The 111,210-nt window shown below is 55.4% G+C and carries 123 protein-coding genes, 9 tRNA genes and 1 other RNA gene (2 of these 133 only partly in view); 41 read left to right on the forward strand and 92 right to left on the reverse strand.

The window, feature by feature from the left end; translation table 11 throughout:
* Positions 1–575 carry the 5' portion of a hypothetical protein gene (locus tag DV532_RS29165; protein WP_156675888.1) on the reverse strand. The gene continues 58 nt to the left of window position 1, outside the view, so the window shows 575 of its 633 coding nt (coding positions 1–575); its start codon is at positions 573–575; its stop codon lies beyond the left edge, outside the window.
* Positions 576–711: 136 nt separating this feature from the next.
* Here DV532_RS29165 and DV532_RS29170 point away from each other — a divergent pair, with 136 nt between their 5' ends.
* Entirely contained in the window at positions 712–1,209 is a 498-nt protein-coding gene (locus DV532_RS29170) for a hypothetical protein (protein WP_156675887.1), read from the forward strand.
* Positions 1,210–1,232: 23 nt separating this feature from the next.
* Here the strand turns inward: DV532_RS29170 and DV532_RS29175 are convergent, their stop codons facing one another.
* Together DV532_RS29175 and DV532_RS29180 are read right to left on the reverse strand one after the other, a co-directional pair.
* Complete coding sequence (locus tag DV532_RS29175) at positions 1,233–1,835, reverse strand: hypothetical protein (protein ID WP_056798111.1); 603 nt, start codon at positions 1,833–1,835, stop codon at positions 1,233–1,235.
* Positions 1,836–1,847: 12 nt separating this feature from the next.
* The gene (locus DV532_RS29180) at positions 1,848–2,240 is read right to left on the reverse strand and encodes a hypothetical protein (RefSeq protein ID WP_056798109.1); all 393 of its coding nucleotides are present in this window, start codon (positions 2,238–2,240) and stop codon (positions 1,848–1,850) included.
* Between the two features lie 898 nt (positions 2,241–3,138).
* On the opposite strand from DV532_RS29180, the gene DV532_RS29190 reads away from it, so the two are divergent.
* The 3 genes from DV532_RS29190 to DV532_RS29200 all read left to right on the forward strand — a co-directional run bounded on the left by DV532_RS29190 (position 3,139) and on the right by DV532_RS29200 (position 5,409).
* The gene (locus DV532_RS29190; protein WP_156675886.1) at positions 3,139–3,978 is read left to right on the forward strand and encodes a hypothetical protein; all 840 of its coding nucleotides are present in this window, start codon (positions 3,139–3,141) and stop codon (positions 3,976–3,978) included.
* 79 nt (positions 3,979–4,057) lie between these two features.
* Positions 4,058–4,693 carry a hypothetical protein gene (locus tag DV532_RS29195; RefSeq protein WP_056798103.1) on the forward strand — a complete coding sequence of 212 codons (636 nt, stop codon included), beginning with the start codon at positions 4,058–4,060 and terminating at the stop codon, positions 4,691–4,693.
* 8 nt (positions 4,694–4,701) lie between these two features.
* A complete protein-coding gene (locus DV532_RS29200; RefSeq protein WP_056798100.1) occupies positions 4,702–5,409 on the forward strand; it encodes a hypothetical protein in 708 nt (235 codons plus the stop codon).
* Between the two features lie 59 nt (positions 5,410–5,468).
* Here DV532_RS29200 and DV532_RS29205 read toward each other — a convergent pair whose 3' ends face one another.
* Both DV532_RS29205 and DV532_RS29210 read right to left on the reverse strand, forming a co-directional pair.
* Positions 5,469–5,861, reverse strand: a complete 393-nt coding sequence (locus DV532_RS29205) for a hypothetical protein (protein ID WP_056798097.1) — start codon at positions 5,859–5,861, stop codon at positions 5,469–5,471.
* A 171-nt stretch (positions 5,862–6,032) separates the two neighbouring features.
* Positions 6,033–7,001, reverse strand: a complete 969-nt coding sequence (locus tag DV532_RS29210; protein WP_056798094.1) for a hypothetical protein — start codon at positions 6,999–7,001, stop codon at positions 6,033–6,035.
* Positions 7,002–7,122: 121 nt separating this feature from the next.
* Here DV532_RS29210 and DV532_RS29215 point away from each other — a divergent pair, with 121 nt between their 5' ends.
* Positions 7,123–7,512, forward strand: coding sequence for a YkgJ family cysteine cluster protein (locus DV532_RS29215; RefSeq protein WP_056798091.1), 390 nt, complete (start codon positions 7,123–7,125; stop codon positions 7,510–7,512).
* A 39-nt stretch (positions 7,513–7,551) separates the two neighbouring features.
* Positions 7,552–7,938, forward strand: a complete 387-nt coding sequence (locus DV532_RS29220) for a hypothetical protein (RefSeq protein ID WP_056798088.1) — start codon at positions 7,552–7,554, stop codon at positions 7,936–7,938.
* Between the two features lie 48 nt (positions 7,939–7,986).
* Here DV532_RS29220 and DV532_RS29225 read toward each other — a convergent pair whose 3' ends face one another.
* The 3 genes from DV532_RS29225 to DV532_RS29235 all read right to left on the reverse strand — a co-directional run bounded on the left by DV532_RS29225 (position 7,987) and on the right by DV532_RS29235 (position 10,409).
* Complete coding sequence (locus tag DV532_RS29225) at positions 7,987–8,277, reverse strand: hypothetical protein (protein WP_056798085.1); 291 nt, start codon at positions 8,275–8,277, stop codon at positions 7,987–7,989.
* Between the two features lie 18 nt (positions 8,278–8,295).
* Positions 8,296–9,672, reverse strand: a complete 1,377-nt coding sequence (locus DV532_RS29230) for a tryptophan--tRNA ligase (RefSeq protein WP_056798082.1) — start codon at positions 9,670–9,672, stop codon at positions 8,296–8,298.
* 92 nt (positions 9,673–9,764) lie between these two features.
* The gene (locus DV532_RS29235) at positions 9,765–10,409 is read right to left on the reverse strand and encodes an NUDIX hydrolase (RefSeq protein WP_256659157.1); all 645 of its coding nucleotides are present in this window, start codon (positions 10,407–10,409) and stop codon (positions 9,765–9,767) included.
* 155 nt (positions 10,410–10,564) lie between these two features.
* Here DV532_RS29235 and DV532_RS29240 point away from each other — a divergent pair, with 155 nt between their 5' ends.
* Both DV532_RS29240 and DV532_RS29245 read left to right on the forward strand, forming a co-directional pair.
* A complete protein-coding gene (locus tag DV532_RS29240) occupies positions 10,565–10,909 on the forward strand; it encodes a hypothetical protein (RefSeq protein WP_056798074.1) in 345 nt (114 codons plus the stop codon).
* A gap of 163 nt (positions 10,910–11,072) precedes the next feature.
* On the forward strand, positions 11,073–11,891 hold the full coding sequence (locus DV532_RS29245) for a hypothetical protein (RefSeq protein WP_056798071.1): 819 nt from the start codon (positions 11,073–11,075) through the stop codon (positions 11,889–11,891).
* Positions 11,892–11,896: 5 nt separating this feature from the next.
* Here DV532_RS29245 and DV532_RS29250 read toward each other — a convergent pair whose 3' ends face one another.
* Entirely contained in the window at positions 11,897–12,160 is a 264-nt protein-coding gene (locus DV532_RS29250; protein WP_056798069.1) for a hypothetical protein, read from the reverse strand.
* An 18-nt stretch (positions 12,161–12,178) separates the two neighbouring features.
* Here DV532_RS29250 and DV532_RS30620 point away from each other — a divergent pair, with 18 nt between their 5' ends.
* Both DV532_RS30620 and DV532_RS29255 read left to right on the forward strand, forming a co-directional pair.
* Positions 12,179–12,445, forward strand: coding sequence for a hypothetical protein (locus tag DV532_RS30620; RefSeq protein ID WP_156675885.1), 267 nt, complete (start codon positions 12,179–12,181; stop codon positions 12,443–12,445).
* A gap of 243 nt (positions 12,446–12,688) precedes the next feature.
* The gene (locus DV532_RS29255) at positions 12,689–13,201 is read left to right on the forward strand and encodes a hypothetical protein (protein WP_120715517.1); all 513 of its coding nucleotides are present in this window, start codon (positions 12,689–12,691) and stop codon (positions 13,199–13,201) included.
* 11 nt (positions 13,202–13,212) lie between these two features.
* On the opposite strand, the gene DV532_RS29260 is transcribed toward DV532_RS29255, so the two are convergent.
* The 4 genes from DV532_RS29260 to DV532_RS29280 form a co-directional block, all read right to left on the reverse strand.
* Complete coding sequence (locus DV532_RS29260) at positions 13,213–14,286, reverse strand: TerD family protein (RefSeq protein ID WP_082476786.1); 1,074 nt, start codon at positions 14,284–14,286, stop codon at positions 13,213–13,215.
* 125 nt (positions 14,287–14,411) lie between these two features.
* Positions 14,412–15,659 (reverse strand): translesion error-prone DNA polymerase V subunit UmuC, encoded by a 1,248-nt coding sequence (gene umuC / locus DV532_RS29265; protein WP_306109958.1) that lies wholly within the window; start codon positions 15,657–15,659, stop codon positions 14,412–14,414.
* Between the two features lie 11 nt (positions 15,660–15,670).
* Positions 15,671–16,138 carry a hypothetical protein gene (locus DV532_RS29270; RefSeq protein ID WP_056798059.1) on the reverse strand — a complete coding sequence of 156 codons (468 nt, stop codon included), beginning with the start codon at positions 16,136–16,138 and terminating at the stop codon, positions 15,671–15,673.
* A gap of 267 nt (positions 16,139–16,405) precedes the next feature.
* The gene (locus tag DV532_RS29280; RefSeq protein ID WP_056798053.1) at positions 16,406–16,864 is read right to left on the reverse strand and encodes a hypothetical protein; all 459 of its coding nucleotides are present in this window, start codon (positions 16,862–16,864) and stop codon (positions 16,406–16,408) included.
* A 352-nt stretch (positions 16,865–17,216) separates the two neighbouring features.
* Between DV532_RS29280 and DV532_RS29285 the strand changes: the two genes are divergently transcribed.
* Positions 17,217–17,567 (forward strand): hypothetical protein, encoded by a 351-nt coding sequence (locus DV532_RS29285; RefSeq protein WP_056798050.1) that lies wholly within the window; start codon positions 17,217–17,219, stop codon positions 17,565–17,567.
* Positions 17,568–17,573: 6 nt separating this feature from the next.
* Here the strand turns inward: DV532_RS29285 and DV532_RS29290 are convergent, their stop codons facing one another.
* The 3 genes from DV532_RS29290 to DV532_RS29300 all read right to left on the reverse strand — a co-directional run bounded on the left by DV532_RS29290 (position 17,574) and on the right by DV532_RS29300 (position 20,276).
* Complete coding sequence (locus tag DV532_RS29290; protein ID WP_056798047.1) at positions 17,574–17,825, reverse strand: hypothetical protein; 252 nt, start codon at positions 17,823–17,825, stop codon at positions 17,574–17,576.
* Positions 17,822–19,570, reverse strand: coding sequence for a hypothetical protein (locus tag DV532_RS29295; protein ID WP_056798044.1), 1,749 nt, complete (start codon positions 19,568–19,570; stop codon positions 17,822–17,824). The genes DV532_RS29290 and DV532_RS29295 overlap by 4 nt, the downstream gene beginning before the upstream one ends.
* 151 nt (positions 19,571–19,721) lie before the next feature.
* Entirely contained in the window at positions 19,722–20,276 is a 555-nt protein-coding gene (locus DV532_RS29300) for a hypothetical protein (RefSeq protein ID WP_056798042.1), read from the reverse strand.
* 155 nt (positions 20,277–20,431) lie between these two features.
* Between DV532_RS29300 and DV532_RS29305 the strand changes: the two genes are divergently transcribed.
* Complete coding sequence (locus tag DV532_RS29305; protein WP_056798039.1) at positions 20,432–20,773, forward strand: hypothetical protein; 342 nt, start codon at positions 20,432–20,434, stop codon at positions 20,771–20,773.
* Entirely contained in the window at positions 20,766–21,764 is a 999-nt protein-coding gene (locus DV532_RS29310) for a hypothetical protein (protein WP_056798037.1), read from the forward strand. Before DV532_RS29305 ends, DV532_RS29310 begins: the two co-directional genes overlap by 8 nt.
* Positions 21,765–22,080: 316 nt before the next feature.
* Here DV532_RS29310 and DV532_RS29320 read toward each other — a convergent pair whose 3' ends face one another.
* Positions 22,081–22,512: a hypothetical protein gene (locus DV532_RS29320; protein WP_056798031.1), complete on the reverse strand. Its 432-nt coding sequence runs from the start codon at positions 22,510–22,512 to the stop codon at positions 22,081–22,083.
* Between the two features lie 170 nt (positions 22,513–22,682).
* Between DV532_RS29320 and DV532_RS29325 the strand changes: the two genes are divergently transcribed.
* A complete protein-coding gene (locus DV532_RS29325; protein WP_056800071.1) occupies positions 22,683–24,245 on the forward strand; it encodes an FMN-binding glutamate synthase family protein in 1,563 nt (520 codons plus the stop codon).
* Positions 24,246–24,403: 158 nt separating this feature from the next.
* Here DV532_RS29325 and DV532_RS29330 read toward each other — a convergent pair whose 3' ends face one another.
* The gene (locus tag DV532_RS29330; protein ID WP_056798027.1) at positions 24,404–25,534 is read right to left on the reverse strand and encodes an RNA-guided endonuclease TnpB family protein; all 1,131 of its coding nucleotides are present in this window, start codon (positions 25,532–25,534) and stop codon (positions 24,404–24,406) included.
* Between the two features lie 103 nt (positions 25,535–25,637).
* Here DV532_RS29330 and DV532_RS29335 point away from each other — a divergent pair, with 103 nt between their 5' ends.
* Both DV532_RS29335 and DV532_RS29345 read left to right on the forward strand, forming a co-directional pair.
* The gene (locus DV532_RS29335) at positions 25,638–26,297 is read left to right on the forward strand and encodes a hypothetical protein (protein ID WP_056798024.1); all 660 of its coding nucleotides are present in this window, start codon (positions 25,638–25,640) and stop codon (positions 26,295–26,297) included.
* Between the two features lie 367 nt (positions 26,298–26,664).
* Positions 26,665–27,168 (forward strand): hypothetical protein, encoded by a 504-nt coding sequence (locus DV532_RS29345; protein ID WP_056798019.1) that lies wholly within the window; start codon positions 26,665–26,667, stop codon positions 27,166–27,168.
* Here DV532_RS29345 and DV532_RS29350 read toward each other — a convergent pair.
* The gene (locus DV532_RS29350) at positions 27,142–28,143 is read right to left on the reverse strand and encodes an HNH endonuclease signature motif containing protein (protein ID WP_056798016.1); all 1,002 of its coding nucleotides are present in this window, start codon (positions 28,141–28,143) and stop codon (positions 27,142–27,144) included. The two genes, DV532_RS29345 and DV532_RS29350, sit on opposite strands and share 27 nt — an antisense overlap.
* Positions 28,144–28,228: 85 nt before the next feature.
* On the opposite strand from DV532_RS29350, the gene DV532_RS29355 reads away from it, so the two are divergent.
* Both DV532_RS29355 and DV532_RS29360 read left to right on the forward strand, forming a co-directional pair.
* Positions 28,229–29,215, forward strand: coding sequence for a hypothetical protein (locus DV532_RS29355; RefSeq protein WP_056798013.1), 987 nt, complete (start codon positions 28,229–28,231; stop codon positions 29,213–29,215).
* 57 nt (positions 29,216–29,272) lie between these two features.
* Positions 29,273–31,399, forward strand: coding sequence for an AAA family ATPase (locus DV532_RS29360; RefSeq protein ID WP_056798010.1), 2,127 nt, complete (start codon positions 29,273–29,275; stop codon positions 31,397–31,399).
* Positions 31,400–31,439: 40 nt separating this feature from the next.
* Here DV532_RS29360 and DV532_RS29365 read toward each other — a convergent pair whose 3' ends face one another.
* The 4 genes from DV532_RS29365 to DV532_RS29380 form a co-directional block, all read right to left on the reverse strand.
* On the reverse strand, positions 31,440–32,243 hold the full coding sequence (locus DV532_RS29365; protein ID WP_056798007.1) for a hypothetical protein: 804 nt from the start codon (positions 32,241–32,243) through the stop codon (positions 31,440–31,442).
* A gap of 153 nt (positions 32,244–32,396) precedes the next feature.
* Positions 32,397–32,675, reverse strand: a complete 279-nt coding sequence (locus DV532_RS29370; RefSeq protein WP_120715518.1) for a hypothetical protein — start codon at positions 32,673–32,675, stop codon at positions 32,397–32,399.
* Complete coding sequence (locus DV532_RS29375; RefSeq protein ID WP_162949023.1) at positions 32,645–33,784, reverse strand: hypothetical protein; 1,140 nt, start codon at positions 33,782–33,784, stop codon at positions 32,645–32,647. The genes DV532_RS29370 and DV532_RS29375 overlap by 31 nt, the downstream gene beginning before the upstream one ends.
* Before the next feature lie 68 nt (positions 33,785–33,852).
* On the reverse strand, positions 33,853–34,443 hold the full coding sequence (locus DV532_RS29380) for a hypothetical protein (RefSeq protein ID WP_056798002.1): 591 nt from the start codon (positions 34,441–34,443) through the stop codon (positions 33,853–33,855).
* 156 nt (positions 34,444–34,599) lie between these two features.
* On the opposite strand from DV532_RS29380, the gene DV532_RS29385 reads away from it, so the two are divergent.
* Genes DV532_RS29385 through DV532_RS29395 form a run of 3 tightly spaced genes read left to right on the forward strand, consistent with a single transcriptional unit; the run spans position 34,600 to position 37,225 of the window.
* A complete protein-coding gene (locus DV532_RS29385; RefSeq protein ID WP_056797999.1) occupies positions 34,600–35,037 on the forward strand; it encodes a hypothetical protein in 438 nt (145 codons plus the stop codon).
* Between the two features lie 48 nt (positions 35,038–35,085).
* Positions 35,086–36,117 carry a hypothetical protein gene (locus DV532_RS29390; RefSeq protein WP_056797996.1) on the forward strand — a complete coding sequence of 344 codons (1,032 nt, stop codon included), beginning with the start codon at positions 35,086–35,088 and terminating at the stop codon, positions 36,115–36,117.
* Positions 36,107–37,225, forward strand: coding sequence for a hypothetical protein (locus DV532_RS29395; protein WP_056797993.1), 1,119 nt, complete (start codon positions 36,107–36,109; stop codon positions 37,223–37,225). Before DV532_RS29390 ends, DV532_RS29395 begins: the two co-directional genes overlap by 11 nt.
* 14 nt (positions 37,226–37,239) lie before the next feature.
* On the opposite strand, the gene smpB is transcribed toward DV532_RS29395, so the two are convergent.
* Positions 37,240–37,713, reverse strand: coding sequence for an SsrA-binding protein SmpB (gene smpB / locus DV532_RS29400; protein WP_372340018.1), 474 nt, complete (start codon positions 37,711–37,713; stop codon positions 37,240–37,242).
* A gap of 206 nt (positions 37,714–37,919) precedes the next feature.
* Positions 37,920–38,314, reverse strand: a transfer-messenger RNA (tmRNA) gene (gene ssrA / locus DV532_RS29405).
* A gap of 104 nt (positions 38,315–38,418) precedes the next feature.
* Here ssrA and DV532_RS29410 point away from each other — a divergent pair.
* Positions 38,419–39,672: a hypothetical protein gene (locus tag DV532_RS29410; RefSeq protein WP_056797988.1), complete on the forward strand. Its 1,254-nt coding sequence runs from the start codon at positions 38,419–38,421 to the stop codon at positions 39,670–39,672.
* A 22-nt stretch (positions 39,673–39,694) separates the two neighbouring features.
* On the opposite strand, the gene DV532_RS29415 is transcribed toward DV532_RS29410, so the two are convergent.
* The 3 genes from DV532_RS29415 to DV532_RS29425 form a co-directional block, all read right to left on the reverse strand.
* The gene (locus tag DV532_RS29415) at positions 39,695–41,749 is read right to left on the reverse strand and encodes a hypothetical protein (protein WP_056797985.1); all 2,055 of its coding nucleotides are present in this window, start codon (positions 41,747–41,749) and stop codon (positions 39,695–39,697) included.
* Between the two features lie 91 nt (positions 41,750–41,840).
* Positions 41,841–42,503 (reverse strand): hypothetical protein, encoded by a 663-nt coding sequence (locus DV532_RS29420; RefSeq protein ID WP_056797982.1) that lies wholly within the window; start codon positions 42,501–42,503, stop codon positions 41,841–41,843.
* Positions 42,504–42,657: 154 nt separating this feature from the next.
* Positions 42,658–43,749: a hypothetical protein gene (locus DV532_RS29425; protein WP_120715520.1), complete on the reverse strand. Its 1,092-nt coding sequence runs from the start codon at positions 43,747–43,749 to the stop codon at positions 42,658–42,660.
* A gap of 121 nt (positions 43,750–43,870) precedes the next feature.
* On the opposite strand from DV532_RS29425, the gene DV532_RS29430 reads away from it, so the two are divergent.
* Positions 43,871–44,476: a hypothetical protein gene (locus DV532_RS29430; RefSeq protein ID WP_056797976.1), complete on the forward strand. Its 606-nt coding sequence runs from the start codon at positions 43,871–43,873 to the stop codon at positions 44,474–44,476.
* A complete protein-coding gene (locus DV532_RS29435) occupies positions 44,473–45,762 on the forward strand; it encodes a hypothetical protein (RefSeq protein WP_056797974.1) in 1,290 nt (429 codons plus the stop codon). Before DV532_RS29430 ends, DV532_RS29435 begins: the two co-directional genes overlap by 4 nt.
* A gap of 3 nt (positions 45,763–45,765) precedes the next feature.
* Here DV532_RS29435 and DV532_RS29440 read toward each other — a convergent pair whose 3' ends face one another.
* Complete coding sequence (locus DV532_RS29440; RefSeq protein WP_236707490.1) at positions 45,766–48,309, reverse strand: hybrid sensor histidine kinase/response regulator; 2,544 nt, start codon at positions 48,307–48,309, stop codon at positions 45,766–45,768.
* Between the two features lie 602 nt (positions 48,310–48,911).
* Here DV532_RS29440 and DV532_RS29445 point away from each other — a divergent pair.
* Positions 48,912–49,286 (forward strand): hypothetical protein, encoded by a 375-nt coding sequence (locus DV532_RS29445; protein WP_056797968.1) that lies wholly within the window; start codon positions 48,912–48,914, stop codon positions 49,284–49,286.
* A 36-nt stretch (positions 49,287–49,322) separates the two neighbouring features.
* Here the strand turns inward: DV532_RS29445 and DV532_RS29450 are convergent, their stop codons facing one another.
* Positions 49,323–49,628 (reverse strand): hypothetical protein, encoded by a 306-nt coding sequence (locus tag DV532_RS29450; RefSeq protein ID WP_056797965.1) that lies wholly within the window; start codon positions 49,626–49,628, stop codon positions 49,323–49,325.
* 79 nt (positions 49,629–49,707) lie between these two features.
* Between DV532_RS29450 and DV532_RS31055 the strand changes: the two genes are divergently transcribed.
* Positions 49,708–50,307 carry a hypothetical protein gene (locus DV532_RS31055; protein ID WP_056797962.1) on the forward strand — a complete coding sequence of 200 codons (600 nt, stop codon included), beginning with the start codon at positions 49,708–49,710 and terminating at the stop codon, positions 50,305–50,307.
* Here the strand turns inward: DV532_RS31055 and DV532_RS29465 are convergent, their stop codons facing one another.
* Together DV532_RS29465 and DV532_RS29470 are read right to left on the reverse strand one after the other, a co-directional pair.
* Positions 50,308–51,264 (reverse strand): hypothetical protein, encoded by a 957-nt coding sequence (locus DV532_RS29465; protein ID WP_056797958.1) that lies wholly within the window; start codon positions 51,262–51,264, stop codon positions 50,308–50,310.
* A complete protein-coding gene (locus DV532_RS29470) occupies positions 51,251–51,649 on the reverse strand; it encodes a hypothetical protein (RefSeq protein ID WP_156675884.1) in 399 nt (132 codons plus the stop codon). Before DV532_RS29470 ends, DV532_RS29465 begins: the two co-directional genes overlap by 14 nt.
* A 350-nt stretch (positions 51,650–51,999) precedes the next feature.
* On the opposite strand from DV532_RS29470, the gene DV532_RS29475 reads away from it, so the two are divergent.
* The 3 genes from DV532_RS29475 (at position 52,000) to DV532_RS29485 (ending at position 52,319) form a co-directional block, all read left to right on the forward strand.
* Positions 52,000–52,084: transfer RNA gene (locus tag DV532_RS29475), tRNA-Leu, on the forward strand.
* A 7-nt stretch (positions 52,085–52,091) separates the two neighbouring features.
* Positions 52,092–52,176: transfer RNA gene (locus tag DV532_RS29480), tRNA-Leu, on the forward strand.
* Positions 52,177–52,242: 66 nt separating this feature from the next.
* Positions 52,243–52,319, forward strand: a tRNA-Ile gene (locus DV532_RS29485).
* Positions 52,320–52,487: 168 nt separating this feature from the next.
* Here DV532_RS29485 and DV532_RS29490 read toward each other — a convergent pair.
* The 25 genes from DV532_RS29490 to DV532_RS29610 all read right to left on the reverse strand — a co-directional run bounded on the left by DV532_RS29490 (position 52,488) and on the right by DV532_RS29610 (position 72,396).
* Complete coding sequence (locus tag DV532_RS29490) at positions 52,488–53,702, reverse strand: hypothetical protein (protein WP_120715521.1); 1,215 nt, start codon at positions 53,700–53,702, stop codon at positions 52,488–52,490.
* Entirely contained in the window at positions 53,699–54,838 is a 1,140-nt protein-coding gene (locus DV532_RS29495; protein ID WP_156675883.1) for a hypothetical protein, read from the reverse strand. The genes DV532_RS29490 and DV532_RS29495 overlap by 4 nt, the downstream gene beginning before the upstream one ends.
* 1 nt (position 54,839) lies before the next feature.
* The gene (locus DV532_RS29500; RefSeq protein WP_056797947.1) at positions 54,840–56,006 is read right to left on the reverse strand and encodes a hypothetical protein; all 1,167 of its coding nucleotides are present in this window, start codon (positions 56,004–56,006) and stop codon (positions 54,840–54,842) included.
* Between the two features lie 155 nt (positions 56,007–56,161).
* A complete protein-coding gene (locus DV532_RS29505) occupies positions 56,162–56,737 on the reverse strand; it encodes a helix-turn-helix transcriptional regulator (RefSeq protein WP_082476783.1) in 576 nt (191 codons plus the stop codon).
* Complete coding sequence (locus DV532_RS29510) at positions 56,734–57,120, reverse strand: hypothetical protein (RefSeq protein WP_056797942.1); 387 nt, start codon at positions 57,118–57,120, stop codon at positions 56,734–56,736. The genes DV532_RS29505 and DV532_RS29510 overlap by 4 nt, the downstream gene beginning before the upstream one ends.
* 111 nt (positions 57,121–57,231) lie before the next feature.
* Positions 57,232–58,095 (reverse strand): VWA domain-containing protein, encoded by an 864-nt coding sequence (locus DV532_RS29515; RefSeq protein WP_056797939.1) that lies wholly within the window; start codon positions 58,093–58,095, stop codon positions 57,232–57,234.
* A 65-nt stretch (positions 58,096–58,160) separates the two neighbouring features.
* Entirely contained in the window at positions 58,161–58,922 is a 762-nt protein-coding gene (locus DV532_RS29520; protein WP_056797938.1) for a VWA domain-containing protein, read from the reverse strand.
* Between the two features lie 132 nt (positions 58,923–59,054).
* On the reverse strand, positions 59,055–59,510 hold the full coding sequence (locus tag DV532_RS29525; protein WP_056797934.1) for a hypothetical protein: 456 nt from the start codon (positions 59,508–59,510) through the stop codon (positions 59,055–59,057).
* Between the two features lie 67 nt (positions 59,511–59,577).
* Positions 59,578–60,126 carry a hypothetical protein gene (locus tag DV532_RS29530; RefSeq protein ID WP_056797931.1) on the reverse strand — a complete coding sequence of 183 codons (549 nt, stop codon included), beginning with the start codon at positions 60,124–60,126 and terminating at the stop codon, positions 59,578–59,580.
* Between the two features lie 9 nt (positions 60,127–60,135).
* On the reverse strand, positions 60,136–61,074 hold the full coding sequence (locus tag DV532_RS29535; RefSeq protein WP_082476782.1) for an HpcH/HpaI aldolase/citrate lyase family protein: 939 nt from the start codon (positions 61,072–61,074) through the stop codon (positions 60,136–60,138).
* 45 nt (positions 61,075–61,119) lie between these two features.
* Positions 61,120–62,217, reverse strand: a complete 1,098-nt coding sequence (locus DV532_RS29540) for a cysteine protease StiP domain-containing protein (RefSeq protein WP_056797923.1) — start codon at positions 62,215–62,217, stop codon at positions 61,120–61,122.
* On the reverse strand, positions 62,217–62,648 hold the full coding sequence (locus tag DV532_RS29545; protein WP_120715522.1) for a hypothetical protein: 432 nt from the start codon (positions 62,646–62,648) through the stop codon (positions 62,217–62,219). The genes DV532_RS29540 and DV532_RS29545 overlap by 1 nt, the downstream gene beginning before the upstream one ends.
* Positions 62,645–63,097, reverse strand: a complete 453-nt coding sequence (locus tag DV532_RS29550) for a hypothetical protein (RefSeq protein WP_120715523.1) — start codon at positions 63,095–63,097, stop codon at positions 62,645–62,647. Before DV532_RS29550 ends, DV532_RS29545 begins: the two co-directional genes overlap by 4 nt.
* A 98-nt stretch (positions 63,098–63,195) precedes the next feature.
* Entirely contained in the window at positions 63,196–64,356 is a 1,161-nt protein-coding gene (locus tag DV532_RS29555; protein WP_056797917.1) for a phosphoribosyltransferase domain-containing protein, read from the reverse strand.
* 5 nt (positions 64,357–64,361) lie between these two features.
* Positions 64,362–65,462 carry an ATP-grasp domain-containing protein gene (locus tag DV532_RS29560; protein WP_056797915.1) on the reverse strand — a complete coding sequence of 367 codons (1,101 nt, stop codon included), beginning with the start codon at positions 65,460–65,462 and terminating at the stop codon, positions 64,362–64,364.
* Between the two features lie 94 nt (positions 65,463–65,556).
* A complete protein-coding gene (locus DV532_RS29565) occupies positions 65,557–66,483 on the reverse strand; it encodes a hypothetical protein (RefSeq protein WP_056797912.1) in 927 nt (308 codons plus the stop codon).
* Entirely contained in the window at positions 66,467–67,360 is an 894-nt protein-coding gene (locus tag DV532_RS29570; RefSeq protein WP_056797908.1) for a hypothetical protein, read from the reverse strand. Before DV532_RS29570 ends, DV532_RS29565 begins: the two co-directional genes overlap by 17 nt.
* Before the next feature lie 121 nt (positions 67,361–67,481).
* Positions 67,482–67,838 (reverse strand): hypothetical protein, encoded by a 357-nt coding sequence (locus DV532_RS29575; protein ID WP_056797905.1) that lies wholly within the window; start codon positions 67,836–67,838, stop codon positions 67,482–67,484.
* Between the two features lie 101 nt (positions 67,839–67,939).
* A complete protein-coding gene (locus DV532_RS29580; RefSeq protein ID WP_056797902.1) occupies positions 67,940–68,305 on the reverse strand; it encodes a hypothetical protein in 366 nt (121 codons plus the stop codon).
* Positions 68,302–68,652 carry a hypothetical protein gene (locus DV532_RS29585; protein ID WP_156675882.1) on the reverse strand — a complete coding sequence of 117 codons (351 nt, stop codon included), beginning with the start codon at positions 68,650–68,652 and terminating at the stop codon, positions 68,302–68,304. Before DV532_RS29585 ends, DV532_RS29580 begins: the two co-directional genes overlap by 4 nt.
* A gap of 90 nt (positions 68,653–68,742) precedes the next feature.
* Entirely contained in the window at positions 68,743–69,306 is a 564-nt protein-coding gene (locus tag DV532_RS29590; RefSeq protein WP_056797898.1) for a TerD family protein, read from the reverse strand.
* 54 nt (positions 69,307–69,360) lie between these two features.
* Complete coding sequence (locus tag DV532_RS29595) at positions 69,361–69,948, reverse strand: TerD family protein (RefSeq protein ID WP_056797896.1); 588 nt, start codon at positions 69,946–69,948, stop codon at positions 69,361–69,363.
* 82 nt (positions 69,949–70,030) lie between these two features.
* Positions 70,031–71,152 (reverse strand): DUF475 domain-containing protein, encoded by a 1,122-nt coding sequence (locus DV532_RS29600; RefSeq protein ID WP_236707489.1) that lies wholly within the window; start codon positions 71,150–71,152, stop codon positions 70,031–70,033.
* The gene (locus tag DV532_RS29605) at positions 71,142–71,618 is read right to left on the reverse strand and encodes a hypothetical protein (RefSeq protein WP_056797891.1); all 477 of its coding nucleotides are present in this window, start codon (positions 71,616–71,618) and stop codon (positions 71,142–71,144) included. The genes DV532_RS29600 and DV532_RS29605 overlap by 11 nt, the downstream gene beginning before the upstream one ends.
* Before the next feature lie 49 nt (positions 71,619–71,667).
* The gene (locus DV532_RS29610) at positions 71,668–72,396 is read right to left on the reverse strand and encodes a hypothetical protein (protein WP_120715524.1); all 729 of its coding nucleotides are present in this window, start codon (positions 72,394–72,396) and stop codon (positions 71,668–71,670) included.
* On the opposite strand from DV532_RS29610, the gene DV532_RS29615 reads away from it, so the two are divergent.
* Entirely contained in the window at positions 72,367–72,795 is a 429-nt protein-coding gene (locus DV532_RS29615; RefSeq protein ID WP_120715525.1) for a hypothetical protein, read from the forward strand. The two genes, DV532_RS29610 and DV532_RS29615, sit on opposite strands and share 30 nt — an antisense overlap.
* Before the next feature lie 160 nt (positions 72,796–72,955).
* On the opposite strand, the gene DV532_RS29620 is transcribed toward DV532_RS29615, so the two are convergent.
* Positions 72,956–73,447: a hypothetical protein gene (locus tag DV532_RS29620; RefSeq protein WP_082476781.1), complete on the reverse strand. Its 492-nt coding sequence runs from the start codon at positions 73,445–73,447 to the stop codon at positions 72,956–72,958.
* A 177-nt stretch (positions 73,448–73,624) separates the two neighbouring features.
* Here DV532_RS29620 and DV532_RS29625 point away from each other — a divergent pair, with 177 nt between their 5' ends.
* Positions 73,625–74,164: a hypothetical protein gene (locus DV532_RS29625; RefSeq protein WP_056797880.1), complete on the forward strand. Its 540-nt coding sequence runs from the start codon at positions 73,625–73,627 to the stop codon at positions 74,162–74,164.
* A 140-nt stretch (positions 74,165–74,304) separates the two neighbouring features.
* Here the strand turns inward: DV532_RS29625 and DV532_RS29630 are convergent, their stop codons facing one another.
* From DV532_RS29630 to DV532_RS29645, 4 genes are all read right to left on the reverse strand, one after another.
* A complete protein-coding gene (locus DV532_RS29630; RefSeq protein WP_056797878.1) occupies positions 74,305–75,312 on the reverse strand; it encodes a hypothetical protein in 1,008 nt (335 codons plus the stop codon).
* A 65-nt stretch (positions 75,313–75,377) separates the two neighbouring features.
* Positions 75,378–77,021 carry a hypothetical protein gene (locus DV532_RS29635; protein ID WP_156675881.1) on the reverse strand — a complete coding sequence of 548 codons (1,644 nt, stop codon included), beginning with the start codon at positions 77,019–77,021 and terminating at the stop codon, positions 75,378–75,380.
* Entirely contained in the window at positions 76,975–78,561 is a 1,587-nt protein-coding gene (locus DV532_RS29640) for a hypothetical protein (RefSeq protein ID WP_156675880.1), read from the reverse strand. Before DV532_RS29640 ends, DV532_RS29635 begins: the two co-directional genes overlap by 47 nt.
* The gene (locus tag DV532_RS29645; RefSeq protein WP_056797871.1) at positions 78,561–80,072 is read right to left on the reverse strand and encodes a hypothetical protein; all 1,512 of its coding nucleotides are present in this window, start codon (positions 80,070–80,072) and stop codon (positions 78,561–78,563) included. Before DV532_RS29645 ends, DV532_RS29640 begins: the two co-directional genes overlap by 1 nt.
* A gap of 64 nt (positions 80,073–80,136) precedes the next feature.
* On the opposite strand from DV532_RS29645, the gene DV532_RS29650 reads away from it, so the two are divergent.
* Entirely contained in the window at positions 80,137–80,694 is a 558-nt protein-coding gene (locus DV532_RS29650; RefSeq protein ID WP_162241118.1) for an HD domain-containing protein, read from the forward strand.
* Here DV532_RS29650 and DV532_RS29655 read toward each other — a convergent pair.
* The 5 genes from DV532_RS29655 to DV532_RS29675 form a co-directional block, all read right to left on the reverse strand.
* Entirely contained in the window at positions 80,676–81,182 is a 507-nt protein-coding gene (locus tag DV532_RS29655) for a hypothetical protein (protein ID WP_056797866.1), read from the reverse strand. The genes DV532_RS29650 and DV532_RS29655 overlap by 19 nt on opposite strands.
* 273 nt (positions 81,183–81,455) lie before the next feature.
* Entirely contained in the window at positions 81,456–81,779 is a 324-nt protein-coding gene (locus DV532_RS29660) for a hypothetical protein (protein ID WP_056797863.1), read from the reverse strand.
* 80 nt (positions 81,780–81,859) lie between these two features.
* The gene (locus tag DV532_RS29665; RefSeq protein WP_156675879.1) at positions 81,860–82,339 is read right to left on the reverse strand and encodes a hypothetical protein; all 480 of its coding nucleotides are present in this window, start codon (positions 82,337–82,339) and stop codon (positions 81,860–81,862) included.
* Complete coding sequence (locus tag DV532_RS29670; protein WP_120715526.1) at positions 82,336–82,584, reverse strand: hypothetical protein; 249 nt, start codon at positions 82,582–82,584, stop codon at positions 82,336–82,338. The genes DV532_RS29665 and DV532_RS29670 overlap by 4 nt, the downstream gene beginning before the upstream one ends.
* A 26-nt stretch (positions 82,585–82,610) precedes the next feature.
* Positions 82,611–83,810, reverse strand: coding sequence for a hypothetical protein (locus DV532_RS29675; protein ID WP_120715527.1), 1,200 nt, complete (start codon positions 83,808–83,810; stop codon positions 82,611–82,613).
* A 115-nt stretch (positions 83,811–83,925) separates the two neighbouring features.
* Between DV532_RS29675 and DV532_RS29680 the strand changes: the two genes are divergently transcribed.
* Entirely contained in the window at positions 83,926–85,515 is a 1,590-nt protein-coding gene (locus DV532_RS29680; RefSeq protein ID WP_056797856.1) for a hypothetical protein, read from the forward strand.
* Here the strand turns inward: DV532_RS29680 and DV532_RS29685 are convergent.
* The 3 genes from DV532_RS29685 to DV532_RS29695 form a co-directional block, all read right to left on the reverse strand.
* Positions 85,510–85,719: a hypothetical protein gene (locus tag DV532_RS29685; protein WP_056797853.1), complete on the reverse strand. Its 210-nt coding sequence runs from the start codon at positions 85,717–85,719 to the stop codon at positions 85,510–85,512. The genes DV532_RS29680 and DV532_RS29685 overlap by 6 nt on opposite strands.
* The gene (gene xseA / locus DV532_RS29690; RefSeq protein ID WP_056797850.1) at positions 85,712–87,076 is read right to left on the reverse strand and encodes an exodeoxyribonuclease VII large subunit; all 1,365 of its coding nucleotides are present in this window, start codon (positions 87,074–87,076) and stop codon (positions 85,712–85,714) included. The genes DV532_RS29685 and xseA overlap by 8 nt, the downstream gene beginning before the upstream one ends.
* A 65-nt stretch (positions 87,077–87,141) precedes the next feature.
* Complete coding sequence (locus DV532_RS29695; RefSeq protein ID WP_056797847.1) at positions 87,142–87,732, reverse strand: hypothetical protein; 591 nt, start codon at positions 87,730–87,732, stop codon at positions 87,142–87,144.
* 121 nt (positions 87,733–87,853) lie between these two features.
* Here DV532_RS29695 and DV532_RS29700 point away from each other — a divergent pair, with 121 nt between their 5' ends.
* The 4 genes from DV532_RS29700 (at position 87,854) to DV532_RS29715 (ending at position 91,474) form a co-directional block, all read left to right on the forward strand.
* Entirely contained in the window at positions 87,854–89,329 is a 1,476-nt protein-coding gene (locus tag DV532_RS29700; protein ID WP_056797844.1) for a hypothetical protein, read from the forward strand.
* Between the two features lie 53 nt (positions 89,330–89,382).
* Entirely contained in the window at positions 89,383–90,030 is a 648-nt protein-coding gene (locus DV532_RS29705; protein WP_056797841.1) for a hypothetical protein, read from the forward strand.
* Between the two features lie 61 nt (positions 90,031–90,091).
* Entirely contained in the window at positions 90,092–91,072 is a 981-nt protein-coding gene (locus DV532_RS29710) for a hypothetical protein (RefSeq protein WP_056797838.1), read from the forward strand.
* 3 nt (positions 91,073–91,075) lie between these two features.
* Entirely contained in the window at positions 91,076–91,474 is a 399-nt protein-coding gene (locus DV532_RS29715; protein WP_056797836.1) for a hypothetical protein, read from the forward strand.
* A 3-nt stretch (positions 91,475–91,477) separates the two neighbouring features.
* On the opposite strand, the gene DV532_RS29720 is transcribed toward DV532_RS29715, so the two are convergent.
* The 3 genes from DV532_RS29720 to DV532_RS29730 form a co-directional block, all read right to left on the reverse strand.
* Positions 91,478–92,608 carry a cation:proton antiporter gene (locus DV532_RS29720; protein WP_256659158.1) on the reverse strand — a complete coding sequence of 377 codons (1,131 nt, stop codon included), beginning with the start codon at positions 92,606–92,608 and terminating at the stop codon, positions 91,478–91,480.
* Positions 92,609–92,619: 11 nt separating this feature from the next.
* Positions 92,620–93,105, reverse strand: a complete 486-nt coding sequence (locus tag DV532_RS29725; RefSeq protein ID WP_120715529.1) for a cation:proton antiporter — start codon at positions 93,103–93,105, stop codon at positions 92,620–92,622.
* Between the two features lie 65 nt (positions 93,106–93,170).
* The gene (locus DV532_RS29730) at positions 93,171–94,166 is read right to left on the reverse strand and encodes a hypothetical protein (protein ID WP_056797830.1); all 996 of its coding nucleotides are present in this window, start codon (positions 94,164–94,166) and stop codon (positions 93,171–93,173) included.
* Positions 94,167–94,282: 116 nt separating this feature from the next.
* Between DV532_RS29730 and DV532_RS29735 the strand changes: the two genes are divergently transcribed.
* Positions 94,283–94,786: a phosphatidylglycerophosphatase A gene (locus DV532_RS29735; RefSeq protein WP_056797827.1), complete on the forward strand. Its 504-nt coding sequence runs from the start codon at positions 94,283–94,285 to the stop codon at positions 94,784–94,786.
* 25 nt (positions 94,787–94,811) lie between these two features.
* Here the strand turns inward: DV532_RS29735 and DV532_RS29740 are convergent, their stop codons facing one another.
* Complete coding sequence (locus tag DV532_RS29740; protein WP_056797825.1) at positions 94,812–95,669, reverse strand: ATP-grasp domain-containing protein; 858 nt, start codon at positions 95,667–95,669, stop codon at positions 94,812–94,814.
* 160 nt (positions 95,670–95,829) lie between these two features.
* On the opposite strand from DV532_RS29740, the gene DV532_RS29745 reads away from it, so the two are divergent.
* Positions 95,830–96,633, forward strand: coding sequence for a hypothetical protein (locus DV532_RS29745; protein ID WP_156675878.1), 804 nt, complete (start codon positions 95,830–95,832; stop codon positions 96,631–96,633).
* Between the two features lie 50 nt (positions 96,634–96,683).
* The gene (locus tag DV532_RS29750; protein ID WP_056797820.1) at positions 96,684–97,835 is read left to right on the forward strand and encodes a hypothetical protein; all 1,152 of its coding nucleotides are present in this window, start codon (positions 96,684–96,686) and stop codon (positions 97,833–97,835) included.
* Between the two features lie 55 nt (positions 97,836–97,890).
* Here the strand turns inward: DV532_RS29750 and DV532_RS29755 are convergent, their stop codons facing one another.
* From DV532_RS29755 to DV532_RS29840, 18 genes are all read right to left on the reverse strand, one after another.
* Positions 97,891–99,306 carry a hypothetical protein gene (locus tag DV532_RS29755; protein ID WP_056797817.1) on the reverse strand — a complete coding sequence of 472 codons (1,416 nt, stop codon included), beginning with the start codon at positions 99,304–99,306 and terminating at the stop codon, positions 97,891–97,893.
* Positions 99,307–99,407: 101 nt separating this feature from the next.
* Positions 99,408–100,706 carry a WGR domain-containing protein gene (locus DV532_RS29760; protein ID WP_082476875.1) on the reverse strand — a complete coding sequence of 433 codons (1,299 nt, stop codon included), beginning with the start codon at positions 100,704–100,706 and terminating at the stop codon, positions 99,408–99,410.
* A gap of 11 nt (positions 100,707–100,717) precedes the next feature.
* Complete coding sequence (locus DV532_RS29765) at positions 100,718–101,329, reverse strand: hypothetical protein (protein WP_056797813.1); 612 nt, start codon at positions 101,327–101,329, stop codon at positions 100,718–100,720.
* Between the two features lie 80 nt (positions 101,330–101,409).
* Entirely contained in the window at positions 101,410–102,381 is a 972-nt protein-coding gene (locus DV532_RS29770) for a hypothetical protein (RefSeq protein ID WP_056797811.1), read from the reverse strand.
* A gap of 277 nt (positions 102,382–102,658) precedes the next feature.
* Positions 102,659–102,817, reverse strand: coding sequence for a hypothetical protein (locus DV532_RS30625; RefSeq protein WP_162949026.1), 159 nt, complete (start codon positions 102,815–102,817; stop codon positions 102,659–102,661).
* Positions 102,818–102,884: 67 nt separating this feature from the next.
* Positions 102,885–104,078, reverse strand: a complete 1,194-nt coding sequence (locus DV532_RS29775; protein WP_156675876.1) for a tetratricopeptide repeat protein — start codon at positions 104,076–104,078, stop codon at positions 102,885–102,887.
* Positions 104,002–104,772 carry a hypothetical protein gene (locus tag DV532_RS29780; protein WP_056797804.1) on the reverse strand — a complete coding sequence of 257 codons (771 nt, stop codon included), beginning with the start codon at positions 104,770–104,772 and terminating at the stop codon, positions 104,002–104,004. The genes DV532_RS29775 and DV532_RS29780 overlap by 77 nt, the downstream gene beginning before the upstream one ends.
* A gap of 69 nt (positions 104,773–104,841) precedes the next feature.
* Complete coding sequence (locus DV532_RS29785) at positions 104,842–105,504, reverse strand: N-acetyltransferase (protein ID WP_056797801.1); 663 nt, start codon at positions 105,502–105,504, stop codon at positions 104,842–104,844.
* 35 nt (positions 105,505–105,539) lie between these two features.
* A complete protein-coding gene (locus DV532_RS29790) occupies positions 105,540–106,112 on the reverse strand; it encodes a nucleoside 2-deoxyribosyltransferase (RefSeq protein WP_056797798.1) in 573 nt (190 codons plus the stop codon).
* Positions 106,096–107,934: a hypothetical protein gene (locus DV532_RS29795; protein ID WP_056797795.1), complete on the reverse strand. Its 1,839-nt coding sequence runs from the start codon at positions 107,932–107,934 to the stop codon at positions 106,096–106,098. Before DV532_RS29795 ends, DV532_RS29790 begins: the two co-directional genes overlap by 17 nt.
* Before the next feature lie 2 nt (positions 107,935–107,936).
* A complete protein-coding gene (locus DV532_RS29800; RefSeq protein ID WP_056797792.1) occupies positions 107,937–109,034 on the reverse strand; it encodes a hypothetical protein in 1,098 nt (365 codons plus the stop codon).
* Between the two features lie 92 nt (positions 109,035–109,126).
* A tRNA-Arg gene (locus DV532_RS29805) sits at positions 109,127–109,205 on the reverse strand.
* A 14-nt stretch (positions 109,206–109,219) separates the two neighbouring features.
* Positions 109,220–109,296 (reverse strand) — tRNA-Glu (locus tag DV532_RS29810).
* Between the two features lie 44 nt (positions 109,297–109,340).
* A tRNA-Asp gene (locus DV532_RS29815) sits at positions 109,341–109,416 on the reverse strand.
* Between the two features lie 7 nt (positions 109,417–109,423).
* A tRNA-Glu gene (locus tag DV532_RS29820) sits at positions 109,424–109,498 on the reverse strand.
* Between the two features lie 163 nt (positions 109,499–109,661).
* Positions 109,662–109,737: transfer RNA gene (locus tag DV532_RS29830), tRNA-Asp, on the reverse strand.
* A 7-nt stretch (positions 109,738–109,744) separates the two neighbouring features.
* Positions 109,745–109,823: transfer RNA gene (locus tag DV532_RS29835), tRNA-Arg, on the reverse strand.
* Positions 109,824–110,053: 230 nt separating this feature from the next.
* The gene (locus DV532_RS29840; RefSeq protein WP_156675875.1) at positions 110,054–110,488 is read right to left on the reverse strand and encodes a hypothetical protein; all 435 of its coding nucleotides are present in this window, start codon (positions 110,486–110,488) and stop codon (positions 110,054–110,056) included.
* A 218-nt stretch (positions 110,489–110,706) separates the two neighbouring features.
* On the opposite strand from DV532_RS29840, the gene DV532_RS29845 reads away from it, so the two are divergent.
* Positions 110,707–111,210: the 5' portion of a hypothetical protein gene (locus DV532_RS29845; protein ID WP_056797786.1), read on the forward strand. It continues 324 nt past the right edge of the window; the window shows 504 of its 828 coding nt (coding positions 1–504); it begins with the start codon at positions 110,707–110,709; its stop codon lies beyond the right edge, outside the window.

Below are 111,210 nucleotides of genomic sequence, written 5' to 3' on the forward strand. Positions count from 1 at the left end.
AACATCAGGCGCCTCTTCGCTTGCGGGTAAATTGCTGCGCCTTGGCCAGAAGGCTGCATAGTTTGGCGATTTTCCTGTGCCAGCAGCCGCTCCTGTAGCTGGTTCAGCTCACCGAGGGCTTTGCTATCCCCCGCCGCCAATCGACGGTACAGTTTGTTGCGCGCCTGGGACGCCAGATCCAGCCCTGGATTTTTACCCGCCAAGATCCAGCATTGAAAAAAACGGCGATTAAAATCCTGGTCGGTAAGTGAGCAGATCATCAAGCAGGCAATGGCTTTTTCTAGTTGACCAAAATTTTCCAGCCGGGTGGGATCAACCATGGAGCCATCGAACATGACGCGAAGGTACGGCATCAGCGCCTCCAGATCCTGACACTGCTCGCCAGCGCCGGAGTAAATCTCATCAAGCTCCAGTGCGCTAAAACAGCGCAGCAGATCAGCTTTGAGGTTTTCAACTGTTGCCTGCGCATCGACAGTGGCCTTGAGCTCGCCGGCAAACCTGAGCGAGACGTGCATCATGAGCTGCAAAAAACGATCGACTTCACATAGCGGATTCAAAGGTAATTCAGTGGTCACGGTTCGCCGGGGCCCATTCTTAACAGGGCTGGCATTATGCCCATGGCGACACCTACTGCCAAGGAAAGCAGTGGCGAAATGACACAACCGTTGATTTCCGCCAGACGCCATCGCTAGCATGGAAAAAAGGATGATCATGAGCAGATTAAACCTGTCGGCCACCAATAAAGCCTTCAAGAAAGCCTTGTCCGAGCCCATCAAGTCGCTCTACCACTACAATGGCTGTGGCTTTTTCGACGGCGGCTGTTTGCTTCTCGCCGATGCACTCGTCCTGTGGAGCGGCGGAGATTTGAAGCTAGGCGGTTGTGTGCGCGAAGCCCATAAGCGCACCATCGATGTTGATCATTGGTTCGTCACCACCGAGCGCCTCGACAGCCTGCTGTGCCTGGATGCCAATGGACTGATGACACCTAGCGCATTCATCCGCTACTGGGAGCATGTCGAAGCCCTAGGCCAGATCATGTTCCGCATCCAGCCATCCCCCAGGGTGGATGGCGAAATTCCAAGAGACCTGATGTTCAGTAAGCTGCTGTCAAACCAATTGGAACAGGCCTTAGGCCCCTATGAACAATGGATTGCCGAGGTCATCCAGAACTGCGTTTCAAGCCAAGGCCCTGGCGCACTGCCCAGATAAGCGGAACCTCCAGGCAAAAAGCATCAAGGGCAAGATTGCAGCGAAAGCGTCGAATGGCTTGGGGCGGGTTCGGCTTTGCTGAAAAACTTGCGGTCGAAGGCGGCAGCCGTCTTGCTATGCTCACACTGATATTGAGCAAATGCCCCCATGGGAATCCTCAATGCCTCAAGCTCACCTTTCCAGGTCGCATGGAAACGCCGCATCAGCTCGAAGTAGTCTTTCTCGGATGGGTTTGGGGTCGCATCCTTCAGCTCAGCCAGCGCATCATCGAACATTTCGCCGATACTAGAGAGGCGGTGTTGTCGCTCTTGCGCTTGGGCAAGATTCAACACCTTGTGCACGTCCGCCTCGTCGACAAAAATGTACTCAATGGCACTATGCACGACGTAGTAACAAGGAATGCCTTGATACAGGGACTTGGCTGCCGTCATGTGCCAATCCTTGGCAAAGGCGCGCTTGCTGTCGTAACCCAGCATGTCGAGCACTTCCTTATCGATACCGGCTTTCTTCGCCACCGTTTCGATGAAATGCGCGGTGGAAATCCCTTGCTGCTGAGGGATATCCTTCATTTCATTGATGTCATCGCCATTGGCTTCGACGCACCGCTTCACAAATACCAGGTTCATGCCCGCTCCCCATCAAATGCCAGGCTGCGCAAGGTGGTCTGTCAGCGTTTTGCGAACCACTGCAGCCTGATGAGCATACATGGCGCGAACGTCTTCAGCGACTTTTCTTGGGCTGTGCCCTGATTGGAGAGCGATCGCCTCGTTCAGCCGTGTGCCAAACTCATCCAGTATCCGGCCATCTGCATGCAACAGCACGGTAGTGACCGAGAACTCATCATCAGCCTCCTCATCGTCCTCCAGATTCTCGCTATTTTCCTCATCCACTTCAGCTTGCGCCTTGGCTTTGGAATCAAACAGCATGATGCCCTGGTACAGGTGATCACCCAGCGGCTGGTCGGTCAAATTGAAGGCCCGAGATACGCCTCCATCAAACTCTACCGCAAACATTTTCAACACTGCGCTCATCGAAAATCACCTGGTTCCGTTATTTCTTCCACCCTAACCTGGGAGAGTCCTGGCCGGCAAGCGGGCCCAGAAGCCTCGTGGTAGCCTAAAGAAGGCTGAAGGCCGTTTGAATGTCCTCTGCCGTCATTTTTTGAAGCAGTCCCATCGTTTCTTTATCGACTGTAACCCACCCAGGTGCTCATCGGCTTAGTCGAAGCACTGTGTGATCAATTTAGATAAAAACCGACTTGGCAGACGCCGCAGCACCCGCTTCATCCTGTGTACCGTGACCTGGCAAGGTAAAAAAGAACATCGCTGAGCCAGCGTTTTATCACGGCGCACACCAGAAGCAGCCTCAATAGCACGTGTCTTCGTGCGCGGAACATCTGGCCCGCAACCACCCATCGCGGTTAATCAGCGATCCAGGGCGTGCGCAGATATCGCACGTTGAGGCAGAACGGCTTCAGCTTCACTGATCAAGTCCCTGCAGCGCTGATTCCCACCCGATGCATAAAATCGCAAAGTGCCAAACTTCTGCTTGACCTGGCTGACAGTCATCGGCGGACAACCGGAAGATTCAATTTCGGCCTCTAGTTTGGTGCAAAGATCCTCCAGAAGATCGTGCCAACCGTCTCCCGTTTCCACGCCTACGAAAAACGGGTGGCCTCTCATCATCGGGTGTCGATCGCAAAGACAATCCATTAAAAAACTCACAGCTATCTCCCTGACCAAAGTTTTAAACGCTACTAAAGTATCACACCTCCAAAAAATCTCAAAATTTACCATACCCATTTGAACTAAAATTCATAACGTACGAAAACCAGCGCAAGCTTCAGAAAACCTGGCAAAGACAGCACCCGTCAGGAGGACGTGTTTGCAAAAAGAACCGGCATGTGTATGATTGTGACTCTAGACAGGCATGGAAAAACCTGAAATGAAGAAGGCTTATAAACAATCAGTCTTGGATGAGCAACGCTGCAAGCTCACACAACTGCTGATTGGAGACTTGAGTATTCCAGCCTTCTGCTACAACTTCAAGCTAGACCGAAAGGTTCTGATTCCCGTCATGGCCGGCTCGAAGCCTTACACTGACAGGTTGTGGGACGAGGTCTGCTCAAAGACTGGGTTGCCCTCCGAAGGCTCTCAGGTGCCGAAGCTGCGCACCAACATGGAGCGAATTCACCTGCTTGATGAATGGTTGGGCAGTGACAGCGTCGAGCACGCGGCAGCTCGACATGGAGTTGACCCATCCTTGATCTATAGATACTTCATCCATGCTGTTAACCTGGATGCGCGGCACGCCATGAAACTGGCTGTTGCGCTGCAACTTCCAGAAAATTACTTTGAAATAACGCCACTTTCTTCCAGCGTACCTATAAAGCAGTCGACTTATGATTACAGCCATCGTCATCCGCCCGGAGGCATTGACAAGGATCTCCTGAAAAATCGATCGAACAAACTTAAGGCGCTGATAGGGCACCATAACATTCATGAATTTTGCCGTGCCTTCAACCTTGACAGTCGCCTGATTCACGCCGTGCTATTTGACGGCACTCAAATGAATCGCATCCTCTGCAGAGAGGTGACGCACGCTTTGAGCTTGCAAAGCGACTTCTTTGATAGACCGATCTGCGATCTCGATCATCTTGAAATACTCAGCGTACAAGATGAACTAAAGCGCTGGCCCTTGACTGAGCAGTTGCGCGTATTGCGTCAAAAAGCCTTGGCGCACCTCGCTCGACTCACCCACTATCGGTAGTACCTGCAAGCCTCATGGCAGTTCAATTTCCCAATGCTCACCCAGTACACTGGTAATCATGTCCATCAGGATGCTTACCATGAGCAAGCAGTGTCTGCAGTTCACCATTGAGGAAATCGCGCCTTCCGTGGCGCCTGATCGCGAGATCCGATTAAAAGGCCAAGCCACCCTGGCGGGTGAAACGGCGACTGCTCCCGCACAAGCCCTTCGCCTTCAGCCCACGACCGATCAACAATCCCTGATGATCTTTCTGGAGCCAGGTGACACGATTTTCCTTATCGCTACAGTGATCGACCAGGGTGCCGACAAACTGCTGATCATTGACGAGATGTTTTACAATGAATTGGAGTTCGAGCCGGCCCAACATGCGCTGGAAGCGCAGAAGCACGCCGAGATCTTGAAAGCCATTGATAGCAACCTGGAGTTTCTGACCTGGGTAGATCGCTGCGCATTTCCAAAGGATGTTGAAGAGGAATTGGTGGAGCTGGGGGGCGATCGTAGGATCGCACTGGGCCTGCGCATGAACATGACTGCTCAGCGGGGCCGGATAAAAACCATGGTCGAGCTGTTTCAGGACAATATCCGGGGTGGCGAATATAAAGAGGCCCTGCTGACCTACTTGGTCAGCATGCATCATCAATACATGAAGATCAAAGAGGATCAGCAGGTGGCGCAGCCCAAGCATCAGGATCCGGCCCACGAACCTGGTCTTTAGGAGGCGTCATGACCACATTGCCCCAAGCAATCCATCGACCCAAAATCCGTCCCAAGCGCACACACCAGCAACTGTTCGGCATGCTGGGCGTCACCCACCACACCGTGAAGTATTGTGTTGAACATGACCAGAGTAACCACCTGGACATGCTTACCCAGGTCGACTCAAGCTTCACCCTCAAGGACAGCCACCCCTTCCGCTATGGTGCGCTTTCAGAACACCTCAATCAGGTAGCAGAACAGTTCGGCTGCTGGACAACCGCCTGCCCACCTATCCTGGCGCAGGCGCAGTTCGACGGCAAGGTCGCTTATCTGGTGGTGCTGACCATGATCGATCGAGCGGTGATTCAATTTGACACCAAACAACAGCTGCTCCAGCTGATAGAGCCCATTCAATGCCTGTTCAAGGCGCTGGAACCCTATGGCTGCCCTGAGCCAGGACGAGCGCTCTCATCTGAGCGCCTGGCGAAGTGGTTTGTGCAGTCGGCAGCGATTTCCTACCGTAACGATGCCCGCTGCACAGGGTCTCTCGACAAGGTGAAGTCTGAAAAACAGGCGGTGAAAAGCTGCGACCGCTTGCTCACCGAAGGTGTGTTCGACACCCTCCCCCCGATGATCCGAGAAACGCTGTATGAGCGTCTCGTGTTCAAGATGGGGCGTCAGCACGCGAATACACAGGCGCGGTCACGGGAGCATTCAGGCGCGGAGCCTGTCTAGGGCAGTCGCCGATTCGCCCGCCAGGGCGGCTCAGCGTTGCGGCTCCTGCCCAACGCCCCTTACAGCCCCGGTTCGCTCAGGTCGTTCGCCCGCAGAACGGTTTTCACCGGGGGCCGAGCAATCGGGGATTGCACGACTTGCGCATGCAACCAGGCCGGCAGCTGATCAGCGATTTTTAAACAGTTGTAGACCATCAGGTCGTCAACCACTGTTTCTGAGGCAGTGAGTTCTGTGCGCTTGGCCTCATCGAAAACGTGTACGTCGAAGTCCTCCAGGACTTTGATCGGCACACACATGTGAAACGACTCGGCGGCTGTCTCATAGGCCAGTTCATCCGTGAGTTCCGGGTCTATTTTGACCTGGTAGACGCCGGGTAAAGCGGCATCAAGCACATGGATATCGGTGTCGGCAGAACGTTGGACAACGGCAACAAGCAGGGAACAGGAGGTCATGGCTAATCCTTGGAAGAAATCGAATAATGGCAGAGGATCCTTTTCGTCGTTGCGGTCAAGAGCGCCGCGACTTCAAGACTCACCATCCTTTCATCATCCACGTGGCATCAGCTGCGTGGCATCAGCTGCGTGTCCACTCCCTGCTTGCGCTGTGCTGCAGCGCCGAGGCGCTCAAAGCCCGATATCACACTCCAGCCTACTGGCCACCAGTGATTCACTCACAAGACCCAGCAGGCACCGGGCAGGCACCAGGGCGTAGAGCGCATCTGCACGCTGGGGCGTGGTGGCATAATCCAGGATTTGTGCATCATCAACGGTTTCCAGGAACAGCCGACTCCACGCAGGAAACTGCCTCGCTAATGCAACGATCGCCTCCATCACCGAATGAGTGGGTTCTACAGACTTCAGCACCGAGCGCCAATCCGCCCCATCGGCAATGAGTGCCCGGATCAAGGCCTGACGATGCTGATCAAGCGAAGCATCCTCCCAGCTCGACATCAGCGCCGTGAGCAGCAGTGTCGCCTGATCCGCCTGATCAGCTCCACGCATCTGCGCGTACAGGCCTGCCAGGTGCTCCGTTGGCGCGTGTACAAGCCAGTGGGCATAGTACTCGGGTAAAAGCGCGCCAGCAGGCTCCTGACGCGGATTAGGCAGCCCGCTGTGCCAGGCCTTCATCACCTGTTGAGCCGCCTGGCTGCTGAGCCAGATTTCCAGCGGGTGCGCGAGGGTGATCCCCGGCATACCGAATGACCAGCCGCCCGCCTCCTTTTCAAAAACCCCAAGTATCAGACAGGGCGCCCTGAAGATCATGCGGGCGTGAATCGGTGTATCCCCTTCGATATCCAGGCCCAGATTCAACGGTTTGATGATGTCAGAGGAGACAACAAGCAAGCACTTGACGGTTTTCTCATCCAGCCTTGAAAAGTCCAACTCCAGATTGACTTCATTGGCGCATCCCCTGGAAAGTTCAAGGGGTTTACCGATCGGTTCGCCTGCGGCACCCAGTTGCACCCAATCTATTTTCAGTTCAACGATGCGCACGGCACCCTGGCCGAAATCATCAAAGAAATGGGTGTCGGTCAACCTGTCCTTGGTGATTTTTGCTGCAAGCGCAGTGCTTGCGAAAAAATGATTGCGCACCCTGTTCTCCAGCACGAACGGCAGTCTGACAAGCCCTGGATGATAGCAAATATCGTTTTATCTGTATATTGACTTGAGCCCTGAAATTGCTACTCTGGCTCATCGAAATCGGGGGTTCTTCATGTCCACTATCAGTCCGTGTGTCAGCTGTGGGGCGTGCTGCGCTCATTTCAGGGTCTCGTTTCACTGGATCGAATGCCAGGGCTCGGGCGGGCGCGTCCCAGAGGATCTTGTGGAGCTGGTCACCCCGTCGCGGGTGGCCATGAAAGGCACATGCGGTTCCAATCCGCGTTGCGTGTCATTGCAGGGTGCTGTTGGCGCCAGCGTGGCCTGCGCGATCTATGAGCAGCGCTCCGACCCTTGCCGTGACTTCGATGCTTCCTGGTCAGCCGGCGAGCATAACCCCCGCTGTGATGCCGCACGGGCCGCCCATGGCCTGTTGCCGTTGACCCCGTCTGACTATCCAACCCTCATCCCGCTGAGTGATGCCAGCCTGGCAGCGCACGACTGAATACCCGCTCACCGCCTGTTAACCCCAATGGAGTATCCCATGTATTTGATTATCCTCAAGCGCTACCTCAGCTGCCTTATCGGCTGGACACTTCTGGCCGCGTGCCTTTGGGTGGCGGTGATCTGGCTGGTGGATGGTTGGTTGCCCACGGTGGCTTTTGTGCTTGTCCTCGGTACCGCGCTGTTTTCCATCCCGGTGCGGGTCTACCTGGATTACCGCGAGATTCGTGAGCAAGTACTGCAACTGAACGAAGTGCGCAAGGGCCAGGGCGACCTCACGCCCTACTTGGGCATGCTCGCGGAAAAGATCGCCGAGAAAACCGGTATGCCATCGCTGCTGGTTGAGTTTGTGGTGGGTAAAACCCAAGAGCCCTTGCAAAAGTGGCTGGCCAAGCGCCAGGCTTCAGCTGCACAAGCCAGCGCTTGATGACCCTGCGCTGCGCCCACTCGGTCATGGGCGCAGCGAACCAGGCGGCTATTTTCTGCGAGCGGTCGATTCGACAGCCTGACCCGACTGAATCAGCAGGATTGCCGCCACGCCCTCCAGGGTGAATAGCACCATCTGCACCAGCACGGCGCCAATGGCGCCAGGCACCATCACCGCCTGTTTCTGTTCCAGTGGCAACTGATGAAACTGCCCCGCCAACAGACACAAGCCCAGCTCAGCAACCATGCACAGGGTGAGCATGATCCAGCCATGCACCCGCAACCGCCCACGCGAAGCATGCAGAAGGTAGTCCGAAAATTTCTCAGTCAATTTACTCATTAATAGGTTCTCGCATTTTTACAGGCCGCAGCCCTTATCAGATTCCGGAAGTGTCTGTTGCCTACCCAGTGCTTTTCCCAAGATGTTCATGACCTGCTGGGCCTGCGCCTCATCGAGGAAGGGCTCGCCCTGTGCCACAAGCTCCCCTGCGCAGTACACGACCGGGCAATTGGATGCTTGCTGCAGCTCGATTTGCTGTCCGGCTTTGACCTTGGCGAGTGTTGCGCCCATTTCCTTGCCGGTGGCAAAGGCCGTCGAGACCAGAAGCGCCTTACCCCTGTCACCAACCACCTTGAAGTAGAAGGCCCCATTTTCCCGGTAGCTCAAAAACTCAGGCCCATTCGCGACCTTGTGTACGGCCTCATGGACTTTGGGAACAAAAGCGCTGAATGATCTGAGTCCCACCGCGTCCCGCAGCTGCTCCAGAAACGGCCTGGCCACGCCCCTGGCCTTGTGCGCGCCATGCTGGAGAATGTCCTCCAGATCACCAGGATTGGCCATCAAGCGCGAGTAGTGCGCACGCATCGGCTCGATCTGCCTGTTCAGCAGCTCGTACAGGCGCTTTTTAGCTTCGCCCCAGCCGAGCCCATGCACAAGATCGGCGCGATACGCTTGTGCCTCCTCAGAGGTGGAGAAGGCCTGGTAGAGGCTGCACAGGGCACTGCCCTCAGGATCTTTGGACTCACCGGGCAATTTGGAATCCGTGACGATCTGCCCGATCGCTTCCTTCAGCATCTTCGGTGAGGTGAAGAGCGCAATGGTGTTGTCGTAACTCTTGGACATCTTGCGGCCATCAAGGCCTGGCAAAGTGGCCACGCGCTCGTCGACTACCGCTTCGGGCATGACAAACACCGGCACGCCGTTGCCGTAAGCGTTGTTGAAGCGCTGGCCAATATCCTTGGCCATCTCGACGTGCTGGATTTGATCGCGCCCCACGGGCACCTTGTGCGCGTTGAACAGCAAGATGTCGGCGGCCATCAGCACGGGATAGGAAAACAAGCCCATGGAGATGCCGGCATCCGCGTCCTGGCCTGTGGCAATGTTCTTGTCGACCGCCGATTTGTAGGCATGCGAGCGATTCAGGAATCCCTTGGCGCTGATGCAGGTAAGCAACCATGCCAATTCGGTAATTTCCGGAATATCGGATTGTCGGTAGAACGTGACACGTTCTGGAGCCAGCCCCGCAGCCAACCAGGTGGCCGCCACCTCCATGCGCGACTGCTCGATGCGAGACGGGTCATCGCACTTGATCAGGGCGTGGTAATCCGCCAGGAAGAAAAACGACTCCGCCGTAGCGCCCTGGCTGGCTTCAATGGCGGGCCTGATAGCCCCGGCGTAATTGCCAAGGTGCGGGGTACCGGTCGTGGTGATCCCCGTGAGAATTTTGGTCTTCATGGTGCGTTCTCAGTTGTTTCCTTCAGATTGCCACAAGCACCCTGGCGCAAGGCGACACTATTTTTAAGGTTCGATACCCATGCCACGCAGGATCAGAACAGCTGCAAGCTCTTCTGGGCCATGCGCTTGAGCGACGCGTCCTGGCTGTACAGCAGATCATTGACCGCCATCCATTTGGCCGACAGGCACTCATTTTTGTTGATGCTGACGTCCTGGCCCTTGGCATTCCAGAACGCAAAGCGAACGTCGATGTGCCAATGCTCAGGCTCGCCTTTCTTTTCGCTGGCGGGGATCTTGTGAATATCGAGGTCGAAGATCTTGCGATCCAGCACGACCAGTTCACCCAGGCCGACCTCTTCCAGCACCTCTCGCAAGGCTGCCTCAAGTGCGGTTTCACCGGGATCCACGTGGCCGCCTGGGGCGACGAAGAACTTGTAAATGCCGTGCTCGATCAGCAGGACATTCGACCGCCCCTTGCTCAGAATCCAGCCCGAGGCGGTGACATGCGCGAGTGACTGCCCTCGGGCAAAGAGGTCACCAGTTCCTTTGATCAAATCCCGAAGAACATGGGCATTTTCGGTCTCTGGGTTGGCCTGTAAATAATCGGCAAGCATCCGGCGCATCAGGGATTGGGGCACGGCAATTTCTCCTGTACGAAAGTCCAGAAATCGTACCACGTATAATCCATATATTGAAGGCTGACCACCGCACCACATCGCGTCAAAGAAGGGTTTCACCCGCGCCCTCGCAGCGACCTTGGCAGCCAGTCTACCCCCGGCTGCCCTTTGGTCGGCCAGGAGTACATTTGTACTCCGCCTGCATTGATTCGCCCGGATCTCCAGCCCATGCTGAAAGCAGTGCTGCAGGCTTTCGCAACTGAGGATCATGGGTCATGTACGTCAACAATCTTGAGCTCAAGCTCACCAGTCAACCCGAACTGCACGAGCACGAAGGGTTTAGCCGCATTGTTTTCATTGGCGCGGCCAAAGTGATTGACAGTGAAGCATTCGACATGGTCAACCTGATCCGCTGCGCCTATCGCGCAACGCCCGAAAGCGCCAGCGCCATCTTGGCAACACTGGCTGCCGGCAGACGCGTCACCGTTGCCGGCACCTATGAGCCGCAGGCCTTCATGAACTCGTGTGACCACTTGCACCACCTGGCCGTGGACAACCTGGCGCTGAGCCGGAAAAAACCTGTCCGGCAGCTTGAAAGCGAGGCGTCACCCGGTCTGTAGGGCTGGCTTTTGAATGCCGGAGGAATCATTGACGGCAAGGTTTTGCTGCTGGCGCACCTGTCGTCAGGCATGCCTCCTCACGATGACGGGGATGTTGGGGTTGGGGTGACAATGCCTGTCTGACGCCCTACTATGCCCCTTTTCATCAGCCATGATGTCTGCCATGCAAGCCAAGAAGCCTCAGTACGAAATCTATACCTCAATGATGGACGCCGAGATCAAGCAGGTGCGGCAACTGCTTGGAACGTCCCTGGACAAGGACGCTTCGCGGGGAGCGGTACTGGAAGAGCTTTTCAGGCGGGCGCCACAATTTTCAAAGACGCTGTCGATACACATCTATGCCGAGGAATATTTCTGGCTTCGAACGGGGGCCAATATTGTTTTCCCGGCCAGCACCGCGCTACTGGATGCATTGCACACTACGCCCTTCGATAAGCGCTCGGCAGATGCATTCCGACTCCCCTTCCAGAGTTTCATGATCAGCATCCCTAGCGGATACAAGATCGACGGCCTCCGGATCCCCAGCTTTCTGGTCACCTGCATTCCCTACCATCAAACGCAGGAACTCATTACCAGTCCATTCGCCCGGCTTGCCAATCAGCAGAAAGGCATCTTCATCAGGCTGGAAGACTCGCCGCCTGACGACGTCTCCATCAGCATCGCCTACCGCGATCCGATCGGGCCAGCGGCCTATGCGCGCACCCACATCAGTACGCGGCATATCCCCGAGCTTTTGGGTGTCGAGATGGATGTAGAGAGCCGCGAACAAATCAAGCGCTACCCCAACTATCAGGATGTTAGCGACCTGTCAGAGCACGACATGCAGATTCAAAAGGCAATGCTGCGCCTGGTGATCGGTCTGGGTGCACACACCCTCAGCGAAAAGGTCGCCTTCAGTGCGGGCTTCCCTGGTGATCGGGAACCCAAGATGATCGGCAGGTTACCGGCCACCTTTAATGGCCTGACGCTGTCTCTGAAGTAGACGGGCTAGGCGGGCAGTACGGCGTCTGTCGAGTGTTCGTCGATCTGTGCGCAGCGATCTTTCAGGATGTTGATCCTGCGCCGGCACAGCAGGGAGCATGCGATCAGGACGGGGAAAGGCGCCACAATCCAGGGCATGGGGGTATACAGCATGCTCTGGATGATGTGGGTCAGCCACATTACTGCACAAACCGACAGAATGAACAGGTTCAGCTGTTGAAGCCTGATCACTTTCCTGAGCAGTTGCAATTTCAGTACTGACTTATTCATTGAGCCCCCTGTCAAGCCATGGATTGTAGCGATCAAGGCTGCCTTCGTCAAAAAAGCTACGACCTCGGTGTTTCTAAATACTGCGCCAATACGCTTTATACTGCTGGAACACGTCTATCCAAGATCGCGACCATGCATAAGCAGAAAATGCCGATCATCCTGATCGCTGGCCAATCATCGCTGACAAATGCGCCATGGCTATTCGAGGGCCTGCGTCCGATTCTCAAAAGCCAGGTTTCGCGGGCCAGCACCCCCTCTCATTCGCTGATGCGGCAAAAACCCTGATGCACCAAATAGACTGCAATCGCCTGGACACATCCATGCCAAGGCAGTAGTTGAGAAGCATGCTGCAGCGGCCATAAACTGGTGGAAGGAAATTACTGCACAGGCTGAGTCACCTCAGGAGAACTCAATGACCACGATCGCCCTAAGAGTCAGGCCCGGCAAGACGCTCAACCTGGACGACAGCAAATATCTATCGGACAAGATTAGTCAGTGGGCAAAGGGAGTACTTGACTGGATGCGGTCTTGAAGTTTCTGAATAAAACTTCATTGGACAGGCGGCACCTCGCCTCGGGGGTTATGCAGAAAGGACAACTCATCAAGTCAGCGGCGAGCCGCCACGATGATAACGCCGAATACCCATTTGACCAGCAAGCGGGGAAGACCGCACTTGGCCAGTTGATCCTTCTCCTTGAAAACCTGAGAACCCGTACGGCAGCTGTCTCCAGCATCTGGGAGGAAAACCCACCAAACGATCCAGACTGGATCATCAACATCAGCAAGCACCTGTCTGACCGCGCCGTCTACCTCCTGCTCATCACCAGGCCAGAGCCTGCAGCCATTCGCAGCAAGGCGATGAATATCCTGCCCAGCATCGCACAATCAGTCACGAATGAGCGAAAAGAAGTGATCCTCTCCATGGCAAAAAAGCACAGGAAAATAACTAGGCTGTACGCCGCCACGGGTTGGCAGGAATGCAGAGCACTGGCAACGGAAACTGAAAGGTCTGAGTTGCTTGGGCTTGATCTCGGAATCTAGCAGGTTTCTTACTACAGCCCCATGTCGATCGATAGCTGGTTATCCCAGTTTGCCTCGGACGTGTAATCCAACAACCACCGTGGACGACCATGGTGCTCATACAAAACGTCATTCTCTGCTGAAGTTGCCTGAATGACGTAGGGCATCAGGAATGGCTGATCGAGCGTATTCAGCAACGCAACCGCCCAGTGCTTTTGATATTCAAGGCCAATGTCACCAATCAGCGCACTGACCACGCTAACAGGGTCGTTTTCGACGGGGCTCCCTGTCTCAAGAGTTGCAACCCAATCCGCTCCCCGCCCAATCAGTTCCTGGATCAGCTCGTTTTTCAGCGGTGTGATGTCAGCGTAGCGCCACGCCAAGGCGCACTGTTTCAGGGTTTCTGAGCACAGTGACGTCGGAACGCTACGAAGATGCTGCATTTTCTGGCTGTCACAACCCCAGGCCACTTGAAGAACGGCTTCGCTGAACGATGCCTGCATCCCAACCCCATCCGGAGACAGCAGGTTTGGCCAGGATGCCAGCACATGGCACATGGGGTTCCTGGGACGCTCAAGCAATTCGGTTAATGTCCCAAAATCGCCCGCAAGAGGAATGCCTGGGGTGTTGAAACTCATGTTCTGAAGGTCAAACAACCCCAGCACAACGATATTTTCATCGCGAACAGGCGAAAGGTCGAATTTGGCATGGTGAATGATCTGCCCCTTGCGATGGACGATTAACTCGTAGCTACCCACATGCGTCAAGCCGCCGCTATTTTTATAAGGCGACGCGACAAACAGCAACTTTGAGGCATAATTGGATAGTTTATCGACACTCAAAATGATGTTGCTTTCGGCGTCGAACGACAGATCGACTATGGCATCATTCACCAGCTTAAGACCACGGCTATAGGAACCGGTATTGCCGTAGTAGATAACATCCTCTTGGTCTTCGATCTGGCCATCTTCATTGAGAAGGTAGCAAGCCAGGTCTACATCAAGGTTCGCCTCAATGGCCAGCGACAGGGTCACCTCACCGACACTCATCTCTTTGCCAAGCAATCCAGCCGGGCTGACCGTAGGTGATTTCCATTCGATTTTCATTTTTAGGCTGGATCCCGTCGAAGAGCTGCTTAGAACCGTCGTAATTCCAGTATAAATTTTGAAGAATGTCAGCAGCAACAAGCGGTTGACTTAATTTGAAATGCCGCGCCAACGCCCACGTTAAATCACTCACAGATCGGTAACGCACCCCACGCCGTGGTATAGGCCGGTGACAATAAATCCCTGCGCATCGACCAGGACGGATCCCGCTTCAGGCGAGCCGAGTGTATGGCCTGTTTCCCATACCGCAGATTAATCAGATCCATCACGGCGCCCAGCTTGTCACAGGACTCGCTTTGCGGCTCGGCAAACAAATCCGGGGTGAATTCCCCGCGTTGATGCAGATCGCTCAATCTGACCGAGCATTTGGCATAGTTGAATCCTGGTCGAAAGATCCTCTCCAGGCCACCCAGGGCAGCCCTGATCAACAACCGTGTGTCGTCCGAAGGATTGCTCAACGACACTTCTGTCGCGTTGTAGTAGCGCCTGGAGGGGGACTCATGCATGCCTGTCTGAAGGGATACGCCAATACGCTGGCACAGGGATCGCTGGCCCCGAAGCTTTTCCGCAGCACCCGTGGCGTAGCTAGCGGCGGCTTGGCGCAGCTCATCGAGCGACTGGATGCGCCGACCAAACATGCATGACTTCATGATTTCCTGGCGCGGCGGGGGGCTGTGGTGCAACTTAAGACACGCTTCACCGCTGAGCTCTCTGGCCGTGCGCTCGACGTTGACGTTGAACATTTTGCGCAGGGATTTGTGATCGTAGTGGGCCAACTGCCAGGCCGTGTCGATGTTCATCAAGTCCAGCTGGGCGCCAAGCTGGCGGCCAATGCCCCATATCTCACCGATCGGTGCCAGGCGCATCAGCTTTTCCTGGCGTTCTGGATCAGTGAGATCCACCACACCTCCGGTGGCGGGCCATGTCTTGGAGGCCCACTGCGCCAGCTTGGCCAGCGTTTTGGTCGTAGAGATGCCGATGCCAACGGGAAGCCCGACCTCCCGGTAAACCTTCTGCTTCAGGTGTCGCCCAAACACCTCTAGCGACCCCGATATGCCATCCAGATCAGCCCAGCTTTCATCGATACTGTAAACTTCCGCGTCGCACACTTCTCCATGGATGACCTGCATGACCCTGGCAGACATATCGGCATACAAGGCATAGTTGCTTGAAAACACATGCACATTGTGATGTTCAAGAAATGCGCGACGCTGGAAGTATGGCTCCCCCATCTTAAGGCCTAGTTTCTTGGCTTGAGCGTTTCGCGCAATTATACAGCCATCGTTGTTCGACAAGACAACAGCGGCCTGCCCTTGCAAGTCCGGCCTGAATAACAACTCGCAAGAGACATAAAACGAGTTGACGTCAATCAACGCAAACCGTTTCATAGCACCCTGTGTCGAATATCCCTGAGCACAAAATCGACAACACCCCAAAGTTCAATGGTTTCGGAGTGTTCCAACTGTGCACGGCGTCCTCGTTTGTCCACAATATACAACTTGAAGGCGCCAGGTTTGCCCTCGGCGAGACAGATCCGGTGCCGGCCATCCACTGCCACGATGGCGATACGCCCATCAGACAGTTCTGACTTGCGATTGAGGATCAACATGTCCTTGGCATGCAGACCAAGGCCCGCCAGCGCTTCGCTCTGCAGGCGCCAGGCGAAGATGTGCGGAGCGCCAATGGCGGTCAGCTCATCCAGGGACAGCTTGGGACATTCATAGTCGGCAGCCGGTGACGCAAAGCCTGTAACCTGCAGCTTTGGAGCGAGACGTTCGAGGTGATCTATCCGTTTTCCGGGGGTGCTGAAGGCTTCGCTCATGAGCTTGATCTGACTGAAAAGGCTGTACATTTATCCAGCCTTCGAGGTGATCTGTCAAGACTGCCAGGTGGCGCCCAGGCGGGCGGCCTTGATTGGGCAAAAGGAAAGGAACGTCGAGTTGTTGAGCGACAAAACGCCGAAAGGGGTTATGCCAGGAGTTGCAAATGATGAAGCAGTGCAGTCACTTTCAGTGAACAACTTGCTCCCAGCTAAGTTAATTTTGTGGTTTATCAGGCGTCAGAAAAAGTTTGATTGGCACAGCATGCCCAACTTGAAGTTTTGGCCGGGGTCATAAGTTCAAGAGCAACCCAGCGCTATCACTTCACGAGGTTTCGTTACGGACACGGCGCGCTCAAAGTCAAGTCGACCTGGATTAGGGACGTATTTGAAAATACCGTTATGAACATCAAACTTCACTTCGGCCAAATACTCCGTGTTGAAATTCTGCACATCACAGAATGCCTCGGCAGCGGCATCCAGACTGGCAAAGCCGATCGACCAGTAGTCGAATGTGTTGGAGCCTGCCTTCCCACCCAGGTTTTGATGGCAGCCTATCACCTGATAACGGAAGAGAATATTCTCATCGCTTTTCACCAAAATCGCGTGCGAAGCCCAGCTTTGCCCTTTGGCCTGTTTTCGAGGCGTTGCACGCAGCACAACAGGCTCTGCACGCGGGTCGTAGCGCTCGATGGCCGCCACCAGGCTACGATCAGCAAGAATTGCTTCAAGCACATCCTCTTTCAGTAATGGCTTCACGGCAAAGCTCCGGGCAGTGTTCAGGCAGACTGGCCTATTCTCATTGCATTTTGCATGGCAGTATTTCCAGAGTCAATTTACGTTTAACTCGTATTCGTTTGAGGGCGCATTTAATCTAGCGGCGATAGCCGCTAACTGAATCAACCCTTTTGCGGTGGCTAGGGATGTTCGAACTCTCGTACTGACCCGTTGCAGAGGGTTGTCGCACCCTTCAGCGGAAAGATCGCGAGAAGCGCCCTCGCCGAGACCAAAGGTGTCACCGTCTGGCTTGCCAAACCCAGGCCGGCGAGGTTGTTGTCGCTTGACCATGGCGAGGGTATCCTTTGGGCCTTCACTCCACGACCGACCCGCCATGTCCTTGCCAAAGCCTTCAGAACTCAGCGAAATCCTACGGCCCGCAGCACAGCAAGATGCGTTTACCCAGGAACTGCAAGGGCCCGACTATCGTTTCTTGGCGGCCAAGGTTCTCCCCGATGGCACCTACGTCGGGATTCAGGGGCTGCTAACCACATATGCGATCTGCATTGGCATCACTCCGATGACAGCCTTCCAACGTCGCTACTGCTACTTGCACCTGAGCGACTGTATAGAAGCCTACTCCAACCTGAAGCAAGGTGAAGATGTGCCAATCGGGTGGGTCGCCAGGCGTCCGGAAACCCTCGAAGATATCGAGGCGAAGCGGCGACCGCCTCGCAATCAATGAGGGGACTTACCCCTGGCCCAAGCCAATGTTGCTTTGGGCAACATACCGAAGCAATGTAACCCGGTACTCGTTGAGCGCAGACTTGATGCGCTCAATCTTCTCGCCGTCTGAGAGCCCCGATGCTGCGATCTCAAAGACCATGTCGGCCACATAATCGGTTGCGACCTCTTCTGCCGGCGCCTGCATGTGTCGATTGATCAGATCGAGCGGATTGCTGATCTTGCCGGCATCAAAGCCAGGTACGGTTTTGGGTGTCATTGCGCTGCTCCATGGGTGATGGCCAGCGCTACCTGCGAAGCCAGTTCTACGATCGTCGTTTTCTTGCTGGCGCTGCCCTGCAACAGCAGGTTGGCCTGGGGATGGCCGATGGCCAAATGCAGCCCTGCCAGGTGATCATGCTTCAGCAGCGCTTGCACGGTTTTGACCAATTCCGGGCTGTTCAGCGCGTTGCAGAATGCACTGTCCTTCGTGCCTGCGGCAAAGATCAGGTGCCTGATGTCCATGGCGCTGGAGAACGCTTTTGTAAGCGCTAGCCTGAGTGACTCAAGCCCAGGCGGCCCCTCCAGGGGCAGCACCTTGACACACGAAAGCAGCAAGTCCGGGTTCTGGACGCCCTTTGGCAGCCGGCTATGAACTTCCTGCAGGAAGGCCTTCGTGGCAATTTCGTCCTGTGGCCCGATCACATACCAGCCTTGGGTCGCCGCCTTGAATCGCTCATTGACCCATCGCATGTCGCTCGCTGCATAGAGGCTCGGAATAGCCACGGCAGACAACTCTGAGGGTTCCAGGTTGAATTCCCCATTGATCGCCGGGTAAGCCGCTTTGTGGATGAAGCAAGTGGCCACCGAGGTTTGATCCAGCAGCCGCTGAGGATCAAGCTCGTGTGCTCGTACCAGTGCAAGGCTTGCCTCATCGTCCGTGGGCAGCACGATCTTCGTGCGAATTTGTCCGAGCAGGGCTTTGGACTGTGACTCTCCGAGTTTGTGCTGCAGGGCGCTCAGGGAGCTGGAACCCATCACATTGATCGCCGCGCCGGATCGACTGCCGGAAAACCAGACCAGATCCTCTTTCCGAAGGTACTCGGCACCCTCATCAGCAACGAAAAAGCTTTTCCATTTGGAGCCTCCGGGGGCTGCGGCGTGTTCAGCCGGAGTCAGTCCCGCCACCATTTGCCGATAAGCCTCAGTCAGGGCTTGCGCCACCAGCCCTGATGCATCTCCGAACAAGGTGCTGGGCATATCCAGGCAAATGGTCTTCTGGCGATCCACAACCAGCTGCTTCAGGGGCAACGGCTTTCCACCTGCACAGAGCTTGTTGCGGATCCGGCTATCCACCCAGAACGGGCGAAGGGCGTTCAGGATGGGCAGCAGCCGGTTGACGGGCGCTTGCGCCACCCTATCCGAGTAAGACGACCCGTGGACATTCAACAAGCCCTGCGGATCGGCGAGGTTGATCGCAACCTCAGTGACCATGAAGCCTGGGAGGGTGGCCGCCTGATGCTGCAGGTACCGATCAATCGCTGCCACTGTCTGGGAAGGGTTGGCCAAGGCTTCATAGAGGTCTGCCAGCGTTGGGGCGACGCGCATCGACTCCTTGAGGTAGCCATACACCAGCATCGCATCATTGACGCCCCCAAGCCCTTCCATGCCGATGACGCTGCCAAGCATTGACCGCAGGCCCTCGGGGGAGATCGCATCAAGCAGGTTGACCGGGTGTACCTGATCAGACACACCGATGAACACCAGCTTTTGCTTGTGCCGCTCCACCAAGCGACTCACACTTGCCAAACTGGAATCCAGCAGAAGCCCGGAATGCCCCAGTTGCATCAATCGATCAAGGATGGGCGCAATTACCAGTGAGGCGCGATCGTGAAAGCTTCCACCAATGACCAGCGCAGACGCCATCAGATCATCATCGGTGAGAAAAAAGGGGTTCTGATCTTTCGTCACGTCCCGGAAATTCAAAACGTGGTTGGAAGGAGGCTGCAATCGATTCTTGGACATGGCTGTCTTCTTGTTTTAGGGATGACCACTCGCAACCGGAAGATCAAGGCGGTCATACCTGTGAAATTTCCAACAATATACACGATAATCGGTTAGCCGACATGCTTGGCTTGTTGAGGGTCGAAGCGTGATGCTGTCGCCCTGTCAGGCGCTAGACGTCAACAAGAGGTGGTCGGTGCGGCGGTCTTATCAGCACTGAGTCCTGGCGCACGAGGCGCCCGAAATCACTGATAACAGCCTCAGGGCGTTTGTCATCAAAACATCCATAGAGCCAGATTTCATTTGCCGATGCCACCCTGAGCGACAATGTAAATGCTGGCTTTGCCAGCTTGATGTACCAGTAATCAAGCAGTTGCTGTTGTGCATGCAGCCCAGAGGCATCCAGCATCAGATCCTGGGTGGGATGTCGCAAGCAACTGTGGTGAGGCATGCCCAATTCATCTTCAAGCACCATCACGATCGCGGAGGGGGCGAGTGAGGCCAGCCCGGAAGTCAACGCGAAGCCGGCTTCTGACTCGTAGTGTGCCTGCATGGGTGCACGCAAGGCGTTTTGAGGGTTGGGCCTGGAGATGATTTCAGGCGCTGCTTTCGAAAACCGCCGCATGAACTGCACCGCGTGATCAAACGCGTCTGCATCAAATTCCATGGCTGAATTTTGCTGGCATTCCCAGGGGGTGGGCTGGGGGTTTACTCGATTGGCAAGCATCTGAATCCTCCAAAGATACTGCTCACGATATCACAACTCAATTTATAGGTAATTCGAAATGCAGTTTTTCCTGACAAACGCAGGTCGCGTTTTGACTTCGCTCCCAGGCATTCTCTAAAATGAAGCAAATCCCCTACCAATCATGGAAAGATTTGATGAACAGCCCATTGAAAACGATCAAAACCGGCAGCCACGCCATCGGACTTGGTTTGAACGATGACAACAAGGCTGTTTGCCTGATCGTAAGTGCCGATTCACTGGCCGAAGGGGGCGATCTGGCGATTCAGGCTGCTTACTATCTGCTTGAAGGCGACGACATTCGCCTGAGCGGCCCAAAGGGCTCCGTGATCATTGAGGGGGTCTCACAGATGTGCAAGGACGCGGCGCAGAAAAAACTGCCTATCATCGCTGTCGATCCAGCCAGCCAACAAGAAGAACAAATCGACTGCCTGGCGAATGCTACCGCCGACGTCTACAAGGAGCAAGGACATGAGTGAGACCCAAAAACCCTGGAAATCAAGGCTGCTTGAAAGCCTGGGTGTCACCAGCACCGCGATTCAGACCTCCGGGCCTAAGGGTAAAGCCTGTGGCCTGGCGCTGGCGGCGGCCTTCACCTGTGCGCTGGGAGGCGTCAGCCTCGACACCCAGGCGGCTGAACCCATCAAGAAGGAAAGCGCCTCGGAAGCGGCCTCTACAGTTGCCTACAGCGTTGTGGGCATCGAGGAAGGCGACGGCGTGCTTGATCGCAGCACCAAGGTGGCCGCAACGCTGGGGAAAATTGTCATGTCTCCTCAAACTGAAGTGCTGAGTATGGGTGCCCAGGCTGCAGCGGGATCAGCAGCTGGGGCCGGGACTGAATCATCATTGAACGGCAAGCACGTCGCAGGCTTGGTCGGCACGGCTGTGGGGGTTTCGGTTGCTGCTCCGGTCTATGCCGGCCTGATGGTCATCAGTCAGGTGCATGACAGCTACGTTTACGTTCAGGAGTCTCAAGAACGGGCCGTGAAGGTCAAGATGGAGGAAGTGGAGGAACGGGTTGCCAGCGTCAAGGATCAATTCACGCAGGAAATCCGGATGGAGGATCGCAAAAACCGCCAATCCTGGCCTGAGGACAGAAAGGCCTTCGATCAGAAACGCATGTACGACATGGCCGTGGGCAGTGTCAGCCAGGGCGAAGAATTGAGCGAAGAGGTTCAGATTCGCTATGACATTGAGCAGCAGGTTGTGGCAGCCGGTGGTACGCCAGAGCCCTGGTTTGAACAATTTAGTGAAGTGAAGGAGCAGCTGGCCGCTGATTACCAGGCAAAGACCAGTCAAATGCTGGCGGCTGCTGAAAGCCTGGGTCAGGAAGCCACCACCGGCACGGTTATTGAAAAAATTGACCTGAATGCGGCTTTTGGCGGTGGTGGCCTCAAAACTAGCAACAAGAATTTTTCGGTTTACTCAAAGGATTCGAGCAAAAAACACGACCAGGAATTGGGTCGTTGAGCGCATCGTGGTTTTAGCCCTGCTCCAGGCTAACTGGGGCATGATTCGACACAAGGAATTCTGCAGGATGCGCTAGAAAAAGATTCTCCCGGCTTTGTTCCCCAGCTTGGTCGAAATCCCCTCTGCTCAGGCCAGAGGGCTGGATGCGAAACTCACTGTCAGTCTGATTCGTCGCTATAGCCGGGGTAACCTCAACCTGTTCCGGGGCCGCTTCGTGACGGCGGAGCAGCTCGAACTGCGTAAACAGACATTGGCCAGGCATGCATTCTAAACACAGCAATGCCGAAACCGCCTGCACGGCGGTATCGTCATTGGATCAATCAAGATCAATCTCGACCCTGCAATGCGGGCAATGGCCATCGGCTTCGCCTCGCTGCGCCAGTGTCAGGGACTTTCGGCAACTCCAGCACTGAATGGTCTTGCCGGCAGGGGTGGCTTGCTTTTCGACTGCCTGGCCGGAGGCTGTCGCAGAGATGACCTGCTCCTGGTTGGCAGCGATAAACTCATGCACTTGATCCCGCACCTCTGTGTCACAAAAGCCCCATGTCATCGCCTGGGCAAAGATCTTGTCCGGCAGGATCAGGATAACGGCCTTGATCTGTTCACTGGAAACATCGCCTTGCCCCAGCACTTCACTCAACGCATCGGAGACTGGCCAGAGGTCTGAAGATTCACTAGGCGTGTTGGCCCAATAGGCTTCGCGTACCGCTTGCTGGCGGAGGGCTCGGTAGTCATTTTTCTCAATCATAATGTCGCGTCCACAGCCTTCAAAGAACGTCGATTTTGCCTTATATTGATTTTATGCACCAGCAATAATTTTCACTCCGACTGCATTTTCCCGATACGAATTATTGCCGTGCCGAATTCCAATTATCCAAGGATTTTCGCCGTGTTCAATGCCATCCTTCGCCATGGGCGATGATCGTGTGTACCCTCCTCCTGATCCTCACCACTTATGCCGCCCTCCATGACCTCATCACCCCTTGGGCGATTGCGCCCTGGCTGATCCTAGTTATCGTTGGGATTCTCGACTTGTCCCAAAAGACCCATGCGGTGAGGCACAACTACCCCATCATCGGGAACATGCGGTATCTGCTTGAAGATTTAAGACCAGCAATACGGCAGTACTTTTTTGAAGGTGACCATGAGAAGGTGCCATTCTCTCGTTCGCAGCGCAGCATGGTCTACCGCAGAGCTCGCAACATTGCCGCCGACAAAGCCTTCGGCACCCTGGACAACCTGTACGGCTCGGATCACGAGTTCATCAGCCATTCGATCACGCCGGTTTCGGTTGACCCTACAAAACTGCGCATTACCCTGGGTGGCCCCGAGTGTACTCAACCCTACTCAGCCTCCCTCATGAACATCAGTGCCATGTCCTTTGGCAGCCTTTCCGCCAATGCCATCCGGGCGCTCGGCAGGGGCGCCAGGCGCGGGGGATTTGCCCTGGACACGGGTGAAGGCGGTCTTTCCCGCCACCACGAGGCTGAAGGCAGCGACATCATCTGGGAAATCGGCAGTGGTTACTTCGGCTGCCGGAACGAAGACGGCACGTTCAGCCCTGAGCTGTTCAGGGTCAATGCCACCAAGCCCCAGGTGAAAGCCCTCCTCCTTAAGCTCAGCCAAGGGGCGAAACCGGGGCATGGCGGCATTCTACCGTCTCACAAGGTCAGTCCGGAAATCGCAGCCGCCAGGGGTGTGCCAGTCGGTGTCGACTGTGTGTCTCCGGCGTCCCACAGTGCCTTTAGCGGGCCACTTGGCATGATGGAATTTATTGGCCAGATGCGTGAGCTGTCAGGTGGCAAGCCGGTTGGGTTCAAACTGTGCATCGGTCGTCCGATCGAAGCTGCCGCACTGATCAAGGCGATGTTGCACGCTCAAATCTTCCCTGATTTCATAGTCATCGACGGCTCGGAAGGTGGTACGGGCGCGGCGCCGGAAGAGTTCTCCGACAACATGGGTATGCCCCTGCGTGATGGCCTGATCCTGATGCACAATCTGCTGCGCGGCGCGGGTATCCGCGAACGGATCAAGCTGGGCTGCAGCGGCAAGATCATCAGCGGCTTTGACATCGTGCGCCTGCTCGCCTTGGGGGCCGACTACTTCAACGTTGCACGCGGCTTCATGTTCAGCCTTGGCTGCATTCAGGCCCAGAGCTGTGGCTCCAATCGCTGCCCAACCGGGATCGCCACGCAAGATCCTATTCGGCAGAAAGCACTGGATGTGGAGGACAGAAGCCACCGGGTCACCAACTTCCAGCGCAATACGCTGCAGTCCGTGGCCGAGATCCTGGGAGCGGCGGGCATCGATTCCAGTGACGAGTTGACCGCCGAACGCATTCAAAAGCGCGTCTCGGACAGCAAAATCGTAACCTATGCCGCCCTCTATCCGTTCCTGCATCATGGAGAGCTACTCAATGGCCACTCCATGAACACGGAGTATCGTGAGTTGTGGGCCAGCGCCAGGCATGACACGTTCTGATCCCGCGTGGTGTTGACGGCTGTGTTGCGCAGCCGTCACCCTGGGTTAATAGTGCATTCCCAAAAGAATAAAGCCCTGTTGACGTCCTCCCCCACCTCGATCTTCGATCGCCGCTATAGGCGGGAAGGAAGGGGATTCCTGCTTCACGGAACACTGCCTCAGGCTACTTTAGCCATTGGTCTTACACGCTCTCCACAGGCTAGCACCGTGAGTCCCACGGCTCTTATATTCTTTGCAGCATTGGTGTCGCGGTTGTGCTCTTCCCCGCAGACTGGGCATGTCCAGCTGCGAACGGAGAGCGCGAGTTTTTCCAGCACATAGCCACAGCCTGAACAGGTTTTGCTGCTCGGGTACCATTGGTCGATCTTAACCACCTCACGCCCAGCCCATTCCCCCTTGTAGTCGAGCTGGCGCACCAGCTCACCCCAGCCGGCATCGCTGATAGCCTTGGCCAGGCGGCGGTTCTTGACCATGTTTTTCACTTTCAGTGACTCGACGCAGATCACTTGGTTTTCGTTGATCAATCTGCGCGACACCTGGTGAAGGTTGTCCTGGCGAGAGTCTGAAATTTTTGCATGCAGCCTGGCGACTTTACGCTTGGCCTTGAGGCGATTGGCTGAGCCCAGCTTCTTTTTTGACAGCCTCCGCTGCAACAGGGCAAGCCTGGCACCGTACTTCGCGGTATGCCTAGGGTTGGGTTCCCTCTCCCCGTTGCAGCGCGTGAAGAGGTTGGTGAGGCCCAGGTCGATGCCCACCATAACTGGTGAGACCGGGAGCTTTTCAGGGGTAAACTCACAAAGGCACGAAACGAAATAGCGCCCTGCCCAATCCCTGGAAACAGTCACCGTTGAAGGATCACTGGGCAAATCGCGGCTCCAACGCACGTCCAGCGGAACCTTGCTCTTGGCCAGGAATAGCTGGCCACCGACATACTTGAAAGCGCTGCGAGTAAATTCAGCTGACTGCCGATGGTGCTTTTTCTTGAACGAGGGGTAGCCCGCCCGCTTTTCGAAAAAATTGATAAAGGCCGTTTGCTGATGGCGCAGCACCTGCTGCAGCGGTACGCACGACACCTCGTTGAGCCAGGCCCTTTCAGGATCTTTCTTCAACAGGGTGAGTGCTGCATTGGCCTCTTTAAAGCCAATTCTCACCTTGTCGTCAGCGTAGGCCTTGGAGCGAAAGTCCAGGATGTGGTTGTAGACGAAGCGCACGCAGCCGAAGGTTTTCTCCATCAGCAGCTTCTGCTCTTTGGTAGGATAAAACCTGAATTTGTAGGCGCGTTTGCTCATGAGCAGAGGATGCCATTAATCTGTATATATGTACAGGCCGTGCGGCTAAGCCGCGCTCCTTTCCTCCCCCACCTGAAGGTAGGGGTTTCTCGGAGCTATTTTGATGAGCATCACATACAACTTTTGGCATGGTTCCCGCCGCTGGGAAGGTGAACCTCGCATCCACGGCCCCAAAAAGGGCCGCGATGGGAATGGGCCCGGCCTGCACGTGACGACCTGGTTTGATACGGCAGCCGAGTACGCCAAACAGGGTGGCGGTGTGCGACGGATTGTCATGACCCCACGCCTGGCCCTCCAGGACACCGCGCTATCCCTCTCCGATGCCATGGATTTCGTCATCACCGTGATCGCCAAGTCCAAGCAGGAAGAGGTTCTGGAGCGCCTGCTGGTCAGAGCCAACAGAGTCCAGCTAGACAGCCGGGTTCTGCTGGGGAACGATACGCACCATGTCCATGCCGAGACGCTGCTGGTGATGTGTGTGAACGGCAACCTTGCCCTGGGTAGCAAGGGTGAAGCATTGGCGGAATTCTACGCCGGTCAGGGCATCGATTGGGCCTATGAACGCGCCCGAGGCCGCGATGAGTTTTGGGGGGTGATTTTCAACCCGAAAATCATCGACAGCTACGATCGAGTCAGGGCCGCCGACATTCCGCTTGATCAGCGTGATTTCCCGTCGCCGAAACAACAGCGTGAGCTGGCCATCGAAAATTTGAAACAACCGTCTGCCAGGAATATCTGGCTGCCCGGCGATCCCTCGATCTGAGGAGTTGAAGTCCCCTGGCCAGGACTTCGGCGACTCAGAAGGAGTCCGTGGTCAACGACTTGATCGTCTCGACCATGAGGCCCAAGTTCGTAAACAGGACACACACCAAAAACACGGAAGCCGAGAGCCACAGCAGAAAGTCGCCCACCTTCGCAGACTTTCCTGCCGCGATCTGGGCGCGCAGGTAGCCATTCTCGCACATGGCCATCTCATCATTGCCACCGCACTGGGGGCATTCGCAATAGCAGCTCATCACGCTTCTCGTCGTAGATTTAATATTCAATTTCCTTGAGAACTGAACGCCTGTCAATCATGCTGCCGGCAGTAACCTGACCACTCAGCGCGGTTCACCAGGATGGAGGGAGTAATGATGCCAACACCACAGCCCGTGCATTTCATTGACTTCGGGGCCTCTGGAATCCATCCGGAGAGCTATCCTATTGCCGTGGCCATCTGCGATTGCACCTGGCATTTCACCGCGCTTATCCAGCCCATGCCGTACTGGACGTACTGGTCTTACGATGCCCAGGATATGCACAGGATCACCAGCGAACAACTGATGGCAGAGGGGACTGCACCGCATGAGCTGGCAATCAGGCTCAATCAACGGTACCACGGCAAAGCGCTTTGCTCCAGCAACCCGGTGGATGCCTTCTGGCTCGACATGCTTTTTGAGGCTGCCGGTGTGGAAGCCCAATTGGATCTCAAGCCCCTCGAAGCCTGGATTGGCCCTAACGCTGCCGCCGAGGTGCTGCGACTGATGCCTTCCCATAGCGCCCACAACGCGCTCAGCGACGCACAAGCACTTGAACGTGCCTACGCCACCTGGCGGATTGCAAACGCCTCAAACACTGGCAACGGCGGAGCCTGATATGGCGGCTAGTTTTTCAGTGATGATCAGCTGGAGTGCCGCCTTCAATTGCGCGCAGCGGGCCCCATAATGCGCCTCGCGGTGGTGATTGGGGCACAGGGCGATGACGTTGGCCTCGGTATCTGCACCCCCTTCGCACAACGCGACAATATGGTGCGTCTCCAGGTAGATGTCACCATTTGCCTTGAGAAATCCCCGCTCCGCGCAGTACTCGCAGAAACCGCCCGAGCGGGCAAGCACCCGCTGGCGCACCACCGCCGATCGCTCCCACGCCAGTCCCTGGACGATTTTTTGCAGCGGCTGCTCGGCACCCACAAATTGATCGACGACTCCGACCCCATAGCCAAACGGGGTGATCTGCGGCATCGACGGCTCGACCGGGTCGTGATCAGCGTGCAGTGCCGTCACATCTTCGGCAGGTGAGTCGGCTGTGACAGCGACGATAGGGGCTGGGCCTCTTCGCACATGGAAGCTTCCATCCTGCATCTCGTAATGCACCAGGTGCCAAGGCTCCGGATCGAGGGCGCGGTAATCTGCCGAGGCTCGATTGTCTTCGTCAAACACGCGCTGCTTGGTATCCACCAGGGCAATACGCACCTCTCGCCCCTCCCATTTGCAAAGCTTGAGGATATTGTCCATTTCCTCGGCGCTGTCCCGCCATTTGTTCAGCCGCTGCTTGACCGAGGCGTCCCTTGCATCGTTGGCCCGCTCCTCCCACCGATTCCTGGCTTGCCGAGCATTCCCGAGGTATTCAACCCCGGAGTCCGTGAAGGTAAGCTCCGCGAACCACAAGAACAGCAGAACTTTTGAGCCACCTTCGAACGCCCAGCGGTAACAGAATTTTGGATTGGCGGGCGGCGTAATCTTGGGGGAGACGTTATGCCAGGCCTGTACGCTGATGCCCACCGCAGCCACGGTGTCGTAGACCCTGCTCAACGTCTTGGGCCTGAGCAGTTCCTTCAGCTCTGTATGCATCAGCACAGCCTCACTAGCCAATTGAGGTCGGTATTCTACACTTGAGGCTGGCTACGCAACCACAACCTTTCCAAGAAGGTGCCCCATGAAGCTCATCCCCCACTCGCATACTGCCGCGTTCAATTGGATCAATCAGGCCTGGGCCTTCCTGGAAATCACACCAATGGAAACCGCTCAGCTTCTGGCCCAGATCTGCGGGTTCCATGATTGGGAGGAATTGGCCAATGCCGTTAGCGACCAATCGACGTCCACGCCGTTTTGTGTGCTGACCGCTGATCAGCTTCGCTCCATGAGTGCAAAATCGCTGGAGCAAATCAACGTCAGGCAGCAAAGAGTGCTCAGGCGCCAGTGCCGGCTCTGCGACCATTTTCTGGAGAGCTTTCTGGAAACCATGAGCGTTCTCAAGCTGGAGACGATCAATGACAAGTGCTCAAAAATGCGTACCACATTGCCAGACTTGCTGAAGGAGATCACTGACCCTGTCGGCGACATGGACGAAGAGCTTGGCGAGCTGTTCGAGCTTATGGAAGCCAGCGCAAGCCTGCACCGCCAAGTCGATCCCAAGCGCTACCTCGATTTTGCCCAGGCCATGGGCTGGCGCATTGATGTTTCGACCTTCGTGCCCCACCATACCCCGTATGACGTCAGCTTTTACGCAGCCGATAACGCGGGCAGGGCAATCCCGGTGTTCATTTTTTCATTGGTTACCGAGCCTGGCGACCAAGATGATGAGGAGGCCATGGAGATCAAGAAGCGCGTGGCCACGCTCGCCGACCTGGCCGAATGGGAGCGGGTAATCGTCATGTGGGGCGAATGCCACGTCCTCAGTGACGACCAGGAACACCACATCACCTGTGTGGGGAACCTGCTGAACAAGAACAAATGGCTTGAAATGTTCGTCTGCGCGAGCACGAACTCCGTCGACGCATTATTCAGTCTGAACCTCCAGGCTGAAAAGGATTGGTGCGAACGGCATGAGTTGATGCCCTACGCAACGGACGTTGGTTTTTTTGCTGCCAGCACTTTCAACACTTACGTGCGGCAAACGCAAAAATCCACCAAGGTCGATTAACGCATATATTGACATTGTGACAAGGCTTGGTAGGATCGCTAAAGGAGGATCCTAACCATGTCCGAGTTGCCGCCGCTCCCGCCTCGTTTCAAAACTGTTGGCCAACAAGCCTTGGTCGATTCAGAGCAGCTTTCGCTACCGCGAAAAAGCGTCGGCTCCGCCCCGATCAAAGCCCTTCCGCCTGTACGTGGGTTCAGGACACCAGCAGTGGCGTTTCGATCGGAGGTGATCGCTTTGAATGCTCCTGATAGCGGGGCTGTGTTTGACGAGACCCTCGAAGAATCGCTTGGATCAATCGACGATGGGTTCGTCTTTGATGGTGCCCTGGATGAAGATGCTGGCGATCTTCCAGCTGAGGAGCCCAGTCATGCGTTATGGCTTGCGCTGTGTGCCACACTGGGAATCACACCGTCCATCATGCTCGAAGACGACATCGTTGGAAACGGGGTCGCGCACCTCAGTCCTTCTCAGGTTCGGGCTGCAGTCGCTCAATTCAACCTGAGGGCTGACATTGCTGATACGGTGGTGCACGCTGCCCATCACTTCCCGCAGGCCATAAATTTTCACACGATGAGGTTTAGGCTTGACCGTTTCCTGCAGGCCATGATTACGGTCGCCAGGTATTGGGAGGAAGTAAAACCCCATCCATGGCCAATGAAAACGCCATCCCCGAACATTTTGAACATCTTCCTGGGGGCAGCGAAGGCAGATTTACCGAAAAAACACTGGGTTCACTTCTGCCAGGACAATCCAAACCTGTATCTGGATGTGCAGGCCATTCCCAAGGCTGTCGACCACACGGTGCTTGCCATTTTCATTCAGGCCTGGGTCTCTCGCCTGTGCTTCCAGCTCTACCCAGAACTCCTGGAAGATCGAGATGCCCGGATTGAGCGGGCAATTACCTCTTTGCTCCACGCTCCAGCAACAATTGATCAGGCGCGGGTTGGGCTACTAGAGACTACGATGGTCAAGGGGGTGATGCAAGCCAGACGGGAGCTCTTCCTCATCCCCCTACTCAAAACCCAGCATGTGTACGCCATCGTCAAAGAAGCCATGATGATGATCACTGCCGCTGACTTCATCTCGCCTGAAACAACCTTCCATGGTTGTGTTGACTACCTGTGGGCCAGGCACCTTCTGGCAGGCGTGGAAGACAAGCAGATCATCAATGCCTTGCTTGCCCCAACAACGTCAATGCCCGAGGAATACCAGGCGTTTCAAGCAGGGTTCAACCAGCTGATAGGCTTGAGTGCCAATGACAATCTTCGCCACCCCTTCAAGATGATGAACCTCCCTTGCGAGGTACGCGATGTCGATAAGCCGTCCGAGCCGGTGCAAACCTACCTGCTGCACGGCACAGCCAAACACCTTGAGATGTTGGATGAACTCAACCTGAGATTCCCACACTTCAAGGAGGTCAACGATTACCTGCGGCGCAAGCTGGTGTTTGCCATCAAACTGAACAAGCCGTTCCATACTGGGCCAATTCTGATCAAGGGCCCTTCGGGGATTGGCAAAACCTTCTACCTCAAGGCCCTGAAGGAAGCCCTCGGGCTCCCGGCGCTGGACATTCACGCAAGTCAAATTACCTGCGGCTCTGCATTGGCGGGCCTGCAATCCACTTGGGGAACAGGTCAGCCAGGCCGTGTGAGCAAGCATTTGCGAAAGACCACTGTTGCCAACAGCATGGTCGTGTTCAATGAGCTCTCACAATTGAAAATGACAGGGAATAATGGTCTTGATCCGGTAGCCGTTCTACTGCAGCTGCTGGATGCCGATGAGTCTGCCGAATTTGTGGACGCCTTTACAAACGAGACGATGGATCTGTCCAAGCTCAACTGGTTCTTCACCGCCAACCACATCAACAACCTGGACAGCTTCCTGCTGACGCGCCTGACGATTTTCAACGTCGAGCCCATCAAGCACTACCGCGAGCGTCGCTTTGTGGACGATATCATTGCCGAGGCGCTGAAGCGGCTGGATATCGAATCCTCGCGACTGTCCACGCCGGATGATCTCTGCTGCCGCCTGGTGCTGGATTACCTGAACAACGGGGGCAACATGCGCAGCCTTGGCACCATGATTGAAGATGCCATCGTGGACAGCGTCGACGACGAAGGGCTGCTGCCCAGCGCCCAGCTGAGCCTCTCCGCCGCAAATATGAGAAAACACCTCCGGGCCTAGAGGGCGAAGATCGCTGCAAAGCAACGCCAGAGAGCGCTTGTCAGCGCGCTGGCACGCCTCCCAACGCTTCGTGGTCGACCTTTGCCTCAGGTGCCGGCAAAGACACTTCGCCATGCTGACTCACACAGATCAGAGGCTTCATTTTCAGGGGCCGGGGAGCGTCATAGAAGTACTCGCCTTCGTTTGTCGCCCGGAAGAGATGGGCGCTCGGTGCCATGGCCGCAGTGACGTGCTGGGGCAGCTCCTCGTAGATCGCCGTGGTCACAGCATGCTCAAGAGTTTTGGCGAGCATCCTTTCCAGGTTGTTCCTGGGCGCGTCACCCGTCTCGTAGGAGCGCACCACCGCTGCCGCCACCGACTTCAGGGAGACCGGGTCAGTCAAATACACATAGTCCATCGCATGAGCAAGCCGTGATCTGGCATCCATGGCCCGCATGACGCCATAGAGGCGTCTTCCCTTGAGATCCTGCAGGCATTCACCTCGGCTGGCGGTGCGACGCTCCTGCGCGATGTGCGGGGCCAGTAGATGGCCAAATCGATGCTGGACGTCGGGGTCGACGAATTCGATTGCCCTTAGAGTGGCGCTTCTCAGGAGAAAGCTTTCCTCGGCCTCCTGACCTTTCGTATACAGGTCACTGACCTGATAATCGAACGTCAGGCGAACCTGGGGCAGGCTTGCATCGCCACGAGGAGAGAGCTCGGCATTCGGATCGCGGGCCAGGAGAATGCCATCGGGATAACTGAACACCCTGCCGATCGTGACGTCCACGGGGTTTTTGGCAACAGGGGACTCAACGCATAGGAGGTCGAGGTTGTAGGTGAGGAGGCGGTATGCTTGAGGCATGGCAGAAACTCTTTTTTCTATTCTCCGCTGATAGGCAACCGCAAAATCAACCCTTACCTGAGAGATGGGTGACAGCGACACGCAAAATCGAGCCAGGTCTGCCGGCAATTGGCCGAACCATGGCTCGATATTAAAAGGTTTGGTTTCTCAGACCTAAAGCCCCAGGGATGTGCCTGCATCATCACGACACACATGGCCCCAAAGCTTGTGAATCTGTCCATTCTGCCTGGCCGCATCCCGCTGGAAAGCCTGGGACTCCAGCAGGTCGTCCGGGATGAAGGGCAGTGCATCCACACCTTGGGTAAGCGCTGCCAGGCAGCGGTCGTAGGTGCGGCAATCCGCGTTCACGAGCTTGAGCAGCGCGCCATTCTGGCGCAAGGCCTCCAGCTCCAGTTCTTCGGTTACCAGTTCCTTGGGCAACAGTGGCAGCACTTGTAGTCCTGGCGCACTGCGTCGAGGAGTAATTCTGGCGAGCAGTTTTCACGCTTGAGCAGGAGGGCGGCGAATGCCCAGCCGCCCAATAGCGCCTTGATGGTCAGCTCGGGGGTTCGCTTCTCGGCGGGGAGCAGCATGAGCGCCTCGGGTCTTTTCTCCACAACGAACTCAACAACCCCTGGCGTCAGCTGGCTGTTGCTCAGGTTTCTGACAACCGTAACGTTGCGATCCACGGCCTCGATGATCATTTCTTCAGGGATCGCTTCTCGGCGCAACTCGTAAAGCGTCTTCGGGTTGCTAGCGATTGCCTGGCGATAGAAGGACAAGGTCTTCAGCTCAGATGGAAGCGCATTCACCACATCAGCGTTGTTGCGTATGGCCTCCAAATACACCGCTTCAGTCCGCAATTCAGCAGGCACGAATCTGTCGTTTTTCGAGCTTCGACTCAGCCCGGCGATAACCATTTCCGCTGTCATCAGCGATTGTGGCACGTACTCCAGGTGGCCGTGCAATTTGGCGATGCTCAGGCAGCGCTCTGCAGTTACGAAGCGCGCAGGCAGACCTTTCAGCGCCAAGGGGGATCTTTTGATCGCAGTGTCGATCAGTGCTTCGGTATAGCAGCTCTCATCAATTTGGCTGAGCAATTCTCCTCGGATCCCGCAGGCGCTCAGCAGGATATCCAGGGGGGCGATGGAAAAGCCGTTGCTGTTGGCCCTCCCCAGGATGATGTCTGGGTACAGGCCCACCACCTGGCGCATCAAGGAGTCGGTTATGTCCTTGGGATCAACCTGCGAGGGCGAAATGGCTCTGATTCTGATGCCATGTACAATCAGCGCCTCGGTGCGGTGGGATTCTGGCACTTGATGGAAGTTATTGCGCCACTGGTCACGATCGAGCAACTCGATGAGCACCCCATCAAAACGCCCAACCAGGTCGACGCCGAACAGCTGCGGCTCGGGTGGCCAGGCGCACGCCACCTTGATGAAGACCTCGGCCACTGGCGCCAGCTGATCCTCGCCCCGCTTTGTTCTGCGGAACGTTGGCGCGCCAAGCTCCAGCTCCGACACCACCCTGAACTCAAGCAGTGCATCGGCGTGTTTCTCCACCAGCTCGGCAACAAAGCCACTGCCCTTGAGGTATTTGGCAGCGGCAGAAGGAAATTTGGTGGAGATATTCATGGTTGCAGACCCTCGCTTGGTGCAGTCCTGGGAGTTTGGGGCATGATGCGCTCGTTGGGAAGGCACTCGATCAAGTGACGATAAATCGATTCGCTGTCAAACAGTTGAACACCCTCCCCCTCAAGCTCGATGGCTTGTTCGTAGTCCAGGCAGGCCACGACAATGGCTCGCTGGGGCGCCAGGCACACGTTGATGACATCCCCAACCCCTTCGAATTCGATCAGGTCGTAGCCATCATTCAAGAGCTGGCGACGCCAGGCCGAGAAGTCGGCAAAGGTTCGGGTGGGTACATGATCGCCATCAACTCCAAAGAAACGTTCGTAGTCAGTGGTTTGATAAGCTTTGGCGCAAGGAACGGCTACCACGTACACCCGCGCAGCATCCCCCTCACCCGCCTCGTAAGCCATTTGGGCGTAGTCGGCAGCGCTGTCTGGAATTTCAGACAGAAACAGGCCCAGTGCGGAATTACGATCCGCTCCTCTCCCCACGCCCCGTTCGGTGAATGCATGAATGAGCTGGGCTGTGCCGTGAAAGGCCAGGCGGTATTCACCCGAATGGATTTTATGCAGCAGTTCGTCAGGGGTCATGATCGCCTACCTGTGTTGTTTTCTCCCCTTATTATGGAATTGGAGCTCCTCGACTAGGAAGGCCAATGCTGCAGCGTGACGCCCTTTGAATGCGGCTTGAGTGGCTATGCCGACTCAATATTGGTATTATCCGAAAAACATTTTCGGTGTGAACAAATGAAGATGCATTTCAAGTTGCCCCTCATCGCGCTCTCGATGGCGGCGTGCCTTTCGGCGAATGCCGATGACTCGGCCATCATCGGCAAGGAATGCGCGGCGTCGAACAGTTGCGTAACCCAAACTCTCAAGGATTTTTACGCCAAGATCCTGCCGATGAAGCTGACGCCTGCAATCACCCTCACTGACTTTAACATCCAGCAGGACATTTCCGTGGCCTCGGTGTTGCTCACGCAAACCCGTGAACAGCTCATCGAAACCCCTGCTGAGGCGCGAGAGCTGAGCGCCACCCTAGATCAATATGCCAAGCAAATGACCTGTGGTGTCAGCCAGGGGATCGAGCAATATTACTTGCGCACGGGCGGCCAGATCATCTGGAAATACTATTTCTCGGATGGTGAGTATTTTGACAGCCGCGCATTCAGTGGGTGTAATTGAGCGTTGCCCATGGCTATACTGAGGGTGATCTGAGCACGAGTTTTGCGCATGCACACCACCCTCACCGCCTTCAACAAAGCGATTTGCGCCCATGATACCGGCTCAATCCCCGCCATCCTCAGCGCCTGCGACGAACAGCTTGCCAGCCTGGTGAGCGCTCGCAATTACACCGAGATTGCTGCCTACCTGCAATCACTGAGTTTCCTAGGCATTCGCTACCTAACCCATCGACACAGCAGTCTGGCGATGGGTTTACTGCTTGCCCCGCATTTCAAACTCAGCGCAGGGGACTGCCTCAAGGTTCGGCACAACCAGGTGGCCGCCCTGTGCGCCCGTAAGGTTATGGGTGATGAGGAGATCGAGGCATTGCTGAAAGGATTTGCGCAACAACGTCGCCCCACAGCGTGCCACAACCTGCTCGACAGGCACGCACTGGAACGGCAGTGGCAACGAAGGGGGCGCGATTTTCTTGGCGCCTTTGCGTCGGCCCTGGCCGCCCACGCGAATACTCGAACCACACCTGAAGCGTGCTGGGTCGAGTTCGCCCTCGTGCACGAGCTTGAACTGGCAGACCTGGCTCAAGACCTCCGTCTGGGCGCCGACCTTGCTGTCGCCGCGCTGCAATTTGGACTCAAAACGCTGTTGCAGACACTGCAAGAAACCATCCTCTACACACCGGCCAAAAACGACCTCGATCATTTGGCCAAGCTTGAAGCTTTGGGCGAGCGGTTTGATGCTGAAAGGAAGCGATCACTCCTGGACGAGCTGAAGCCGAACAGCGCCAGTGGAGACGCGCTGAAACTGGCGATCCAGGTGCACGACTACCACAGCCAGGCCGACTATGGCGCAACAGTGGGTAAACCGAAGGACGTCTGGGCGCGGAGCGACGCTGCTGAAGTCGCGGCCCACCTGTGGCCTTCGGTGAAAACACGCAACCCATTACCCTTGATTGCCTTGCTGAACAGAGATTTCCCCACACTGGAAAATGCACTGGACGTACAGGATATTTTGCCACCTGACCTCTTTAGAGAAATTGACGCAGCTCGCAGCCACTGCCTGGAGACAGATCTTGGACTTTGACCTGACCAATACCCATCCAAAGCCGCAGCTACAGGTGCTGGCCGACAATTTGTCGTTGGCCCTCGGGCAACACAACCTCAAATTGCTGCAGGAGGTTTCTCACGAGATCCAGCTTGAGCTGCAGCAGTTGGTGGCGGACAACGACATCAGCGGGCTGGCCTGGTTGGCTCAACACACGGAAAGGGCTTACACCTACTACCTCCTGGATGTGGAGGCGAACAGGGAGATCGGGCTTTGGCTGCTGCCGCGATTGAGCGTAGAGCATGAAGATGCTGTCACCATTACCGACCACCACCTGGCCACGAAATTTGCGGAAAAAGCCTGCTCGGGCGGCCAGATTCACAATGCCCACTTCTTCCTGACCAATTTTTACCGGCAGGGTCGCCCCCACTGTAGCCACGGACTACTGCGCGAGGGAAATCTCCTCGACCTGTTCCGCTTGCTAGAGGAGCCCCAGCAGAAGAGCCTGATCCTGGAAATGGTGGGCAGCATGGCCAGTGATCACGCAGCCGGCAGAGCAAGCCCGGCGCCTTGGGTGGAGCTGCTGGTGGAGGTAGAGAAAGAGCACCCCGATTGGAGGATGCCCACCTGGGAGGGTGCGAGCCTGGCGGCCCTGCTGAAAGAAAATGGACTTCACCAGTGGTTCGACGCCAATATCAGGGAGATTCTCAGATCCCCTGCCCCAGGTGATCTCGACCATTTTCTAAAGCTGGATGCACTGGGCGCCAGGCTCAAGGGCCTGGAGCCTAAGGAGCTGTTCCTGCAGTCGATGTTAGGCTACAGTTCCACCGACAGCGCAGCGGTGCAGAATGATTGCCGGCTCATGATCCAGGCGATCATGGTTTACGACTTCCACAAGCACGATGACTATAGCTACACCACCTGCACGCATAACAAATCCTGCTTGAACCACATGAAAGCACAAGCGACCAGTCACATCTGGAAAACGGCGACCGACCAGCAAAAAGAAGCGCTGGTTGAGATCCTCAACCAAGATTTTGAAGACCTGGAAACTACCAGGGTGGTCAAAAAGCATTTCGACATCGATCTCTATCGCCACCTGGCTGTTGGGGGCGTCGACGCCCTGGAAGACGACCTGGGGCTTTAAACGCCGCTGGGCGTTCAACGATTATTCTTGAACGCCTGCTGGATCTGACGGGAAGCCTCGCGAGCTTTCTCGCTGTCACGCTTCTCGTAGTTTTTCTTGCCTTTGGCCAGGGCCACGGAGCATTTGACCAGGTGCTTGTTCCACTGCAAGGACAGCGCAAGGCAGGTGAAGCCTTTCTGACTGACGGCTTCAGACAGGGCATCGAGCTCCTTGCGGCTTAGCAGCAGCTTGCGGGTGCGCAGAGGATCGGGCACCACATGCGTGCTGGCGCTCAGGAGGGGCTGGATGTTCAGACCGAGAACGAACGCCTCCCCGTTTTTGAACACAATATAGCTGTCCGTGAGCTGGGCTTTGCCGGCACGCAAGCTCTTGACCTCCCACCCCTCCAGGGCGATACCGGCTTCGATGGGCTTTTCGATGGCGTAGTCATGGCGAGCCTTGCGGTTCTGAACGATGACCTTTTCCTGATTCTTGGACATGCGATGAATCCTTCTCAATCAGCGGTGCCAAGAGGCCTTCATCGGCAGAAAACCGGAGCCAGGACACAAACTGGAAATGGTGAGAGTGCAAACAATAATACTGAATAATAACAAAAGGGCGTGGGGAGTCAATAAGTCACAATGTACGAGATATGCTTATTTCAGAGCAGAAAAAGGCATTTACCGGGGTTCGATAAATGCCTTTTTCCCTGTATTGGTGGAGTCGAGGGGATTTGAACCCCTGTCCGCCAGCCCATTGCCTTCGGTCAACTACATGCTTAGCCGTGTCTATTATGTTAATCCGTAACCGCCCGATCGGCAGGGTGTTTTGGACGAGTTGTGTAGTTTTTAGTCGCTACGCCCACAACGTGCTACACGACGATCCTGTTCTGCATGACAATCATTTCGAGTTTACAGGCATCCTCTAATGATCGCTGGCACCGAAGTGACCAGAAGGGCGTTTCAGCTGCAGTTAAGCAGCGAGACGTGCGCCCTCGAAGGCATTGTCATTGGCAACTATAAGAAGTTGCAACAGTGGATTTACGAGTTCTGTTACCAACTCGGCATGCACCTAAGGTTCTAAAGCCGGCGTCGAATCCTAATCGACCCCTTGAGCCTTCATTTTACGTATTTATTGCCTGACGTCAATACCTGAAATTGTATTTTTTTAACCTTAACCGTTAATATGGGAAAAATGCTTGGAGTGCCTGCTTCATGACCACCCTGCCCTTTCACTTCCCCTTCGAGGGAAGGTCTATTTTTGAATACCAGCTGAAGAGCTATCTCAGGGGCTTTCCCGCCGATGGACTGCAGACAGCCTCCGGCCAAGCGGAAATGGACGGGGTGTTCGAATCCATTCGTCAAATGGCGGGATCACCGGACTACGCCTACAGCGCCATGATGGCGGCCCGACTGATTGCCGAGCAGCTCAGAAGCAACCTGACTGACAGCAGTGTCGAAGGGTTTGCCAAGCACCTGCAGTTTCTGAGTCGATACCGCATCTTTGACCACGCCTTGATCAGCCACATCAAGACGCGGGCGCAGGAGGAGTTAGCCACTCATTGCGAGCGCGGGGGCACCTTTGCTGACTGGCAGGGGCGCAAGAACGCAGAAGTCTTGTTTGGCGAAGTCAAGCACGTAGCCCCGCAGTGGAGTGAAGGTTGGGGTTGGCAACTGGAGCATTCGGCACCAGGGTACCAGCTCAAGCAATTGCTGAGTGCCTACCTGGTGGATCCGGATCTACTGGGAGTAATGAAGCCCTCCCTGGAAAGAGCACTTGCCCTTCATCATTTTCGTGGCAGCCGGGTGATCACGCAACTTGCTAAGGAATGTCCTGAACTCCTGGTCGCGAGCGGTATCGAGCACCGGTCGATGGGCACGGCAATGGAGGACATTCTGAGGCGGACTGACTGGCTAAGACATCGTGATGTGCATGTGGCCAATGCCATCTATGGAAAGAACGGGCCTGCCAAGGCCTACGTGGACGGGATCCATGACAAGCGTCAGGCGTTAACGCGCATTACCGAGAAGGTGCTGAGCTATCGGCCTGATCCGCGATACCTCGAAGCCTACCTCACCATGGCTGTCGATCTGGCCAGCCACCTGGAAGCTGAAGACAATGACCAACCCATCCACACCATAGCGCGACTGCTGTCCCTACCCGACATGGTCGTGGGGCTGGATATTGAAGCGATCACGGAGAGGTTGTCAGCCCTGCGCTTGGGCGATGAAGCGTTGCGCACCGTGATGAAGATGCACGAGCTCAATCGGCTCCTGCCCGATGAAAAGGCCTGGGTGCAGGTGATGCTTGATGAGGGCCTCAAGAAAGAGGTGCTGCGGCATTTCGCGGCGCAATACCCCAAAGAAAAAGACAGGATGTACAAGTTGAACGAGCTGAACCTCCTGGACGATCGCGCTGCATCCAAACGGCTGATGCAAGATGTACTGATGGCGGATCTGGGGTTGTAGCCCCCTCTCGGGGGCTAGCCGTTCAATTGGTACTTGCGTTCTCCAGGTGCTCGCCACAGTACGCGATGACCAGCTTTTCATTGATAACCCGAAAGTAGATTCTCAGAGAGTGTTGCGTACCGTAATTGCGGCCCACACCGACGTGCTGAATGAACAGCTGCGGTTCACCCTCATAGGTAAATTCTCGCATAGCCCGGAGCCGTGGCGACTTCATTACAGTGTCGGACTCCTTGGCGGCATAACTCTGTGGAAGCACCGTCCTGGCTTTGGCATCCGGCTGGCCGCTTCGAATGCTGTCCAGGTAGGGATTGATCAGGGTATCGAGCAGCTGGGCCAGTCGATCGGGGAGATTGAAGTTGTCAGCCGCCAGTGCAGATTTGCGGGCGGAATCCAAAATCACCAGGCGGTCAGGATAAATGGCCGAAAAGGTCTCCAGAATCATCAACGGCGTCCTTTTGATGTCCCCCTTGAGCAACCCCAGGACTAGCGATAAATCAGCGTCCGCTTGGGCCGCAGGGGCTTGTGCACCTTCGAGCGCCGCTCGCGCCTGCAGCTCCGAACGCGCTTCATGCAGAGCGGTTTTCAGGCTATCGGTTTGTGCCTCCTGATGAACCCTGCGATCCTTTTCACTCTCCAGGCTCAGGTAGGCTTGCTTGAGCTGATCATTCAACAGGCTCACCGAGGCTTCAGACTCCTTAAGCTTCCCAGTGGTCTCTGCCAGCATCTGCTCCAGGTTGAGTACCTCGGTTGACTTCTCGACGGGCGCACCTTCGACCACTTGCTTGTTTAGCGCGGCACACACCTCCCGAAAAGCATCTAGGTACTCGCCAACGATCTCTAGGAAGGCCTCGGCATCAGCCATGCACTTGCCTTTCGTGGCCGCTATTGATTGCGTCAACTCAAGGATTTCGTCCAACGATCCTGTCTGATTGATCGTCATTTCTGTGAGACGGCTAACGTCCTTACCCATCTTTTTTAAAGAACGCTGAAACTCCCGAAGAAATTCAAAGTTCTCAGAGAGGCATCCGTTTCGGCGCTGCAGAAAAAACCCGATAGCATGAATATCTTTTTCACTAGAAACGCTAATAACGGGAATATCATAGGTGACTACAACCTTTTCCTCTGCAACCTTCCAGGCATTGAGTGTATCGAATACTTTGTAGTTATTGGCAGTGGTGAAGATGCGACTAAACCCTTCTATCACCCCCTCATGTTCTTTAGCGAAAGTTGCATTGAAGAAATTTTCCGATTCACGTCGGTAATTTTCGGACAGGATAGTTTTCTGAGTGAAGTGTTCATGATAATTCACAATGCCCCAAGGGTTATCACCTGGTCGGGCATTATTGAACAGCGCCCTGGCATGATGCTGAACGAATTCTCGGAAAGCACTTTGATCGAAAGGCTTGGGATCTGCCTCCTGTTCGTTCTCCAAGGCCTTCTGCACATCATCCTCGACGTCCATAGGTTCGACGGCAGGCTGATTGACTGCAAGCCAAGGGTAGGATGCCAAAAACACGGAGGTGAATCGCTCAGTGCCAGGTAGGGCCAGGAGAAGATTCAGCGCCAAATCGAGGGTGTCACGCAATGGCTCAGAAATGGATTGGTAAAAATTCTGTGAGGCACATCGCTTGAGGAACTCCATGTTCTCAGCAAGATGGTCAAGCTCCTCTTCCTCTATGATGCCAAGAAGTTTATCGCTGAGCCTGGTTTCTTCGACAAGCTCCCTGCGCGTCACTCTTTCAACCATGGAGGGATGCAGCTCATAAAGGCCTGTAAATTTCTTGCCGTTATCGGAGAACCATCGTGCCAGCGTTACTCGGTTGTCATGGCTTCTGAAGAATATGGCCAACAAGGCTTCGTCAGGAATGTTGTTGATGACGCGTTTGGGAGCAAAGTTTCCACCTGGACTCTTGCGCAATAACGCCGCCATAGTCTTGATTTTCTTTGAATCAACAATTGCATGACGCCAAGCGCGAATTTGATCAGCATCTTTGCTGGAGAACTTTGGCGGAAGTGGAAGGGAATCCACGGATTCTTCAAAGTGACTGAGGGCGAAACTGAGTAATTCATGAAGCATGCCTAGATTCCTCGCTCGCTCATCGCGTAACCCATTGTTACGAAAGCGAGAAATCTAGCATAAATTGAGTGGCTAGCGAAGCCCTTCGCTATCAGTAGGCGTGGCGCAACAGCACCTTTTGAATGGACTCAACCGGCGCCAATGTCGCTTTCAGAACAGCTTGAGCCAGATCGGCGACATTAACGAACCCGGAGTCGTCACCCAAGATCTTACGCGCTTTCACAATCAACGGAGCAAGCGCCACTGAATAGCCTTGAAGCAGCAACTCAAGCGTTTCAAGGGACAGCGCTTTAACCAGGCTTTGCTCGTGACCCTGGTGCATGGCTCGCCTGAGCACCGCATCGACAAGCCCCGGTGTTGCTGTGGTCGAATCAAGGCCATTGAGCAGTTTGTAGTCAAAGTCCCATTCAGGGCCACCATGAATGATGGTATCGGCCAGCGGTAGCTGTGCACCAATTTTTGCCCAAGGGCCTCCATCGTAAAGCATGCACTGATACAGAAGGCGGATTGGCATCCCCATGCTCAGCCAATCCTTGATCTCCACATGCCCCTGGGTCGCGTACACCAGCGCGCCAAGAATTCGAGGGCAGGAGGCGGAGCCAACCAAGTATTGGCGCATTGCCTTGATGGCCGAGGCCTTGTCAAAGACAGGTTGAACAACCTGCTCAAAAGCATCGAGGTCGTTCAGGAGGGAGGGCGAGAATTTGATTACCTTGAATAGCGACTGCTCAAGGGTTTGAGGGCTGGGTGACATAGTGGACTTTATCCTTTTTTAGCGAGGATTTTATGTCTTTCCAGTCCACCAAGCAATTGTCAACACTGCGATTATTGCATATATTGCCAGGTTTCGTGCCGAAGCCCCAATGTTTAGGTCGGCGAAAACTCGACGTCACGCCGTGTCTTGATGTTCAAGAACTCGCGGTGCCCGCCTTGAGGGCTTCGACGTCACAATTTTTGATGGTCGCGTCAGGGCGATCGCCTGTAATTTCATACAGCGTGTAACGACCAGGCTCTTCCGAGAGGCATTGGTCGGGCTGCACGATCACAAACGCCTTGTCGTCCAGCTCGACGGTGTGGCCTGCCCCATTGACCACATCCATAAACGCGATAACCCCTTGCGTGAGCTTCATGGGTTTGCTGGGATCCAGGCGCGAAAGCTCATCGAGACCCAGGCAGCCGATCCATTCCGGGTAGACATAGTTGGAACCGCAATTGTCCAGCAGATCCACCAGTTGATCCTTGGTGATGACAGGCGGCAGATCAGCCTCAATGTCAAAGGTGTGCTTCATCCAGGCCCTGATTTTATCATCGTCCTTGTAGTCAATTTTCATGAAAGGCATGAGTATGCGCAGACTCATCCTCAAGAGCTTGGCCAGGCCATCGATTTCGGCACTGGGCCCATGCTGGCCAAAGGAGTCAGGGTACAGCAACAGATCATCCAGGTCGTAGGCTCTTCCTGACTTATGCATTGCGTGGTACATGGGTGAAAACGACAGCGGAATGTTAGGGTTGCCGAGCATATCGAAAATTTCTGAATCATCCAATTCCGACATCTTCTCTTCAACTGCATTCCTGATCGCCTCCCAAATCTCCTCGTCATCCGCCACGGGGCCATCCACCTCCGCCAGGATATCCAGCAGATCCTCGTGCAATTGATAAAAGCCTGACTGGTGCAATGCTTCTGATTGGCAATCAATGCAGTCTGAGTCCTCAAATGCTTCGGTGAGCACCCAACCCAGGGTATTTCGAAACGTGGTGTTGGCGCGTTGCTCGACAGTCAGTGCCCGGAACTCCTGAATCGCCCGTGGCACTGCCTCTGCCACTTTTAGCAATTCTTTGTCCCCGAGTCCGTCGCGGTCTCCCTGCCACTGAGTCGTATAATGCTCGCTGGCAAAGTCATCGATGAACGGTTGTAGCGCCTCTAGCCAGCTGTCGCTGGAAGCGGGGTCTGCGACAGTGTATTCATCATTATTGAAGACAAAAACATGGGGCTGTGACATAGTTTTCTCCTGGGCTTGCCTCATTATGACCAGCGCGCTTTTTCAGCCGCAAGAATTCTTGCACTGGGCATGGATCATTCCTTATTCTGGGTTTATTGAATGATACACCCGGACAACCTACATGCATCTGCTACTCACCCCTATTGACCTGAATCCAGACCTGGGCGGCTATCTACTCAAGTACGCCGATCGTGAGTTCCTCACCAACGCCCTGGCTCAGGAAGAATCGGCCCGCGCCCGTGATGCAGGTCTTGAGGATGAGCCTGGGTTTCTCAACGTTTTGAACGCACTTGACCTGCAGAATCTGCGGTGCCTTGCCTATGAGACGGCGGCCACAAACGCCGCCCCATCAGACCCTGCTCGCGAGCAGATCCTGCGCATCGATCGTGATGGCGTGTTCCAGATTAGCCTGGCAGACGTGTACCTCGGCAAAATGGTGCATGCGCTGCAAAGCCTGGCTGTTGCACTGGGAAATTCGGCGCCGCAATCAATTGATAAGAAAAGCGTCATGTGCCTTCTGGGCCAGGAGACCAGGCCGCTGCACCTTGGGGCTGACCGTCTGGTCATCCGCAAGGGCGGCAGCCTCTGTCTCAATGATGGGGCGGAGATGGCAGTGGCCAGGCGGCACCTGACACTCCTCAACAACCTCTACAGCCAGTTCAAGGCTGCTGCTCTCACAACAAGAAACTCGGATCGCCACGCGACCAGAGACATGGGGATTAAATGATGCACCAAGGCGAACACATCAAGCGTTTGGTTTTGGCCGACAAAATGCCCACATTTCTCTCCAGGGTCGAGAGAATTAACGAGAAATTGAAAAGCGGTGGCCTGCCGATCATCAAGATTACCCATGGAGACAGCACTATCAGGGCCATTGATGTTCCAGGCTTTGGCGCGGCCCGATTGCCCATGGTCGAGATCATGATCACCAGGGAAGCGACTTCTTTGTCTGCCGGCGCCGTGCAGTTGCTGGCCAAGACCACGATCGACGCCAGCCTGGGTACCCGCGCCCTGCAGCATCGAACCTACGGGGAGCTGACTGCGGAACAACGCGAGCGCGTTGAACACCCGGCAAACCCCGCTGCGTGCGATCATTGCACCTCGAACCGTAACCGCGCCTATATCTTCACCCTGAACACGCCAGGCGGTGTCATGCGCGTGGGCGGCGGGTGCATGAAGGACTTCATGGGCTTTGACATGACCCGCTGGGCAGGAGCGCTCAACGACGTGATCGAAGAGGCTGAAAAGCTGTCTCAGATCACCTTCAGCGAGGTCAACGAGCACGAAGTCATTCCACTGCGCCTGTTCCTTGGCGAAGCGGTGAAACTGGTGGCTGAGCACGGTTACCAGAAGCGCGAGACGGGCTTCCCCACGGGCGAAGCGGCCTTCGAAATCTGCCAGGCGCTGATCTGCGACAACATTGAAATGGAAAGTCCCGAGGTCAAGGATCGGGTCAGTGCGGTCATCGACTACATCAAGGACAGTGAGTACCGGGAGAAAGACAAGCACCTGGACTACTTCGTCAACCTGCGCACTATGGTGAATGTCGGGCATTTAACGCTCAAGCAATCAAACCTCATCGCCAGTGCCGTGGCGTCACTGGATCGCCACCAGGCTGCGCTGCGCAAAGAGGAGGAACACAAAGGCATCGCCGAGACCTTCGTCGGGCAGACAAAGGATCGCCTGGTGCTGAAAAACCTCAAGCTCCATTCCGTCAGCCACGGCAGCAACCTCTATGGGGCCACCACCACCTTCAGAATGACCGATGAAAATGGGGCGTACTATCAGTGGAAGGCGGCAGGCATTTTTGACATGGAAGCCGGTGGCATGGTCAACCTGATTGGCACCATCAAACACGAGAAGTTCTACTCCGGCTTCTACAAGAAAGAGATCTGCTGCAATTCCCTCTCGCGTTGCCAATTCCTGACCCCGGAAGAGGTGCTGGCCCTGGAAAGCAAGAAGCCGCGCAAGAAAAGCGCGGCTCCCAGTGTTGACAACAGTCCTGCCCCTTGAGGGTCAGGACTTTACCAAGCGCATCATAGGTTCTGGTGGGCGGTTGGCCATGGCGTTTTTGATTTCAAACACCAGAGTTTCGCCAGCTGTCATCTTGCTCAGATGCTCCATCTTCAGGTGACGCATCTCTTGTTGCGTGCCAGGATCCAGTGCAGCGGCAGACAAGGCGAAGATCGGTGTATCCACGTTCATGGATTCCGAGCGAATGTGGCGCGTAGCCTCGGTGCCGCCGATTTTTGGCATCATGATGTCCATCAAGATCACATCGAAGGCCTGTTCTCGGGCCAAGGCAATGGCTTTCTCGCCACCCAGGGCAGTGACCACTTCCGCCCCATACCCCTCAAGACTCTGACTCATGACATCCAGGTTGGTCTGATGATCATCCACCAGCAACACCTTGACGTCACGCAGGGTTTCGTTTTCGGTGACCCGCAGCAGATCCAGGAAGTGACCCCGGTCGCGGTCTTCACGTCCGCCGACATTCTGCTTCTCGGCGAGTTGACCGATGAAGGTGATCATTTCAATCGACTCAACAAACCCGAAGTCCGCCTCTCCACGGGTGTAGACCCCCTCAACCGCATCCGATTCCAGCGTGGGTTCGAGGCTGATGACATAGTCAAAGCCTTTTTCCTTGAGCTCGGGTAATGAGAAGCCGGCGAATTCACGGAACTCACGGGAGGCCACGCGACGGACGACCAGGATGCGCTGCTGCTCAGTGAGCGACGGAAGCAGTGCTTCCAGCGCCTCGATGCTACCCGCATCGTGACAGCTCCCGTCGAAGTTCAACAAACGAGACTTGATTGACTTGCGGAAGCTGTCACGCGGATCCAGGATCACAAACTGTGCATTGAGTTTCTTCAGGCGCGCCTGACCACTGCTCTGGTCAACCGACTGGGCACGGGCACGAGTCAGCGGGATTTCAACCCAGAAGCGCATACCGCCCTCTGGAAGGCGATCCACGCCACGTTTGCCACCCAGTGCAGCCACATGCTCGGAAACGATAGCCAAACCCAAGCCAAAGCCATTGTGCGAGCGTGTGAGGGCACTTTCGACCTGGGAGAAAGGCTCAAAGATGAATTCCAGCTTTTCCTCTGGGACACCAATGCCAGTATCCTCGACGGCAAAGCGAATCCAGGTGGTGTCTTTGTTGGTCAGTTCGGACTGGCCAAGAATGACCCGGACACCCCCTTCATTGGTGTACTTGATGGCGTTGCTGATGTAGTTGTCGATGATGTGCCCCCAGCTGTTGTCACACGACTCAACCTGATTCGGCACCTCGCCATCCACGATGAAGTCGATGTAGAGCTCGCGGGCATAAGCCTGACCCGAAGCGCTGGAAACAGCGCACTCCACCTTTCGGAACAAATCGAAGGAGCCGATGACCGGTGCCCTGGGGTCGCGTCTGTTCTTCGAGAAATCGAGCACGTTATTGATCTGCTGATCGCCTTTGGCCATTTCGCGAATGATCAGATCCACGTTACGTTTGAGGCTCGGCATCGAATTGACCACGGGGTCGCGGGCAATGTTCAGCGCTGCAGTCTTGCTGGCATAGAGCGGTTGGCGCAGCTCGTGGCTCATCAGGTTGATGAAGTTGTCCTTGATCTGATTGGCTTCGTTGGCCTTTTTCAGCAGCTTGGTGAGGGACTCCGTGGCCAGGGCAATGGTGGTCTCACGATTATTGAGCTCCTCGGTCATGGCGTCTTCCTTGTCATAGTAGCTGCGGACAAGGGCTTTCAAGGAGTTGACCAGGTCATTCATGTCCCGTTGATGCGTCTGGGGGAAATCGCCGTCCTTGAGGCGCATACGCTCCTCGCCCTCGGGCTTATTGAGCTCGGCGCGCAATTTGCGCATTAGCAGCAGCAACTTCTCAAGAGGGTCAGTCATGTGGTGCTTGATGGCAGCAGTCAGCGACAGGCTGAACAACGCCAAAATTCCGACAACCAGCATGATGATTGCAATCTGGTTAAGCCTTGGGCCAACGATGTCGGACAGATCCATGGTGATCAGGACGGAGCCAAGACGGCGATTCTGCTTCCCCGTGCTTTCGAGACTTGACTGGAAGTCATCGCTCTTGACGTCGAAGGTGTAAGATTTGTGGAGCAAAGGCTCTGCGCAAATGCTGCACAGGGTTGAGAAAACCTGCAAGGTCAGACCCTTGTGCGACGGCTCAGAGTCCACGCTCAACTCACTGGCCTTGTCGCCAGGCACCACTGGATCGACTTTCAGGGACAACCGCATGACGGCGGTGTCCTTGAGCCCGCTTTCAAGGACACGCAAGGTCTCGGCATCATCACCTGTGGTGATCGGCACCAGAAGCTTCTCGGACAGCGCCTGGGCGATGCGCTCGCCTGTCCGGTAGGCTTCTTCACGAACGCCGTCATGAAGAGAGTAAACCTGGGTCACGAGAACGACCAGCGTGAGGAGCAAGGTAGTACCCATCATCGATCGGGTAATCAATCCCTTGAAGCGGGTCTTCTTTACAAGATGATTGGCTAAGGCGCGCCAAGGCATCTTATCTGCGAAGCGGCGATAGTTCTTAACGATCATCAAGTCATCCATAGTGCACAGAGTTGGCCAGGCACGGGCCTTCCGAATGGCGCATTTAGCATGGTGAAGTGCATGGGTGGTCACGCACTTCGTTCACTAATCCTTGTCGCCTAGATGACGAACAATGCAATCTTCGCTCAGTTTCACCCCAGTGCTAATCGTTTGCGAGAACCGTCAAAAAATTGTCTGCAAATTCAAGCATCTGGTGGAAAGCAAGCGTTCGCGTGGGGAGTATCCTCATATATTGAAAGGTCGTCAAGTCTTTTGGCGCCATTAATCCGTCTTCACAATAGTTATCATTCACATGGAGACAGGATGGTGGCTATTCGCTATAGATCGAGTTAGCAGTAAATTAGCAAGCTGTACATTGATACAGTGTTTACACTGTATGTACATCCAGTAAAGCGTCAAATTTACCCCTTTATTTGCAAAATTGACCGCATTTGGGAACTCATGGGGTTGTCAAAAAGTCAATGCATGGCTATTGTTTGCATCGACTCCCAAGCAAAAAAGCCTTAGGTTGTCGTCGCTCATGATGGACGGAGCGAAGCTCGCAAAAGGATGGGCTCCGCAGCAATGTAACTATCATAGAAGACCTAGGTATGATCAATTCAAGACTAAGCACAAGGCCGTTTGCCAGATCTCGTGAAGAGAAGCTGGTGTCGGCTGCCGACGCGCTTTTGAACATGGCGATTGAGCGTCAATATCTTGAAGACATCTGCTCGGCTCTGCTGGTGCCTCATCAGACTCAGGGTTGGCATTTGTCGATCCAAATCCGAGCGCAGGGCGATTCAAACTTTTCCTGGGTAAACATCTACGGCGACAGCAGCGATTTGCTGGCAAAGTTGGATATGACGGTTGGGGTTGTTCTTGAGTCAGGTACCCCATCCCACCCAGATGCTCTGAAGGACTGGAAGAAGCAGATTGCGGCGTTCTACAACACCCCAGGCGAAAGCCTGGTCTTGAAGATTTCCTAAGCGCTTGTTTCCATCAAAGCCCCGCAAGGGGCTTTTTTATTGGACTTTTTCCGGAATGCCGATGGCCTTGAGAAACAGACTGCTGTGCCCTTCCCGCTTCGCTTCAACGATGATTTCCCTGAAGAACTGATCCAGATCAGGGCTCTTGAGTAGCATCCTCAGCAGCTTGATCTTCTGCCCGCTGGCAAACTGCTCATTGGCCACGACGTTGCGAAAACTCGTGGGCGTATCCTGCATGGCAATGAGCACGGGCATCTTGAGCGCCGAGCAACACAGCATCAATTGATCCAGACACTTCTCAAGGTCATCGTGCAACACAGAATCGGGCTGAGCATTTCTCATGGGATGGCTTCTGATTGTCAATATTCGTTATTATGCTATAAAATCCAGGTAAAACAATAAATGCAAAAGGTTCTCGCCCATGAAAAGATTCTACTCAGCGCTCTGCGCCGTCTCCATGATGGCCATTGCTGGCTCAGCCATGGCGGGAAATGGCACGCTCCTGAAGAGAATCGACGTCAAGTCGTATGAGGGATACCTCCAGGTGACGCCAGAAGACTCCAGTGAGGGCAATTTCGACATCAATTTCATCCGCCCGGCGTATGACTACCAGCCTACCACAGCCGGAGCCATGGTGGGACTGATCCAGCTAACTGGGGGGATCAAGGCCATCAGTTACAGTATTGATCCGGCTTGTCGGGGCGAAATTGTCAGTAAAATCGGCCTGCAGCAGTTCGGCGGAGACCGGGTGGGCTATCTCCAGACTCGCTGGACTGCAGATCCATTTACTGAGAAATTGACACTTGAATCTTCCGAGTTCCAGCAACGTGGCGGATTTGTTGAGAGTGTGAATGCCGGCAACATCAGCGGGCGCTTGAGCAAGGGTCAGACCATCACCATCAAGCTCCCCGCTGGAATGAATTACGTGCCTGGCGACATCCTGGTGATGGAAGACATTCGTTACATCAGCAACGTAAACGAATTCAGTTCCTGCCTGGTCAAAATCAAGCAGATTCGTTGATCAAAGGCCAAGATCAGCCCCCAGCACACCCTCCAGAACGGAGGCGCTCAGCAAGGACTTGTTGAGCGTATCGGTTTCATAACCCAGTGCGTTGATGGTATTCAGTCGCTTATCATTGACTGCCAGGCGGCTCAGGTCATCCAGGGTCAGGTTGCTTTCTATGATCTTGCCGGTGGTACTCCCAAACCGCTCCCACTCCATCTGCGTCCAGTATTTTTTAGAGAAATAAATGAGGTCTAGCAGGATAAGGCCCGCTTGAAGTTCAGGATTGAAGGCGTGGCGCAAAGCCTCTCTGAAATCCTGCGCCGATTCAAGCTTACTCGTCAGGATCAAGGTCATAGTCTTGATCAAGTCCAACGTTGGCTTACTGTACGTGTCAGCTTGAGGAGCATCTCCCCAAATATCAAATGCCGCGAAATGCTCCTTAACCAGCCAGCGCGCCAAAGGGACATTGGCGCCCCCATTCGGATCGAACGCCTTGAGCTGCCTGAAGAAAAGATCCAGGTGCTTGGCGTCTGGTGTGTCCAGCAGGTCATCGACAACCGCTTCAAAAACCGTATCGGCCAAGTCGACGCTGACGCCATTGTCCTCAGTGGCGCCCTGCAACAGCGCTTGAGCCATTGCTGCCAGCCCAGTGATTTCACCAATTTCACAATTAATGCCTTGCTTGCACAGCGAGTAAATGGCGTTTTTCGCGAACGGAAGGTCGCCAATTTCGTGCTGTGAAAAAGTCTTGAAAATAGACCTGGCGATCGCTTTCGCTGCCCCGGCATCAAGCGGCTCATCGTCCTCAAGGCCCGCCACCAGTTGCTGGAGCTCATACCCCTCCTCAGGAAGACGAACCCCAGCGTTCACCATTGCCGCCACACACGCGAAGTCATGGCGCTCAAACGCAGCCTTCAGTACTCCCTCAGGATCTTCGAGATCCAGCTCCAGATTTTGCTCAAGAGTTCCCATCTTCAGTCAGCCGCCATTGCTTGATCACCAGCCGAATATAGGGCCGGAAGGGTTCATAGACATTTTCACTATATACCCCCCAGTTGCGCAAAATATAGTGCGCTGTTTTCCCTGAGCCGACAGAATCTATCACCGCCAGGGCGTCCAGCTGGTTTTTCTTGATCCAGTTTTTGATGGTAAGCTTGGTGACTGACATCAGCCGAGCCAACGCCACAGAATGTGCAGGCCCCGCTTCTTCCAGAATCAGCAGGAACAACCCCATGTCGAAGATCGAAGCGCCATCCAGCGTGGGCGCCCCATGCTCATTGAGCTGATAGGATTCAAAGAACGGGAATTTAGTCCGTAGCTCCCGCGCCAACTGGATCATCGAATGTTCTGTGCTCATGGTGGTTGTTCACTACTTTATTGGCCAGTGTCAGACAACGGTTAGGTTTCAATTGCATCCAAGACAAACGATGCATAGCAGAACGGGTGCTTCACGCCAACCGCCTCAGAAAAAGCCTAGCCGCCCTGCGGGCGAATACAGCGACTGCCCTCGGGGGTCGCCACACTGCTGGGCACGCCGCCACTCCTGGTGGCGAAAAGGCATGGAGCGGGAATCGATTAGCAAATAAATAGCTATGGCATGATTTAAACGGAGTATACCTATCCTATACCGAGCGAGCAAACACAATATTCGATTATCAAGCATATTGACACCACCCAAGGCCATGGTATGATTGATAAATGCTCCAGGCCCCGATGGTGAAACTGGTAGACGCAGGGCACTTAAAATGCCCCGCCGAACGGCGTGCAAGTTCGAGTCTTGCTCGGGGCACCACAGCAATGCCCAGATGGTGAAATCGGTAGACGCGGCTGATTCAAAATCAGTTTCCGAGAGGAGTGGGAGTTCGAGTCTCCCTCTGGGCACCACCCCATAATTCCAGCCTTTAGCTCCATTGGTAGTGCGGTTTTTTTGCCAAAACACTACCAATTAGTGCCACTGTAGCTCAATTGGTTAGAGCGACCAACTCATAATTGGCAGGTTTCGGGTTCGAGCCCCGACAGTGGCCCCATACCCAATGAAATCAGACACTTAGCGCAAAAAGCTGGCGATTTATGTTTGCGCTGATCGTGAGCGCCGCCCGGCTCTTGGCTCACCCCCACCCAGAATCCAGACCCCCTGAGCCCACTATAAAAAACCCGCCGCAGCGGGTTTTTGCTATCACGGACACATCAGAGACTCAGGTCATCTTCCAAAAGGCCAGCGATAGCCCGCTCTCCGATGCAGTGACGAAACTCGGGCGCCAGCTCGTGGATGACTTTGCCCAGTAGTGCTTGTGCGGGTCGATTGGCGTGCGCCATGAGATCGCGCACATAGCCATCCCCCTTGCCCTCCAGCAGCGCCTTGACCCTGCGCTTGATGACTCAGGCTGCTCCTTTGAGGAAATAAGTTTGCCGCAGGCATTGAGTGTGGACAAGGCGACCGCAAATTGGGTTTTGGTTCGCAAGTGACCTGGGAAGTCGTCACTGCTGATGTAATCGCTGCTCAGGTAGCCGCTGACTGAATCGATGTGGCTCCAGTTGTGCGCCGCCCCACTGTTCAGCATATGTCGCTGCATCAGCGCTCGCCCCAGGCCTTTTGGGTCGGTGACCAGCGCCATCAGAGCATCACGGGCAGGAAGGAGCAGGTGCTGATCTTCCGGGTTGGCATGAGTGTGCAGGTGCACCAGGTTAGCGAGGATCTGGGTGCACGAGGCGGGAAAGATCTTCAATGAGCCGTTGGTTGCACACCTGGAAAGGCTCGGAATGAAGTTTTCCAGGTAGGTCGCCAATCGCTCTGTTGCCACCGTCATGCCTTGCCCTAGGGTCTCCAGGGACGCTCGCTTCTTGAGGGCATAGATCATGGCATTGAACAGGTTCTCATCGCGGTTGATGATGACCCGGTTCATGAACTTTACCAGCTCGGGATCAAGGTCGATCTTCATGGAACCATCACCCATGTACATCAACCCCTGCACCCATGAAGTGATCGGCCTTTGTGCCGTCACTACAGACAGGTCGTTGCGAAGGACACTGCGATGCAAGCACTCAAGAATCGCCACAGAGCTGTCAAAGATACGCTGTGTGCTCCCGACATCCGATCGCCTGGCGCTCTCTTCCAGCAAGGTGTCGAGCCAGTGGAAGCCACCCACCGCATCCAACTGCTCACTATGGTTGGAGTTCGAGCTACAGACATGCTCCTTCATCACCGCCGCACTGTGCCCCACCAGGCTGACGTAGAGCTTGAAATCCTCATCGGTCAGTTGCGCCGAGTAGCCCGACATGGTGATGATTCTGCGCCGACTATCAGCGCCAAGGGTACCAACCTCGTCACAGAGGACTTCTTCAGGGAGAGGCTTGAACGTTTCAACCAGGCGCTGGATATTCGCTGATTCAAAAACCGAATGATCAATCACAGCCCCAACTCCCTGCCCAAGGCCTCTTCAGCCTCACGTTCGTTGAGAAAATCCCCAAACAGGTCAACGCGGCTGAAATGTTCGGCGATGACTTTACGGTGCCGGGTGGGGATCTTGCCCATCACGACCTTCCAGTCGACCCGATCGGCTGTCTGTCGCTCGAACGACGCCCATTTCTGGGTACCCAGGCTGTCGCTATATCGCCCCAGCCCCTGGATCACCTTGGCAATCATCACATTCGCACAGGCCCTGGCCTCCGCGCTTTCGGGCGGCAGATGATTGATGCAGGTCGCGATCTTGATGAACGTGTCGAGCACCCGGTGGGCATGATCGTTTTTGGTGATCGTTTTCACGCCCGAGAAGGGGGCGAGCGCAACGGCTGGTGAGTAAGACGCAAGCCATTGCCCCAGGTGCGACGCGCGCCGCCCAATCAACTCATCCAGCACGGCGACGTTCTCAGGCGCCGCCGTGGCACGCAGCTTGCCCAAGTATTCGAATTGCTTGACCCAGCGGTCGACTTCCCGGACATCGTCGTAGAACTGCCAATGAGCGCTCTTGGCCAGGTTGCCCAGGTGCTGCTTGCCTTCAGCCGAAATAGCGGGATGCTGAGCCAGGGTTTCCAGGGTGTGCTCGTAGAATGAGTTGAAGACCACGCAGTGCTTGTCCGACTCATGCTTGATAGCCAATGCCTCATACAGCTCAGCCGCATCCTCTGCCGGCACCACTTGGCAGAGGGCATGGTACAGGCGCCCTTTGAGCAGGGCCCTCATGTTGTCGGAGTAGTCAACTCCGATACCCTTGAGGGCCGGCAGCAGATACCCCAGAGTATCTCGGTTAATGTCGCTGGCTTGGCCTTCCTCAATGGTCGTTACTAAGCCCTCCAGCAAAATTGGCACTTTGTTCGGATGGATGTAGTTGATCAGCCGCCCCATCAGCTGCTCATCCAGCGCCATCTTGAACAGTCGTCCCGACCTGGCGGCAAGGAACCAGATTTGCGCGTTGGTCTCATCGAGACTCTCTGCCTCCAACGCCCACACCACTTTTATTTCTTCTGGCGCCCTGGATTCGGACTGACGCTTGCTTAGCGCTGCCCGTAAGGCAAGTCGCTGGGGGAAGTTTGGGGGGTAGTTTGACATGCTAAAACCCTAAATCGTGCTCAAGGAGCTCTGTTATGTTGGATTCTGACAGATCATTCAGCGATTTGGGGTTGAAATCACGCAGGTAGAGGCTCAAGTAAACGCCATTGTGACGTTTCAGCAACTCCTGGCACAATTCCAGATCCACGACGCTAAACAGGCTGTTTAGCACCTCGATCAAAAGCTCATAGCTTGAAGATCGGCCATATTGAAGCAGGTGGCCATACTGAGCTAGCAAGCCGGCAAACAAATGAGTGACGCTACGGTTGACCTGCGCTAAATCCAAGTGTGTACTTACATAGTCCACTGTCACAGCGCATGAACGCAACCTGATTCCTTTATCTTCGCTGCGCACGCCCTTGAGCTGGTTTTGATACGATTTGACTGGCCTCTCCCAGGCACAGGCAACCAGCATCGCCACCTTGTGAGGGTTGAAGAAGCTGATGTCTGTGCAAATGGAGGGCAAATCCTCCAGGCGTGTGGTGACGAACCACGCTAAATTTTCGAAGAATTCACCGCTACTGATCATTCCCCGATTCGCTGCAAGACGGCAACAAATGCTGTACAGAGGGCGGGTAATTTTCTGCTCGATTCTGGATATGCCTTCGGCATCGAGCCTGCCCTCCTCTGCCAGGACAACCACCGGCATCAGCAACCAGGCCAGATTGCTGAGAAAGTCCGTTTGAGTATTGTTGGCCAGGTACGCGCCAAAATGCTCCAGATCGACGCCAGGGCCATTGGAGGGCGGGTTTGCAAAGGAGAAGCAGAGGGAGGCCACCAAGGAGAGCCTGGGAGCAAGCTTGAGGCGCGTATAGTCGGCGATGCAGTGGTTGGCGAGGCGGGCCATCGCTCCAGCCCCCTCCTCGTCCAGATCGTGGAGCATCAGTGTCTTGACGACCAGGTCTTCGGTATCACTGGAGACTCGGCAATACCCACCGGGAGCAAGGCTCAACAGATCAATCAGCAGGGTGATCGGGGGCGGGGTTTGCAGACAAAGTTTTCGCACCGCAGCATCGAGTTCGTCGACAAGCGCATCGCCTGGCCGCCATTCTGGCCGAACGGATCGATCAACTGATTGCAGGTGGAAGTGAGCATCAAAGACATTGCCAGCTGAAACGGCCTCCAAGGCGGCCAAGTACCCTGCAGGAAACGATTCGCTTGGAGTCATGAGCAAGTCTTCTTGAATGGGCCAGCAGGGCTCTGTAGCGCATTCTGGCCTGATTAAACCGACAACCCATACCGTACAGGGTCTACGCGAGGCTCAGCCGCTGGTGGGACGCTATGGGGTGCTAGAAGCCACAAGCTCCCATTCACCCCTGTCCACTAGCCAAGCGAACTGATCACGCAACCGACCTTTCTCACCAGGCTTTCCACCGGAACCCCGGAGGCCTGGAGGGCCAGGATGTCCTGCTCGATATCCTGCAGGCCATTCTTGACGGTGCGGAGGTACTTGATGCTCTTGCGCTGCGCCGACCCTGCCGAAATGGCGCCAAGCTCAGGGCGTATGTCGTAAGGCTGAACGCCCAGGAAATTGGACAGCGCCAGCAACGCCTTCTGGGTCAAGGCCCGCTTGCCATTGAGGAAGTTGGTCAGGTTTGACGGATCGATGTCCAGCTTTTGGGCCACGTTGGCGCGGCTTTCATGCACCTTGTGATCACGATTCCACAGTGACCAGGCGGCAACCAAACGCAACCAGGCTTCATGGTCTGCAGTTTTGGGGAGCGGGGCATAGGCGACAACCCCCTCCTCCTCGCACAGCGCCAGAATGGTCTTGCCGGCCATCAGGTAGTGTTCATGGGGCGATGGCAGCGATTGCGGACGAATCTTGTGGAGCGCGTGATCTTTTGGCAGCCGGATCCAGATTGAATCGATGGCTTGGCCGAGCGATTGTGTTGTCATTTTTCAAGGCCCACCGGATTGCAGGATTTTACAACGACACCGCCTTCGATCAGGCCGTGCCTGGAGTCTTCCTTAAAGTAGCAGTTGCCGGAAACCGGGTCGTGGTAGAGGTACCAGACCGAGTCTTCCTTCCAGGTCATGTTCATCAGGCGTGCGCCGGCTGGCAGGCTGATGGTCATGGTGCCGCCCCATTTGCGAGCAGCAATGTTTTCCAGAACACCCACCCACAGGAAAAAGGCCAGAACCGCTACCCCGGCGCCGGCAGAAACACCCAGGGCGATAGCGCGTGCATCGGCGGGCTTGCTGCGTTTGACCCGGAAGACGAGGTAACCCAGCCCGATACTGAGTGCAAGAACAATGAGGGCATACACGGATTCAGTCACGGAAACTCTCCTATTGGCAATACCCCGAATATATCGACAAACTGGCAATGTGTCAATTTATAACTTAATCGAAATGAAAAACCCCAGGCTTACGTCCTGGGGTTGGGTGAATCAGCGCAGAATGCCGGCTTTCTTCGCCTCTGGAATCCAGCTCGGATACTCATTCATAAGCATGGAATAGAGCAAGTCATCGTCGACTTTGGCAGGGTCTTTGACCGCGAAGAAACCGGCGTTGTCTACGGTTCTTCCCTCCATTTCGTCGAGCCCCATGAGGAAGCCGAAACCGCTGCTGGCTGCCCGGTGCGATCGCGCAACCGGGGCAGGACGGCTGGCAGGCTGGTCGTCGAGACCAAACAACCTGGCAAAGAACCCTTTCTTTGCCGAGGGCGCTGCTGGAACCTGCTGATCAAAGGCGGTAGCATTGATCTCAGGCAGATAATCAGCTCCCAAGGCCATGAATTGCAGGAATATTGGCTCATTGGACATGGACTTGATCTTTCGCTCAACCGCGCTGGCGTCTTGCGTTTCACCGTCCGTCACGAACATCACATATACCGGCTGGTCACTGTCAGCGTATTTCTGGCTGAGCATGTTCAGTGCCTTGAGGTATTCGGTGCCACCCTCCAGCTTGTGACGGGCGCGTATCGTTTTCACGCAATTTCGGTAATCTTGGGCGTCAGAGCCGCGAGTCATGCCGAATGAGCCGACGTCGTAACAATGCACCCCAAAAGCGAGACAGTCGACCTGCCCATCGTCATCGAACTGGAGGCCAAGTGCCATCACTTTCTTCACAAGTTCGTCGATCTTGCCGGAATCGTAAAGATCAGACATGCTGGCGCTGATATCCAATACAAGGCAAACCCGAGCCACGTGGTCGCGCATCTGGATCTTGTCCAGGGACAAGGCGGTCTTCTTGTAGAGATCCACGAGTTCAGGCGCTTCGCGTTCTACTTTTTCCAAGCTGATAGCAGCCATATTTCACTCCATGGCCCCGGTCGTCCAGGGCTGGTCAGCAAGGCCGGGAACCCCGGCCAGCGGATTTAAAGGATGCGAGCCTGCTTTGCCGCAACGAGCCAGTGTGGGTATTCGCTCATAAGCAGGCTAAAGAGCTTGTCATCGTCGATGGCGGCTGGATCGGCCACGGCGAAAAACCCGGCGTTGTCAACGGTGCGGCCTGGCAGGGTGTCGAGTTTGGCCAGGAACTTGAAGTCGGTTTCGAAACCAGAGAAAAGACCACCGAAGAACCCTTTTTTCTTTTTCGCACTCGCCTCGCCGGGCATGATATCTTGCCCAATGGCCACGAAGGACGTGAATATTCTGGCGTTGGACATGGCGATAATTTCGCGCTCAGCCAGCTCCGGTTCGCTGGTCTCACCGTCCGTGAAGAACGCCACATACACGGGGTCGGTGCTGTCACGGTACTTGTCATGAATCAGGCGCAGCGCTTGGGCATAGCGGGTGCCGCCTTCCAGCGGATGACGACTGAGCACCGTCTGGCAACACGATTTGTAATTTTCCAGGGTAAAGGTGCCGACCTCGTAGGCGTAGTTACCGAAGGCAAAAACGTCGATCGATCCATCCAGATCGAATTGCAGGCCCAGGGCCAGCACCTTCTTCACCAGTTCCTGGACTTTGCCGGACTGATACAGGCCAGACATGGAGCCCGAGATGTCCAGGACGAGGGCAACCTGGGCGCGGTGATCACGCAGGTTCACCTTGTCCAGGCAGATGGAGGTTTTCTTGAACAGATCGACCATCTCGGGTGCTTGCTGTTCAAGCTTTTGCAGACTGATAACGCCCATGGGTAATTTCCTTGGTCTGGGGCCTGAGCCCTCAATTAATCAATAAACCGTAAGCGAAGCCATACTTATGCCTGAAGCACAGATTTTCAAGCCCCAGCCTCGCGCTTAGGTGATGCTGCAATGGCTACCCTGTCAGACCAGGGCTTCGCTCAGCTTTTTCTGCAGCGCACGCTCATCGTCGCCAGCCACGCCACGGGAGTTGCTGGTGGCCATGATCCCGGCAAACTCGATCAGCTCACGGCGCCAATGCGGCTCTTTCACCGAATCGGCAATTTCCGCGATGCGCTTGTTGACTTCCAGCAAGCGCGAGGTCGAGTTGGTGTAGGCCTTCTGCAGCTCGCCGATGATCACGCCGTACATTTCATGTGCATCAGCCGGCGTCAGGTGCTGCTGGATGCTGCGGTGGCCAGCAATGATCTGACTGGACTTCTCGACCTCACTGTCCTCGGCAGAACCGTCAGCCATAGTCATAAGGGCGGAAATGGTGATCAGCCCTCTGGCAAAACGCTTCTCAGGCGACAGGGCTGCCGGTGCAAAACGCTTGGCTTGTTCGGCAAGGTTCTTGCCCAGGTTGGAAAGAAAACCCATTGTGAAACTCCTTACTCAGTGATGAATTGGCAGGTGGAAGTAGAAAGCGTCGATACTGGACTTGGCATTAGTCCTGCCCTGGCAACCCTTGCTCGTTCGGGCCCATGCTGCTGGCGGTGCCGAGCTTTGCCCGAAGCTGGCTAAGCGCCTTCCCAACGGCCTCGGCGTGCCCCTTGTCGGTGTCAGTGGCGTGTAGCATGTTACTGCCGAAATCCAACAACTCCTGAACACGTTCCTGGTCGATGTTCTCGGCCACCACAGTAACCAGTCGAAGGATCTCGATCTCCCGGTTACCGGACTCGCTGTTCTGCCATGTCGGGTACTGTTGCTCTCGCATCTGTTGATACAGCTGTTTCAGTGGCTCCATCTGCCGGTAAAGCAGCGCGTAGCAATTTTCAATATTACCGTAACTCGCTGCAAAAACCGGATTGCTGTGGAAGAGCTGATCAATCAGTTGGGATTGCTGTACCGTCATGCGGGGAGCTGCGCCGGCAAGCACGGCTGCCGCTGCGATCAGCGCGTTGGCATGCCGCTTGGGCTTGCTGACCACTGCCGGCAGCACCTGCCGAGCCAGCGTCAGTGACGTGGAAAGAATCTGGTCGAATCTGGATTTCATGATCTGTCCTCAGGCAGCATGGGATTTCAGAATGCTCTGAACAGTGCACGGCTTTCTCTGCGCAATGAACTGAATCATCTTGGCCCAGTGATGATGCGTCGCCGGCTCGCACATGCTGCCATTGAACTTGAACACAGCCGGTGCATCTTTGGCCAGAATGGCCTCGGCTTCTTCGATTTCCATGTCGGTCGGCATCAGCGCACGCTCGATCACGTCAAGCTGATCCGGGTGAATTGCGGTTTTGCCGATCAACCCGTGCGAGCGGTCGAGTGACACTTCCGCCTTTAGCATGTCGGTGTCGGTGAAATGCTCGAACACAGGCGCGGTGAGCATGAAGCCCAGCGGACGGAACACCGTGACCAGGTTGGCAATCGTGGCGCCAAGCGGCGTAGTGTAGATCGTGGTGTTGCGGGGGCGGCGTAGGCCCAGGCAGTTGAGCAGGTCGTTGCCGCCGATGCGCAAGGCAATCACCCGGCTCGACAGAGCCCCCTTCTTCAGCAGCATGCCCAGGAGCTTCATCGCCTCGGCGTTGAAGACTTCCGCCGTTTCCAGCGTGGGCATCACGCCCAGTAGCGGATCCGCGCCCTCCATCGCATCAGACCATTGGCCGATGTTGCCCATCTCGAACTTGGGTAGTACAAAACCCGAGGCGCGCTCGATCGACTTGAACTCCAGGAGCGTTTTCAGCACTTGGGTGTTGCGTGGCCGAATGAAAATCTGGACGCCGTCTTCTTCGAAGGTTCGCATAGACATCAGGGCTTCGCGAATATTGTCCAGAGCGCGGACGACATCGTGCTCGGCCACCGCATCTTCAGTGCAAATCACCAACGAGCGGGCACCGGTCTTGGCGGTGGCGACAATGGCCTTGAGGTCAGGATGGGTGCCAGGCACGTACATCGTAGCGCCCAGAGAGAGCGCCTGGCGCTCCCTGAATGTAAGCTCGTTCATGGAATGGGTCTCTCGGAATGGGGGGTCGCTCGTGGGCCCTGAGGTTTATTCGTTGTTCAGTTCTTTGATCAGCGCAACCGCCTGGATTTTCATTTCCGGCAACACGCGCACGCGCACGTTTCGCGCTTTGGCAAGCATCAGCAGATGAGCTACCGCAGGCTCCGAGGGATCCCGCACAATGAGCGCTTCCGGCATGCGCCGCAGCAGCACGCGGCTCGCTTCACCAAGACCCGGTTTGATCTTGTTGCGATCCACGGCATGCTCAAGGTGGCTGATCGTGCGCAGCAGCTTGTGCATTTCTTCCGCCACGATGGACGGCGCACGCACTTTTTCGAACGCGTCCAGGCCAATCTGGCGCAAATCCAACGGGTTGTCATGAATCAGTTGATCGACCAGCCCCATCATGTGATTGACGAAACTCAGGCTCCGATCGTGCTCAGCCAGGTCAGCCAGGTAAACGCCCCCATGCATTTGCGGGACGTTGTTTTCCTGGCGATACACCGACCGCGAGATCAGCCCGGAAATCGGGGCATTGAGCAGGCAGGTGGGCACCAGGGAATCCAGGCGGGTGGCAGCAAAGTTGGCCACGCCCGCAATGTCGCTCAGGACAAACAGCTCATCCTTGATTCCGGGGTAGCGGTCTTGCAGCGCTACAATCGACGCCGACAGTTCGCGGCGGATCACGCCCTTTCCCGTCCACCCATCGACAAACACGAGGTCTTCAGGCGCGTGCCCCAAGGCCATGATGTGATCGATGGCCACGCTGTCCAGGCCACGGTCACGCACAATGGACACGGCAAAGTGCGGGGCCTGATAGCCGTAGTGATTCAGAATGCGCTTGAGCACTACGCCCACCGGGGTTCCCCCGCGCACCAGGGACACCAGCACGGGACGCTTGCGCGACGCGGCGATCATGCCCGCCAGGTCAAGCAGCTGGCCGGCTAGCGCCTGGCCAAAGTCGGCGACTTGCTTATCAAACAGCTCCAGGTAGGCGCCGCCCGGCTCTTTCTCACGAGAAAGCATTTCGCTGTAGTGCGTGCCCGACTGGATGGCCGCTTCCTTTTCCTCGACGGACAGGAAAACAGGTTCCACAGGGTGCAGCAGCACCTGCACGTCGTCTTTTTCGTAAGAATGCTGCAGCATCAGAGTGTCTCCTTGTCCATTTCCTTGCGCGCCGTCTCGAAGGCAGACAGGGCAATAGGGCTTTGAGTCGGGGCCATCATGAAGTGGCCGTTCTGCATGAATTCGAGGTCGGTGATCGAGTCGCCGATGCACACGTTCACTGGATTCTGGATGTCCAGAAAATCACGTGCACGATCAAAGCGGCTGTCGCCCAGTCCGTCGACCAAGGCTTGCTGCAGGCGCTTGACCGCTTTGCCTTTGGACACAAACGTCGGCCACAAACACACCGAGTCCGCCGTTTCATGCAGCACGTAAGCACCTGCCATACGCGCAATCGGCTCAGCAAAGCGCACGCGGCAAATCTGCTGAAGCTCTTTCACCCGCTCCGGATCATCGTGCGTGACGGAGAGGACGATGTAGAGCGGCAGGTGCAGCTTGCCCAACTGGATCATGTCGATGCGAATCGAATCGAGCAGTCTGCATCACGCAGCCGGCTTTCGATCTGCTCATAATCCTTGGTCAGGCGGCGAATATTGGCCTGCACCTGGGACAGGTACTCATCCTGCCAGCGCTCGACCGCATGCCATTGCGCGTCGCCGTTGTTGTCTCGCACCAGCAACGTGGCACCCAGGTCAGTCAGGGCCAAGTCGTATTCGCGACCGGTCACCCAGCCTGTCACCCGCTCCATTTGCTCGTGAGAACGCGCAGTCACTGGAATGACATAACCGTTGCCAGCCATCAGGTTGAACAGGTGCTGTTGATCAGGCCTGGCATAGCCCTGGTGTGCACCTTTGCTGTCTTCGGTCATCGGGTGGATGCCGGCAGGGTCGGATTTGAGACTCTGAAACAAGGTGTGATCCAGGTCGGAATAATAAACGAATGTAGGAGTGGCATTGAGCATGGTGGAAACCCTCTTTTCCTCAATATATGGCTTAATTGACAAAGTGTCAACGCCGCCGAATTAAATCGGCGCGTTAATAATTGCCAACCTGTCACAGGTTATGACAAACATGCCCATTCTTTCATTGAGATTGGGATGGCGCCATCCAATTGAGCGCAAAATTCGATGATGCGCTCATCGAGATCACGTTCACACAACACGATGATGGCCCCGTAGGTGCCTGGCGCCAGGTTGTAGAGAAAGTGGGCAACGCCATCACCCAGGGGGTCTGGAACGCTGAGCGCATGCTCGATCGCACCGTAGACCATTACGGGAGAGCGGGTCGTCGATTGCACGAAGCAGGTCGCGCCACGCCGCTCCAGCTCGCGAGCCACCAGGTAGGAGGCGTGCATGAACTCACCTTGGCCCAGCACCAGGATCGGCTTGGTCGCATCGTTGCCCAGGGCCAGCATATCCAATTTATCTTTAAAGGATGCAGGTGCCTGCATCAAGCCCTGCAGACCCATCCTGCCCCACTGGTCACTGAGCTTGTCGGATGCCAGCATCGGCACACCAGAAGACACGGGAGGTACGAGCGTCAGTGGCTTTGCCTGGAACTCGAACGAGCCTTTGAGCAGGTAGCAGCAGGGCCGAAGGGTTTCTTTGGACAGGCAGGTCAGCGTCACCCAGACAACCCGCTCCAGGTTTGGCATTCGGGTGCGGATCGACTGCTCAAGGTTCAAGAACGTGCGACCTGTCGAGACTTCATCGTCGATCAATACCAGAGTTTTGGCCTGTTGGAACAGATCGAGCTGCTCGCCCTGCGGCAGGTACATCCACTGCTCAGCAGCGTGTGAATGTTCCTCGCGGAACTCGATGCGCGGCGCAGGGCCCATGTCATAGCGCGTCGACGTGAGGAACACCCACGGGTTGTCGCGCCCCAGGCGCTCAAGCGCCGCTTCGTAGACGCCGTGGCCCAAGCCCGTGGCAGTCTCCGCCATGGCGGCGAACACCGTGGGCGCGCCTGGTTCGATGTGCGCCTGCAACTGATCCACCAAGGCCTCATGCGCCTCGCGAATCAGCGCTGGGCGGGTGGGGATATGTTTGCCCAGCAGCTTGCTGACGAACAGGAAGCCGCGCTTGGGATTGATCCTGGCGCCTACCCCCATGCACTTTTCAAATGACCAGGGGCTTTCACTGACGTGGATGGTGAGGCTCCCGGTGGGAAGCTCCAGTTGAAAGGACGCTTGATCCTGTTGTGCCGATACTGGGGCGAGCATGGTGGTTATCCTTCTACCAGAGAGGGGAAGCGACGCAGGGGAACATGGATGATCGAGGCATGTACACGCGTACCGATCACAGGCGCGGGAACTTTGTCAGCACTGCCGCCCGCAGTCAGCTTCAACCACCACCAGGGCAGGTTTACGCCGGCACGCACGCTCATGCCGGTGCCACCGGAGAAGCGAGGGTTGATTTCCAACACCTTCAGCTCACCCTGCTTGTTGCGCAGGAACTGGGCATTGAAAACACCTTTGAGTTTGAACACGTCAACCAGGGTGCGGCAGTAGTCCAGCAGGATTTCGTCCTGAACGATGACTTGCCCCCGGTTACCCCCCTGTTTTTCACGGGCCACTGCCGTCACCAGCTTGCCGTCCCAGGCCAGGCAGTCCACGGAATACTCGGGGCCGCCGAGAAACTCCATGACCATCCAGTTGCTGTGGCCGTGCTGCGAGCCGTTCTGGTGCGCCAACGCGCTGAACTGCTCAGCTTTGATGATGCGACGATCAGGATGGAACAGTTGCTGATGGGCGTCGGGGGTGACGGCCAGGCGGAAGAAGCCTTGACCATAGATCCCGCGCACCGGCTTGACGCAGATAGGGGTATCCAGATCATGATCGTCCGACATGGTCGACAGTACGCCCTGGGCCACGCCATCCAGGCCATTGGCGTCGCCGTCATTCCAAATGTCCCACGCGGGCAGCATGCGCTGCTGACCGTGCGCCGCCAGTGTTTCATAGAACGCCGACTTGTCATCGATCGCATCCCACGAGGATGCCGGACAGCCGTAGACCAGCTGGACACCCAGGGCGTTGAAGCGTGCCTCTGCCTGGGTCAGGGTCTTGAAGTGATCTCCCACCACCAGGCGATCGATTTTATGGCGTGCCGCGAAGGCCAGGGCCCACTGCACATACGCCTCACCGCTGACGTCGGGCTCGGCCTCACCATGATCGGCTTCGGGGAACCCGACAAACCAGGGGTTTTTGTGGGTGCAGACAATCTTGTTGATGAGCCGCTGTTCCACGAGCAGTTGATCTTCTCGCTCGCGAATTGCACGCATGATAGCGGTGAGGGAAACGCCGCTGTTGAACCAGACATTCAGCTTCATTGGTGGATTGCTCGTACGGGAAATAATTCAAGCCCGTAGAATATGGCATAAATTGTCTTTTTGGCAATGCCAATTTATGCTTTATTCGTTCCACTCAGATGATTTCGAAAATGCTCGATGGATCGGTGCTCATGTGTGCTCGACTCGCGTCATTTACTAGCCCGGCAGGCGTCCTGGCAGGCCCTGTTGCATCCATCAACACAAAGCGGCGTCCTTTGTACGGGTACACGATATCACCCGCCTGTGGCGCCATTTCAGCACCCAGGAGCATGTGATCACCAGTACCGATCAGGATGATGCCCATGCTGGGGTAGGTGCTCTTCAGAAAGGTGGCGAGGGCCACCTGTTTTGTCTCACAGTCCCCCCGGTTTTCCGCGAGCATGGCAGCCGGCGTCAGGACGCCGAAGTCAGTCGACTGCTGCAGGGAATCGTACGGAATCGCCTGCAGGAAGCTGAGATAGCTATTGACCTGGTCTCTGGGGGCTGGATAGCGCCGGGGCCAGCTTTGCACCACAGGCTTGATCAGAGGCAGGGCGTCATGCACCATCTGCTGATAATTGAAGCTCACCTCGGCGTCATCAGAAATCCATAGGTAGGTGTTGGCTTTGATGCGGGAAACCAGATGCTGTTGGGCCTGTTCCAGGGCATTCAAGCGCCTTTGCAACTCGCCTGAATCCTGACCTTGCGCCTGGACGTTGATGCCCGCCGCCTCCTGGGTGACCGTAAATGCATAATTCGCATCCGACAGCCGCGTGGCTAGCGCGGTAATTTCATTGAAGATCAGCAGCCCCAGCTGGTCAGCACGAATGCTCATTTTTGGATCTTTGGTCACAATGGTTGAGAATTCAGGGGTAACCTGCAATTCGAGCAGGAGCGGCTGCTGCGCATAGTCTTGCCACTGATACCGGAACGTCTCATGGCCTGGCGTGCGCTGATGGCTGAATTGGTTGTCCTGGGCATTGGTATGCTGCGCCAAAAGCAGAATCAGCGCAGCACCTGCCGCTTTAGAAATGTAATTCACTCCAAACCCACCTGTCATTGAGATCCAAGAATTGAGGGGGAATGCGCCCAAGCGGATAGGGTGTTGGCCCGGTGGCATCCATGAGTACGATGTGTCGCCCTTTGTGTTCAATGGTAGTGTCCATAGGCATGTCCAGGGCGATGCCGGCAATGATGTGCTCGCGATCCGGGAGGTTGATCAGGTAGATGGGCCTGTCGCGAAATAGCTCCCTGAGCACGCCGACCAAGAACACCTGCTTGCCTTCACAGTCGCCGCGCTGCTCCACCAGCATGGGAATGGGCGGTGACATCGGAAAGGGCTGGGTCAGCAGATCGTCGTACGGTATGGATTGCAGGAATGCGAGCAGCTGGTTGATGAGCTGGAGGGGCTCATTGACCCCGAATTTGGCAAGAAATGCCCTGGCAACCGTGTTGAAAACATCCTGGTTGTCCTGTGCAATCGCCTGATAATCGGGCCGTATCCCGGCGCTCCCGGCGTCGTAGATGAAATACCCATTTTCCGAAGGATCGGCAATTGATACCTCGACTTCGGTGCGTATTCTGCCCCGCTCTTGCTCGGCATCCGCCAGAAGCCCTGCGGGCGCGCTCACAGCGATATCGAATTGATCGACTGAGCCAGTTACCCTGAAGATGATATCGGACGTTGAGGACGCTCTGGCGAGCATCCAGGCCGTGTCGTATGCCCTGACCTGGACTTCAGCCAGGCTGACCTGATCCTTTTCCGACAGCATGCCCTCTACCAGCCGTTTAGAGGGCAGGTCGAAGGTTATGGTCTGCTGCTGGCCATTAAAGTCTGTCCAGCCGTAGGTCAACGGCTGGGCCAGCGCCATCGGGCTGCACGCCAGCAAAGCGGCGAAAAGAACCTGTTTTAGTGTCATGGGTCAATTATGGCAAAACCCGATGACCAATGCCATGGCCACTACCAGATAGCCCACCCTAATGCCCTAAAGCGCCCCAACACCTTGCACCCATCGGCTACAAAAGGCGAGATCACGGAAATTAGGATATCTCAGTTTTTTTCACCAACCAGGCGCCGAGCTTCTGGCAGACGGGCTGTAACTCAACAAGGATTGAGCCAAGATCGGCTAGCACACCTCGTAAGATCAAAATGACAAATAAGAACACTATAACCGTTGATAAGATCACTATGCCTCCCATGATTGGCACCAAAACCAACGTTTCTATGGCATGGGACACACCTTCCATGGCGATTTTTCCCCCACCCTCGGTTATTTGGTGCAAAATCCACTGGAGCGTCAAACCGGCGCCCATGCAAAGTAAATAGCCTCCACAGATACAGCCGGTGAGCAGGATAGCGCCGAACGTAGTGGGGTAACGTTTGATGAGAGCTTTCATGTTTTTTCTCCAGACGTAGCCATGATTTGAAGGCATGGCATGCATATTTTGTGCGACATGCGCGCACAGTCTTTGGCAACGATCTATCTGCGCTTGCGCTATTAGCACTTGTTTCGGCAGTATTTGCGCAAGAACCAGTTTCCAAGGGCTGTTGAGATCGCCAAAACAATCCAATAGATGATCGTGCAGATGACGAAGGCCAGCCAAAGAGAGGAAATGACCATCATGCCACCCAGGGGCCTGAAAACGTAGTCATTGATGCCAGGTGACTGGCTGACAAAACGGACGAATGTCAGACCGTGTTCATTCGTTAACCAGTCACAGACAAAGCCAAGGCCATAACACACGGCGTAGGTCGCAAACCCGCCCACCACCAGAACAACCAGCCCCAGCAGTGCCGGATGTTTACGGACTAAATTGATCACATCATTCTCTAAAAAGGATTGCATATTGCTGGCGATTTTCACCCTGTTACCCCGCTACCACCTTGCTTGGCGTACAGCCACGCGCCGAGCGATTGTGCCGTTCGGTAAATGCCCACAGAAAGTGCAATCACGAGTGCGCACACCGCTCCGACAAAAACGACTGCGATCGCCACCCAGAATAGGGTGCCCGCGCCCCGCATAGGTATGTACAACAGCAGGTTGATGGCCTGAGTTTTCCCACGAGGCAATGTCAAGGCTAGCTGGAAATGCTCCACTGCCCAGGTGGTCAGAAGTCCCAAGGAGTCCAATCCCAGGTAAACCGCACATATAATGCCCAGCAGCAGAACTGACCCAAAAAGCGTCGGGTATTTCTTGATCAGTTTTTTCATGATTGCACTATTTCTCGGGTTGAACATTCCAGATCTTGCTAAAAAACCCGGTGATTGCGCACCGGGTTTTTCATATGAGCCGATCAAGCGTCAGATGACGTTCTGGACGTCTTGCATCAGCTGGCTCGCGATCTGGCAGTTGGTCGCATGGCCGATCGCCTTGACCTTCCAGCCGTCGCCGTGGCGATACGCCGAAACCATGATCATGGCGGTGTGCTTGCCTTTTTCAGACAGGATGAACTTGGCCTGCTCGGTGCCTTTGTCGTCATACAGGCGACAGCTGGCGTTTTCGACCTTCTCGAAGTCTTGTTTGGTGAAGGAGTTGACGGTGAACACCAGGTACTCGACGGTGGCCGGCACAGTCGCCAGATTGACGCGAATGGTTTCGTCATCCCCACTGCCTTCGCCGGTACGGTTGTCGCCAGAGTGATGAATGCTGCCACACTTGCTATCCAGCTGGCGGAACCAGACCTGATCGACCAGCTGCTTGTCCTTGTTCAGCATCAGGCAGGATGCATCCAGGTCAACACTGGTGCGGCCCAGGAAGCCGGAAACGCCGTCCCAGGCCAGGCCCATGCTCAGGGTGGTGAATTTGGTGCCATCAGGTTTTTCGAGCGAGATCCGCTGATTTTTCTGCAGGTTGATAACCGACATGGAGATTACCTCTAGAGGGCAGCCAGCATGGCCAGCTGCCGTTGGCATGGGGGGTTAGGCGGTGGCAGTCAGACCGGCTTGGGCCAGCACACCGATCAGACCCGAGGCGTAGCCCTGGTTGATGGTGTTGATCTTCCAGCCGCCGTCGTGGCGATAGATCTCGACCAGCACGACGCAGGTTTCGGTCGAGTAGTCTTCCGACGGGTCGTAGGTGTGGCTGACTTCGCCGGTGTCTTCGTCGATGAAGCGCACCCCGGTGTTGCTGACCTGGCCGAAGGTCAGGTTGTGGGCCGCCGCGTCGTGGATGGTGATCTGGAACTGGATGCGATGAACATCCGCCGCCACGGCGTCCAGGTCGATGGTGATGGTCTCGGCGTCGCCTTCGGCACCGCCCTGGCGGTTGTCACCATGAGTTTTCACTGCGCCATCGGGGCTGACAGGGTTGCCGTAGAACACGAAGTGCTTGTCACTCAGGGCCTTGCCCTCGGCATTGAGCAGGATGGCGCTGGCGTCCAGGTCGAAGTCGACACCGCCAGTGGCACGCTTGGCCCAGCGCAGGCCGACTTTCAGCTTTTTCAGCGACGGGTTGGCCTTGGTCAGGTCGATCTTCTGGCCCTTGCTCAGGCTGATGGTAGCAGTCATGGTGTAACTCCTTTCGCTTTTGCTTGATATTGAGTTTCAGGTTTTTCAGTGCCGCCCAACACCTGCTGGGCGGCGCGGTGACTCAGGCTGCAACCGCTTCTTCGGCAGCCTTCGGGTTGTTCTTCTTCCAGCGCAGGCTCGAAACAATGGCCGCGCCGATCAGGAGGGCACCCGCCAGGGCTGTGAAGACCTCAGGAACATGCACGAAACCGGAGGTCAGCATGATCAGGGCGAGGATGCCGATGGCGTACATCGCGCCAGCTTCCAGGTACACCAGTTCGTCCAGCGTGCCTTTTTTCACCAAGTAGATGGTCAGGCAGCGCACGGCCATCGCGCCGATTGCCAGGCCCAGCATGATGACGATCGGATCCTTGGTGATGGCAAAGGCGGCGATTACACCGTCCAACGAGAAGGACGCATCGAGTACCTCCAGGTACATGAAGCTAATAAAACCGCTTTTCTTGGCAACATCTGCTACAGCTTCGCCATCTTCGGGGTTCTCGAAGCAATGTTTCAGCATATCGAGCAAGAAGAAGACGAACAGACCGAGCGCACCGGAGTACAGGAAGGTGGCCGACTGCGCGCCTTCAAGCACCGTGGAAACCCCCATCAGCAGCGCCAGCGCAACGATGGTACTGATGCCTTCGATCGAGCCCAGCGAGCCGAATTTGGCTTCCAGGGCGCCCAGCCAGTGATGTTCTTTCTCAGCGTTGAACAGGAAGCCCAGGAACACCATCAGCAGGAACACGCCGCCGAATGCCGAGATGGCCAGGTGAGCGTCATGCAGGTGCTTGGAATATTCTTCGGGGTTGTCGAAGACCATTCGCGCTGTATCCATGAAGCCGATGTCTGCTGCGACTGCAACGATACCAACTGGCAGGATCAGGCGAACCAGGAACACCGCCACCAGGATACCGACCGTGAGGAACATCATTCGCCAGAAATTGCTCATGTCCTTCAGGACTTTCGCGTTTACTACCGCGTTGTCAAACGAGACGCTGATCTCCAGGACACCGAGGATCATCACCTTAAACGCAGCGGCAGGGCCGCCGTACATGAATGCGCCGATCATGCAAATGAGCGTGACCAGACCTGTACCCCAGAAATGTCGCATTGATTTTTCTCCAGCACGGTGAAGGGTTGATTGCCAAAACGGCAACTTGGGGTGAAGTATACGGTTTATTGGAAGACTGTCAATAACCATCTAAAGAATTATTTACGCTTTGGATATCGGTGCTCAACCAGGTGGAATTACCCCCCTGCTCTTCCACTAAAACCTCGATTTTTAAGGAAAATTCTTGCCCTGACCAGCTGCAACCCAGGGTTCTGCTGTCTCGATACGACCAAAAGCCGAGGTTTTCCTCCACCAAAAAATCCTCCGGGACATCGGTGCAGTTGATCGCACCTGGCGCCTCCAGATTTGCGCCCTCATCGATCCACACGCTGGCCAGGTCTGGCCTGTTTTTGGCCACAAAACCAATGATTTCCGGGCCTGGGGAGGGCAGCCCCGGAATTTCGATATCATTTTGGGTGCCATCTAGCACGGAGAGAAGCTGGATAAATGCACTGGTGGTTTGCACTTGGGGGGTCTGTGCGAGGGCAAGCGGCGAGGCCACCAACGATAGTGTTGCAATATATGTGTAAAGGAGTTTTTGGGACAAACTGAACATGGCGACACCTAGGGAAGAGGGTGTCGCCAATATAGCATCAAAGCAATTCTTATTCCTCGACGACCTCATCGTCGGCCTCGACCTCTACTTCGGCGTCGCCCTTGCCGCCCTTGCCGCCCCGCACGCGCTGGCTATTGGCAACACGCTTCTTACGCACTGAATCGAACGCCTGATACATCGAAATCGCAGACAGCGTGAGCGCGCAGCCGATGCGGCCATCGTACGCGGCCTGATACAACCCGTCCTTGGTGATGCGTTTGAGCGATCGTACGCTCTTGTCGGTCGGCGTGTGGTTTTCCTCCAGGGTGAAATTCCCGTAGTACACATCACAGGCCCCCTTGATGATGTGAGAATCCGGCTTCAGCGGGCCCCCGATTTTCTCCATGGGGCGTATCGAAAGTCCGGTCAGGTCGCGCATGGCCACGGCCAGGTTCGACTCTGCGACCGGGCCTGCGGATGAGCCCGCACGGGGAAACTCCAGGGTATACACGCCTTCGATGGGGTTGTAGCGTTCCACCAGGAGGAAGTGGTTTTCACGCACATCATGGATGATCATGATGGCTTGATTGCCCTCGGTGTACTCGATGTAGTTGGAGTACCCCTTGGAGGTTTTGACTTCAAACCCAGGGCCTTCGGCAATCACCTCGCCAACCTTGGCCAGCTTGTGAACGCCTGAATCGGCGTGGTTGAATTTCAAATCCTGAATCAACTCTTCGAGCAAGCCTCGCAGGTACTCAGTGACGAACTCATGAAATTCACGGGCGTCATCGTTGACCACGCCGCTTTTCTGGTACCGGGGCAACACGTCGAAATAGGCGTGCAACGCCGGACGCTCACCGTCTTGATGAATTGCATCCATCAGCACATCCAGGCGCAGCAAGTCCTTGAAGGCATTCAACCCCAGGACTTCCGCAGCGGTCTGGCGCTTTTCAACGAACAGCTCAACCGCAGCGGCTGCCAGGGCGAGCGCACCGGAGCGATACAGCTTGCCAATTTCGGAAACTGGGCCAATTTTGCTCTGGATCAGGGCGGTGAGGGATTCAAGTGTGAGGTGTTCATCGCGGCATTGAACCTTTCGGTCAAGCCAGTCGACTTGAGAAGCAATACTTCAGGATTGAGCGAACTCATGGGTTTACCCTTCTTCTTATTATTATGGAAAATCACTGCATACCTATGATTTTGCCATCATCAGAAGAAAGATCAACCCATTATCGATTGGCAATTTCTCGGAAGTTAGGTAGGGTTTCAGGCCGCCCCAACCTGTGGATCCTCGATGTTCCCAAGGCGCCCTGGAATGCTTGCACTGGGACAGGCCGACTACCGTGGAGTGACCGTGCCTAGCGCTCTTCAGGTGCTACTGGCGCAGCCGATTGCTCCCTGGCCTGGTCGATGAGCCGTTCACGTTCGACCACCAGCATCTCTTCTGCATCGATGAGCTTGGCCAGGTTCTCGTAATCACGCTCTCCCAGGCTGTCGAAGGCATTGGATTCGCCGTAGGTTTCCACAAATAGCCCCAGGGTGTGCAGTCGATTGAGATACAGCGACAAGGCTGCAATCAGCAGGCCCAATGCACCGATGGCTGCCAACTGCCGGGCGTCATCGCTGTAGATACCCCATATCGTCAGCTTCAACGAAATGGCCGGGGAAAAACTGAACACCAGAAAGCCAAGCCAGTAGGTGACGGAGAGGATAACGCCGAAAAAGACGAGGTTCTTCAGCGACTTTCTGAGCCAGATCAGAAAGATATTGAGAAAAATGCTCATGGTGGTTCGCCGCTGCTCTCGATCCTTCTGGAACCCAATCAGTATTCTGCGGATAAACGCGCTCACGGAAACCTCGCCTTGTTCTTATTTTTGGTTATCTAAATTATGCCTAGGCTGCTTCAGCGGTTGCAACACAGCTGCGTGCGCCCCTCTGAAAAAATCATCTTTTTGGTTTTCGCTATATTGACAGTTTGGCAATGGTCGGTATACTCAGTATCAACACACAGGCCAGGAGTCGCCGCCATGATCAGCTTCCGTTATGCAGTGCTCTTTGTTCTTGCCGTATCATCGGTAGCTGCTGTCTGGATGGCCAGCCAAGCGCAATTCTTCGATGACAAGTATGTCGGCCACCTGGTGGTCAACGGCAAGCCACTGGATGTTCAGGCAGAACTGCGCATCGGGAGCTCGATCTTCAAGCATGACCCCCGCTTCGAGATCAAGCTCGCCTCGGCCAAGCCTGATGAAGCCGTTGCCCAGGGTGCACCACGCTACCTGATGTCGAACACCTTCAATCAGTGCCGGGTCTCGGGCTACGATGACCGACGCGAAGGCAGTGATGCGATCATCTCGGTTCAGTTCAACCCGGAAACCAGCCACAACCCGCTGTGCAACCAGGCTGTCATGAAGATCACGGGCTTCAGCACCATGAATGTCGTGTTCCGCAACCAGCAGGGTGGCACCTTCGAAATCCAGGTGGAACGCGACTACGCTCGCAACCCCATCATCACTGCCACCGAATGGTTCGCTTACACCATGGGTAAGCGCGCTGACCGCTTCTACTGATCACATCGCGTTGAAAGCCCCCTTCGGGGGCTTTTTTTTGCTCTCAAATCCAGGTGCTGTTGGCGTGATGCCCACTGCAAGCATGACCGTTAGGCGGGACGGCGCGCCGGCATTGCATGAGTTCAACACCGCCCTTGTCTTCAGATCACCATGTCCAGCGCAGTTTCGATGCTGCAGAAGCCGCCCTGGTCGGCTTCATGCCGCGCTGCGGCATCCCGCTGGAAGCCGGGCATGCTGCCCAGGAGGATATCGACCATTACCGGATCACTTGTGATCCGGTAGCTGCGTTTGCTTGCTTCCAATTGCGCCGCCTGTCGGCGCTCAAGCTCAGTTTGGGGCATGCCAAGGTACGGCACGCCCAGGGACAGCGCCAGCGACGTGGAGGCGAAATCATAAGCCCCCAAGACAAAGGACGGCTTGGCACAAGCCAGTCGCGCCAGCGTGTCATCAGAAAATAATTCTGAAGTGCCAATGCGCTCAGGTGTCAGGCCACAGGCCTGCAAATGCTGCTGGATAGCCTTCCAGTCGTCATTGAGTCTGCCAATCAAGAGCGGTGGCCCAATCGCTGTGCTTTTCGCGACATACTCAAAGGGACTAGCGTTAAGCATCATGCTCGATCGCGGGGTATCGGACATTGACGAAAGAAAGGCAATGCCGGGCCTATTGGTCAGCTCGACGACCCCCATACCCACCATGTCGTGCGCCCAGGCATTCAGCTCCGGGAACAGCTCCAGAGAGCGGCTTTCGTCGACGTTGGGTTCTGTGGCAAGGGTCAGGCAGGGGCAACCCAGCATTGTGGCCACAATCACGGCGCCGGGGGCATTGCAGCAGATCACCTGCTCGGGCTCAAGCTCCTCCAACAGGGTTCGCCAGTTGTTGAACTGAATCTTGCGTAGCTCATCAGTCGTCCAGCCCAGGTAGTGCAGCTGCTGGATGACTCCATCGCCCTCGGCATCGTGACGAAAGGTGAACTTGGGTGTTGAATAGCCCTTGTCCGCCCAACTGATATCGACATCTTTAGCCTTGAGGCTGGTGGCCAGGATGATTTCACATTGGGGCATGCGAGCTCGAAGCTCGGCTGCCACAATCTTCATCAAATGAAAATTCTCAGCCGCCGAGCCCATCTCGCTGGCAAATAGTACGCGCATGGAAAAACCCTCCAAACCTAGATGATAGGTGCAAAGGGCTATTTTATCAATTTATAACTAACCCGTTACAGGCCCAGGTCATTCTCCAAGGCGTCTTCCAGGATTTTTCCACTCTCCCACGAAATCTGGCGCACCTGATCTTGGGGAATAAACCGATCCGCGTAATGTCGCAACTGGCCAAAGTCCTCAAAGCTGATTTTTGCAAGTTCCGTCATGGACTCCGGGGCGCTCATCAGTTGTGTGCAACGGTTGAGAATTTTCACCCTGTCGGGATGGCCACTGTGCTTTGCCAGTAGCGCCAAGCCATGAAAATCCGCTGCTGACAAATGCGTTTTCTCCTGGCTGATGCAGCCAAGGAAATCTTCACCTTCCACGATGAGGAAGTACGCAGAGAGCCGCGCCATCACCGATGAGTCGGAGAAGATGGCTTGCGCCTTCTTGTCCAGGTAGAGCATTGCCACGACATTCGACAGCGACCCTTCATAGGCACGGTGTCGACTACCCATTTGCTCCAGGCCATCAGCGAGCGTGGCACTGAAGCTCGCTTCGCTGCTCATCGACCCCAGGAATGCCTGTCCCGTCTCCAGGACATTCGGCTGCCTGGCGGATCGATTCAAATGTGCTTTCAAGCTGCCAGGCTTTCCACCCGCAGCGGTGAACAGTTTTTCTAAAAGCTCGAAGTTTTTGAAGCTAAGTGGCTGCACTTGATCATTGAAGACTGCTCGCTCGGCAAAATATTTGATTTCCCGCTGCCCAAACAAAGGTAGTGCAGGCAGGTTGGTCAAATCCAGATGATCGCGTGATATGATTTTGTTTGCCAGTTCCTGGGCGATGCTCCGCCCCTCTGCAGTCATCACCTGGTCGTACAGGTCGGGATTGTGCTGATGGAGCGCAACCAGGGCATTCTCGGTGGAGGCGGCTCGGATGACAGCAAGGAACACCCCCTGCGCGTAGCCTACATCTGCTCTGGGATCCAAATGAGGCATCCCATCAGCGAACTCCATCAGTGTGGACAAGGTCTGCTGGTTGGCGAATATGTAATCCACGCCCCATTGAAGATGGCCCTCGTCAAACACCTTGGCGAGCATGAGGCTGATCATTCGCGAGTAGGCATTTTTCTCGTGTTCATGGGAAAACAAATAGGGTTCGGCTTGGCAGAGGTTGTTCAGGAGTAGCTTGCACCAGCCGACTTGGGGCATGTTGACGTAGTCGTAATAAATGCTGCCCATGTCGTGCATCTGCTTGACGGAAGGAACCCCACCCAGTTTCAGAGCGGTATCCGCCATCCTGAAATACTCTTCGTGTTCATCGAGTCGGGCCGAAAACATGTAGGAGGCGGCATTACCGAGCGCAGTTGGTACCGGGCAGATGGCATAACACCTGGCCATCAAGCCAGTTTCACTGACGATCCAGGTGAAGTTCGCAAGCAGGTACTCCGCCATGTCTTGGGCATGGCGTACATAGATCCTGCAGGTGGCAGGCACTCCCTCGAAACCCATCAGCTGCTCACAGGCTTCCAGGCTCTGAGTGATGATCCCAGCGTAATCGATCTCCCGATTCCATTCCCGTGCATGCCCAAGCTCGATTCGAGACATGCGCAGCTGCTCACACAGGCGGTTCATCTCGGTTGCCGAGGTTGGGCGTATTGAGTCGTGCATCGTGTCAAAGCCCCATGTCGATTTCAAGTAAGTGGGTGGCAAGCTGCTCATTCTGCTTTCGCTCCAGAATATCCGTTACGGCGGGCTTGGCACCCAGGTTTTCAAGCAGCTTGATCCCCCGAGCCACCTGGTCGACCTCATTGACATCGTCGAAGAGAAAGCCACAAGGCTTGGTGCTAAGCCTGTGCGCGTACGCTTGGCCAAAGAGGGCGAGCCTCACTGTATGGTCGTTACCGAGTTTCCGGTTTGCCTGGTCAATGGTCAGCAGCTTCGTGAACAGTTTGCGCAAATCGGCTTCACCGGCTTGCTCAATGTGCGGCGCAACCAGCTCGACAATGTCCAAGGACTCTTCCCTGACAGCTTCAAATACCTGGTGAAGAGGAATGGAGTCGAAGACATCCCGGTAGGACGAAGAATACTCCAGGCGCAAGCGCATGCGTAGCCATTGGCCTTCGCTGATATCATCCAAGACACTCTTGGTTGAAACGGACTTTGGGTTGAAGTGGCAGCTTTTAGCCTTCAGCTTCTCATCATAGCGCGCCAGCAAGGGTGCTATGGACTGGTAAAGAAATTTTGCGACTTCAGGGCTGGCTTTTGTGCCTCGCCTTAGCGGATCCCCCGTCCATTCCAAGATGGCTTTTTGTGTTTCATTGGCCAGTATCTTCTTGCCGATCGATCGGGCAATGGAAAAACGAGGGTTGTCCTCACTGGAGGGTGCCTTCGGGTCATCATAGGCCGCAATGCTGAACCCGATATCGAGCACATCATCAACAGTAACGGCCATGCCAGGGTTTGCGACCATGTGCGCACAAGTGCGGTCAAAGAGCAATTGCGACTGGGTTTCAATGATCACCGCTTGAAGGGTGTCCCAAGTATTGTGTAGGTGGGAGCGTTCTGAATGACCGAACATCAGTCCAACGGAGCGCCAATAGGCACCGGCATACCCCAGGACGTCACAGTTTGGGTATTGCAGCTGCATGGCGCGAAGAATCGCCTCCAGGTTGTTCGCATCTTGAGTACCATTGGTGCCTGTGCTGATCAACTTCTCGTCGAGCAGGTCGATCAGCTTAGCCAGCTGATCAAGACCCATGTTCGTCAGCACGTCATCGGTGAGGTAGCCATTTTCCATGAAAGGGTTGGCCTTGACTGCTAGCAGGTATGAAAACACGTCGCTTTCACCGACCTTTTCGAAGGGATGATAATCCCAATCCTGCCCCTCTTTGAACTCATAGACGTCTATGCTCGGGTATTGCGCGATGCCCCGCATGCGGATATGCGCGGCGAACAGGCTGTTTTTAAGCTCCACGGACGCGGTGGCCAGCAGCAGCCTTGAGAGTCGTTCGGGTTTGAACGCCTGCATCGGGAAGCGGTTGAACGCTGCCGTGACTTCATTTACCAGGGTGCTGCGAGTGTACGCCCAGGAGAAAGCCCGCTGGGCATCAACCGGGGGCTGGTACGTGCACAACTCCCGCTCAATGGCCCCCCAGAATGTCTCGAACCATGGATCGACTTCATCGTCTCCCAGCCTCCGCCAGCCACCGGCCAGGCCGTTAATGGTGGGTTCCGGTACACGATAGGTGAATTTGCTCATCATAGCCCCAGATCTACCTGAAGTTTGGCTTCGTTAAACCATTCATACGACGAATAGTTCAGGGGGCTGTCGCCTGTGTGCTTGATCCAGAAGTCCAGCGATTTGAAGCTCCCCGTGTAGAATTCGGCTAGGTATCGTCGGGCTTCAGCCTGATAGCCACACGCCGTTATCATTGCCCACAGGTGCAGAAAGTGTTCTGCCAGATGAGGATTTCGCTTCACATCACTGGCCACCTTTGGGGACAGCACCTGGCCCCCGCTATCACCCTTTGGCCCATTCTGGCCATTGAGCGTGGTGAAGTCCTTGAGCAGTTGCATGAAGAGAGCGCCCGAGGGCCCTTCATACCGAAGCTGCTTATCCTCCCAGGACGACTCGTAGTATTGGCAGGAAAAATCCTGGTCGCTCAGGGATTTGATGTTTTCAAAAATACCCTGGAACTTGCTGTGCAAGCGATCGTTGTTGTTAACCTCGGGGGGTTGACTCAGGCTCAGGAGCACGTGGTGATCCAGGTTGAGCGTGTCAGGGTTGAAAGTTCTGCACCAATTGAGGGCTGCCTCACTGCGCCAGGGGGTTGCTGAACGTCCCCTCATGACTTTACTGATTTCCACACTTACTGAATGACCAAGCACCCGACAGGGATTGAAAAAGCGCGCCGCTTCATTCTCAACGACATAACCGCTGCCATGCACCTCATGCGGAATAACCTTTTCCGCCGCTGCACCTACCGCGTTGTAGTCAACCAGCAAGCTCGCCCGAGCGTAATCATCAGCGATCGAGTCCTCGATGATGGACATCACCTTTGCGGAAAATGCGGTGGCGTCGAGGTAACCCTTTTCTTTGACCCCCTGGATGATGCACTTCACCACACGGTTGATGTCCGGGGAGGCAATGTCGTAGTTTCCGGCAGCCACCTGTCTGAACGTGTGCATCACCATTTCGCCACTGATGTTCACCAGCGAGGGCGTGTATTGAGCAAAAATCTCCTTGCCATGTTGGACAATGCCGCTGACAAGCTCATCCAGGGCTTGAGTGTCGCCGGTCTTACCGATATGGGTTAACACATCCGTGACAAACACTGCATCAAGCCGCCCTTGCCCAACCTGTTGTGCCTGAATAACCCCGATGATTTTGAACAGGTCGTCGAAGTGGCGAGATTCGACCAGCCGCTGGGCATAGCCCTCCATCCCCTCGAAAAAATTCACATGGGTGCGCGCATCCACAAAGCTGCTGTCGGGGTAATGCTGCTCGCCCCAGCGTATGACGTTGCGCAGGGTTTCCTGAATGCGATAGGAGACTTTTTCAAGCTGGTGCAGCGGCGTGGATTCCAGTGCCTTGCCGACAAGCTCCTGACTGAGAAATCGCATCGCCTGCTCAGATAGCGTTGCAGTCTCGACGACACTTTCCAACACCGCTTCGAGGGATGCCCGCACGGTGCTTTCAAGCTCAGGATAAGGCGCCCACAGGCGAACGAACTTTCTATCGTCAAGGAACGATTTTATTTTCGGATTCATGATATATTGCCCTATGATTTAAGCCAGAGTAGCACGCCCGATGGCCACGAATGAAGACGATTTTGTGCTCAAAGCCGAGGCCTTGGCACGGGAGATCTATGCGGACAAATACAGGTCTGGCGAGAGCAGGCGCGCCTACATTGAACACCCTTTGGCGCTGGTTGCCATCTTACGGCGCCATGGCGCGTCAGACCCCGTTACCTTGGCAGGGGCTTTGCTGCACGATGCGGTCGAGGAGAATGAGCATGACCCGCAGGTGGCCATCGCCATAGAAAGGGAGTCGGGGACAGAAGTGCTGGCGCTGGTGCTTGAGCTCACTGATCTCAACGGCGTGTCGCGAGAAGAGCGCAGGGCCGAGCAGATTGCCCGCGCCAAGGGTTACAGCGTGCGGGCTGGCCTGGTCAGGACGGCGGACAAGCTCGCCAACCTTTCTGAGATCCTGGACTCACCCCCAAAATGGGCGCCAAAGCACGTCATCGCGTATGCCCGTTTTGCCATGCAGGTGGTGGAGGTCTGTGGTCATGTGTGCCCAGCCATGGCCCTTGAGTGCCAGCAGGCCTATGAGCAAGTTCTCGTTCGATATGCAGCGCCGCAAAGCGCGCCTCAAACGCCCAGCTCATAAGCCAGGGCGGCTGCACGAAAGGCTTCCGGAACCTGTTCTTGCCACCGCTTGGGCAGGTTCATGTGCTTGATCAACAACAGCAGGCGAGCCTCGGTCTGGCAAGACTGAATGGCCTGGCGCTTCTGCTTGGCCGTCATCAGCCAGGAGGCCACCAGGTACAGTGACGGGTTGCTGTCTCGGTCAGCCCGTATCAGCAGTTCGTGCCAACCGTCCAGGTTGTCAAAGCCAAGCGTGTGTTGCCAACTGATCATCTCGTGACGCACGGCCAATTCAATGACCATTCGGTGGTACGCATCGGGCTTGCTGGCGTACTTTTCGCAGGCATCGGCGAACTGCTGCTCCGAGACTTTGGCACCCAGCGCCAGCATCTTCTGGGTCAGGTCAGCGGACTTTGCCTGGTAGGGATAATTCATCGCCACTTTAGCGGTGGCGGCGTCGAGTCGCGTGGGCAAGGCACTGCAGAATTCAGCAGTTTTTCCCTCCGCCATGGCTTGATCCTGCATATCCCAGATATGACTCGCCAGCCTGGCCCTCACATGGGGATAGCGCAGGGCCACTTTGAGGTCAGCCCAACGCCCCTGGAATGTACAGTCATTGAGAAATGAATCAATTTCATCTGCGGCAGCAGATTTCGAGATCGCTGCCGACAAGTCGGGCTTGGCGCTGGAGTCAGTCATCTGGAGAGAATTCGAAGACATATGGATGGCACCTCTGCTTACCCCGATGGTAGCGCGAAGGTTTCATAAGTGCCAGTGATTTGATCAAGGCGCCAGGCGTATCGCCGATGATTCTGAAAATGGCTTGATCGCTAGCTGCTGATACCCGTCTGCGGTTTGTCGCAGAATGACCAAATGGCACGCATTCATGCTTTCCAGGGACTCTGGGTTCACACCAAAGCAGCCAATGACCACGTCTTTTGAATCATTGAACAAGACAAATCCATCTAGGTGTTTTTGGGCGTGGGGTTCATTGGTAAAGGGAATATCCCCTTCGCTGGCTGGCCATATCAAGGCACAGAATGGAACGCCATCCTCAGCGCCAAAAGCCAGCTCGAATCTGTTGATCGTGCGGGTGATGCTTGCCATGTTGGTTCCGTCTTCGATTTATACGTTTATTGTATAAGGGATTCTGGATCAAGGCAATTTTCATCACCAGGTATTTATGCTCACAAGCCCAGCTCGATACCAAGCTGATCCTCACGCCCTTTCTCGTCAGCTCGGACAAAGTCCTTGCTGCCGACACCCGTGGTGTTGATTAGAAACGCCATGATGAAGGGATCACTGGTTTCAGCTATCCGTACGATTTCGCCGCGATCAAGCTCTGCCAGGCCGCGCAGCACGGGCTGCAAGCGCACCTTGAGTTGACCTGTGCCGACCGATGCCAGTTTCGCCAGGGCTTTGGCCACCGGGTCGTCACCGGTCACGGCATAGAATGGTGTGGTGCACATGGCCTGAACTTCGGCGACAAAGCTGATCAGTTCCTCCGTGGAGGCCTCCTCTCGGAAGAATCGCTCCAGGTACTCGCCGCCAAGCGCATCGTTGCCAGCCGTTCTCACCAGATCCGACCAGCCACACATTTTTTCTCGCAGCCTTCTCATGCCTTGGGGCTCTTTAGCACTTGTGGGTTGCTGACTGCCTTTGTTCATAGTCCGAGATCCCTTTCCAGTGCCAGAACCTGCGAGTTGGGGAAGTGCTCAACCACAAGTCGTTTTTGTTCGGGAGCGATTGAGAGGTAAAGATTCTCCGCCGCCTGGATGCTCATGGCACCTGCAATCTTTGCAGTTTCTTCCACCCCGGCGAAATGGCAAGCATTGCGGATTGAGGTCGTTACCGGGTTGTTCGACTGACGTTGCGTGGCATAGGCGTACTCAATGATTTCGAAATCAGTCATCGCATGGATATCCTTGCTCGCGGTCTTCAGTTCGTTTGCCAACAAGCGAAAATCGGGGACATTGGCGACATTCTTGTCGAACACTTGCGCAGTGCTGACAGATAGTGCTTGAGGAAGCCTTCTCCGCCCAGGATACGCACACCGGAGGTCATGATGGGGGCAGCGGGCAAGCATCGAAAGTGAGGCATCAGCTCGGGCAGGCGGCGCACACACATTTCATGCAGCCTGGGCGCCACGTCTTGCATGGCCATGCACCGTGTTAAGATCCAGTGAAGCAGTTCCAGGGCCGGGGTTTCGCGCTGCATATTGCGCAGCTCGGCCTCAAGCTGGGGGGTGCTCAGCAGCGCGTCTTCCCCAAATGTTGAAAGGGCTAGTTTGAACGAAGTGGCAGGCCCACTACCGCTGCAGTTACGCCGTCCGAGCACATTGGTCGCAAAGAGTTCGATAACTGCCTCATCCCCGAGGGCTGCTCTATATCCCGCCAGGTAGCAAGGCTTGATACCTGCCCCGGAGATGAACATGTCGCGGAAAAACACCTCGATAACGTCGAATTCAAGCTTGGTTTTGGTGAAGTGCTCCAGGTACTTCGCGAACGTCTTGGGGTAGTCCACGGCAATGAAGAAGTCACTGTCCCGTGCAACCGCGTTGAAACTGTCGTGCCCGCCCACGTACTTGCTGACCAGACCCGCCAGGGCGGTGTCGATCAGGTCAGAGTCTTTGAATTGATCCCTCATCATGTTGCTGATGCAAGGCAGGAGGTTGATCCGTCCGGTGTAGGACTGAATCCAGCCGGCAATTCGCTTCTCATCGGGAGGAACGCCCAGGGTGGCAGCCAGCTCGATTTCTTTCGAAATCAGGCTCACCACACCCGACTGACCGATCGCTTCGGTGCTGGCAATGGCGGGCATCAATTTCGTGTAGGTGAGCACACTCAGGCTGTCGCACCAATGATTGATGAATTGCCACTTGTCTTTGTCGGGCCATTGCTCGAAAGCGTTGAGAAGCGGGGTAATGTCCTTGATGAAGGCGTCATGCGGGGCATTTGGGCTGCGGCCAGTGCCCAGATGTGCCGCAAGACTTTTCACCGCCATTTGGTTGACCCAGAAGGCGTCACGAAACGCAGCGAAGGTGTTGCTCTCTGTCGATGGGTAGTCGACGGCAAGCGTGTTGCGTTCAATGCTTGCCTGCAGGGCTTCCAATCGCTGTGAATCAATCTGGTGGCGCATGGGTATTCTCCTTTCTTGGTATTGTGGCGTCGGATAAGCGCGGGGATCAAGCACTCTAAGTCACCCTTTGCCCTCGGTTTGTCGTCACCGGCATACTGATCAAAAGGAGCGCACCATGAATCTGAATCACACCCCTTTGATCGATGCATCCGATGAGTACAAGGAGGCGCTATGCGTGCTTCCTGGCTCCAGGGGAAGCTTGATCGCTGACTTCGATCGCACCCTCTCCCAAATGGAGGGGGATCTCAAACACCAGGCCATGAACTGGCTTTTGGATGGCGCGTTCCTGTGGCAGAAACGCGACCTCCTTGACTACCTGGTTGAAAACGGCGTAACTCAACAGCCTGGCTTCTTCAGCGATCTCTCGGGCGCATTGACACTTTACACCCGTGTTCGCACTGCGAATCTTGCTGGTAACGACAAGATCTTGGGCTTCATCGCCCTCCTCCAGGATTATGCCGCGACCCTGGGTGATGATTTCAAACGCGAAGCTGTTTGCCATCTGCTGCCTCGCAGTGATCGGGCCATGGCTGTGGAAGAGGATTATCGCGAGGAGTTTGAGCAACACCTGGATTTGTTCAGAATGGTTTTTGGCAAGGACGTGTTCCTAGATCCTGAAATTGGCAATACGCTGCTGTGTCACATTGCGGAAACGCCGAGCTACGCGTGCAAATACGGTGAGGTTTTCACCACCCTGATCACGCACCTTGGCGACGATTTTCGCTTCAACGACTATGATGTGACTGCCCGTTTACTAGGTGACAAAGCGTATTATTGCTCGCAGCAATTTTTCGACAAACATCAGCAGTGCGTTGCCGGCCTCTTGAGTCATATCAAGCGCCCCGCCATGCACAGCGCATCACTGGTAAAGCTGGTAAGCGCCCTGGGTCATGTCGCCCTTCCGATCCTGGCGGACGATGAGCGTCTCCCTATTGGCTCGGGCGTTATGGGCAAGCTCAATGCTCACCTGCTATATGGCGAGGAAAGGGGGCAGGCAGGCCTTGCCAGCCATCGCCAGATTCACGAAGCGTTGGCCAGGCGTGTGCTCACCCACCCTGCCTTTGCAGGTCAGGTGTCAATTGCACCGGATCTGCGCGAAGTTCCTGCTAACGGTTATGCTGGCTTGACCGCAATCGTGGCCAGGCGGGAGGGCGTCAGTCTCACGCTCAGGCCCGAGAATCTCGAAAGCTTTAGTGTGATGATAGCGGAAACCCAGGGTTTTGATGAAGAAGACCGCCGCGAGCTGTATGCATTTCTCAAGGATCAAATGGGTTATGAAGTCCTTAAAGCCTACCAGCGCGCCAGCAAAAACAGCCCGGAAAACCCAATCGTCTCCAGGATGGCCGCCCTGGATCCGAAGATGCTTGTCGACGCCTGCCTGATCCAGGTCTGCTATGAGCAGATCCTCAAGCGGGCTTCGAAAAATCCACCAAGCTCAACAGATGTCCCCCTACTTGAGGCCGCAAGAAACGCGGCGAGAAGCGGAATGCGAAATGACAGCGCAAACCCTCATGCGAAATTCTACAAGGCGGCGCGCTGCCTGGTCGAACAGATGGACGACGCGAGAATCCTGGCGCATTTACCCAAGAACAAGCGCTTCGCACAGCAGATGGTCATGAACAACCTGGTCAAGGATCGGCAATACATTGCCCTGCTCACACCACGTCAGCAAGAGGACATGCTGAGCAAAGACCTAGGCCTATGACCGCACCAGGCCCTGCGCCGCGCTGAGCTCTTCACGGATCGCGGCGGTACGCTGCTTGATGTGGTTGTAGGCATTCACGCCCTCGGAAACGATCGGCATCACCAGCTCCACATTGGGTTCTGGCATCTGCCCCGGCGACAGGGCAAGCACCGCATTCTTTAGGATCTGGGCGTGGTTGATGGTGTTGGTATTGGTGTCAGTCATGCGATGCCTCCACGACAGCCCTGACCGGGCCATCTTTGAATGTGAGTGTGAGTAAGGTTCCTGCGGGTGCCTGGGTCGAAGATGTCACAAATCCGTCCGGGCTCTGTGCATAGGCATAGCCTCGCTGCAAAATGGCCAGGGGGTTAGCAGCCATCACTTCGGAAATCCACTGATCGGCCTGAGCCTCAGCTTTGTCCAATTGCTTGTGGGCATGGTGAAAAACCAGTTCAAGATCCTGATTCGCCTGCTCCATGATGGTTTGCAGGGCGATCTCGGTATGTGCGCGCAACTGATCCATCGACCGCTCATTGCCAGACTCGGCCTTGTCCAGCTGCATTTCAGCGGCAGTTACCAGGCGCTCGATGTCGCTATCCGCCCGCGCTTCAGCGTTGCTTAACTGTGCTTGCGCATGGTCAAGCAGCTGGACGATGCGCGTGTCAGCGTCATGCTCTGCCCGGTCGAGCACCTGATGAGCAATACGGGTGAGATTAAGAAAGTTTTCATGAATCTCGTTTGCTGCTCGGACAATGGTTTCCTTGATATGGGAAATCACCAGGCTGGGCGTTGCGAATCGGCTGTGGGCCACCTCATCGAGCAACAGCTTGTCGCGCTCATGACCAATGCCAATCATCACCGGCATGGGCGTGCGGCAAATGGCATGTGCCAGGCGCCTGTGGTTGAGCTGGTAAAGCCCTGACTTGTCACCTCCTCCTCTAATGATGATGAGCGCCTGGTAGGGCAGCGCTCGATGCATGTTCACCACCTTGGCCATCGCATCGACGATGAGGTCGCCGGGATTCTCCCCTTGAAACGCGCAATGAAAGTAGTCGAACTGACAGATGCCCAGGGCATGAAGGCGATCAGCCTCCACCCGAAAGTCACCAAGCCCTGCCGCATCGGGCGGCGAAATCACTGCCAGGCGCGTGAAATCATCAGGCATGGCCAGGTTTTTGTTGAGGGTGTAAACGCCCTTTTCCTTCAGAAAAGTGCGAATGTCCCTGAGTCTGGACTCCATGTCACCCAGCGTATAGGTTGAATCCAGGCCGAGCACCCGCAGCTTGAAGCCGAAGCTTTCATGGAAGATCGGCTTGACCTTAACCAACACCTTCATGCCCGATTGAAGCTTGTTGCTGGTCTCCGCTTCAAACCGTGTCACATGCGCCGCGTCTCCTTTCCAGATCACGGCACTGGCCTTGGCAACTTCACGGCGATTGCCATCGTATTCAACCAGCTCCAAGTAGCGATGAGCCCCAGTAGAAATGGATAGAATTTCGGCGGTAATCCAGGCCTCAGCGAAGGACGAAGTAACGACATCCTTGACGCCGCCCAGGTAGCGAGAGAGAGGTGTGGACTGCATGTGCTTTCCTAGATCAGTACATGCAGCCAGTATAACGCAGTGAGCAGGATATTTTGCTGCGATTATCAGGCTTTCGGGCCCGGCGCGAAGGCACCGCCAGGGCCGGCAGGGCCATTGCCCACATCCTTCGAATGCTCCTGCTCCTTTTTCATCTCATGCGCATGATCTTCAAATTCATTGAGCTTCTTCTCCATTTTGGCGACAAGTTTGTCGTAGTCCGCGCCATAGCCCGAAAAGCCATTGGACATCTCTTCATTACCCTTGCCGAATACCTTTTTGAGCATATTGATGATGCCTTCGACCATTTTCTTGAAGGTCAGGTACATCGCATCCGCCTCGTTGTACGGTTGCTCCTGAGGCCTCATGCGCTCAAACGCGTTAGCCATCTGCATGGCTTTCTGCCGTTGCAATGCGTTGGGGTCATCATTTGAGTGCGACTCCTTGAACTCGGTAGCGGCCCGCATGGCGTTTTCGAAGCCCATGTTCCGTGAGGCCTGGGTGGTAATGTTTTCTGCACTGGGGTCGCTGGGCAGCACAACGGACAAGGTGTCAATTTTGGCGCTGACAAGGCCTGCAGCCCCCCCAGAACCTTCGAGCAGGGGTGCGGCATTGCTTTTCAGGGAAGGTTCAACGGCTGACGCGGCGGGATTGCTCATGGGAAACCTCTTTTCTTTGATTATGCCATGACCAAAACGCCTGTTCCAGATGCTTCGTTTTTTGTGTATATTGCCGTACGACCACCGAATGACGATTGCTCACCCAAGGCCAGGAGGGATTATGTCACACCGCACATCAAAAATCTGGGGCTGGCGGCAGCGGTTGATCTATCGCCTGAATGACGTTGTCGCCATACTCTGGGTGCTTGCGCTGGTGATCACATTGATCATCCACGGCTTTTTCAAAATGCGACTGAGCGTCCCGAAAACCCTAGCCATTCTGAACTCAGATGACCTCGGGGACGCCCCGGAGCCATTCCATGTTCTCAAATACATGTTCTGCCCTGAGCAAGGGTGCCAGACCTTTAGGGGGTACATAGGTCGGAAAATTCAATCCATGGGTAAGTGGCCTATCACAGACAAGGATGGCATCATAAGCGCCAACATAAAACTTGCCCTGCTCAGCAAGGCGGTAGAAATTGACCACCTTCCCACCAAGTTCCAAAAAGGGCCACTGCTGATTTCAATGCTGTCGTGGTCATCTTTCCTTAAAGTCGGCCCCTCCGCGTACGAAGACCCCTACTTGCTTGAGCTACTCGTCGCTACCGACAACTTCCCAGAACAGCCCCTGCAAAAAAAATCTCTGGATGCTGAATCCATCAGAATCATTGATACTTACTCAAAGTATCCGGATCGGTGGATGCGCGCTGACAGGTCAGGACATGACTCGATTGATCCGTTAGTAGCGCTTAAGACGCTACTACATGACCTGGCACATGTCGACCTGGCCGAACAGGAGCGATTCAAGAAACTGGAGGAAACCATAGCCCTGTTGATCGATCACAGACTTGACATGGAGCCCTGTCAAAACGACTTGGAGATTAGGGTCTTGCAAGAGCTCTTGGACAATGGCCTGGGGATTTACCACGTCCGAGTAGAAGATCGCCGAAAGGTTAAGGCAATGAACATTGCTGCAGAAGGTATTAATCTCCACCTGCTGCAAAGACTTGGCACCAAGCAACAAGTCAATCATATCGCCAAGACCCCTTTCCGTGGTTATTCTGAAGATGATCATCTTTGCATTGTAGGTTTTTTAAGTTCTCGGCCAAAGCTGTTCGAGCGACTTGCTGGAAAGTGGAATGTAACACCAGAAATGGTGGCTAACTATATACGCTCCGGGGCATCGCGAAAGCCGATTTTTTTTGATCATCCATCATTCATCGACAATATCCCCATGCTGGTCGCGGACTACCCTGATGTTGCCTTGAGCATGATAAACAATCATCAGTTTGATGGCCGTACTTTGACAATCAGTAGCGCATTACTGTCAGAAGCGGAAAAACTACCCGAACTGCCAGCCAAAATCACCAAACTCTCGGCACTGAGTCTTATTGAGCGAGCACGCCGTAAGGGATGCTTCTATAGCCTGGCCCAGCTCAAGCGTAGGGACATAAATACTGTGCTCCAAGCAGCGCTGACGCCAGATCAATATACCTTCATCCGGAAAAAATTGATGGTCAGCTCCAACAATGCCGATCTATCGAAATTACCTGACTCCGTCCTCGAAGACGTGTGCATGGAGGAATTGGGGCTTTGAGGTTGGAGTAGGGCCTTGCTCCTGTGGGAAACTGAAAAGAAAAAGGTTTCCCCATGCGCAAAAGCACCTGGAGGGCCTACCACGGTAGCCCATTTTGCATAGAGCGATTTGACTATGCCTTCACCGAGCACGGCGACGATATCTTCGGCTCGGGCTTTTATTTTGCAACCCACCTCGACGAGGCTCTCAAGTATGCATCGGACAAGTCCAGTCTCAGCACAGACCAATTAAGGATAAACCCGACCATTCACATTGCTGATATTACCATGAAAAACCCTTTGCCTTCAGACTACGAAGGCGAAATCACCCAGGCCCAGGTGCGCGAAATCATCCGACTTGCTCCTCAGGAATCCCGTGAAGAGGGGCTGTGGAAGTGGGGTGATCTGGGCAGTGACTCGCAAGCTTCAGTGATAAGCGATGCGGCACCGGCCTATGCAGGCTTCCAGTCAGTCCTGAGGGGCTTGAACAACCTCTCCAACGATTTCTTCCAGGGGGAGATCCGCGCCTTCAATAACGCGGTGCAAAAGGTTCTGGGCTATGATGGCGTCATCCATCGTCTTGTTGATCGCAAAAACTATTTCCTGGTCGCCTGGTTTCCTGAGCAAATCCAGATCATCGAGCGCACACCTGCTGCCATCATCCGACGCAACCTGCAGCTAGCTGAGGCAAGCCGCCAGGGCGACTCAGACCCAAGCCCTTGAGCATTGGGTCATCTTCAGACCTTGCGGTATACTCAACTTTTTACCAGCAAGGTCAACCAGGATGAGCAAGAAAGACACTCCGGTCTTCGAACTCCACAAGCTGATGATGCACAATACTGAAGAAGGGGTTCGTGCACTCAGTGGCAAGGGCGCGAAAAAACTTACGCGCCAGCAGTTGATCCGGGATGTCGCGCATCATGAGCCCCAGTTTATGGAGTCGCTCAACTTCATCATCATGGCTGAAGAGCTGCTTTGGAGTCGCCGGAGCAAGCGGGTAATCCTGCCGGAAACCCCCGAAATTTTTGAACGACTGCTCAATGCCGAATACACCATGGCAAGCGCAAAAGGCTTCAACCTGCCCTACTCCTCGTTCACCCTGGCGATGCCAGCGGGCCTTAAACACCGGGGCATCGAGCTACCCCCTTGCCTGGTTGACTATGGCCCCTACGAACAGTCTGACGCTCGGATCATCCATCCGTTTTGCGACTACATCGACGCCCCTCGGTCGGATGTTCATATTGAAGATTGCACACCGGGCGCTTACTGCCTGAGCATCACCTACCGTGAGGCGGGAACAATGGCCTATGCACGGGCAATGATCTCCGATGATGACCTCCCGACCATTCTGGAATCTACCAGCCCGCAGGAGTGCCGAGAGCGCATTGGCGATTATGAAAAGCTCAAGCGCCTGGTCGAGATGAACGATACCGACTACGAAATCCAGTACTGGCTACTGCGACTGGTGTCAGCCATTGGCATTTATCACGTGGCTACATCAGGCCAGCATTTGCACGAAGGCTTCCCTGGGAAAAAGCCACCCACGCTGATCAACAAGGATCCTTCCCAAATGATCCTGATGTCTTACCTCTCGACCGCCACTAGCACCGAGATCAAGCCGGCAATCAAGAAACCGGTGCTGGCCAAGGAGGCCCTGTCGCTCGACTCCGCCTGGCACTTCAACCAGAGCACTGGCAGCAGCTATGATGAAGATGAGGCTGATGACAATCCGTTCAGCCTGTATTTTGCGTCCGGAGGACAATAAGCAATGCGCGCCAAAGCCCTGGAAGACCTAGTAAAGCACCTGGAGTACGCTCCCGTGGAGTGCGATGGCATGGCGCGGCTGGTGGCCACAGTACTCACGCAACACAAAGTTGCGTATCAAGGAATGGCAGGCACGATCACACCCAAAGGCTGTGACTACACGATCCCGCACTTCTGGGTGCAGGTTGGCGAACTCGTGATCGACTATCGGGCGCAAATGTGGCTTGGGGATGGCAAGGACATCCCCCACGGGGTGGTCAACCTATCGGATTACGCAGCGCTCTATCAGGGCGAGCCCTTTCAGCTTGATCCATTGTCTGCGACGCTATACGAGATTATGAAAATGCCGTTTCCCATTGAACTGAGAAACGGCTTTCGCGAATCTGAAGGGCCGGGCAACTAGCGGCTATTGCAAGGCCGCTTCACTGTAATCCAGGTCAGTAATCAACTGTCGCATGGCTTCATCGTCAATCAAGCGTTTGCGACGCAGTTTGAACAGCGCCTTGCGCTGCACCCCAATCGCCTTGAGGCGCAGGTCTCGCTCAAGGGCTTCCATCGCCTGGGCGCGCTCCCGAACATTATCCACAGAGTCCAGCGCATCCACATCCTGGCGATAGTCCGCCATGACCCGCGCCAGCACTTCGGTCATCATCACTGCTTCACCCGCATCCTTGCCGATCGAGTGAGTGTGCTCCCACTCCTCAAGAAAGCGGATAACTGCGCTGGAAGCTGTGACTTTTGCCAACAAAACCTCTTTCGCCTGGGATTTCTCGGCATCACCCTGAACAAAGCGCAGGAACACCGGAATCCCCAGTGCGCCAACCACCAGTGACAAGATGATCACCCCCATGGCAAGGAAGATCATGATGTCCCGACCTGCGAACAGTTCACCTGCGATCACTACCGGTACCGACATGACCGCCGCCAGGGTGATAGCCCCTCGCACACCCGCAACCGTCATCAAGCCGGAGACCAGCGCATCTTGCTCGGGCTTGTGCGGCGTTCTGGTAAGGCGCTTGTACAGCACAGTCAGCTTCTTGTAACCGTAAATCCAGACAAAGCGGGTGACAAAAATCGAAGCCGTGATGAGCACCACATACTCCGAGAGGTCAAAGAGGCTGAAGGTGTTGAGGTTGTGGTTGCTCACCGTCCCCTCCAGAATTCCAGGTAGGGCGTTACCCAGAATCACGAAACATGCACCCTCCAGCAGAGCGACGATCACATGCACGACCGATCGGTTCAACATGCGGGTCTGGATATTTTTGGGGAGCATCTCCAAGCGGGACTGCATCCAGCCAGCGCCTACAGCGGCCAGAATGCCTGACAGGTGCAGGTGCTCTGCCATGACAAACGCGGCAAAGGGCACCAACAGCATCAGGAACACCGGGGTAATCGGGTCAAAGAAGCCCCGCGCCGCCATCATCGACTTGCCTTTACCGACCAGCCAGCTGATCGCCCCGCCGACCGCCAGGCCGCCCACTGCCATGAGGATCAGCTTGAAACCCGCCTCTACCGGAGAAAACACACCTGACAGCAAAGCGGTAATTGCTACAGCAAAGAGCGAAAGAGAGCTTCCGTCATTGAGAAGACTCTCGTAGCCAATTTACGACTAATTCGTTCTGGTAATTTTCCATGCGCCAAAGCCGCAACCGCCACTGCATCAGTCGGCGCCAGCACCGCCGCCAGGGCGAAACAGGCGGCCAGCGGAATCACCGGCAACAGGAAATTGATGAAGAAGCCGCACAAAATGACGGTCAGTACCACCAGGCCGATGGCCATGCCCAGCACGGGCCCGCAGTCCTTGGCAAAGGAATTTTTCGGCAGTGAATACGCTTCTACCCAAATCAGTATAGGGATGAAGAGAACCATGAAAATTTCAGGCTCAATTTCAATGCGAACCCCGTAGCTTGGAATCGCAATGAGCGCCCCCAAGGCAATCTGCAGGAACGGTAGCGGGATAGGTAGCACGTTCGCCAGGATCCTGGCGAAACCCACAGTCATGAACATCAAAAAAATCAGGTTAAGCAGCTCCATCAACCACTCCCGGCAGACAATTTTCAGAATTTACGCAATATATGGCCAAACCGTCAATGTGTCAATTACAAGCCGAGCCCTTCCTCAAGCGCTGCTGCAGCATACCGCTCTCCGCCACTGGGGTGCAGCAATGCTTGCCCGTGTGTAAGCACCCGCTCTTTGACCAGATAATCCAGGCTGGATTTGGAGAGACTGTTAAGGGCCTGCAGCCCCAGCTCTTTTGCCGTGAGGCGACACACCAGCTCAGCAACGCTTTTGCACGCATCATCGCCAACCACGAGCATTTCATTCACAAATTTGCCCGGCTCCTCCACGTCCATGTAATTGGCCAACGTCTGAAGACCAATAAAACTCAAATCTAACTGCTGAATATTGGGCAGCCAACGCCTGACTGCTTCATTCTGACCAAAAAGCTTGGCCTGGTAAGCGAATACAGTGGCCAAATCCGCCTGCGGTAGCTGCAGGTAAGCATTGGGGAAGGTCATTTTTTCCAGAGCCTGCTGGGAGATTTCCAGCCCCGCCTCGTTAAGATGAGGAAGGACAGCAAAGAACTCGTAGAGGTTCATCATGGCAACCATGTCTCGAACAGCATGGCCCGTCCTGACTCTCAGATCTAAAGCCACCCCGGCTGCATCAGGCCACTGCGGAAAATACATTTCATGCGCAGGCGTCCAACGGCGCATCTCAAGCTCCAGAAAGAGCTCGGCATTGATACTGGTATCACCCGTCTGTTGACTGGTATCAATGCCCTTTAACAGTTCGTTGGAAATGAAGCTCCCGCTGCCTGTCAGCATCGCCAGCCTCAACAATGCATCTCTACCCTGGGAGGAAGCAAGGATCAGCTGCACCACGGATCTAGACAAAGTGTCCTGGCCACAACCGTTGCGTGCAAAATCCTGCAGAATGGCCTGGTAGTTTTTCTTCGAGAAAAAGTCACTGAAGATTGTGTCAAAATCCGCCTGGATCAAATCCGATCGCAAGTGTCCGTAACGACCGAGGTAGCCATTTTTTTCGAGGTATTCGGTCATTTTGGTGTAGTGCTGAGCGTAACGGACGGACATGTGCGACCCCTTTTTCTTTTAAACACTATAGGCCAGGCCTTACCCAGAGCGCAAAAGCGCTTGTTTGATACACGCTTTAGAAATATATTGCAGCAACCCGAATTTTGGAGTGTCCCATGGAAAACCCTCAAGATTTCACCCGACCGCTCAAACCTGACCCCCGACTGACCTTGCACTTCATCGCCACAGGCTTTGGCTCTGGTTTGCTTCCAAAAGCACCCGGCACGTGGGGGAGTATCGCGGCACTGCCATTGGGCATGGCCCTGCTGGAGCTGCCCACCTTGTGGATGGCCATCGTCATTCTGGTCGCTACCGTGGCAGGCATCTGGGTTTGTGATCAGGTATGCAAAGACCTGGGCACAACCGAGGATAACCAGTCGATCGTCTGGGACGAGTTTGTTGGCATGTGGTTGGCCATGCTGTTCATTCCTGGGCAGCATCAACTGGCCTGGGCATTGCTCGCTTTCGTGCTGTTCCGGATCTTCGATGTCCTAAAGCCAGGCCCTATCGGTTACTTGGATCGCTCGCTCAAAGGTGGGTGGGGCATCATGCTCGACGATGTGGCTGCAGGTTCATCTGCCATGCTGGTGGTGCTGGGCCTGACCTACGTATTCGCCTAACCCTCGCTGCCGCACCTGGTGAAACTCAGCCACCCAGTGAGATTTCCAGGGTGTGCTCCAACCATGCGGCCTCGATGATCGCGTGGTACACCGCCTTGATGTCACACGCATAGAGCCCGGAGGTGGAAAAGGCATTGAGCTCGACCACCTTCGGCACGCCATTTGAAATGGCTACGTCGCACGTGTAGGCAATATCCACTTGATAGGCATGGCTGGCCACCTGTTGCGCCAACGTCTGACAGGCACTGTCGACTTCAGTGGAGATGTCGATCTCGCCGCTGACCATGTACCTCGACCCTGCCACCACCTTGCGGTTAACGATCACAAAGCGGTACTCAGCCTCTACAAGCACTCCTCGGCTGACCAACGTCAGTGTTTCAACCGGCACATTGGTGAGCTGGCGCAGCGCCGAAAACTCCTGGGCTGCCTGGTCACGCTTGACGGGAAGGCCGGTGAAAGTCTTCGCCCCTGAATCTGGGCGGATGAACAGCGTTTCTGACTGAAACAAGTCGAAGAACCATTCAGGCCGCCTTATCAATTGCGCGTAGGGCACGAACACATGCTGCTCGTTCAGTAGCCACTCGGCGGGCAGCTGATGCATGTACTGGCTACAACGAAACCGCTCATCGTCATAGTACGCGCCAGGGGTATTGCCCTTGTGAACGCGCATGAAATAGCGGGTAAACGGAATGCTGCCGACAATGACCAGGCAGGCGTCTGGGGTAAACAGCGGGGCCGATGGGATGGCATTCACCGCAGGTTTGACCGCCACCGCCACCTGATGCCCAAGCTTCAGCAACCACTCTGGCAGCCACAGCTGATCGTTTTTTTCCAGCTGCGCCCGGTCAAACAAAAAGCAGGTTTTTGAAGTCAAAGCTGCCATTGGAAATTCTCACCATAACGTTTTTGCGGTATATTGACTTAAGCACGTATTTTACGACAGTTGAAGAGCTATGACACGATCTCTTTTCAGCCTGGAGGGCAACACCTGCCGGCGCGTTGCCTCATGGCTACCCAGCCTTGAGCGGGATTTGCAGCGTCTCATGGAGCAGCATCTCAATACATTTCTTGGCGTGACCTTTCTGGCCAGCGAATGGACAATGCACGGCCAAGTTGAAATGCGGGTGGACACGATCGGCATCGATGGCGATGGTTTTCCCGTGATCATCGAATACAAGAAGGTGGGCTCGGACAATATCCTGAACCAGGCACTGTTTTACCTGAGCGCACTCAAGCAGCGACAAGGGGATTTCACCGAGCTGGTGCGATCCCGGCTGGGCGAGCACATGGCCCAGGCCATTGACTGGAAGGGAGCGCGGGCGCTGTGCATTGCCCATGAGTTTCACCCCTATGATCTGAACCTGCTGGATCAAACCCGCGCCAATGTCGACCTGGTGACCTTCGAGTTCTTTGCCAACAGCACGTTTGAGCTCGATATCGTCAAAAGCCACCGGATCTATCGCAAACCACCTCCACAAGCGCCTGCGCCGCGCTCACGACTCACTTTCGGTGAAATGCTGACCTTCGCTTCACCACAGGTGCAAAGCCTTGCCAGGGGCCTGCAGGAGGCCCTGGGTCAGATTGATGAGGGACTGTATTTCGTCGATTGCAAGGACGGCCTCATCTTCAGCACCTTGAGTGCCGAACTAGGGCGCGTCCACCTCAGTGGCTCGATGCACCCGAAACTCAAGGTGACCATGCATTCTCATCCGAGTGAAAGCCAAGCCCTGGCATTTCCAGGACTCAAGGTTGGTCAGGGTGGCAGTCAGGTCACCTTGCGCACTGCGGAGCAGCTGGATGCGATGGTGGCATGGATCACCGACCAGGTCATGCAGTCAATGCGCTAGGTTGCTTCCCCTCACTCCGGAAGGGGTAGAATGTGGAAAAGGAGAACCTCATGACCGCACTCATTCACCCGATCGCCATTGAAGCGCAAGCGCTCTGTCACGACATGACAAAATTGGCCTACGACTACGGTGAGTATGAAGACTACATCACCAAAGGCAAGGCACTGAAGGCAGCAATCACGCAGCTGGTTGACCTGGGTGAATACGGGGCACTAGGGGAGCTTTTCAAGCAAACATCGCTCATGCTGGAGCCCTCGACTTACGAAAGGATTGTGGGACGTAAGCCCTATACTTCTCTGCATCTGAGGTTTGAGGCATTGGTGTTCCACCTGGAAAATTTCGGCGCGCATCCTGGGGAAACCCGCCAGTTTGTCTGGGGAGATGCTGCCCTTGATGACCTACTTGTCAAATCCTCACTCAGATCAGAACTACCCACCAATTTCATGGGGGCAAGACCCTGGTTGAAGCTCGGTGGCCAGTTGGCCAAAACGGGGAGCGTAGCAGCGTGGGATCAGCTGTTTACTCGCATGAGTGAAATCGAGGAGATCGCCCTGTTCGTCCAGGGAAACGCCGTCCTTTCTCTGGCGAGCTTCCCACCGGCAGTGCTTGTCGAGCATGCCGAGCTGTTTGATCGCCATATCGACCGCTATGTGGCAAACAGTGGGTCGCACGCCCGATATTTTACGATCGATCGTGAATACTCCCCGTTGAGCGTGCAAGGCACGGAATTCTATGACGCGCTCTTTACCCTGGGGCGGGAGGACATTGCCTACCGCTACATGAGCAACGACACCCTGGATGAACACAACATTTTCAAGATCCAGTCGCTCATCCACAAGTATCAATGGGTGCCGGATCACACCTGGGCGGGCTTTCGAAACCCGCGCCAAAGTTGGGGGCAGAACAACACGACAAACAGCATCATCCTCTACCACCTGACCCAGGAGAATGACGGCGTTGAATTGAGCTTCAGCTCGCCCGGCGAAGTGTTCAAGGCACTCAGTTACCACGGTACGACCCATGACTTCGGTACCATCGAGTTTCCTGCACGAAAAATCGAGGCTCTGATGAACGCTGCGTTCAACTTGATCAGAGGAAAAGACAAGTATCAGCAACTCAAAGCCGTGGGCTTTTCAGATGAGCAACTGGCACTGTGTGAACGGCTCAACCAGGAGCGCCTGGAGAGGGATTTAGGGCTCTAGATCGGGGCGGTGTGCAAAAGGGCTAGGTGGCCGATCCTTTTGCTGCCCTCCCCTTTTACAGCCCCAAATCCAAGGCAAGACGATCGGCGATCACCGATGGCGCCGTCGCATATTTGCGATCCTCATCGAGAAGCCTGCACTGGGCCAGGCTATGGCTGAACATTTTAGCCTGTTGCTCCACAGATAATTTTGGCAGGATCTGGGCGAGCACACTGCGGTCAGCCTTGAGGCGGTCTTCATATTCGAGCATCGCCGCATCAACCCCCTTCATCGCGAGGTTGAACACCTCAAGCGGTTTGAGATCCGCCGTAAGGGATTTGAATGGCACACGCGTTTCGATCTCAGCGCGCAAAGTCGCGGATTCAGAGCGCTCCAGGTGGTGCCTGAAATCGCGCATCGTCAGCTGCGCCAGATGGGCGGGGTCTTTCATGAAGCTGCGAAGGCCCGACTCCAGCAGGATGTCGATGGTGTCAACGACCCTTGGCGTGTCCTTTTGCGCACGTCTCATGCTGTCAAGGGTCGCCCTGATCAACAGCAAGGGGGTAAATTGATCCGATCTTGCCTGGAGCGGCTTACTGGCCGCGCTTCGTACGGGCTTTTGTGAAGCCAGGGCATCATAGGTCAGCGAGAGGTCAAAATTGTTCGCAATACGCTGAATCGAGTCGAAGTCGCAATCAACGATTCGCCCCAAAAGGGTCTCGAAAATCACACCATGCGCGGCCAGCGGGAGTGTATGTGTATCAAGTTGATGCTTGTCCTTGTCATGCGCCAGCACCATCGCCGCCGCAAAGGCATTGCGATAATTAGCTGGGTGACGAGGTGTCAACTGCTTGAATCCTTCGAAATCGGGTGTTCTCCCTAGCAGTGGGAGCAGGTTGGACATGCCACGATCAATGATCATGGCCAGGCCCTTGGCATACTCTGGGATATTGATGATGTCTCCCCCGAAGTAGGAGCCAGAACCCCTGCCCATGTGGGCGATGTGCTGGGGAGAGCGATAGAATTTTCGACCGCCCATTCTTTCGAGTTCTTCTACCACCTGCAGGAAAATCGCCTCATCAATCCTACCCTCGGAGAAGGATCGGATGGCGGCGCCCAGGGGCTGTAATGCCCTGGAATAGCGCTTGCGTGCCGACATTACCTCTTCCACCGTGGCGGCCAGGCTTTTGGCCTCCATCAGGTTCTCGTAGCGGTCATAGACCACCAGGTCGATGGCATCGTTTTGCGTAAGCACGGCCAGTGCCTCATGGCAGCCATAGCCAGCATTGTCGATCAGGGCTTTTTCAAGCGCTGTCCGCAGGTCGTCGCCACCTCGGACATAGGACTTCGAGCTTTGCTTGGCATAACCCAGACACTCAGGTTCTTGCTCAGTGCGCTTAAGCAGCCATTCGGCATGCCCCACAGCACGCTCGAAGGCGCTCTTGCCGCCGCTGAATTTACGGAATCGTTCGTCTTGGCTGCTGGTTTGCATGGGTGTATTTCCAGTCTCATTTTAATTCAGTATAGGTGCAGCGACTGGCAATAAAAAAGCCCCAGACTGCGGGGCTTCAATAATTATTCATCTAATCAATATCACTCGAACTCGACGAGGTATTTTATGCAGCCGGCACTTGTTTTGTAGACAATATATTCGTTATTTAAGACCCCACTTTTGCCACCGATTGCATATGTCGAGTCGGTACCGGGCGCAGGCAACTTCTCATTAGGGCCGCGTGGAATGTGTTCCTTGCCCATGGCTACGTCGGCCAGGAACATAAAGACCTCTTTTTCTCTTGCGCCGGCCCACCAACCTGTGGCATAATTGAGAGACTTCGTGCTTTGATCCGAGTAATAGACCCCGTTTCCAAAGAGCCTACCACATACCCAAGGTGAGCTGGCGGGCGGAATTACGAAGCCACTTTTCAAAATGGACAGCACATTGCCAGGGCGCGTACCGTGCCACAGGAATTTGATATTCCCCAGTGGGCGACCCTCTTCTTCGAAGGCCTTGGTCATTGCATCAATATTGACCTCGTAGACACGCTTGATAGCTAGGCCGTAGGAAGCATGCATTTTCTGACGGGTGGATTCGAAGAAATCGGTGATTTTTCTGATCACCGCCTTGTCTTCAACCACGTTGATTTCACAATTGAAGATTTTCTCGACCTCGATTTTTGCTTCGGCATCATCGCCGCCCTGGGCCTTCTTCTTGCGCAGTTCTTCCACCTGGCCAATGGAGGCCTCAAGGTCATCCAGGATGCCGTTCTGCTTCTGGATCGCTTCGCCATCAGGCAGCACGCCGGCAACCGAGAGCTTTCTGCCGACCTTCTGCGGGATCAGCATCAGGTAGCTGGCCAGCAGGGCTTTGACTTCGTCGCTGTCAAAATCCTTGGCTTCGATGTGAACGCTGAGCTTGTTAAGCAAGTCGCGGGCGTCCTTGATCGATTCCAGGGTGACGATGCCCAATGGCGTCTGGAACAGGCCGGTGTCTTCGTCATAGGCCAGGTCGGTGTTTTTCAGGATCGAGTGCACGTTAGCGTTGACGAGGCGCTTGATGAGGTCGGACACCACATCTTTGTGTTGGGTACGGATCTGCTCGGACGCGGCCATTTCCAGGGCCAGGCGAGACATACCCGCCTTGCTCTTGGTCTGGGCGATACCCTGGAAAGTTTGGTACCCGCCCTTGAGTTTCTCCCGAATTTTTGAGTCCATGAAACGACTGGCTTCGTGCTCACTGCTGAAGCGTTTCAAGGGCTGATTCTGGCCATTGCCCCCGATGCGTCCATTTACAACTTGGCAGCTGAAGTCGTCGTGCAGACTTATACGGTAAAATTTGTTGTTGTTATCGCCTATATCGGCCTTAACCAACATTTCTTCTCGAAGTACTTTCATGATCGCCACCCTCACACAGCTTTGGTCAGGTTGACGTCATCGATGACCGAGGATTTGTACAATTGGCCCATGAAGTTGTGGAACGCCTGGTCTTGGCGGAAGCTGTCGGTGTAACCGTGGATCTCGACCTGGTCTGCACCGCCCGCTTCCGGGTGGTAACGCACCACGCCTTTGTGCTGGCCACAGAACTGGGCAATGAGTTCGACAAGCTCGTCCTTTTCGTCCTCGTCGGCATCGGGGTTGTAGGTAATGCTGAGCTTGAATTTCGGGATCAGGCCGACATCCGAACCGGCTTCAGGAATGCCGCGAGGATCCAGGAGGATGTAGGCATGGTAGCCATACTGACCATCGCCGATCAGCACCGAATCAATGCGGTACAGACGCTCGATCATGTCATCGGGAATGGTTGCGCCCGTGCCAACCAGAACGAATTCATTGATGACCTTGGGCTGGTTTTCATCGATGATGCCATGCACCTTCAGCACGCCGTTTTGGTTGACGAAGCCGATCAGCTCTTTGGGGTGCTGGAACGGATGGCTCTGGATCTCGACGACCGAGACATGCGGGCCTTTTTTGAAATCGGTGTCTTTGATGATGTACGAAAATTGCTTGAGATGAGACATGTCCAGCTCCAGTTTTTCTTGTCGTTCTAGACTTTCAGTGTCTCATTTTTACCCTCAAAAATCAATATACGCATTACTCGTTAAAGACCAAGGTCACGGGCCAGAAACCCTTCTTTTTGAGCGTCTGTGGTCTCAACCAGCTGCATCCATTGCACATCATCCAGCACCCCGGATTTCCTCCAGTGGGCCATCAGCGATCGCTCGGCACCGGCCAGAATGTCCCAGTACTTGGGTTCGCTAAGGATCAGCAACATGGCGGTCTTGGAAATGTTGCGCGTGGCCTCACTGCTGCTTTCACGGTGCAGGCCGACTAGTTTCAGAATGTCCCCTCCGGTAAACATCTCCGCCAGGTCAAGGTAGCTGTACAGGGCCTGGTCTGGATTGGTGCTGTGGTACCGGGACTCCTTGAAGGCTTTCGGGAATGCGACCTTCAAGCCAAATTCCTCCTTGATCCAGGCATACATCCATGCCTCCCGCTCTCGGTAATTGGGCAATTGGCCAAATTGCGCACCGAGATCCTCTCGACCACAATCCCGCAGAAGGCTGACACCTACACTGCAGAGGTCATGCAGCGACCCGTGTTGGATCAACCAGGCTTTGCCGCCCTTGTGTTTGCACGTCTTGTCGTACACCCACTGGCTGATATCAGGCCGCACTTTGTTGACGCTAGGCAGTCGATCAAAACGTCCGCCGTGGGCCATCCCCCATTCGAACAAATCATCCATCTGCTCCATGAACAGGTCAGGGAAGTATTGCTCACTCGCGGTGGCGTCGAGGATTCCCCGGACAAGATTGCCCTGAGCGCCATAGGCTTCGACCATGTCCTGGATGAATGCCCGCGAGGAAGGCGCGTAGGCGTAAAGCCCCAGGAGCATGCTCTGAAAAAGGGTGCCGGAATCATGCTGGATCGGTTCCAGCAGGTCATAGTTCAACCCCGTGCTCTCCAGCGTTTGCCAGAGGACTTCCCACTGAGGGAGCTGCCGGCAGTGCCCGCTTTGCTCAAACTCTCGGTACAGGCCCCAGCTGCTCTGCTTGGTGGATTTTTTGGCCATGCACTTCACCCTTTTTCTTTCAGTGTACGCGGGGGATAGAAACCTAAAGCAAGCCGGGGTGCGCAGCACCCCGAATCATGCGACTGCCCTGCAATCTTTGTCACACCCCTTTCTACCGCGTGGCGCTAGCACTGCCTTTATGGTCAGGCAGGGTTACAGCGCCAGGATCTATCGACAAAGGTTGCCCGATAGTCTCATTTTGAACTCGCCTGTGCAGGTTTAGCCTGTGCGTTGCCTAGGGCTTGCTTGGCTACCTTTTCCGCCGCTCTGTTTGAATTCAAAAATGCCACATGAACATCGCTGCGAACGTTGCCGCAACCACATTGGTCACCACGTCTTCAGGGGGAGCCTTCAAGGCTGCAATCACGGTTCCAACCATTGCCCCAAACAGCACAATCACAAATGATTTATTCACATCCACTTCCTCAGTCAGCACGTCGATTATCGATATTGGTTGCCCCTGGCGATCCCGAGGGCCTTGAGCTAACCCGCGTGTTACCTACTCAATCCCCATGGAATTGCTCTTGCTCCGCTTGCCCATCATCCTCAGCTGGCACTTTCTGAACCTTGCGTTTGACCTCATCCAGGCTGGTTCCGCGCCTGGCCATGTCCACGGCGACGCCTTTGAGATTACCGACTTCGGTCGTTGCCAGGCCATTGCCCAGCTCACTTGCCAAGCTGAACCAGGCCAACGCTTCGACCTCTGCCGGATGGTCGAATCCGGTCAGGGTGGGTTTGTATTTTCGAATGAGCAGGCCGTTGGCGTACTCGTACATCGCGGCAGGGTCTCCGGAGCGCGCTGCGCGAAGATACAGCTCAGCCGAGCCCTGTGTACTGCCCGATGTCTTGGCAGCGGCGAGAAGGGCCTTGGAGAAGCCCTGGGTGACAGCAAACGACATGGCCTCTTTGGATGCCTGCGGATCTGTGCGGGCGACAATCCGGCTGTAGTAGTACGCCGCCTCACCAGATCCACCTCTGTACGCCTTTTCGATCAGCGCAAGGCCCTTAGGTTTGTCATTGAGGTGGGGCTGCGCCTGGTTGGCATAGAGAAAGCCCAGTTGCATCTGCGCCTTGAGGCTGGTTTCGGCGGCCTCCTCCAGCATGGCCAGGGCCTCGGCGTCCGAAACATCCCTGCGCAGTCGAATCAAGCCCAACACGCGCTTGGCCTCGTCCTTGCCAAGCTCCGCCGACAAGCTGATGTAGTGCTCGCCGATCGCCGCATTCTGCTCCACGCCGTCGCCCTCAATGTACTGGCGACCTAGGGCATACAGACCATCGGCATCCAGATTGCTGGGGTCGGGCTCAGCCTGTGGCTGCAGGGGCTCGGTATCAAGGGCTGGCAGCCGATCGGGCGGGATGAAGGTGCTGACCGAATCGGCGCCGTAGACAGCATAGCTGTCCTGCTCAGGGCTTGCGGAGGTGTCCACCGGCTCCTGGATCAGGATGACGCCGTAAGGGTTTTCCGTCACAGGCGCCTGAGCGCGATCTGCTACAGGAACGCTGCTGTCGGGCAGCTGAGCACAGCCGGCAAGCAGAGCAAGCATGAATGCAGCGGGAATTACATGGTTCATGGTCGAAAAGGCCCTTGGCACCTGGTGTGAGTGTGAGTAATCAGCTGGCTCAAAGGCCAAGATCAAAGATGAGAAAGTCTTCGTGAAGCTCTTCCAACTGCAATGCCACGCGTTTATCGAGGCCATGTTTTTCGACCAGCAGGTTCATGAAGGTGAAATTGTCCATGCCTTGTATCCGCGCCCCGCGACGATAGACCTCCAGAATCATGCGAAGCTTTCCGGTGGTGAGCAGGTCGCGTTTCTCAAAATCATTGAGCGCGGCCACCAGAGGTTCCAACCTCACTTCGTCGACATGCGGAAAGGGGCAGGCTGTCATTGCTTCGGTCTGCAAGTACACCGCGAGGGCCGCTGAAAAATCCGAGGCCCGCGCTTTCCAGCGGCCCGCGTTGGCAGCAAAGTGCGAGAATTCCCTGGGTGTGGGTCGCCAACCCAGCACCGTGTCCAGATGGGCAAAATGCTCGGTACCTCGCCACTTGGTATTGATGCGCCAAATAGCCAGTTCCCGGCTCCTCGGGCATGCCAGCGCCTCAAGCACCCTCGCTGCCTGATGCTCCGACGCTTCAGTGCGCAGCGCCTCGTCAATACCCCCGATGGGGCAGTAGGTGTTCGCCAGCAGATCGTCGAGCCCCTGGAAAAAGTCCACCAGCGGCTGCTCAGGGTGTTCCGGAATAAAGCCCAGGAAATCGAAAATACAGGCCACAGCGCGCTCGTCCTCGGCACACTGATCGACCAGGTGCGTGAAGATCGAGAGTGGCAGTGCGCTGTCGCCCTTGGCGAATGCGTCAATCACCGCCGTGGCGATTTTTGGGGGCAAAAACATGGCAACCCTGGCTGATGTCCTCGGGAGGCCCACATGGTAACAAACCTAAACCCAATATACGAGTAAAGGTTAAATGCCAAGCGTGTGCTCGTGGTGTGCTGCCGAACGCTTGGCCATCTGCGGCCTGGGGTTTAGCGCCGAGAACGTCGCGAGCATATAGGGAAACTCCCCTGCCACGGGGGTAAAACCGCTACGCTCGTATAGCACACGCAGCTTCGCCCGCAGGCGCAGCTGCTCGGCCTTGTTACCATTAAAGTCCGTCAGGAATGGCGAGGCCTCCAACAGCACTGCGTCATAATGTCGACTGAGGTTTTTCAGTGAACGTAGCAAGCGGGTAGCCAGTCCCTGCCCCCGATGCGCCGGCTGCACCAGAATATTGTCCACGTAAAGGATATTGGGCAACGGATCCATGCGATCTGCAGCACGAATACCCCCAGGCAGCACATCCAGCGCATCGAGTAGCTCATCCCGAATGCCATAGGTCAGGATATCGGCATCGGAATCTTCAGGGTTGTAGCCGAAGACCCCTTCAAACAGGTCGGTCAATTCCGAGTGCCCGCTGTAGATCGCATGCGGGTGGTCATCGGTGGGATCAGCCCAGGAGTCTCGAATGCTGGCACCAATGGCCCGCAAGGTCGCAATCACCTGGCCGTCGCGCTCGATCGCCAGGTGATGGACATTGAGATGGTCAGAATCCGCGCCAGGGTACGGTTCTTTTGTGTGTTTTATCATGAGGGCCTCTTACCCTCATGATTCGGATGGAGCGCTTAAGGTGTCAACGCACCATCGTCTACCGACCGATTATCCTTGCCAGCGCGGCACACTGGCTGCGCGTCGAGGTGCTCAATCAGCGCAGCCAGACCTTGCTCAAAGCTATGGCTAGACCCTGCCCAGCGGGTGGCCAGCATGAGGTTCACCGGGAGGTCGAAATCCTCAACCACCATGCCTTCTGCATCATGACCGTTCGCACCGGGCACCTTGTCGATCATCGCCCGGTGATCGGCAAAATAGCCCCACACCGGCTTGCCGATGCCACAGGCATAGCCAAACTCGAACACGCTGCCACTGTCTGGCTCGTGCCCTCGAAAGGGGTTCAGGTTGACCAGCACGGCGTCGCAGGAGTCGATCATGCGCACGTTGGCGTCGGCAATCCACTTGGCCATGGCGTGGCCAGAAAGACCCGGAGGGACAACATTGTCCAGCGGGTAGAGGCCAACAGCGCCAGCTTTGGAGCATTGCGCCACGAGTTGCTCGCCATGGGCTATGGAGTCCTGGCGAAACACATCGAAGCCCGCCAGGTAAATTCGGTATGGTTTTTTCACGTTAAAGCCCCAAGTCATCAGCAAGGATATCGGCCCGGAGATGTTCAGGCACCCGATCAAGATGAGGGGTAATCTCCGAATTTTCAAATGTCCTGAAGAAAAACTCCCATTGGGCCTTGGTTTTGACCAGCGGGATTACCTGCTCGGCACCCATGGCGCGCAGGTAGGCCATCTGCAAGGTGGCATCCTGGACGCGCACCCCTTTGGTGATCGCTTCCTGGATAGAGTTGAATTCAGGTAGATCATCTGGCCACCCGCCCATCATGATCACGTTTTGATAGACATCCAAGAGCGAGCTTTTTCGTTCGGAATTGGGTTTTTCAAGCAAAATGCTTGCCCGCTCGCCATTCTCCTGATTCACCCACAGGTTGTAGCCCCCTGCGGCAAGCTCTCTGAGTGTGCTGGTCGACATTCGCACCACCGAGGCAAACTGCGTCAATTCCAGCCCCAGATGCTCTTTGGCCAGCAGCAAGCCCTGGGCCTTCAGGCGTGCTTGCGATTGTTCAAACATATAGCGCCACAGCTCCTCTGGAATGATCTTCAGGATTTCCGCACGAGTCCTCTCCTGCTCAAGCAGCAAGAAGAACTTCCTGGCATCGTAGGGCGCTACCTCCACTATCCCTGTGGGGTTGGGCGTAGCAGCGGCATAATCACTGGCGGTCTCAGACAGCTCATAGAAAATATTAACGGGGAAAAAGCCCGAGACAAAATCATGAGCTTCGTTCAGCAGGTCTTCCTGAATGGCTGCCGCTTCGAATTGGGCAAGCCACTGGGTATCCACCATGCACAGGGTGTAGCCTTTCGGGTGATTTAGGCCGGCGAGTGTTTCATCGGACAGAAAATACCGACCCAGCAAGCTAAAATGCTCACCCTCCAGTAGATTGCCATTGTTCACCTGCAAGCCAACATTAACCTCCACAATGGTTTCGAGCCCCACCCTTTCACTGCCCTGCTTTTCATATTTGAGAGCCGACACCCGATTCAGGTCAAAATCACACAGGTTATGGGTGTCGACTGACGCAAAGATGCCTGTTCCGAATGTCCGGATGGTTCGGGTCGTGATGGCTGGCACCGTTGCCGACTGAAGGTCTGCATCGGAAATCCATGCAATGGTCTTGTTGTAGAGCTCAGGGTAGTGGGTAGTGGATAACTCCTGGGCCAGCGCCATCAACATCTCAGGGTTTCTTACCACCCCATTGGCGAGTATGGGCAACGGCAATTTTGATTGGGCAGCCCGAGTGAGTTCAATCACAGAAGCCCATCGACTCGATGACACCATCCATTTGCAAGAGGTGTCATCTTCCGTGTTTTTCCCTACCAGGCTACTAAGCCCTGATTCAACAACCAGTTCGAAGATCTGACGGACTTCCTCAGAATTTCTGCAGTTCGACATGTTTTCGGCCCATGCGGATATCGTATGGCCGTTGATGCTTTTGTAGTCATCCAGGCGCAGTGGGAATTGACTGGCATACCGTTGCTTCAAGGTCTTGGCGATTTCCGCATCCCCCTTGTACAGGGCGGAAACAAAAACTGCCGCAAAACCGTCCCCCAGGTGCTCGATGTAGTTCTGCAGGTCGGAGCGTGGCAAATCCGGGTTGTTTATCAGGCCTTCAAAGTAGGAGATGGCAGTCTTTTGGTCGACACCCAGCTTGGCGAAGAACAGGTCTGCCACCTCTGCGAGGTCAGCACTGTCCAATACTGCCCTGAACACACGATTGGCCTGAATCAGGTGCCCTGAATCCATGAGCGCCAAGCCATCCAGGAGATACCCCACCAGTTTCAGGTCGCGAGCTTTCGCTGCCTCATCAAGCAGCTTCTCGTAGTGCGTGTAAGTGGCCATGCTTAGATTCCCAGGTCATCTTCAAGCAGGCTGGCCACCTGCTCATTCAATTTCTCGACGGCGCCTTGGAGGCGAGACACTACATACTCGCGATCTCTGGGTCTCACGAGCGGAAGAATAGCATCGAGATCAACCCACTGGGTGGTTGAGGTCTCGAAGCCTGAATCCTGCCCGCCCCAGTGCATCTCAAGGCCTTTGAGCAACAACGTCTTGACTACCTCATTGCGGTCAATCTTGAGGTTTTCAGATAGCACATCGGCAATGCGCGGCATCAGCTCCCAGAAAAACTTGGCCCCGCCAGCTGCGGAAATCGGCTTGCCGTTGAAGTAGGCCTTAGAACTCTGATTGATGATGCCGCCCAGCACCATCACCCCGTTCTCGCGGTGGTTGAGCGCTTTCCAGAGGACATCCTGGCGCTTGATGAGCCTCGGGTCTGGATCCTGTGTCAGCAGGGTCGCGTCCGATGTGACAAAGCCAGGGCCCATGCCCGCACTGATCACCAGGTTGTCGCACAACTCGTAGTAGTTGAGTTCGGTTGCCGAACCCCACACATGGAAATTCTTGTAATCAAAGTCAAGATCTCGGGTAAACCCATACAGGTCAGCATGATGCTTGTCTTTGTCAGCAAACAGCCTGCAGAAATGGCTGAGTTGCGTTTTGGTGGTGCAATCGAAAACGGCGAAGTCCTTCCCATAATGGGCGATCGCGGCAGTGATGGGGAGTGAATAGCGGTAGCGGAAATAGGTATCGACCTTGTAGCGTTTCTCGGCGACGTCCATGGTCAGGCCAGCGCCCGTAAACCCAAAGAAATGGTTTTTCACCGACCTGAGGAAATCGGTATTGCCCTCGCGCAGGAAGCGCAAGAAGGGGTTGATGTGTGGGATAAAGCGCATCTCGTCACCTGGCCTGCTTTTTTCAGGCAGGGTGCCCCAGGATTTTTGCGCCTGGATGACGGCTGCACGCACCTCCATCACCAGCCCCTCACGCAGCATGTCCACGAGAAGGTCTTCAATGGGTTTGCCGACCTCCGGGGTCACGTTAAAGGGGTCTATGGCCATCAGCGCTTCTGCGAGCGCCTTGGATGCATGGGCTTGGTGCATGATTGATCTCCTATTTGAACCATCATAGCCCAGGAGAATCGCCGATCAAAAGCTGCGCGTGGCGCCAGGGCATGGGGTTGCCCAGAGGAAAGTGGCCGAGGCGAGGAGATTCGAACTCCTATAATCTTCCCGTTCGAAGCGGGGTGCGTTATCCAGTTTGGCTACGCCTCGGTTTTTTGTTAAATTGGAGCGCATGACCGGATTCGAACCGGCGTCTTCCTGGGTGAAAACCAGGCATCCTAGACCACTAGACGACATGCGCAAAACCTTCAGACAGCAAATCTACTGACTAACTTGCAACGAATGTGGCGGTTCGTACGGGATATCGAACCCGTGTCTGCGCCGTGACAAGGCGCCATTCTAACCACTGAACTAACGAACCAACTAACTGGTGCTCTATAGGGGGCTCGAACCCCTCTTGACGGACTGAAAACCCGCTGTCCTACCAACTAGACGAATAGAGCAAAATCATGTATCTTCAACCCCTGATCTCGGACTAACCAAGATCATTGAATGGTTCGCCATCGGTGATTCGAACCCCGGTCTTCTGGCTGAGAACCAGAAATCCTAGTCCACTAGACGAATGGCGCTTTTGCAATAACAGACCAACTAACACAGCAACTAACATGGCGGTTCGTACGGGTTTCGAACCCGTGTCTGCGCCGTGACAGGGCGCCATTCTAGGCCTCTGAACTAACGAACCGGACAACTGGTGCACCCAGGTGGATTCGAACCACCACATCATCTGACTTCGCAAGTCAGGGCCCTATCCAGTTGGGCTATGGGTACAAAATCTTTCCAACAAAAAACCCCGGAGGCTTACCTCCGGGGTTCTTATGCCAGGAGGGCGTTTAGCCCTCCTTTCGAAGATGACTAAACGAATGCGCAAGTGCGATCATCGCGATCATCGCGACGTTCAGCAAACCGTTCCTGAGCAAAGGTGTTCATGTCATTCTTCCTGCTAATGTTTGGTAGATGATTACAGACTAAAACTCTGACTAAAGCGTGTCAACCACTATTTAAAAATTAATTGAATTATTTTTCTCGGCTTCCAGATCCATTTCCAGCATCTCGATTGTCTTGTAGTGCGAACGGGTAAACCCCTCCTCTCGACAACGATAACCGCGCCGCGTCAGGTGCCTGGACAAACCCTCATTCTGCACTGATTCGACGTACACGGCCCGCCGAGCGGCAAGCGCCAGCTTTTCCACTTCATTCATTAGGATGGGCAGCGCTCCGCGACCGGGTTCGACCACATTCTCCACCGTGGCAATATCAACAGTTGGTTGCATCACACCATCCAGCGGTCGTATGGCTGCCCGCACATAAACACTGAAAGGTGGCATCATCAGGGTAGCCCTGTGCCCAAAGCCACGCTGACTGGCTGCGCCCAAGAAGGCCCCGAGCTGCTCTTGAACACTCAGCCGCAGCGCCGACGCTTCTTGGGCATCCATTTTCGGAATCGCTGCTGAGACGCCATCTGTTCTGCTACCGCCGCGCTGCCTGACCATCACAATTCTCTCGCACTGTTCATTCCTTTAGGGTAGCTCAATCACACCTCTCGATGCACCATTTGCCCTTCACAGCCGTGGTGTATAGGTGGATTTTCCTTTACCCAAACCCTGCTCCACCTTCAATTTAAAGGTATATGCATCCTCATGGAGCTCACGCCATGCTGCACCCTTACAACCAGGCCTTGAACTCGTTCGTGACAGCTAACCAAGCGTCCTTGGCTGCGCTCTTTGGCGTTTCCGAGAGTGCGTTGGACGCACCCCGTTTAGGTAAACTGCTGCAAAGCACCATCGGCGGTCAGTTACAGATCCATTTCGAGTTTCACGGGCGTTTCGACGCCGGCATCCTCAGTGATCTGCGACTGATACCGCTGGCCAAGCGAACCGCACACAAACTCACGGCGGAGCAGCGCATGGAAATTGGCCGTGTGCAGAACCGCAGCTTGAGCAAAGTGGCCGAACTGCAAAATGACACCAGCACCTTCCTCTCTGCTCAACTTGCTCGCTGGAGAACGGCCAGGATGCGTAGCGAAATGCGCAAGCTTGCCGAAGCCTCTCAGCAGGTCGAGCTGCAGACTCGACGTCTGGTCGCGACCATCCAGCGCTTCAAGCACAACCCGACACCTGAAAATCGGTATGGCATGATGCGATCAATGAAGGGCCTG

The sequence above is a fragment of the Pseudomonas sp. Leaf58 genome (assembly GCF_003627215.1).
Classification (GTDB): domain Bacteria; phylum Pseudomonadota; class Gammaproteobacteria; order Pseudomonadales; family Pseudomonadaceae; genus Aquipseudomonas.

Bases quoted from the DNA above. Each gene is read 5' to 3' on its own strand.
- DV532_RS29170 (WP_156675887.1), top strand. From the start codon at position 712: ATGAGCAGATTAAACCTGTCGGCCACCAATAAAGCCTTCAAGAAAGCC.
- DV532_RS29175 (WP_056798111.1), bottom strand. From the start codon at position 1,835: ATGAACCTGGTATTTGTGAAGCGGTGCGTCGAAGCCAATGGCGATGAC.
- DV532_RS29180 (WP_056798109.1), bottom strand. From the start codon at position 2,240: ATGAGCGCAGTGTTGAAAATGTTTGCGGTAGAGTTTGATGGAGGCGTA.
- DV532_RS29190 (WP_156675886.1), top strand. From the start codon at position 3,139: ATGGAAAAACCTGAAATGAAGAAGGCTTATAAACAATCAGTCTTGGAT.
- DV532_RS29195 (WP_056798103.1), top strand. From the start codon at position 4,058: ATGAGCAAGCAGTGTCTGCAGTTCACCATTGAGGAAATCGCGCCTTCC.
- DV532_RS29200 (WP_056798100.1), top strand. From the start codon at position 4,702: ATGACCACATTGCCCCAAGCAATCCATCGACCCAAAATCCGTCCCAAG.
- DV532_RS29205 (WP_056798097.1), bottom strand. From the start codon at position 5,861: ATGACCTCCTGTTCCCTGCTTGTTGCCGTTGTCCAACGTTCTGCCGAC.
- DV532_RS29215 (WP_056798091.1), top strand. From the start codon at position 7,123: ATGTCCACTATCAGTCCGTGTGTCAGCTGTGGGGCGTGCTGCGCTCAT.
- DV532_RS29220 (WP_056798088.1), top strand. From the start codon at position 7,552: ATGTATTTGATTATCCTCAAGCGCTACCTCAGCTGCCTTATCGGCTGG.
- DV532_RS29225 (WP_056798085.1), bottom strand. From the start codon at position 8,277: ATGAGTAAATTGACTGAGAAATTTTCGGACTACCTTCTGCATGCTTCG.
- DV532_RS29230 (WP_056798082.1), bottom strand. From the start codon at position 9,672: ATGAAGACCAAAATTCTCACGGGGATCACCACGACCGGTACCCCGCAC.
- DV532_RS29240 (WP_056798074.1), top strand. From the start codon at position 10,565: ATGTACGTCAACAATCTTGAGCTCAAGCTCACCAGTCAACCCGAACTG.
- DV532_RS29245 (WP_056798071.1), top strand. From the start codon at position 11,073: ATGCAAGCCAAGAAGCCTCAGTACGAAATCTATACCTCAATGATGGAC.
- DV532_RS29250 (WP_056798069.1), bottom strand. From the start codon at position 12,160: ATGAATAAGTCAGTACTGAAATTGCAACTGCTCAGGAAAGTGATCAGG.
- DV532_RS30620 (WP_156675885.1), top strand. From the start codon at position 12,179: ATGGATTGTAGCGATCAAGGCTGCCTTCGTCAAAAAAGCTACGACCTC.
- DV532_RS29260 (WP_082476786.1), bottom strand. From the start codon at position 14,286: ATGAAAATCGAATGGAAATCACCTACGGTCAGCCCGGCTGGATTGCTT.
- DV532_RS29270 (WP_056798059.1), bottom strand. From the start codon at position 16,138: ATGTACAGCCTTTTCAGTCAGATCAAGCTCATGAGCGAAGCCTTCAGC.
- DV532_RS29285 (WP_056798050.1), top strand. From the start codon at position 17,217: ATGTCCTTGCCAAAGCCTTCAGAACTCAGCGAAATCCTACGGCCCGCA.
- DV532_RS29290 (WP_056798047.1), bottom strand. From the start codon at position 17,825: ATGACACCCAAAACCGTACCTGGCTTTGATGCCGGCAAGATCAGCAAT.
- DV532_RS29295 (WP_056798044.1), bottom strand. From the start codon at position 19,570: ATGTCCAAGAATCGATTGCAGCCTCCTTCCAACCACGTTTTGAATTTC.
- DV532_RS29300 (WP_056798042.1), bottom strand. From the start codon at position 20,276: ATGCTTGCCAATCGAGTAAACCCCCAGCCCACCCCCTGGGAATGCCAG.
- DV532_RS29305 (WP_056798039.1), top strand. From the start codon at position 20,432: ATGAACAGCCCATTGAAAACGATCAAAACCGGCAGCCACGCCATCGGA.
- DV532_RS29310 (WP_056798037.1), top strand. From the start codon at position 20,766: ATGAGTGAGACCCAAAAACCCTGGAAATCAAGGCTGCTTGAAAGCCTG.
- DV532_RS29320 (WP_056798031.1), bottom strand. From the start codon at position 22,512: ATGATTGAGAAAAATGACTACCGAGCCCTCCGCCAGCAAGCGGTACGC.
- DV532_RS29325 (WP_056800071.1), top strand. From the start codon at position 22,683: ATGATCGTGTGTACCCTCCTCCTGATCCTCACCACTTATGCCGCCCTC.
- DV532_RS29330 (WP_056798027.1), bottom strand. From the start codon at position 25,534: ATGAGCAAACGCGCCTACAAATTCAGGTTTTATCCTACCAAAGAGCAG.
- DV532_RS29335 (WP_056798024.1), top strand. From the start codon at position 25,638: ATGAGCATCACATACAACTTTTGGCATGGTTCCCGCCGCTGGGAAGGT.
- DV532_RS29345 (WP_056798019.1), top strand. From the start codon at position 26,665: ATGATGCCAACACCACAGCCCGTGCATTTCATTGACTTCGGGGCCTCT.
- DV532_RS29350 (WP_056798016.1), bottom strand. From the start codon at position 28,143: ATGCATACAGAGCTGAAGGAACTGCTCAGGCCCAAGACGTTGAGCAGG.
- DV532_RS29355 (WP_056798013.1), top strand. From the start codon at position 28,229: ATGAAGCTCATCCCCCACTCGCATACTGCCGCGTTCAATTGGATCAAT.
- DV532_RS29360 (WP_056798010.1), top strand. From the start codon at position 29,273: ATGTCCGAGTTGCCGCCGCTCCCGCCTCGTTTCAAAACTGTTGGCCAA.
- DV532_RS29365 (WP_056798007.1), bottom strand. From the start codon at position 32,243: ATGCCTCAAGCATACCGCCTCCTCACCTACAACCTCGACCTCCTATGC.
- DV532_RS29380 (WP_056798002.1), bottom strand. From the start codon at position 34,443: ATGACCCCTGACGAACTGCTGCATAAAATCCATTCGGGTGAATACCGC.
- DV532_RS29385 (WP_056797999.1), top strand. From the start codon at position 34,600: ATGAAGATGCATTTCAAGTTGCCCCTCATCGCGCTCTCGATGGCGGCG.
- DV532_RS29390 (WP_056797996.1), top strand. From the start codon at position 35,086: ATGCACACCACCCTCACCGCCTTCAACAAAGCGATTTGCGCCCATGAT.
- DV532_RS29410 (WP_056797988.1), top strand. From the start codon at position 38,419: ATGACCACCCTGCCCTTTCACTTCCCCTTCGAGGGAAGGTCTATTTTT.
- DV532_RS29415 (WP_056797985.1), bottom strand. From the start codon at position 41,749: ATGCTTCATGAATTACTCAGTTTCGCCCTCAGTCACTTTGAAGAATCC.
- DV532_RS29420 (WP_056797982.1), bottom strand. From the start codon at position 42,503: ATGTCACCCAGCCCTCAAACCCTTGAGCAGTCGCTATTCAAGGTAATC.
- DV532_RS29425 (WP_120715520.1), bottom strand. From the start codon at position 43,749: ATGTCACAGCCCCATGTTTTTGTCTTCAATAATGATGAATACACTGTC.
- DV532_RS29430 (WP_056797976.1), top strand. From the start codon at position 43,871: ATGCATCTGCTACTCACCCCTATTGACCTGAATCCAGACCTGGGCGGC.
- DV532_RS29435 (WP_056797974.1), top strand. From the start codon at position 44,473: ATGATGCACCAAGGCGAACACATCAAGCGTTTGGTTTTGGCCGACAAA.
- DV532_RS29440 (WP_236707490.1), bottom strand. From the start codon at position 48,309: ATGATCGTTAAGAACTATCGCCGCTTCGCAGATAAGATGCCTTGGCGC.
- DV532_RS29445 (WP_056797968.1), top strand. From the start codon at position 48,912: ATGATCAATTCAAGACTAAGCACAAGGCCGTTTGCCAGATCTCGTGAA.
- DV532_RS29450 (WP_056797965.1), bottom strand. From the start codon at position 49,628: ATGAGAAATGCTCAGCCCGATTCTGTGTTGCACGATGACCTTGAGAAG.
- DV532_RS31055 (WP_056797962.1), top strand. From the start codon at position 49,708: ATGAAAAGATTCTACTCAGCGCTCTGCGCCGTCTCCATGATGGCCATT.
- DV532_RS29465 (WP_056797958.1), bottom strand. From the start codon at position 51,264: ATGGGAACTCTTGAGCAAAATCTGGAGCTGGATCTCGAAGATCCTGAG.
- DV532_RS29470 (WP_156675884.1), bottom strand. From the start codon at position 51,649: ATGAGCACAGAACATTCGATGATCCAGTTGGCGCGGGAGCTACGGACT.
- DV532_RS29495 (WP_156675883.1), bottom strand. From the start codon at position 54,838: ATGTCAAACTACCCCCCAAACTTCCCCCAGCGACTTGCCTTACGGGCA.
- DV532_RS29500 (WP_056797947.1), bottom strand. From the start codon at position 56,006: ATGACTCCAAGCGAATCGTTTCCTGCAGGGTACTTGGCCGCCTTGGAG.
- DV532_RS29505 (WP_082476783.1), bottom strand. From the start codon at position 56,737: ATGACAACACAATCGCTCGGCCAAGCCATCGATTCAATCTGGATCCGG.
- DV532_RS29515 (WP_056797939.1), bottom strand. From the start codon at position 58,095: ATGGCTGCTATCAGCTTGGAAAAAGTAGAACGCGAAGCGCCTGAACTC.
- DV532_RS29520 (WP_056797938.1), bottom strand. From the start codon at position 58,922: ATGGGCGTTATCAGTCTGCAAAAGCTTGAACAGCAAGCACCCGAGATG.
- DV532_RS29525 (WP_056797934.1), bottom strand. From the start codon at position 59,510: ATGGGTTTTCTTTCCAACCTGGGCAAGAACCTTGCCGAACAAGCCAAG.
- DV532_RS29530 (WP_056797931.1), bottom strand. From the start codon at position 60,126: ATGAAATCCAGATTCGACCAGATTCTTTCCACGTCACTGACGCTGGCT.
- DV532_RS29535 (WP_082476782.1), bottom strand. From the start codon at position 61,074: ATGAACGAGCTTACATTCAGGGAGCGCCAGGCGCTCTCTCTGGGCGCT.
- DV532_RS29540 (WP_056797923.1), bottom strand. From the start codon at position 62,217: ATGCTGCAGCATTCTTACGAAAAAGACGACGTGCAGGTGCTGCTGCAC.
- DV532_RS29545 (WP_120715522.1), bottom strand. From the start codon at position 62,648: ATGATCCAGTTGGGCAAGCTGCACCTGCCGCTCTACATCGTCCTCTCC.
- DV532_RS29550 (WP_120715523.1), bottom strand. From the start codon at position 63,097: ATGCTCAATGCCACTCCTACATTCGTTTATTATTCCGACCTGGATCAC.
- DV532_RS29555 (WP_056797917.1), bottom strand. From the start codon at position 64,356: ATGCTCGCCCCAGTATCGGCACAACAGGATCAAGCGTCCTTTCAACTG.
- DV532_RS29560 (WP_056797915.1), bottom strand. From the start codon at position 65,462: ATGAAGCTGAATGTCTGGTTCAACAGCGGCGTTTCCCTCACCGCTATC.
- DV532_RS29570 (WP_056797908.1), bottom strand. From the start codon at position 67,360: ATGACACTAAAACAGGTTCTTTTCGCCGCTTTGCTGGCGTGCAGCCCG.
- DV532_RS29575 (WP_056797905.1), bottom strand. From the start codon at position 67,838: ATGAAAGCTCTCATCAAACGTTACCCCACTACGTTCGGCGCTATCCTG.
- DV532_RS29585 (WP_156675882.1), bottom strand. From the start codon at position 68,652: ATGAAAAAACTGATCAAGAAATACCCGACGCTTTTTGGGTCAGTTCTG.
- DV532_RS29590 (WP_056797898.1), bottom strand. From the start codon at position 69,306: ATGTCGGTTATCAACCTGCAGAAAAATCAGCGGATCTCGCTCGAAAAA.
- DV532_RS29595 (WP_056797896.1), bottom strand. From the start codon at position 69,948: ATGACTGCTACCATCAGCCTGAGCAAGGGCCAGAAGATCGACCTGACC.
- DV532_RS29600 (WP_236707489.1), bottom strand. From the start codon at position 71,152: ATGGTTATTGACAGTCTTCCAATAAACCGTATACTTCACCCCAAGTTG.
- DV532_RS29605 (WP_056797891.1), bottom strand. From the start codon at position 71,618: ATGTTCAGTTTGTCCCAAAAACTCCTTTACACATATATTGCAACACTA.
- DV532_RS29615 (WP_120715525.1), top strand. From the start codon at position 72,367: ATGAAATTCACGGGCGTCATCGTTGACCACGCCGCTTTTCTGGTACCG.
- DV532_RS29625 (WP_056797880.1), top strand. From the start codon at position 73,625: ATGATCAGCTTCCGTTATGCAGTGCTCTTTGTTCTTGCCGTATCATCG.
- DV532_RS29630 (WP_056797878.1), bottom strand. From the start codon at position 75,312: ATGCGCGTACTATTTGCCAGCGAGATGGGCTCGGCGGCTGAGAATTTT.
- DV532_RS29635 (WP_156675881.1), bottom strand. From the start codon at position 77,021: ATGAGCAGCTTGCCACCCACTTACTTGAAATCGACATGGGGCTTTGAC.
- DV532_RS29640 (WP_156675880.1), bottom strand. From the start codon at position 78,561: ATGAGCAAATTCACCTATCGTGTACCGGAACCCACCATTAACGGCCTG.
- DV532_RS29645 (WP_056797871.1), bottom strand. From the start codon at position 80,072: ATGAATCCGAAAATAAAATCGTTCCTTGACGATAGAAAGTTCGTTCGC.
- DV532_RS29655 (WP_056797866.1), bottom strand. From the start codon at position 81,182: ATGGCGGAGGGAAAAACTGCTGAATTCTGCAGTGCCTTGCCCACGCGA.
- DV532_RS29660 (WP_056797863.1), bottom strand. From the start codon at position 81,779: ATGGCAAGCATCACCCGCACGATCAACAGATTCGAGCTGGCTTTTGGC.
- DV532_RS29665 (WP_156675879.1), bottom strand. From the start codon at position 82,339: ATGAACAAAGGCAGTCAGCAACCCACAAGTGCTAAAGAGCCCCAAGGC.
- DV532_RS29670 (WP_120715526.1), bottom strand. From the start codon at position 82,584: ATGACTGATTTCGAAATCATTGAGTACGCCTATGCCACGCAACGTCAG.
- DV532_RS29675 (WP_120715527.1), bottom strand. From the start codon at position 83,810: ATGCGCCACCAGATTGATTCACAGCGATTGGAAGCCCTGCAGGCAAGC.
- DV532_RS29680 (WP_056797856.1), top strand. From the start codon at position 83,926: ATGAATCTGAATCACACCCCTTTGATCGATGCATCCGATGAGTACAAG.
- DV532_RS29685 (WP_056797853.1), bottom strand. From the start codon at position 85,719: ATGACTGACACCAATACCAACACCATCAACCACGCCCAGATCCTAAAG.
- xseA (WP_056797850.1), bottom strand. From the start codon at position 87,076: ATGCAGTCCACACCTCTCTCTCGCTACCTGGGCGGCGTCAAGGATGTC.
- DV532_RS29695 (WP_056797847.1), bottom strand. From the start codon at position 87,732: ATGAGCAATCCCGCCGCGTCAGCCGTTGAACCTTCCCTGAAAAGCAAT.
- DV532_RS29700 (WP_056797844.1), top strand. From the start codon at position 87,854: ATGTCACACCGCACATCAAAAATCTGGGGCTGGCGGCAGCGGTTGATC.
- DV532_RS29705 (WP_056797841.1), top strand. From the start codon at position 89,383: ATGCGCAAAAGCACCTGGAGGGCCTACCACGGTAGCCCATTTTGCATA.
- DV532_RS29710 (WP_056797838.1), top strand. From the start codon at position 90,092: ATGAGCAAGAAAGACACTCCGGTCTTCGAACTCCACAAGCTGATGATG.
- DV532_RS29715 (WP_056797836.1), top strand. From the start codon at position 91,076: ATGCGCGCCAAAGCCCTGGAAGACCTAGTAAAGCACCTGGAGTACGCT.
- DV532_RS29725 (WP_120715529.1), bottom strand. From the start codon at position 93,105: ATGGAGCTGCTTAACCTGATTTTTTTGATGTTCATGACTGTGGGTTTC.
- DV532_RS29730 (WP_056797830.1), bottom strand. From the start codon at position 94,166: ATGTCCGTCCGTTACGCTCAGCACTACACCAAAATGACCGAATACCTC.
- DV532_RS29735 (WP_056797827.1), top strand. From the start codon at position 94,283: ATGGAAAACCCTCAAGATTTCACCCGACCGCTCAAACCTGACCCCCGA.
- DV532_RS29740 (WP_056797825.1), bottom strand. From the start codon at position 95,669: ATGGCAGCTTTGACTTCAAAAACCTGCTTTTTGTTTGACCGGGCGCAG.
- DV532_RS29745 (WP_156675878.1), top strand. From the start codon at position 95,830: ATGGAGCAGCATCTCAATACATTTCTTGGCGTGACCTTTCTGGCCAGC.
- DV532_RS29750 (WP_056797820.1), top strand. From the start codon at position 96,684: ATGACCGCACTCATTCACCCGATCGCCATTGAAGCGCAAGCGCTCTGT.
- DV532_RS29755 (WP_056797817.1), bottom strand. From the start codon at position 99,306: ATGCAAACCAGCAGCCAAGACGAACGATTCCGTAAATTCAGCGGCGGC.
- DV532_RS29760 (WP_082476875.1), bottom strand. From the start codon at position 100,706: ATGAAAGTACTTCGAGAAGAAATGTTGGTTAAGGCCGATATAGGCGAT.
- DV532_RS29765 (WP_056797813.1), bottom strand. From the start codon at position 101,329: ATGTCTCATCTCAAGCAATTTTCGTACATCATCAAAGACACCGATTTC.
- DV532_RS29770 (WP_056797811.1), bottom strand. From the start codon at position 102,381: ATGGCCAAAAAATCCACCAAGCAGAGCAGCTGGGGCCTGTACCGAGAG.
- DV532_RS29775 (WP_156675876.1), bottom strand. From the start codon at position 104,078: ATGGCCTCGATAAACGCGTGGCATTGCAGTTGGAAGAGCTTCACGAAG.
- DV532_RS29780 (WP_056797804.1), bottom strand. From the start codon at position 104,772: ATGTTTTTGCCCCCAAAAATCGCCACGGCGGTGATTGACGCATTCGCC.
- DV532_RS29785 (WP_056797801.1), bottom strand. From the start codon at position 105,504: ATGATAAAACACACAAAAGAACCGTACCCTGGCGCGGATTCTGACCAT.
- DV532_RS29790 (WP_056797798.1), bottom strand. From the start codon at position 106,112: ATGACTTGGGGCTTTAACGTGAAAAAACCATACCGAATTTACCTGGCG.
- DV532_RS29795 (WP_056797795.1), bottom strand. From the start codon at position 107,934: ATGGCCACTTACACGCACTACGAGAAGCTGCTTGATGAGGCAGCGAAA.
- DV532_RS29800 (WP_056797792.1), bottom strand. From the start codon at position 109,034: ATGCACCAAGCCCATGCATCCAAGGCGCTCGCAGAAGCGCTGATGGCC.
- DV532_RS29840 (WP_156675875.1), bottom strand. From the start codon at position 110,488: ATGGATGCCCAAGAAGCGTCGGCGCTGCGGCTGAGTGTTCAAGAGCAG.